The 114655-nt window shown below is 71.6% G+C and carries 103 protein-coding genes, 1 pseudogene and 2 riboswitches (2 of these 106 only partly in view); of the genes and pseudogenes, 61 read left to right on the plus strand and 43 right to left on the minus strand.

Features of this window, described 5'->3' with window-relative positions; genetic code table 11:
• From sucB to MQE23_RS43545, 4 genes are all read right to left on the minus strand, one after another.
• A protein-coding gene (gene sucB, locus MQE23_RS32115) for a 2-oxoglutarate dehydrogenase, E2 component, dihydrolipoamide succinyltransferase (RefSeq protein ID WP_243380947.1) crosses the window boundary here: on the minus strand, positions 1-404 show its beginning. 1387 nt of this gene lie to the left of the window's left edge; only the first 404 of its 1791 coding nucleotides appear in the window; its start codon is at positions 402-404; the stop codon falls past the left edge of the window.
• A gap of 63 nt (positions 405-467) precedes the next feature.
• Positions 468-1856, minus strand: a complete 1389-nt coding sequence (gene lpdA, locus MQE23_RS32120; protein WP_020276914.1) for a dihydrolipoyl dehydrogenase — start codon at positions 1854-1856, stop codon at positions 468-470.
• Positions 1857-2094: 238 nt separating this feature from the next.
• Positions 2095-3621, minus strand: coding sequence for a leucyl aminopeptidase (locus tag MQE23_RS32125; RefSeq protein ID WP_243380948.1), 1527 nt, complete (start codon positions 3619-3621; stop codon positions 2095-2097).
• Between the two features lie 164 nt (positions 3622-3785).
• On the minus strand, positions 3786-3911 hold the full coding sequence (locus tag MQE23_RS43545) for a hypothetical protein (protein ID WP_020276916.1): 126 nt from the start codon (positions 3909-3911) through the stop codon (positions 3786-3788).
• A 56-nt stretch (positions 3912-3967) separates the two neighbouring features.
• Here MQE23_RS43545 and MQE23_RS32130 point away from each other — a divergent pair, with 56 nt between their 5' ends.
• The 5 genes from MQE23_RS32130 (at position 3968) to MQE23_RS32150 (ending at position 10567) form a co-directional block, all read left to right on the plus strand.
• A complete protein-coding gene (locus MQE23_RS32130; protein WP_243380949.1) occupies positions 3968-6001 on the plus strand; it encodes a hypothetical protein in 2034 nt (677 codons plus the stop codon).
• A gap of 108 nt (positions 6002-6109) precedes the next feature.
• Positions 6110-7633 (plus strand): GT4 family glycosyltransferase PelF, encoded by a 1524-nt coding sequence (pelF, locus tag MQE23_RS32135; protein WP_037673536.1) that lies wholly within the window; start codon positions 6110-6112, stop codon positions 7631-7633.
• Positions 7630-9138: a hypothetical protein gene (locus MQE23_RS32140; RefSeq protein WP_243380950.1), complete on the plus strand. Its 1509-nt coding sequence runs from the start codon at positions 7630-7632 to the stop codon at positions 9136-9138. Before pelF ends, MQE23_RS32140 begins: the two co-directional genes overlap by 4 nt.
• Positions 9135-9794: a spherulation-specific family 4 protein gene (locus tag MQE23_RS32145; RefSeq protein WP_037673539.1), complete on the plus strand. Its 660-nt coding sequence runs from the start codon at positions 9135-9137 to the stop codon at positions 9792-9794. Before MQE23_RS32140 ends, MQE23_RS32145 begins: the two co-directional genes overlap by 4 nt.
• Positions 9791-10567, plus strand: coding sequence for an endo alpha-1,4 polygalactosaminidase (locus tag MQE23_RS32150; RefSeq protein WP_020276922.1), 777 nt, complete (start codon positions 9791-9793; stop codon positions 10565-10567). Before MQE23_RS32145 ends, MQE23_RS32150 begins: the two co-directional genes overlap by 4 nt.
• Here MQE23_RS32150 and MQE23_RS32155 read toward each other — a convergent pair.
• Together MQE23_RS32155 and MQE23_RS32160 are read right to left on the minus strand one after the other, a co-directional pair.
• Positions 10527-11132: an RDD family protein gene (locus MQE23_RS32155; RefSeq protein WP_020276923.1), complete on the minus strand. Its 606-nt coding sequence runs from the start codon at positions 11130-11132 to the stop codon at positions 10527-10529. The genes MQE23_RS32150 and MQE23_RS32155 overlap by 41 nt on opposite strands.
• A 108-nt stretch (positions 11133-11240) precedes the next feature.
• Positions 11241-12023, minus strand: coding sequence for an adenosylcobinamide-GDP ribazoletransferase (locus tag MQE23_RS32160; protein WP_243380951.1), 783 nt, complete (start codon positions 12021-12023; stop codon positions 11241-11243).
• A gap of 60 nt (positions 12024-12083) precedes the next feature.
• Here MQE23_RS32160 and MQE23_RS32165 point away from each other — a divergent pair, with 60 nt between their 5' ends.
• Positions 12084-12848, plus strand: coding sequence for a hypothetical protein (locus tag MQE23_RS32165; protein ID WP_020275847.1), 765 nt, complete (start codon positions 12084-12086; stop codon positions 12846-12848).
• Between the two features lie 25 nt (positions 12849-12873).
• On the opposite strand, the pseudogene MQE23_RS32170 reads toward MQE23_RS32165, so the two are convergent.
• Both MQE23_RS32170 and cobT read right to left on the minus strand, forming a co-directional pair.
• Positions 12874-13497 (minus strand): annotated as a pseudogene (locus MQE23_RS32170) (hypothetical protein); the annotation flags it as partial.
• 141 nt (positions 13498-13638) lie between these two features.
• Positions 13639-14757 (minus strand): nicotinate-nucleotide--dimethylbenzimidazole phosphoribosyltransferase, encoded by a 1119-nt coding sequence (cobT, locus tag MQE23_RS32175; RefSeq protein ID WP_243380952.1) that lies wholly within the window; start codon positions 14755-14757, stop codon positions 13639-13641.
• A 170-nt stretch (positions 14758-14927) separates the two neighbouring features.
• Between cobT and MQE23_RS32180 the strand changes: the two genes are divergently transcribed.
• Positions 14928-15974 (plus strand): class I SAM-dependent methyltransferase, encoded by a 1047-nt coding sequence (locus MQE23_RS32180; protein WP_243380953.1) that lies wholly within the window; start codon positions 14928-14930, stop codon positions 15972-15974.
• A gap of 37 nt (positions 15975-16011) precedes the next feature.
• Here the strand turns inward: MQE23_RS32180 and MQE23_RS32185 are convergent, their stop codons facing one another.
• The gene (locus tag MQE23_RS32185; RefSeq protein WP_020275850.1) at positions 16012-17211 is read right to left on the minus strand and encodes a bifunctional adenosylcobinamide kinase/adenosylcobinamide-phosphate guanylyltransferase; all 1200 of its coding nucleotides are present in this window, start codon (positions 17209-17211) and stop codon (positions 16012-16014) included.
• A 223-nt stretch (positions 17212-17434) separates the two neighbouring features.
• Between MQE23_RS32185 and MQE23_RS32190 the strand changes: the two genes are divergently transcribed.
• On the plus strand, positions 17435-17647 hold the full coding sequence (locus MQE23_RS32190; protein WP_020275851.1) for a hypothetical protein: 213 nt from the start codon (positions 17435-17437) through the stop codon (positions 17645-17647).
• Positions 17648-17691: 44 nt separating this feature from the next.
• Here MQE23_RS32190 and MQE23_RS32195 read toward each other — a convergent pair whose 3' ends face one another.
• Both MQE23_RS32195 and MQE23_RS32200 read right to left on the minus strand, forming a co-directional pair.
• The gene (locus tag MQE23_RS32195) at positions 17692-18393 is read right to left on the minus strand and encodes a methyltransferase domain-containing protein (RefSeq protein WP_020275852.1); all 702 of its coding nucleotides are present in this window, start codon (positions 18391-18393) and stop codon (positions 17692-17694) included.
• Positions 18394-18476: 83 nt separating this feature from the next.
• Entirely contained in the window at positions 18477-19076 is a 600-nt protein-coding gene (locus tag MQE23_RS32200; RefSeq protein WP_020275853.1) for a DUF3043 domain-containing protein, read from the minus strand.
• A gap of 337 nt (positions 19077-19413) precedes the next feature.
• Between MQE23_RS32200 and MQE23_RS32205 the strand changes: the two genes are divergently transcribed.
• The 6 genes from MQE23_RS32205 to MQE23_RS32230 all read left to right on the plus strand — a co-directional run bounded on the left by MQE23_RS32205 (position 19414) and on the right by MQE23_RS32230 (position 28185).
• The gene (locus MQE23_RS32205; RefSeq protein ID WP_082320038.1) at positions 19414-20199 is read left to right on the plus strand and encodes a PspA/IM30 family protein; all 786 of its coding nucleotides are present in this window, start codon (positions 19414-19416) and stop codon (positions 20197-20199) included.
• Positions 20200-20222: 23 nt separating this feature from the next.
• Positions 20223-20501 carry a hypothetical protein gene (locus tag MQE23_RS32210; protein ID WP_020275855.1) on the plus strand — a complete coding sequence of 93 codons (279 nt, stop codon included), beginning with the start codon at positions 20223-20225 and terminating at the stop codon, positions 20499-20501.
• A 214-nt stretch (positions 20502-20715) separates the two neighbouring features.
• Positions 20716-21936, plus strand: coding sequence for a sensor histidine kinase (locus tag MQE23_RS32215; protein WP_243380954.1), 1221 nt, complete (start codon positions 20716-20718; stop codon positions 21934-21936).
• On the plus strand, positions 21933-22616 hold the full coding sequence (locus MQE23_RS32220) for a response regulator transcription factor (RefSeq protein WP_243380955.1): 684 nt from the start codon (positions 21933-21935) through the stop codon (positions 22614-22616). Before MQE23_RS32215 ends, MQE23_RS32220 begins: the two co-directional genes overlap by 4 nt.
• 160 nt (positions 22617-22776) lie before the next feature.
• A complete protein-coding gene (locus MQE23_RS32225; protein WP_243380956.1) occupies positions 22777-25893 on the plus strand; it encodes an efflux RND transporter permease subunit in 3117 nt (1038 codons plus the stop codon).
• Between the two features lie 117 nt (positions 25894-26010).
• Positions 26011-28185: a serine/threonine-protein kinase gene (locus MQE23_RS32230; RefSeq protein WP_243380957.1), complete on the plus strand. Its 2175-nt coding sequence runs from the start codon at positions 26011-26013 to the stop codon at positions 28183-28185.
• A gap of 18 nt (positions 28186-28203) precedes the next feature.
• Here MQE23_RS32230 and nadA read toward each other — a convergent pair whose 3' ends face one another.
• Complete coding sequence (gene nadA, locus MQE23_RS32235; protein WP_037672259.1) at positions 28204-29388, minus strand: quinolinate synthase NadA; 1185 nt, start codon at positions 29386-29388, stop codon at positions 28204-28206.
• Between the two features lie 281 nt (positions 29389-29669).
• Between nadA and MQE23_RS32240 the strand changes: the two genes are divergently transcribed.
• Entirely contained in the window at positions 29670-30026 is a 357-nt protein-coding gene (locus tag MQE23_RS32240; RefSeq protein ID WP_010037217.1) for an iron-sulfur cluster assembly accessory protein, read from the plus strand.
• 123 nt (positions 30027-30149) lie between these two features.
• Here MQE23_RS32240 and MQE23_RS32245 read toward each other — a convergent pair whose 3' ends face one another.
• Positions 30150-31991: a hypothetical protein gene (locus MQE23_RS32245; protein WP_243380958.1), complete on the minus strand. Its 1842-nt coding sequence runs from the start codon at positions 31989-31991 to the stop codon at positions 30150-30152.
• A 146-nt stretch (positions 31992-32137) separates the two neighbouring features.
• Positions 32138-32347, minus strand: a complete 210-nt coding sequence (locus tag MQE23_RS32250) for a hypothetical protein (protein ID WP_020275864.1) — start codon at positions 32345-32347, stop codon at positions 32138-32140.
• 132 nt (positions 32348-32479) lie between these two features.
• Between MQE23_RS32250 and MQE23_RS32255 the strand changes: the two genes are divergently transcribed.
• Positions 32480-33454, plus strand: coding sequence for a carbohydrate kinase family protein (locus MQE23_RS32255; protein ID WP_020275865.1), 975 nt, complete (start codon positions 32480-32482; stop codon positions 33452-33454).
• Between the two features lie 88 nt (positions 33455-33542).
• Here the strand turns inward: MQE23_RS32255 and MQE23_RS32260 are convergent, their stop codons facing one another.
• Positions 33543-34922, minus strand: a complete 1380-nt coding sequence (locus MQE23_RS32260; protein WP_243380959.1) for a cysteine desulfurase/sulfurtransferase TusA family protein — start codon at positions 34920-34922, stop codon at positions 33543-33545.
• 265 nt (positions 34923-35187) lie between these two features.
• Between MQE23_RS32260 and coxB the strand changes: the two genes are divergently transcribed.
• The 4 genes from coxB (at position 35188) to MQE23_RS32280 (ending at position 39663) form a co-directional block, all read left to right on the plus strand.
• Positions 35188-36153 carry a cytochrome c oxidase subunit II gene (gene coxB, locus MQE23_RS32265; RefSeq protein ID WP_037672256.1) on the plus strand — a complete coding sequence of 322 codons (966 nt, stop codon included), beginning with the start codon at positions 35188-35190 and terminating at the stop codon, positions 36151-36153.
• Entirely contained in the window at positions 36150-37886 is a 1737-nt protein-coding gene (gene ctaD, locus MQE23_RS32270; protein WP_102514879.1) for a cytochrome c oxidase subunit I, read from the plus strand. Before coxB ends, ctaD begins: the two co-directional genes overlap by 4 nt.
• Positions 37883-38281 (plus strand): cytochrome c oxidase subunit 4, encoded by a 399-nt coding sequence (locus MQE23_RS32275; RefSeq protein WP_010048910.1) that lies wholly within the window; start codon positions 37883-37885, stop codon positions 38279-38281. The genes ctaD and MQE23_RS32275 overlap by 4 nt, the downstream gene beginning before the upstream one ends.
• 131 nt (positions 38282-38412) lie before the next feature.
• Positions 38413-39663, plus strand: a complete 1251-nt coding sequence (locus tag MQE23_RS32280) for an Ig-like domain-containing protein (RefSeq protein ID WP_020272938.1) — start codon at positions 38413-38415, stop codon at positions 39661-39663.
• A gap of 94 nt (positions 39664-39757) precedes the next feature.
• Here the strand turns inward: MQE23_RS32280 and MQE23_RS32285 are convergent, their stop codons facing one another.
• On the minus strand, positions 39758-40159 hold the full coding sequence (locus tag MQE23_RS32285) for a response regulator transcription factor (protein WP_020272939.1): 402 nt from the start codon (positions 40157-40159) through the stop codon (positions 39758-39760).
• 145 nt (positions 40160-40304) lie between these two features.
• On the opposite strand from MQE23_RS32285, the gene MQE23_RS32290 reads away from it, so the two are divergent.
• From MQE23_RS32290 to MQE23_RS32315, 6 genes are all read left to right on the plus strand, one after another.
• Positions 40305-40925 carry a heme-copper oxidase subunit III gene (locus MQE23_RS32290; RefSeq protein WP_020272940.1) on the plus strand — a complete coding sequence of 207 codons (621 nt, stop codon included), beginning with the start codon at positions 40305-40307 and terminating at the stop codon, positions 40923-40925.
• Between the two features lie 77 nt (positions 40926-41002).
• Entirely contained in the window at positions 41003-41815 is an 813-nt protein-coding gene (locus MQE23_RS32295) for a c-type cytochrome (protein ID WP_037669479.1), read from the plus strand.
• A complete protein-coding gene (locus MQE23_RS32300; RefSeq protein WP_243380960.1) occupies positions 41812-42891 on the plus strand; it encodes a Rieske 2Fe-2S domain-containing protein in 1080 nt (359 codons plus the stop codon). The genes MQE23_RS32295 and MQE23_RS32300 overlap by 4 nt, the downstream gene beginning before the upstream one ends.
• Positions 42888-44510 carry a cytochrome bc complex cytochrome b subunit gene (locus MQE23_RS32305; protein ID WP_020272943.1) on the plus strand — a complete coding sequence of 541 codons (1623 nt, stop codon included), beginning with the start codon at positions 42888-42890 and terminating at the stop codon, positions 44508-44510. The genes MQE23_RS32300 and MQE23_RS32305 overlap by 4 nt, the downstream gene beginning before the upstream one ends.
• A 136-nt stretch (positions 44511-44646) precedes the next feature.
• Entirely contained in the window at positions 44647-45711 is a 1065-nt protein-coding gene (trpD, locus tag MQE23_RS32310) for an anthranilate phosphoribosyltransferase (protein ID WP_037669481.1), read from the plus strand.
• Between the two features lie 76 nt (positions 45712-45787).
• Positions 45788-45904: riboswitch (SAM riboswitch) on the plus strand.
• 160 nt (positions 45905-46064) lie between these two features.
• Entirely contained in the window at positions 46065-47441 is a 1377-nt protein-coding gene (locus MQE23_RS32315) for an aminotransferase class V-fold PLP-dependent enzyme (RefSeq protein ID WP_020272946.1), read from the plus strand.
• Here MQE23_RS32315 and MQE23_RS32320 read toward each other — a convergent pair.
• The 7 genes from MQE23_RS32320 to MQE23_RS32350 all read right to left on the minus strand — a co-directional run bounded on the left by MQE23_RS32320 (position 47396) and on the right by MQE23_RS32350 (position 53725).
• Entirely contained in the window at positions 47396-48604 is a 1209-nt protein-coding gene (locus MQE23_RS32320) for a glycerate kinase (RefSeq protein ID WP_020272947.1), read from the minus strand. The genes MQE23_RS32315 and MQE23_RS32320 overlap by 46 nt on opposite strands.
• 12 nt (positions 48605-48616) lie before the next feature.
• On the minus strand, positions 48617-50032 hold the full coding sequence (locus tag MQE23_RS32325; protein ID WP_037669503.1) for an SLC13 family permease: 1416 nt from the start codon (positions 50030-50032) through the stop codon (positions 48617-48619).
• 139 nt (positions 50033-50171) lie between these two features.
• Positions 50172-50831 (minus strand): response regulator transcription factor, encoded by a 660-nt coding sequence (locus MQE23_RS32330; RefSeq protein WP_020272949.1) that lies wholly within the window; start codon positions 50829-50831, stop codon positions 50172-50174.
• A complete protein-coding gene (locus tag MQE23_RS32335; RefSeq protein WP_243382835.1) occupies positions 50828-52210 on the minus strand; it encodes an ATP-binding protein in 1383 nt (460 codons plus the stop codon). The genes MQE23_RS32330 and MQE23_RS32335 overlap by 4 nt, the downstream gene beginning before the upstream one ends.
• 58 nt (positions 52211-52268) lie before the next feature.
• Positions 52269-52598: a small secreted hydrophilic protein gene (locus MQE23_RS32340; RefSeq protein ID WP_243380961.1), complete on the minus strand. Its 330-nt coding sequence runs from the start codon at positions 52596-52598 to the stop codon at positions 52269-52271.
• A gap of 96 nt (positions 52599-52694) precedes the next feature.
• Positions 52695-52976 carry an Lrp/AsnC ligand binding domain-containing protein gene (locus MQE23_RS32345; protein WP_010048935.1) on the minus strand — a complete coding sequence of 94 codons (282 nt, stop codon included), beginning with the start codon at positions 52974-52976 and terminating at the stop codon, positions 52695-52697.
• A complete protein-coding gene (locus MQE23_RS32350) occupies positions 52973-53725 on the minus strand; it encodes a rhomboid family intramembrane serine protease (RefSeq protein ID WP_243380962.1) in 753 nt (250 codons plus the stop codon). The genes MQE23_RS32345 and MQE23_RS32350 overlap by 4 nt, the downstream gene beginning before the upstream one ends.
• Positions 53726-53884: 159 nt before the next feature.
• Between MQE23_RS32350 and MQE23_RS32355 the strand changes: the two genes are divergently transcribed.
• The 5 genes from MQE23_RS32355 to MQE23_RS32375 all read left to right on the plus strand — a co-directional run bounded on the left by MQE23_RS32355 (position 53885) and on the right by MQE23_RS32375 (position 59256).
• Positions 53885-54124 carry a hypothetical protein gene (locus tag MQE23_RS32355; RefSeq protein ID WP_020272953.1) on the plus strand — a complete coding sequence of 80 codons (240 nt, stop codon included), beginning with the start codon at positions 53885-53887 and terminating at the stop codon, positions 54122-54124.
• Positions 54125-54162: 38 nt separating this feature from the next.
• Complete coding sequence (locus MQE23_RS32360) at positions 54163-55512, plus strand: NYN domain-containing protein (RefSeq protein ID WP_020272954.1); 1350 nt, start codon at positions 54163-54165, stop codon at positions 55510-55512.
• Positions 55513-55757: 245 nt separating this feature from the next.
• A complete protein-coding gene (locus MQE23_RS32365) occupies positions 55758-56798 on the plus strand; it encodes a C40 family peptidase (protein WP_037669487.1) in 1041 nt (346 codons plus the stop codon).
• A gap of 223 nt (positions 56799-57021) precedes the next feature.
• Entirely contained in the window at positions 57022-58035 is a 1014-nt protein-coding gene (locus MQE23_RS32370; RefSeq protein ID WP_020272956.1) for a C40 family peptidase, read from the plus strand.
• Between the two features lie 33 nt (positions 58036-58068).
• Positions 58069-59256: a hypothetical protein gene (locus MQE23_RS32375; RefSeq protein WP_243380963.1), complete on the plus strand. Its 1188-nt coding sequence runs from the start codon at positions 58069-58071 to the stop codon at positions 59254-59256.
• Between the two features lie 12 nt (positions 59257-59268).
• Here the strand turns inward: MQE23_RS32375 and MQE23_RS32380 are convergent, their stop codons facing one another.
• The gene (locus tag MQE23_RS32380) at positions 59269-59799 is read right to left on the minus strand and encodes a PadR family transcriptional regulator (protein WP_020272958.1); all 531 of its coding nucleotides are present in this window, start codon (positions 59797-59799) and stop codon (positions 59269-59271) included.
• A gap of 94 nt (positions 59800-59893) precedes the next feature.
• Here MQE23_RS32380 and MQE23_RS32385 point away from each other — a divergent pair, with 94 nt between their 5' ends.
• Positions 59894-61219, plus strand: coding sequence for an MATE family efflux transporter (locus MQE23_RS32385; RefSeq protein ID WP_243380964.1), 1326 nt, complete (start codon positions 59894-59896; stop codon positions 61217-61219).
• Here MQE23_RS32385 and MQE23_RS32390 read toward each other — a convergent pair.
• Positions 61177-62415, minus strand: a complete 1239-nt coding sequence (locus MQE23_RS32390; protein WP_243382837.1) for a glycosyltransferase family 87 protein — start codon at positions 62413-62415, stop codon at positions 61177-61179. The genes MQE23_RS32385 and MQE23_RS32390 overlap by 43 nt on opposite strands.
• 117 nt (positions 62416-62532) lie before the next feature.
• On the opposite strand from MQE23_RS32390, the gene MQE23_RS32395 reads away from it, so the two are divergent.
• Both MQE23_RS32395 and MQE23_RS32400 read left to right on the plus strand, forming a co-directional pair.
• Positions 62533-63675, plus strand: coding sequence for a glycosyltransferase family 4 protein (locus tag MQE23_RS32395; RefSeq protein ID WP_243380965.1), 1143 nt, complete (start codon positions 62533-62535; stop codon positions 63673-63675).
• Positions 63676-63839: 164 nt separating this feature from the next.
• Positions 63840-65426: a GMC oxidoreductase gene (locus MQE23_RS32400; RefSeq protein WP_020272962.1), complete on the plus strand. Its 1587-nt coding sequence runs from the start codon at positions 63840-63842 to the stop codon at positions 65424-65426.
• 19 nt (positions 65427-65445) lie between these two features.
• Here MQE23_RS32400 and MQE23_RS32405 read toward each other — a convergent pair whose 3' ends face one another.
• Positions 65446-67242, minus strand: coding sequence for an AMP-dependent synthetase/ligase (locus tag MQE23_RS32405; RefSeq protein WP_243380966.1), 1797 nt, complete (start codon positions 67240-67242; stop codon positions 65446-65448).
• A gap of 297 nt (positions 67243-67539) precedes the next feature.
• Between MQE23_RS32405 and MQE23_RS32410 the strand changes: the two genes are divergently transcribed.
• The 6 genes from MQE23_RS32410 (at position 67540) to MQE23_RS32435 (ending at position 72663) form a co-directional block, all read left to right on the plus strand.
• A complete protein-coding gene (locus MQE23_RS32410; protein WP_082319876.1) occupies positions 67540-68337 on the plus strand; it encodes a metallophosphoesterase in 798 nt (265 codons plus the stop codon).
• Positions 68338-68448: 111 nt separating this feature from the next.
• A complete protein-coding gene (locus tag MQE23_RS32415; RefSeq protein WP_086564878.1) occupies positions 68449-68886 on the plus strand; it encodes an SRPBCC family protein in 438 nt (145 codons plus the stop codon).
• 125 nt (positions 68887-69011) lie between these two features.
• Complete coding sequence (locus MQE23_RS32420; protein WP_243380967.1) at positions 69012-70187, plus strand: ArsA-related P-loop ATPase; 1176 nt, start codon at positions 69012-69014, stop codon at positions 70185-70187.
• Positions 70188-70231: 44 nt separating this feature from the next.
• Complete coding sequence (locus tag MQE23_RS32425) at positions 70232-70732, plus strand: DUF5304 domain-containing protein (protein WP_020272968.1); 501 nt, start codon at positions 70232-70234, stop codon at positions 70730-70732.
• Positions 70733-70865: 133 nt separating this feature from the next.
• Complete coding sequence (locus tag MQE23_RS32430) at positions 70866-71819, plus strand: ROK family glucokinase (RefSeq protein ID WP_020272969.1); 954 nt, start codon at positions 70866-70868, stop codon at positions 71817-71819.
• A gap of 97 nt (positions 71820-71916) precedes the next feature.
• A complete protein-coding gene (locus tag MQE23_RS32435) occupies positions 71917-72663 on the plus strand; it encodes an endonuclease/exonuclease/phosphatase family protein (protein WP_020272970.1) in 747 nt (248 codons plus the stop codon).
• Between the two features lie 11 nt (positions 72664-72674).
• Here MQE23_RS32435 and MQE23_RS32440 read toward each other — a convergent pair whose 3' ends face one another.
• Both MQE23_RS32440 and MQE23_RS32445 read right to left on the minus strand, forming a co-directional pair.
• Positions 72675-73307 carry a hypothetical protein gene (locus tag MQE23_RS32440; RefSeq protein WP_020272971.1) on the minus strand — a complete coding sequence of 211 codons (633 nt, stop codon included), beginning with the start codon at positions 73305-73307 and terminating at the stop codon, positions 72675-72677.
• Complete coding sequence (locus MQE23_RS32445) at positions 73300-74097, minus strand: alpha/beta fold hydrolase (RefSeq protein WP_020272972.1); 798 nt, start codon at positions 74095-74097, stop codon at positions 73300-73302. The genes MQE23_RS32440 and MQE23_RS32445 overlap by 8 nt, the downstream gene beginning before the upstream one ends.
• A gap of 202 nt (positions 74098-74299) precedes the next feature.
• Here MQE23_RS32445 and MQE23_RS32450 point away from each other — a divergent pair, with 202 nt between their 5' ends.
• From MQE23_RS32450 to MQE23_RS32465, 4 genes are read left to right on the plus strand one after another with little or no spacing between them, the layout of a single operon-like run.
• A complete protein-coding gene (locus tag MQE23_RS32450) occupies positions 74300-75076 on the plus strand; it encodes a lysophospholipid acyltransferase family protein (RefSeq protein ID WP_037669495.1) in 777 nt (258 codons plus the stop codon).
• A 58-nt stretch (positions 75077-75134) separates the two neighbouring features.
• Positions 75135-76361, plus strand: coding sequence for a DUF5931 domain-containing protein (locus MQE23_RS32455; protein WP_243380968.1), 1227 nt, complete (start codon positions 75135-75137; stop codon positions 76359-76361).
• Positions 76358-77047, plus strand: coding sequence for a response regulator transcription factor (locus tag MQE23_RS32460; protein WP_020272976.1), 690 nt, complete (start codon positions 76358-76360; stop codon positions 77045-77047). Before MQE23_RS32455 ends, MQE23_RS32460 begins: the two co-directional genes overlap by 4 nt.
• A 53-nt stretch (positions 77048-77100) precedes the next feature.
• Positions 77101-78129 carry a 6-phosphofructokinase gene (locus MQE23_RS32465; protein ID WP_020272977.1) on the plus strand — a complete coding sequence of 343 codons (1029 nt, stop codon included), beginning with the start codon at positions 77101-77103 and terminating at the stop codon, positions 78127-78129.
• Between the two features lie 52 nt (positions 78130-78181).
• On the opposite strand, the gene MQE23_RS32470 is transcribed toward MQE23_RS32465, so the two are convergent.
• Positions 78182-80047 (minus strand): anthranilate synthase family protein, encoded by a 1866-nt coding sequence (locus tag MQE23_RS32470; protein WP_243380969.1) that lies wholly within the window; start codon positions 80045-80047, stop codon positions 78182-78184.
• Positions 80048-80312: 265 nt separating this feature from the next.
• Between MQE23_RS32470 and MQE23_RS32475 the strand changes: the two genes are divergently transcribed.
• Together MQE23_RS32475 and MQE23_RS32480 are read left to right on the plus strand one after the other, a co-directional pair.
• A complete protein-coding gene (locus MQE23_RS32475; RefSeq protein ID WP_020272980.1) occupies positions 80313-81665 on the plus strand; it encodes a 3-deoxy-7-phosphoheptulonate synthase class II in 1353 nt (450 codons plus the stop codon).
• Between the two features lie 151 nt (positions 81666-81816).
• Complete coding sequence (locus MQE23_RS32480) at positions 81817-82050, plus strand: (2Fe-2S)-binding protein (RefSeq protein WP_020272981.1); 234 nt, start codon at positions 81817-81819, stop codon at positions 82048-82050.
• Between the two features lie 2 nt (positions 82051-82052).
• Here MQE23_RS32480 and bfr read toward each other — a convergent pair whose 3' ends face one another.
• Positions 82053-82529, minus strand: a complete 477-nt coding sequence (gene bfr, locus MQE23_RS32485; protein WP_020272982.1) for a bacterioferritin — start codon at positions 82527-82529, stop codon at positions 82053-82055.
• Positions 82530-82705: 176 nt separating this feature from the next.
• Here bfr and MQE23_RS32490 point away from each other — a divergent pair, with 176 nt between their 5' ends.
• Positions 82706-83356, plus strand: coding sequence for a sulfite oxidase-like oxidoreductase (locus tag MQE23_RS32490; protein ID WP_243380970.1), 651 nt, complete (start codon positions 82706-82708; stop codon positions 83354-83356).
• 55 nt (positions 83357-83411) lie between these two features.
• On the opposite strand, the gene MQE23_RS32495 is transcribed toward MQE23_RS32490, so the two are convergent.
• The 5 genes from MQE23_RS32495 to thiO all read right to left on the minus strand — a co-directional run bounded on the left by MQE23_RS32495 (position 83412) and on the right by thiO (position 88559).
• Positions 83412-84290: a deoxyribonuclease IV gene (locus MQE23_RS32495; RefSeq protein WP_243380971.1), complete on the minus strand. Its 879-nt coding sequence runs from the start codon at positions 84288-84290 to the stop codon at positions 83412-83414.
• A gap of 59 nt (positions 84291-84349) precedes the next feature.
• A complete protein-coding gene (gene pknB, locus MQE23_RS32500) occupies positions 84350-86287 on the minus strand; it encodes a Stk1 family PASTA domain-containing Ser/Thr kinase (RefSeq protein ID WP_243380972.1) in 1938 nt (645 codons plus the stop codon).
• Between the two features lie 105 nt (positions 86288-86392).
• Positions 86393-87190, minus strand: coding sequence for a thiazole synthase (locus MQE23_RS32505; protein WP_020274487.1), 798 nt, complete (start codon positions 87188-87190; stop codon positions 86393-86395).
• Positions 87191-87192: 2 nt separating this feature from the next.
• Entirely contained in the window at positions 87193-87393 is a 201-nt protein-coding gene (gene thiS / locus MQE23_RS32510; RefSeq protein WP_020274486.1) for a sulfur carrier protein ThiS, read from the minus strand.
• Positions 87390-88559, minus strand: a complete 1170-nt coding sequence (thiO, locus tag MQE23_RS32515; RefSeq protein WP_020274485.1) for a glycine oxidase ThiO — start codon at positions 88557-88559, stop codon at positions 87390-87392. The genes thiS and thiO overlap by 4 nt, the downstream gene beginning before the upstream one ends.
• Positions 88557-88668: riboswitch (TPP riboswitch) on the minus strand. It overlaps the preceding gene by 3 nt.
• Positions 88669-88829: 161 nt before the next feature.
• Here thiO and MQE23_RS32520 point away from each other — a divergent pair.
• From MQE23_RS32520 to MQE23_RS32540, 5 genes are all read left to right on the plus strand, one after another.
• Entirely contained in the window at positions 88830-90071 is a 1242-nt protein-coding gene (locus MQE23_RS32520; RefSeq protein WP_243380973.1) for an FAD-dependent oxidoreductase, read from the plus strand.
• A 77-nt stretch (positions 90072-90148) separates the two neighbouring features.
• Positions 90149-90514 (plus strand): Rv2175c family DNA-binding protein, encoded by a 366-nt coding sequence (locus MQE23_RS32525; RefSeq protein ID WP_020274483.1) that lies wholly within the window; start codon positions 90149-90151, stop codon positions 90512-90514.
• 214 nt (positions 90515-90728) lie between these two features.
• Positions 90729-91415: a thiamine phosphate synthase gene (gene thiE / locus MQE23_RS32530; protein ID WP_020274482.1), complete on the plus strand. Its 687-nt coding sequence runs from the start codon at positions 90729-90731 to the stop codon at positions 91413-91415.
• Between the two features lie 106 nt (positions 91416-91521).
• Positions 91522-92445, plus strand: coding sequence for a methylenetetrahydrofolate reductase [NAD(P)H] (metF, locus tag MQE23_RS32535; RefSeq protein ID WP_020274481.1), 924 nt, complete (start codon positions 91522-91524; stop codon positions 92443-92445).
• A 56-nt stretch (positions 92446-92501) separates the two neighbouring features.
• Positions 92502-93452, plus strand: coding sequence for a hypothetical protein (locus MQE23_RS32540; RefSeq protein ID WP_243380974.1), 951 nt, complete (start codon positions 92502-92504; stop codon positions 93450-93452).
• Between the two features lie 27 nt (positions 93453-93479).
• Here MQE23_RS32540 and MQE23_RS32545 read toward each other — a convergent pair whose 3' ends face one another.
• The 4 genes from MQE23_RS32545 to MQE23_RS32560 all read right to left on the minus strand — a co-directional run bounded on the left by MQE23_RS32545 (position 93480) and on the right by MQE23_RS32560 (position 99022).
• Positions 93480-94973: an NAD(P)/FAD-dependent oxidoreductase gene (locus MQE23_RS32545; RefSeq protein ID WP_243380975.1), complete on the minus strand. Its 1494-nt coding sequence runs from the start codon at positions 94971-94973 to the stop codon at positions 93480-93482.
• A 491-nt stretch (positions 94974-95464) separates the two neighbouring features.
• The gene (locus tag MQE23_RS32550; protein ID WP_020274478.1) at positions 95465-96094 is read right to left on the minus strand and encodes a TetR/AcrR family transcriptional regulator; all 630 of its coding nucleotides are present in this window, start codon (positions 96092-96094) and stop codon (positions 95465-95467) included.
• A 71-nt stretch (positions 96095-96165) separates the two neighbouring features.
• On the minus strand, positions 96166-98250 hold the full coding sequence (locus MQE23_RS32555) for a YhgE/Pip domain-containing protein (RefSeq protein ID WP_243380976.1): 2085 nt from the start codon (positions 98248-98250) through the stop codon (positions 96166-96168).
• Positions 98222-99022, minus strand: a complete 801-nt coding sequence (locus tag MQE23_RS32560; RefSeq protein WP_243380977.1) for an ATP-binding cassette domain-containing protein — start codon at positions 99020-99022, stop codon at positions 98222-98224. The genes MQE23_RS32555 and MQE23_RS32560 overlap by 29 nt, the downstream gene beginning before the upstream one ends.
• A 179-nt stretch (positions 99023-99201) precedes the next feature.
• Between MQE23_RS32560 and MQE23_RS32565 the strand changes: the two genes are divergently transcribed.
• From MQE23_RS32565 to MQE23_RS32575, 3 genes are all read left to right on the plus strand, one after another.
• Entirely contained in the window at positions 99202-99765 is a 564-nt protein-coding gene (locus tag MQE23_RS32565; RefSeq protein WP_037670879.1) for an SAV_6107 family HEPN domain-containing protein, read from the plus strand.
• Between the two features lie 197 nt (positions 99766-99962).
• Positions 99963-100769, plus strand: coding sequence for a methyltransferase (locus tag MQE23_RS32570; RefSeq protein WP_020274474.1), 807 nt, complete (start codon positions 99963-99965; stop codon positions 100767-100769).
• Between the two features lie 279 nt (positions 100770-101048).
• Positions 101049-101450, plus strand: coding sequence for a DUF3040 domain-containing protein (locus MQE23_RS32575; protein ID WP_020274473.1), 402 nt, complete (start codon positions 101049-101051; stop codon positions 101448-101450).
• 113 nt (positions 101451-101563) lie between these two features.
• Here the strand turns inward: MQE23_RS32575 and MQE23_RS32580 are convergent, their stop codons facing one another.
• The 4 genes from MQE23_RS32580 to MQE23_RS32595 form a co-directional block, all read right to left on the minus strand.
• The gene (locus MQE23_RS32580) at positions 101564-103957 is read right to left on the minus strand and encodes a DUF3488 and transglutaminase-like domain-containing protein (RefSeq protein ID WP_037670877.1); all 2394 of its coding nucleotides are present in this window, start codon (positions 103955-103957) and stop codon (positions 101564-101566) included.
• Complete coding sequence (locus MQE23_RS32585; protein ID WP_037670875.1) at positions 103957-105318, minus strand: DUF58 domain-containing protein; 1362 nt, start codon at positions 105316-105318, stop codon at positions 103957-103959. The genes MQE23_RS32580 and MQE23_RS32585 overlap by 1 nt, the downstream gene beginning before the upstream one ends.
• Entirely contained in the window at positions 105318-106358 is a 1041-nt protein-coding gene (locus MQE23_RS32590) for a MoxR family ATPase (RefSeq protein ID WP_037670873.1), read from the minus strand. The genes MQE23_RS32585 and MQE23_RS32590 overlap by 1 nt, the downstream gene beginning before the upstream one ends.
• A 278-nt stretch (positions 106359-106636) precedes the next feature.
• Entirely contained in the window at positions 106637-107194 is a 558-nt protein-coding gene (locus tag MQE23_RS32595; protein WP_243380978.1) for a carbonic anhydrase, read from the minus strand.
• 368 nt (positions 107195-107562) lie between these two features.
• On the opposite strand from MQE23_RS32595, the gene rsmH reads away from it, so the two are divergent.
• The 6 genes from rsmH to mraY all read left to right on the plus strand — a co-directional run.
• Complete coding sequence (gene rsmH / locus MQE23_RS32600) at positions 107563-108519, plus strand: 16S rRNA (cytosine(1402)-N(4))-methyltransferase RsmH (RefSeq protein ID WP_082319967.1); 957 nt, start codon at positions 107563-107565, stop codon at positions 108517-108519.
• A 45-nt stretch (positions 108520-108564) separates the two neighbouring features.
• Complete coding sequence (locus MQE23_RS32605) at positions 108565-109014, plus strand: septum formation initiator family protein (RefSeq protein WP_020274467.1); 450 nt, start codon at positions 108565-108567, stop codon at positions 109012-109014.
• A 361-nt stretch (positions 109015-109375) separates the two neighbouring features.
• Positions 109376-111334 (plus strand): penicillin-binding protein 2, encoded by a 1959-nt coding sequence (locus MQE23_RS32610; RefSeq protein WP_279345167.1) that lies wholly within the window; start codon positions 109376-109378, stop codon positions 111332-111334.
• A gap of 253 nt (positions 111335-111587) precedes the next feature.
• Positions 111588-113108, plus strand: coding sequence for a UDP-N-acetylmuramoyl-L-alanyl-D-glutamate--2,6-diaminopimelate ligase (locus MQE23_RS32615; RefSeq protein ID WP_020274465.1), 1521 nt, complete (start codon positions 111588-111590; stop codon positions 113106-113108).
• A gap of 28 nt (positions 113109-113136) precedes the next feature.
• Positions 113137-114552 carry a UDP-N-acetylmuramoyl-tripeptide--D-alanyl-D-alanine ligase gene (gene murF, locus MQE23_RS32620; RefSeq protein ID WP_243380980.1) on the plus strand — a complete coding sequence of 472 codons (1416 nt, stop codon included), beginning with the start codon at positions 113137-113139 and terminating at the stop codon, positions 114550-114552.
• Positions 114552-114655, plus strand: partial view of a phospho-N-acetylmuramoyl-pentapeptide-transferase gene (gene mraY, locus MQE23_RS32625; protein WP_037670865.1) — the 5' end (the start) only. It continues 988 nt past the right edge of the window; the window shows 104 of its 1092 coding nt (coding positions 1-104); it begins with the start codon at positions 114552-114554; its stop codon lies off the right edge, out of view. Before murF ends, mraY begins: the two co-directional genes overlap by 1 nt.

Below are 114655 nucleotides of genomic sequence, written 5' to 3' on the forward strand. Positions count from 1 at the left end.
AGGACGACGTCCGTGCCCTCGGCGGAGCCGCCGCCGGCAGCGGCGTCGGCGGTGGGAGCGGGCGCCGGGGCGGCCTGCTCGGTGGACGGGGCGGCCGGGGCCGGCTCGGGGGCGGGCTCGGCGACCTGCTCGGCCTGCGGGGCCGGGGCGGCGGCGGGCGCGCCGCTGCCGTCGTCGATCAGGGCCAGCTCGGCGCCGACCTCGACCGTCTCGTCCTCGGCGACCTTGATGGAGGACAGCACGCCGGACGCGGGGGAGGGGATCTCGGTGTCGACCTTGTCGGTGGAGACCTCGAGCAGCGGCTCGTCGGCCTCGACGCGCTCACCCTCGGCCTTCAGCCAGCGGGTGACAGTGCCCTCGGTGACGCTCTCGCCGAGCGCCGGAAGGGTTACGGAAACCGCCATGGTTTCGGTTGCTCCTTACGGAAAGTGCGGAAGTCTGTGTCGTCGCGTTCGTCGACCGAGGGGTCAGTCGTGCGCGTGGAGGGGCTTGCCGGCCAGGGCCAGGTGGGCCTCGCCGAGCGCCTCGTTCTGCGTCGGGTGGGCGTGGATGAGCTGCGCGACCTCGGCGGGCAGCGCCTCCCAGTTGTAGATCAGCTGGGCTTCGCCGACCTGCTCGCCCATGCGGTCGCCGACCATGTGGACGCCGACGACGGCACCGTCCTTGACCTGGACGAGCTTGATCTCGCCCGCGGTGTTCAGGATCTTGCTCCTGCCGTTGCCCGCGAGGTTGTACTTCAGAGCGACGACCTTGTCCGCGCCGTAGATCTCCTTGGCCTTGGCCTCGGTGATGCCGACGGAGGCGACCTCCGGGTGGCAGTACGTCACCCGCGGGACACCGTCGTAGTCGATCGGAACGGTCTTCAGACCGGCCAGACGCTCCGCCACCAGGATGCCCTCGGCGAAGCCGACGTGCGCGAGCTGGAGGGTCGGGACGAGGTCACCGACGGCGGAGATGGTCGGGACGTTGGTGCGCATGTACTCGTCGACCAGGACGTAGCCGCGGTCCATCGCGACGCCCTGCTCCTCGTAGCCCAGGCCCTGGGAGACCGGGCCGCGGCCGATGGCGACGAGCAGGACCTCGGCCTCGAACTCCTTGCCGTCGGCGAGGGTGACCTTGACGCCGTCCTGCGTGTACTCGGCCTTCTCGAAGAAGGTGCCCAGGTTGAACTTGATGCCGCGCTTGCGGAAGGCGCGCTCGAGAAGCTTGGAGGAGTTCTCGTCCTCGACCGGGACGAGGTGCTTCAGGCCCTCGACGATGGTGACGTCGGTGCCGAAGGACTTCCACGCGGAGGCGAACTCGACGCCGATGACACCGCCGCCGAGGATGATCGCGGACTTCGGCACGCGGTCCAGGACGAGGGCGTGGTCCGAGGAGATGATCCGGTCGCCGTCGATCTCCAGGCCGGGCAGCGACTTCGGCACGGAGCCGGTCGCCAGCAACACGTGGCGGCCCTGCACGCGCCGGCCGTTCACGTCCACGGAGGTGGGGGAGGAGAGACGGCCCTCACCCTCGATGTAGGTCACCTTGCGGGAGGCGACGAGCCCCTGGAGCCCCTTGTACAGGCCGGCGACGACGCCGTCCTTGTACTTGTGGACGCCGGCGATGTCGATGCCCTCGAGGGTGGCCTTCACACCGAACTGCTCGCTCTCGCGGGCCTGGTCGGCGATCTCACCCGCGTGCAGCAGGGCCTTGGTGGGGATGCATCCCCGGTGCAGGCAGGTGCCGCCGACCTTGTCCTTCTCGATCAGGGCGACGTCCAGGCCCAGCTGCGCCCCGCGCAGGGCCGCGGCGTAACCACCGCTGCCACCGCCGAGGATCACTAGGTCGAAAACGGTGCTGGCGTCGTTCGCCACGTCACGTCCTCCATGCATGTGCGCCGTACGCCGGTCTTCACTGACCGGCAGGCGGCTGGTGTCCGGCCGCTCGTTCTTCGGCCCTTCGGTGGGGCCCTGTCCTGCCGAGCCCCATCTTCGCACTTGTCAGCACAGAAGGAGACGCCGGGCTGCTGTGTGAGACGCCCCACGTTCAGATGAGAGGCCCAAGGGGCGCGGGGAGCTGCGCGACCAGCCCCCCGCGACCCGTACCGAGAACTCAGCCCAGGTCGCCCGAAGCCGTCAGCTCCGCCAGCCGCACCAGCGTCCGCACACCGCTGCCCGTGCCGCCCTTCGGCGTGTAACCGAACGGCCCGCCCTCGTTGAAGGCCGGCCCGGCGATGTCGAGGTGTGCCCAGGTGATCCCCTCGCCCACGAACTCGCGCAGGAACAGCCCGGCGACCAGCCCGCCGCCCATCCGCTCGCCCATGTTCGCGATGTCGGCCGTGGGGGAGTCCATCCCCTTGCGCAGGTGTTCCGGCAGCGGCATCGGCCACGCCGGCTCCCCGACCTCCTGCGCCGCCTCGTACAGCGCCGTGCGGAAGGAGTCGTCGTTGCCCATGATCCCGAACGTCCGGTTCCCCAGCGCCAGCACCATCGCCCCGGTCAGCGTCGCGACGTCCACGATCGCGTCCGGCTTCTCCTGGGACGCCGCCCACAGGGCGTCGGCCAGCACCAGGCGGCCCTCCGCGTCGGTGTTGAGCACCTCCACGGTCTTGCCGCTGTACATCCGCAGCACGTCACCCGGACGGGTCGCGGACCCGGAGGGCATGTTCTCGGCCAGCGCCAGCCAGCCGGTGACGTTGACCTCCAGCCCCAGCCGGGCGGCCGCCACGACCGCGGCGAACACCGCGGCCGCGCCGCTCATGTCGCACTTCATCGTCTCGTTGTGGCCGGCCGGCTTCAGCGAGATGCCGCCCGAGTCGTACGTGATGCCCTTGCCGACGAACGCGAGGTGCTTCTTCGCCTTGGAGGAGGTGTACGACAGCTTCACCAGGCGCGGGCCCGCCGCCGAGCCGGCCCCGACGCCGAGGATGCCGCCGTAGCCGCCCTTCTCCAGGGCCTTCACGTCGAGCACCTGCACCTTGATGCCGTGCTCCTTGGCCGCCGCCTGGGCGATCGCGGCGAACGACTCGGGGTTCAGGTCGTTCGGCGGGGTGTTGACCAGGTCGCGGGCGCGGTTGAGCTCCTCGGACACGGCGACGGCACGCTCGACGGCGGCCTTGTAGGCCTTGTCGCGGGGCTTGCCGCCGAGCAGGGCGACCTCGGCGAGGGGGGCCTTGCCGTTCTTCGCCTTGGGGTCCTTGCCGTTGTCCTTGTAGGCGTCGAAGGAGTACGCGCCGAGCAGTGCGCCCTCCCCGATCGCGCCGGCGTCGGCGGCGTCCGTCAGGGGCAGGGCGAAGGCGGCCTTCTTGGACCCGGTCAGGGCGCGGGCGGCGATGCCGGCGGCCTTGCGCAGGGCCTCGGTGTCGTAGCCGGCGTCCTTCTCGGGCACCGCGCCCAGGCCCACCGCCAGCACGAGCGGTGCCTTGAAGCCGGACGGCGCCGGCAGCTTCGTCACCTCGCCCTCGGCACCGGAGGCGCCGAGAGTCTCCAGAACGCCGGCGAGCCTGCCGTCGTACGCCTTGTCCACGGCCTCGGCGCCCGGTGCGACGACCGGCCCCTTGGCACCCTTGGCGACACCGATCACGATGGCGTCGGCCCGCAGACCGGGCGCCGCGGCGGTGCTGAGAGTGAGAGCAGTCACGGTGGTGAAATCTCGCTTCCGATGTGAAGTTTCTGGGGTCGAACGGTGTGGGTCGACCGGGCCCGACAGCCGACCCTATTCCGACCTCAGGGTTCCGGTGTCACGGGGCCTTCCCCGGTGCGGCGAACACTCGACGACGAGACTACGCGCGTGGCCGTGTTCGCTCATTCCTGCGGGCGTTCACCTGACGGTGGCGTAGTGGCCATTTCTTGATCCTCCATGTCGGTGAACTGAGTCACACTCATCGTGATCCGGTGAGCGCCCTGCTCGCCGCTTTGCATGATTTCCACGGATCCTCCTCTGTTCGACCGCAAGGGGATCTCTGGGATCTTCTGGGGGAGGAACCATGGCGCAGCGTGCGCGCAGATGGAGAAGCACGGCCGCCGCGGTGACGGTGACCGGCATGATCACGGCCGGGGCGGTGGCGCCCGGGGCGGCGGCCGCGGAGGAACCCCGCATCGATCTGAAGGTGCTGGTGGTGGACAACGGCGACAGCCCCGTCCGGGCCGTGACCGCCCAGCTGAGGAGCACGGGCGTCCCGTACACGACCGTCGACCTGAACGACGCCGGCCGCCCGAAGATCACCGAGTCGTTCCTGAGCGACACGGTCAACGGCAGCCCCCGCGCCAAGTACCAGGGCGTCGTCCTGCCGAACGAGTCCCCGTTCGGCGCGGGCTCCGCCGAGCAGACCGCCCTGGAGACGTACGAGCGGACGTACGGCATCCCGCAGGTCGACGCCTACACCTGGGCGCACCCCGAGGTCGGCCTCGACTACACCAGCGAGGGTGGCTGGGCGGGCACTCTTGACGGGCGCGAGGCATCCGTCACCGCGGCCGGGAAGGCGGGCTGGTTCGGCTACCTCGACGGCGCGTTCCGGTTCGAGGACAACTCGGGTGCCGTCCAGGAGAGTTACGGCTACGTGGCCCGGCCCCGCGCCGGCTTCACCAGCTACGTCGACATCCCCGTGCCCGGCGGCACCGGCCGCGGCAGTCTCGTCGGCGAGTACGCCCACGACGGCCGTCGCGAACTCGTCGTGACCTTCGCCTACAACGGCAACCAGCAGCAGTTCCGGCTGCTGGCCCGGGGCATCGTCGAATGGCTCACCCGGGGCGTGCACCTCGGGCAGACCCGCAACTCCTTCGCCGTGCACATCGACGACGTGTTCGCCCCGGACAGCCGGTGGGACACCGAGCGCAACTGCACCCCGGGCGACTTCGACTGCGCGGGCGGCGACGGCGAGGGCACCACGCCGATCCGCATGACCGCGGACGACGCCGCCCACGCCGCCCAGTGGCAGCGCGAGCACGGCTTCACCATGGACATGGTCTACAACGCGGGCTCGGGCGAGGAGTGGAAGACCGAGCACGGCGGCACCGACGCCCTGGCCGACCGGCTGCTCGCCGACAAGGCCCAGTACCGCTGGGTCAACCACACCTACACACACCCCTTCCTGGGCTGCGTGCAGGACACCTCCACCGTGCCGTGGAGCTGCGCGAAGAACACCGACGGCTCGACCAAGTACATGAGCCGCGCCGAGATCGCCGCGCAGATCCGCGACAACCACGCCTGGGCGGTGAACAAGGGCCTTCCAGTCGATCGCACGGAACTGGTCACCGGTGAGCACTCGGGCCTGAAGACGCTGCCCCAGCAGCCCGCCGACAACCCGAACCTGGCCAGCGCCCTCGCCGACACCGGCGTCAAGTGGGTCGCCTCGGACAACTCCCGCGAGCCTGAGCAGCGCGCGATCGGCAACGCCCTCACCGTCCCGCGCCACCCGATGAACGTGTACTACAACGTGGGCACGGCGGCCGAGATGGCCGACGAGTACAACTGGGTCTACACCTCGCGGGCCGACGGCGGGAGCGGTGTCTGCGAGGACAACCCCTCCTCGACCTGCCTCGACGAACCGCTCGACCCCGCCACCGGGTACGCCGAGCACATCGTCCCGCAGGAGGCGCGCACCGCCCTCGGACACGTCCTCGCCGGCGACCCCCGGCCGCACTACGCGCACCAGTCCAACCTGGCGGAGGACCGGCTGCTCTACCCGGTCATGGAGAAGGTGCTGGACGACTACCGGGCGCTGTTCGCCGACAACACCCCACTGGAGAACCCCCGGCACAGCGCCATCGGCACCGAGGTGCAGCGCCGCGCCGCCTGGCAGACCGCCCTGGCCGACGGCCGTGTCACGGCGTACCTCATCGGCAACACGGTCACCGTCACGGCACCGTCCGGAACGCAGATCCCGGTGACCGCGCCCGACGGCACCCAGAAGCAACTCCTGCTGGGCACGGCCGCGTTCGGCACCCCGTACGCAGGAGCCCGCTCGGCCTGGACGACCCCGGCAGCACTCCAGTCGGCTCTGACACTGAAGTTGCCCTAGAGCTTTTAGGGGCGCGGGGAACTGCGCGACCAGCCCACAAGAAGCCGCACTCGGCATCCGGGCATGCAGTTCCCCGCACATCATCCGCACCACAGGGGGAATCACCGCATGAGGCGAACAGGCCGTCATGTCACCATGCTCACGGAGGGCACCTACCCGCACGTCCACGGCGGCGTCAGCACCTGGTGCGACCAGCTCGTCAAGGGCATGCCCGAGGTCGACTTCCACCTCGTCTCGCTCACCGGCAACGGCCGCGAACCCATCACCTGGGAACTGCCGCCCAACGTCTACGCGCACACCTCGGTCCCCACCTGGGGCCCGCGCCCCGGCCGCGCCAGACCCCCGTACGGCAGGGCCCGCCGCCGCTTCACCGAGACCTACGAGCGCTTTCTGCTCTCCTTCCTCGACCCCGGCTCGCACGCCGACTTCGGCGAGTCCCTGACCGAGCTGGCCGAACTCGCCCGCGACGGACGCCTGCCGGCCGCGCTGCGCACCGAGTCGGCGCTGCGGTCGCTGATGTGGATATGGACCATGCCGCATCTGCCGACGGCCGCCGCCCGCCCCACCGTGCACGACGCGCTGACCGCGACCGACCTGCTGGAACACGCCCTGCGCCCGCTCGGCGTCCGTATCCCCGAGGACTCCGTCGCGCACGCCGTCAGCAGCGGCCTCGCGACCCTGCCCGCGCTCGCCGCCCGCCACCTGGACGGCGTGCCGTTCCTCCTCACCGAGCACGGCATCTACCTGCGCGAGCGCTACCTCGGCTACCGCCAGGGCGCCCAGCGCTGGCCCGTGAAGGCCTTCATGCTGGGCTTCTACCGCGAGCTCAACTCCCACGGCTACCGCGCCGCCGACCTGATCACGCCGTGCAACCAGTACAACCGCCGGTGGGAGGAGCGCGGCGGCGCCGACGCCGACAAGATCCGCACGGTCTACAACGGCGTCGACCCGGCCGCCTTCCCGCACGCCGGCCCCGAGCCCGAGGTCCCGACCCTCTCCTGGTGCGGCCGGATCGACCCCATCAAGGACCTGGAGACCCTGATCCGCGCCTACGCGATGGTGCGCGCCGAGATCCCGGCGACCCGGCTGAGGCTCTTCGGCCCGGTCCCGCCCGGCGGCGAGGCCTACCGCACCCGCCTGGAGAAGCTCGCCGCCGAACTGGGCGTCACCGACGGCCTGACCTTCGAGGGCCGCATCAGCGAGGTCTGGCGGGCCTACGCGGCCGGGCACCTCGTCATGCTGTCGTCGATCTCCGAGGGCTTCCCGTTCTCCATCATCGAGGCCATGTCCTGCGGCCGTACGACGGTGTCCACGGACGTCGGGGGAGTGCGCGAGGCCGTCGGCGACACCGGTCTGGTCGTGCCGCCGCGCGAGCCGGAGAAGATGGCCGCCGCCGCGCTGACCCTGCTCAAGGACGACGGGCGACGCATCGAGCTGGGGGAGTTGTCGCGCCAGCGGGTCATCGACCGGTTCACGCTGCGCCGCTCGGTGGACGCCTTCCGCACCATCTACAAGGAACTCGCGGGCGAGGACGAGGTGTACGAGCCGACGCTGGAGACCGTGGCCGACTGGACCCTGGAACTGCGCGATCCCTGGTACGCGGCCGTCGCGACGGACGGGGCCGGCTGGTGAGCGGAAGCGTCTGGCTGCCCCCGGGCTCCCGCCCGGACACCCTCCCGGGAATCCCCCGGCAGCGCACCCCCAGCTGGGCCCAGCCCGACCCGGTCGACGAACTCGCCGTCCGCCTGGAGGACTTCATAGCCGCGGCCGTCCACCCGGACGAGATAGCCGCCCTGCTGGAGTCCGACGGCCTCTCCGACGACCAGATACGCCAGCGGTACGGCGTGAAGAACTCCTTCGCCCTCGCCGAGACCCTCTACGAACGGGTCGAGCGCCGCCACCCCGAGCCCGACGGCCCGGTCCACGACCCCTGGCGGATCGGCCTGCTGGGCTGCCTGCTGCGCGGTGTCGTCTTCGCCCTGCCCGGCCTCGCCTACGTCCTCGGCGCACCCCTGTTCACGGGCCCCGGCGACCTCGGCCTCCCCGCGGGCACGGTCCCGCTCCTGGCCGGGGCACTGTGCGGCTGGACGTGGAACCAGGGGCTCGCCCACCGGGCGTACGCCTGGCTGGGCCTGGGCGACCGGATGGCCGCCCGGCGAGCCCTGCTGCTCGGCGCCCCGGCCGGTGCGCTGCTCGGTTCACTGGTCGCGCTGGCGTTCGCGGGCGGGGCCACCCGGACCGTGGTCGCCTTCGCCGCCGGGCAGTCCTGCTACCTGGCGGCGGCGACCGTCCTGCTGGTGATGGGCCGCGAACGGTTCCTGCTGGCCGCGCTCGCACCGATGGCGACGGGCGCGGTCCTGTCCCTGGTCGGCCCGCTGCCCGAGGCCGCGAGCCTGGCCCTGCTGCTGGGCTCCCTGGTGGCGGTCGCGGCGCTCGGGCTGCGGGAGGTGGCGCCCGCCCTGAAGGACGAGACCGGCTGGACCGCGGGACTCGTCGCCCTGCTCCCCTTCGGCGCGTTCGGCACCGCCCCCGCACACCTCCGCCCCGCCGGCCCCCGGCTCACGGGCTCCCTGCCGTACGCCCTGTTCGGACTCGGCACCGGCGTCCTCGTGCTGTACGCGGCGCTCGGCGACGCCCTCGCCGGCGAGGAGCACAGCGCGGTCGCCGCGCCCGCCGCCGTGGCGCTCACCCTCAGCATGGGCCCCGCCGAGTGGTTGCTGTACCGCTTCCGCAGCGACAGCCTCGCCGGGCTGCGCTCCAGCGGCACGGCCCGGGACTTCCGGCGGACCACGGCCCTGACGGTCGTCCAGTGCCTGGCCGCCTATCTCGCCGCGCTGCTCGCGCTGAGCCTCGCCGTCTCCGCCCTGTGGCCCCAGTCCCCGGTCCCGGGCGGCGTCCGGCTGGCCGGGCTGCTCCTGCTGGGCGTGGTCCTGTGGACGGGCCTGCTGCTCCAGTCGTTCGGCGCGGTGACCGGCGCGACGGCGGTGTGCTGCGCCGCCGCCCTCGCCCAGACCGTGCTCCTCGCCACCCGCACCGGCGATCCGCACCTGGCCGGTGCGGCCGTCTGCGGCACGGCGGCCGTCGTCCAGGCCGTCCTGGTGTGCGCCCTGCTGGGGAGGGCAACCGCCCACCGATGAGCACTCTCCTGGTCCCGTACTACGAGCACCCGTCCGCCCGCCCCGCCGAATGGGACGCGATCGTCGCGGCCGCGCCCCGCCTCTACGGGGTCGTCCTCAACCCGGCCAGCGGCCCCGGCGACCGCCCCGACGAGGCCTTCGCCGAGGTCGCCGCCCGGCTGAAGACGGCGGGTGTCCGGGTGCTGGGGTACGCCGACACCGACTACGGCCGCCGCGCCGCCACGGACGTCGTCCGCGACCTCACCCGGCACCGCGACTGGTACGGCACCGACGGCGCCTTCCTCGACCAGGTCCCGTCCGGGCCCGAGCAGTTCGAGCACTACCAGCGGCTGGCCGTGGCCGCCTGGGGCGTCGGCTGCGGCACCCTCGTCCTCAACCACGGCACGGCACCGCACCCCTGCTACGCCCGCATCGCCGACGTCCTCGTCACCTTCGAGGGCACCTGGGCGGCCTACCGCGCCCTGCCTCCCCAGCCCCGGCCCGGCGACAGCGGGGTACGGCTGTGCCACCTGGTGTACGGCGTGCCGCCCGGCGCCGACCCCGAGCGCCTGGCGCGGGAGCGGGGCGCGGCGGTGCACTGCGCGGTGCCCGGAAGCGGAGATCATCCTTGGGGCACACTGCCGTACACCCTGCACAACCCGGAGAACGCCCCGTGAGACGCCCCCTGCTCGTCGCCCTGCTCGTCCTGCTCCTCGCGGGATGCACCCAGGGCCCCGACGACAAGCCCGGTCCCCGCTGGCAGCCCCGCCCCGGCACGGCCTGGCAGTGGCAGCTCAGCGGCCGGCTGGACACCTCCGTCGACGTGCCGGTCTACGACATCGACGGCTTCGACCACTCCGAGGCCACCGTCGCCCGGCTGCACCGCGAGGACCGCAAGGTCATCTGCTATCTGTCCACCGGCGCCTGGGAGGAGTTCCGCCCGGACGCGAAGAAGTTCCCGAAGCGGGTGCTCGGCCGGGGCAACGGCTGGGAGGGCGAACGCTGGCTCGACATCCGCCGCACCGACGTCCTGGAGCCGCTCATGGCGGCCCGCATGGACATGTGCCGCGACAAGGGCTTCGACGCGGTGGAGCCCGACAACATGGACGGCTACCGCAACGACACGGGCTTCCCGCTGACCGCCGCCGACCAGCTCCGCTACAACCGCCTCATCGCCCGCCTGGCCCACGACCGGGGTCTGGCCGTCGGCCTGAAGAACGACCTGGACCAGATCCCGGAGCTGGTCGGGGACTTCGACTTCGCGGTCAACGAACAGTGCGCCCAGTACGACGAGTGCGGGGCCCTGAAGCCGTTCGTGGAGGCGGGCAAGGCCGTCTTCCACGTCGAGTACGAGGTGCCCACCGGCCGCTTCTGCGCCGAGTCCCGCCGTCTGAAACTGAGTTCGCTGCTCAAGAAGTACGAACTAGGGGCGTGGCGACAGGCGTGCTGAGCCAGAGCCCCGTGACCGCCGTACCCGCCACCCGATCGGCGAGGGACCGGCCGCTGGGGGACAGGACCGGCAGCGCGTTCAGCAGGAACAGCACCACCGCGACCGCCCACACCAGCACCGACAGCACGACCTGACCCTCGACCAGCAGCACACAGGCCACCGCGTACACGGCGACGTCCGTTGCGGTGGTGACGGCGGCCCGCCGCGCCGCCCGGCGCGGCAGCCGCGGCGTGACCTTCAGCCCGACCAGGCCCTTGCCGACCGTCCGCCCGGCCAGGGCCAGACACGCCCACTGGTAGAGGAACACCGCCAGCACCAGCAGCCCGAAGGCCTGCTCGACGTACAGCACCGACTTGTCCCACAGCGTCAGCCCCAGGTCCTGGGAGGCGTCGAGCACGTCGCCGCGCGAGGTCAGCAGGTCCAGGCCGCTACGGGTGGCGAGTTCGGGCACGTCGGTGACGAGCGCCGAGATCCGGTGGAAGGTGAGCACGGCGAGCGCCGAGGCCAGCGCCACCACCAGTGCGAAGTCGACGGCCCAGGCCACGGCACGGCGCAGCTTCGGCATGAACGTCCCCCGATCACTTGTGTGTTCCGGGGCAGGAAGCTAGCGGCTGGGCGGCCCGGGCAGGAGGGGGACCGAGAGATCGTTTCAGCCCGGTGACAGAAGTCCGGCTCAGCCCAGCACAAGAACGACCAGCGCCGTGGTCGCCGCCGTCTCCGCCAGACCGCCGAAGACATCCCCGGTGACCCCGCCGAAGCGGCGGGTGCAGTGGCGCAGCAGCGCCTCGGCTGCGGCCAGGGAGAGGACGACCGCGAGCACGCTCCTGGCCATGTCGTACGGCCCGAGGAGGGCACCGGCCGCCGCCGCGGCTCCCGCGACGGCCACGGCGGCGACCACCGCCCCGCGCACCGGCACCACACCCGCCACCGCCGCCCCCAGCCCCTCCGGCCGCGCCGCCGGCACCCCGGTCCGGGCCGCCAGGGTCAGGGCCAGCCGGGCGACCGTCGCGGAGACGACGGCGGCCCACGCGCCCCGGGTCCAGGAGGCGTCGTAGGCCTGGGCGAGCGCGGCGACCTGCGCGAGCAGAGTGAGGACGAGGGTGAGGACCCCGAACGGCCCGATGTCCGACTGCTTCATGATCCGCAGGGCGTCCTCGGCCGGCTTGCCGCTGCCCAGCCCGTCGGCGGTGTCCGCGAGCCCGTCGAGGTGCAGCCCCCGGGTCAGGACGGCGGGGACGGCGACGGTGGCCACGGCGGCGAGCAGTCCACCAGCACCGAGGAACAGCAGCACCAGCCCGACGGCGGCGGCGGCGGCACCGACCGCGAGCCCGGTCAGAGGAGCGCCCAGCATGCCGCCACGCGCGGCCTCCCGGTCCCACCGGGTCACCCGGACCGGGATCACCGTGAGGGTGCCGAAGGCGAAGCGGAGACCGTCGAGGGGCGAGATTCTGGGCACCGGCGCAGGCTACCCGCCGGTCAGAAGAGCGGATGCGGTGGCCGAGGATAAAGTTCACATATGGGATGGCTGGAGCGGAACATCATCGAACCCGGCAAGCTGCCGCTGCTCCTCGCCCTCGTCTCCTTCGTGCTGACCTTCCTGATCACCCGGGGGATCACCCGCCTCATCCGCGCGGGCAAGGGTCCCTTCCGCAACGTCAGCAGCAGCAGCGGTGTCCACGTTCACCACGTGGTCCCCGGGGTCATCCTGACGATCGCCGGCGGCTTCGGCGCGGTCGCCGCCGGCCAGCACGGCTTCGGCTCGGGGCTGGCCGCGGTGATCTTCGGCATCGGCGCCGGGCTCGTCCTCGACGAGTTCGCCCTGGTCCTGCACCTGGCCGACGTCTACTGGACCGAGGCCGGCCGCAAGAGCGTCGAGATGGTCGTCCTCACCGCCTCCCTCGTCGGACTGCTCCTGATCGGCTTCTCGCCCCTGGGCGTCAACGACCTCTCGGACGACCAGGAGCAGAACCGCGCCACTGTGATCGTGAACATCGTCGTGAACTTCGTCTTCGCTCTCATCGCCCTGTTCAAGGGCAAGACCCGCCTCGCGGTCTTCGGCGTGATCGTCCCCGTCATCGCCCTGATCGGCGCCGTACGGCTGGCCCGCCCCGGCTCCTACTGGGCCAAGCGCTTCTACCGGCGCCGCCCCCGCGCCCGCGCCAAGTCCGGCCTGCGGGCCTACCGCCACGACCGCCGCTGGCTGGGCCCCCGGCGCGCGTTCCAGGACTGGATCGGCGGCGCGCCCGACCAGCAGCCGACCCGGTCCCTCGAACACCACTGACGCGCCGCCGGCGCACCGCTCCGCCCGCGCACACCACCAGTACGGCCGCGATCGCCGCCAGGTGCTCCTTGCCCGCCAGGTTCTCCTTCACGGCGACCTCGGCCACCATCGCCACGATCACCGCCCCGGCCGTGACGTACGCGCGGTAGTGCCATCCCAGGTAGACGGCGAGTCCCACCACCGCCGCCGACGGCCCGGTGTCGACGACCTGAGCGTCCGAGGCGGGCAGTCCCAGCGGGGAGTCCGGGCCCAGCCAGATGCCCAGGCGGGCGTACAGCGTGCCCGCGAGCGTCGCCAGGTACGCGATGAGCAGCGTCCGCCGCCCGCCCAGGCAGAGCTCCGCGATGCCGAACACCAGCAGGAGCTGTGCCAGCGCGCCCCACACCGGCAGGTCCAGGGCGGGCACGAACAGCGACAGCGGAGTACGCAGGAGTGCGAGCCACAGCGGGTCCTCGGCCCGAACCGCCCCGATGTCCTGCACGAACCGGTAGCCCCAGGACTGGTTGTGCACCACGTGCAGCGCGGCCGTGAGGCACACGGCCGTGACCGCCGTCGGCACGGCCCGCAGGCGCCGCTCCCGCAGCGGCCCGCGCACGGCCGCGTACAGGGGCCCCCATTCGGCGCGGGCCCAGCGGGCGAGCGTGGTCATCGGGTCGTCCTCGTCCGGATGTCGGTACGTCGGCGGGTGTGCGCGGTGTCTGTGGCTCAGTCAAACCGACACCACACGCGAAGACCGACCGGAAGGGGACGAAGTTGAGCCAGGTGTGCGTGACCAGGATCTCCCGGAACGCTACTGCTCGGTGGGAACCTCCGAGGCCTCCGACGCGTCGGGAGCCTCCGCGGTCTCCGGCGCCTCGGACTCCTTCGGCTTCTCGGGCAGCTCCGCCGCCAGCGCGGCCGCGGCCTGCACCAGGGGGAGCGCGAGCAGGCCGCCCGCGCCCTCGCCGACGGTCACGCCCTGCGTCAGCAGCGGCTCCAGGGCCATCCGGTCCAGCGCCTTGGCCTGTCCGGGCTCGCCGCTGTCGTGCGCGGCCAGCCACCAGTCCGGCGCCCGGAACGCGATCCGCTGCCCGACCAGCGCGCACGCGGCCGTCACGACCCCGTCGAGCACCACCGGCAGCTTCCGCACCGCGCTCTGGAGCAGGAAGCCCGTCATCGCGGCGAGGTCGGCTCCGCCCACCGCCGCCAGCAGCTGCAACTGGTCCCCGAGCACCGGCCGGGCCCGGCGCAGCCCGTCGCGGATCGCCGCGCACTTGCGCATCCACGCCAGGTCGTCGATCGCCAGCCCGCCCCGGCCGGTGACGACCGACGCGTCGACCCCGCACAACGCCGCGACCAGCACGCCCGCCGCCGTGGTCCCGCCCACGCTCACATCGCCGAGCACCACCAGATCCGTACCGGAGTCGGCCTCCTCGTCGGCCACCGCGACCCCGGCCCGGAACGCCGCCTCGGCCTCCTGAAGGGTCAGCGCGTCCTCGACGTCGATGCGCCCGCTGCCACGCCGCACCCGATGCCGCACGACGTCCTCGGGCAGGGACTCGGGGTCGCAGTCCAGGGCCATGTCGACGATCCGCACCGGCACGCCCAGCCGCCGCGCCAGCACCGACACGGGCCGGCCGCCCTCCAGCACCTCACGCACCAACTCCCCGGCGCCGCCCGCCGGCCGGGCCGAGACGCCCAGCTCGGCGACGCCGTGGTCACCGGCGAAGAGCACCACCCGCGGCCGTTCGATCGGCCGCACCGGCACGGCGGACTGCGCCGCCGCCAGCCACTCACCCAGGTCATCGAGGCGGCCCAGCGACCCGGGCGGCACGATCTGCCGCTCCCGGCGCGCCTCGGCGTCACGGCGCACCCCGCCGTCCGGACGCTCGATCAGATCGGTGAAGTCGTCGAGATTAAGCGAGCTCATTCGCCGAACAGTACCGGCACCGGTCGAACAGCACGGCGCCACATCACGACTCCGCGGCGGCGACGTCGTTGCACCCGAGATCCCCATCCCATACGTTCCGGTTTGCAGTGGATTGTCGTACGCGGTGGGTCGGACGTCCCTGCCGTACGCCTCGCGCCCGGGAGCCGCCCATGCCCACACATCCCGCCCCCTCCGCACTCCCCGCCTCCCAAGCGACCACACGGGTCCACGAGCCGCGCCGCGAGGACTGCCCCTGGTGCGGCTCCGCCCGGCTGCGGAACCGGCTGCGCACCAGTGACCTGCGGCGATACAACCCGGGCAGCTTCACCGTCGACGCATGCCGGGACTGCGGCCACACGTTCCAGAACCCCCGCCTCACCTTCGAGGGACTCGCGCTCTACCACCGGATGGTGCGCGGAGCGCCCCGGGACGTCGCGGCCGACACCCTCCTGGCGCTGCGCGGCAGCCGGCTCCGCCACCGCTCGGCCGCCCGCGCGATGCTGCGGTTCGGGGAGCCGGAGAGCTGGCTGGACGTGGGCACGGGCCACGCCCGCTTTCCCGTGACGGCCCAGGAGTTCTTCCCCTACACCTCGTTCGACGGCCTGGACCACACCCCGCGCGTGGTCCGCGCCCGCTCGGCCGAACGCGTCGAGGAGGCCCATGTGGGCCGACTGACGGACCCCCGGATCTCGGCGCCCCTGCGCGCCCGCTACGACGTGGTCAGCATGCTCCACCACCTGGAGGGCACTCCCGACCCCCGTGCGGAACTCCACGCCGCCCTCGAAGTCCTGCGCCCCGGCGGCCACCTGCTCATCGAGACCCTGACCCCCCGCAGCCTGTACGCCGCCCTACTGGGCCGCTGGTGGCTCGCCTACGACCAGCCCCGCCATCTGCACCTGATCCCCCCGCACAACCTCCGCGCGGAACTGGAGGCGGCCGGCTGCACGATCGCCCTCCTGGACCACCGCCCCGTCCACATCCCCCACGACCTCTCCGGCGCCACGGCCCTGGCCCTCTCCCACACCCTCCCCGCCCCCGACACCCCCTGGCGAGCGGTCCCCCCGCCCCTGGCCCGCCAACACCTCCGCGAGGCCCTGCTCCGAGCGGGCATCCCACTCGTGACCCTGGCAGCGGTGGCAGACCACCTCCTGGCCCCCGTGGCCCGCCGCACCCGCTTCGCGAACGCGTACCGGGTGATCGCCCGCAAAGCCACCTAGCTGCGGGCCTTACCCCAGCCCGGAGGCCGCGCACCGTTCACCCCCGCAGCACCACAGCCTGCCCCGCCACCACCAACAGCACATGCTCACACTCGTCCGCGAACCCCGTGTTCAACCGCCCGAGTTCATCCCGGTACCGCCGCCCCGACGCCGTCGACGGCACGATCCCCGACCCCACCTCGTTCGACACGGCGACAACGGTCCGCCGAGTCGACCGCACCGCCTCCGTCAACTCCCGCACCCGCTCCCGCAACGCCTTCTCCCCCCGCTCCGCCCACACCGCGTCGTCCCAGGCCCCCACCGCATCCATCGCATCCGTCAGCCACAACGACAGACAGTCGATGAGCAACGGCGGTCCCTCCGCCTCCAGCAACGGCACCAGATCGCACGTCTCGACCGTCTGCCACGACCCCGGCCGCCGCTCCCGGTGCGCGGCCACCCGCGCCGACCATTCGGTGTCCCCGTTGCGCGACCCGCCCGTCGCCACGTACAGCACGTCCGGAAAGGCCTCCAGCCTCCGCTCGGCCTCCACCGACTTGCCCGACCGCGCTCCGCCCAGCACCAGCGTCCGCCGAGGCACGTCCGGCACGTCCTCGTAGGCCCCCACCGCCAGCGTCGTCCCGTCCGGCACGGCCCGCGCCCCGGCCGCCGCGAGCCGCCGCCCCAGCTCCGGCCCGGGCGGCACGTCGTGGTCCAGATGGACGGCGACCACATCGGTCGTCGGCCCCACCGCGCCCACCGCCCGCAGTTTCGCCAGCGCGTCCGGCCGCCCCACGACATCCACGAGCACCATGTCGTACGACTCGGCCGGCGCCTCGAGCCCCGCCGGCGCCCCGCCCGGCGGCAGATACAGCAGCCGCTGCCCCTCCGGCCCGGTCACCGCGTACCCCGTCCCCGGCGCGTCCATCGCCACCGCCCGCACCCGATGCCCCGTCAGCAGCGTCAACTCCCGCCCGTCCGGCACCCGTCCGGGTTGCGGCAGCCCGGCCGGCACCTCGAGGGCCGGCCCGTGGTGCGGATGCGACAGCAGCACCTGCCGCACGCCGGTCAGGGAACGGCCCGCCCGCGCCGCCGCGAAGGCGGCCCCGGGCGTCAGGTCGAGCAGCAGCGCCCCGTCCAGGAGCAGCGCGGTGGCCGCCCGCGCGTCGGGGCCGAGGGCAGCCGCACAGGCCGCGCAGGGACAGTCGGGGCGGGGGAGCCCCGCGGGGGCGCCGGTGCCGAGCAGAGTCAGTTCCACGCCCCGATTCTCACCCGTGCGCATGGGACATGCGTGATGGAGACGCCCCGATAGGGGCGCGGGGAACTGCGTGATCAACCCCCACGACCCGCACGCGCCCGACCACCCGCGCTCCCACCAGGCCTATAACGCCGAACCCAGCGGAGCGCATAGGCTCTGGACAGGAGCCGGACCAAGATCCGGCTTCCGCTGTGCAGTGTGCTCACACACATGGGAGGCGTACATGGCGGCATGGACGTGGCGGTTCGAGAAGACCGACGGGACGGAGGTCCAGCCCGCGGTGCCGCCGGAGGAGTTCCCCACCCAGGGGGACGCCGAGTCCTGGATCGGGGAGCACTGGAAGGCCCTGCTGGAAGGCGGTGCCGACCAGGTGCGGCTGTTCGAGGACGCCACGGAGATCTACGGGCCGATGAGCCTGCACGCGGCCGAGGCGTGAGCCCGGGGCGGGGGCCGACGGCCCTCGCCCCTCCTCCGGGTGCGTCAGCCGCGCACGCCGCACAGGTGCAGCAGCGCCGCCACCCCGCGGTACGGATCCGTCCGCCCGGCCTTCTCCTCCACCGCGAGCAGCGTCTCCACGTCGGCCGGGGCCTCGGCGCCGTCCGCCGCCGTGTCCGTGAACACGCGCACCCCGTACCAGGCGTGCAGCGGTGCCCCGATCCCGGCGAGTGTCGACGTCAGGTCCTTCAGCCGGTCGGCCCGTACGTCGAGCCCCAGCCGGTTGCGATAGGAGACCGTGTCGAACGCGGCCAGCGCGCCCGCCCAGTCGCCGGACAGCCCCGGCCGGATCGCGAGCGCGTCCCCGTTGCGCACGAGCAGGGACAGCAGCCCGCCGGGCGCGAGCATCCGGGCCAGGCCCGCCAGCAGCGGGTCGGGCTCCTCCACGTACATCAGCACCCCGTGGCACAGGACCACGTCGAAACTCCCCGGCAGGAAGTGCACGCCGGTGTCCCGGCCGTCGCCCTCGATGATCCGCATCCGCTCCCGGATGCCCTCCGGCTCCCCGGCGAGGGACTCCCGGGCCACGGCGACCATCTTCGCGTCCTGCTCCAGACCGGTCACCTGGTGCCCGGCCCGGGCCAGCCGCAGCGCCTGCGTGCCCTGGCCCATGCCCACGTCGAGCACCCGCAGCCGCTGCCCGACCGGGAACCGTCCGACTATCTGCTCGTCCAGCTGCCGGGCCACCAGCTCCTGCCGGACGACATCGCGCAGCCCGCCCAGCTTGTCCAGCCAGGCATCCGCCGCACCCCCGGAGAACGCCGTCGCGGTCAGGGCCGTTCTCCGCGCTTGACCTGCGGCTTCGGCAGCCGGAGCCGGCGCATCTGGAGAGAGCGCATCAGGGCGTAGGCGACGGCACCGCGCCGGTTCTCACCCGCGAAGCGCTCGTTCAGCTGCTTCTTCAGGCGGAACGCCGTGACGAACGAGTCGAGCACGATCAGCACGATCACCACGAGCCACAGCAGCAGCGCGATGTTCTGGAGGGCGGCCACCCGCACCATGCTCAGCACGAGGATGACGACGGCCATCGGCAGGAAGAACTCCGCGATGTTGAACCGCGAGTCGACGAAGTCGCGCGCGAACCGGCGGACCGGTCCCTTGTCCCGCGCGGGCAGGTACCGCTCGTCGCCGCTCGCCAGCGCCTGGCGCTGGCGCTCCAACGCGCTGCGGCGCTCCTCGCGCTGCCGCTTGGCAGCCTCCTTCCGCGTCATCGACGTGTTGGCGACGCTGCGGCGCTGGGACTGGGCCTCACTGCGCTTGGGCGTGGGCCTGCCCTTCGGGGCCTGCGGGTCGCGGGGCTGCTTGGAGAAGTTCACCGGCGCCTTGTCGGCTGCCTGGGCCTTCTCATCCTTCGCACGGCTACGGAACACAAAACCCAAGGGTAAGGGCTTCCCGGGCATGGACCCCAGTCCCGTGGGGAACGATCCGGCAACACCAGTCGTCTGTAAGGGGACAGAGGGGACGTTGCGTACGCACCCGGTCGTTCCCCGGGAGGTACGGCTCCGGTTACCGGGGGTATCCCCGGTGACCCCGGGGACCACCTACTCCCTACGCCGGAGCGGGAGCGTGTTCAGTCGTCCTTGGGGATGAGCGCATCCGTCCCCGAACAGTGCGGTAATGGATGCAGGGCCCGTACTGTGGGTTCTGTCGCAGGTGCTGGAGCCGGAGTCGGTCAGAAGGGGGCGCGCGAAGCCCATGAGCGGTGTCATGAAGCGTATGGGGATGATCTTCCGCGCGAAGGCGAACAAGGCCCTTGACCGGGCCGAGGACCCGCGCGAGACCCTCGATTACTCGTACCAGAAGCAGCTGGAGCTGCTCCAGAAGGTCCGCCGCGGCGTCGCCGACGTGGCGACTTCGCGCAAGCGACTGGAACTCCAGCTGAACCAGTTGCAGTCCCAGTCCACCAAGCTGGAGGACCAGGGCCGCAAGGCGCTCGCGCTGGGCCGTGAGGACCTGGCCCGCGAAGCGCTGTCCCGCCGTGCCGCCCTCCAGCAGCAGGTGACCGACCTGGAGACCCAGCACGCGACGCTCCAGGGCGAGGAGGAGAAGCTCACCCTCGCGGCCCAGCGGCTCCAGGCCAAGGTCGACGCCTTCCGTACGAAGAAGGAGACGATCAAGGCGACGTACACCGCGGCCCAGGCGCAGACCCGGATCGGCGAGGCCTTCTCCGGCATCTCCGAGGAGATGGGCGACGTCGGCCTGGCGATCCAGCGCGCCGAGGACAAGACGGCCCAGCTCCAGGCCCGCGCCGGCGCGATCGACGAGCTGCTCGCCTCCGGTGCCCTCGACGACCAGTCCGGCATGCACAAGGACGACATCCAGGCCGAGCTGGACCGGCTCTCCGGTGGTACGGATGTAGAGCTGGAACTGCAGCGGATGAAGGCCGAGCTGGCCGGTGGTTCGAGCAGTGGGCAGCAGGCCCTCGAAGGTGGCACGAGCCAGCAGCAGTCCCAGCAGCAGCCGCAGGACACCCCGCGCTTCGACAAGCAGTAGGGGCCCACGCCTAGGAGGGCGACATGATCGTACGGATCATGGGGGAGGGCCAGGTGAGGCTGGCCGACGGCCACCTCACCGAACTGAACAAGCTGGACGACGAGCTCCTGTCGGAAATGGAGAACGGCGACGGCCCCGGCTTCCGCCGCACCCTCCAGGCCCTGCTGACCAGGGTCCGAGACCTGGGCGAACCGCTGCCCGACGACTCCCTGGAACCGTCGGAACTGATCCTCCCTTCTCCGGACGCGACTCTGGACGAGGTCCGGGACCTGCTGAGCGACGACGGCCTGATCCCGGGCTGAAGCTGCGTAACCGCGGGCATACGTGCCTCCCCCAGTGCCTTGAGGGCCTGGGAGGTGCCCCCAGGGCGGCACGGGTGGGCGCGGGCGGCACCCCGCCGCGCCGGGTTGCGCAATCGCCCCGCCCCAGCCCCCACGCCGAGCCACCTCACAACCGGCCTTCCGACCCCCGGCCCCCCATACCCCCGCACACCCACCCCGGCTACCGTGAACCCCCGTGAGCACCCTCCAGCGGGTCAAACGCCAGGCCAAAGCACATCCCCTGGCCATGGACGCGGTCCTGGCCGCAGCCGTCCTGGCCTGCATGGTCGCCGGCTCGTTCGTGGAACCCCGGCATCGCGACAGCGTCAGCTGGGCCCTGCGCACCCCCGACCCCCTCAGCCTCGTCCTCATGGCCCTCGGCGCCGCCGCCCTGGTCTTCCGCCGCCGCGCCCCCATGACGGTCCTCTGCCTCACCGGCACGGTCTCCGTCGTCGAGTCCGTCACCGGCGACCCCCGCGCCCCCGTCGCCATGTCCGCGGTCATCGCCCTGTACACCGTCGCCTCCACCACCGACCGCCCCACGACCTGGCGCGTCGGCCTGCTCACCATGACCGTGCTGACCGGCTCCGCCATGGCCGCCGGCAGCCTCCCCTGGTACGCCCAGGAGAACCTCGCGATCTTCGCCTGGACCGGCATCGGCGCCACCGCCGGCGACGCCGTCCGCAGCCGCCGCGCCTTCGTCCAGGCCATCCGTGAACGCGCCGAGCGCGCCGAACGCACCCGCGAGGAGGAGGCCCGCCGCCGGGTCGCCGAGGAGCGCCTGCGCATCGCCCGTGACCTGCACGACGTCGTCGCCCACCACATCGCCCTGGTCAACGTCCAGGCCGGCGTCGCGGCCCACGTCATGGACAAGCGCCCCGACCAGGCCAAGGAGGCCCTCGCCCACGTCCGGGAGGCCAGCCGCTCCGCGCTCAACGAACTCCGCGCCACCGTCGGCCTGCTCCGCCAGTCCGGCGACCCCGAGGCTCCCACCGAACCCGCCCCCGGCCTGGACCGCCTCGACGAACTCACCGGCACCTTCCGCCACGCCGGCCTGCACATCGAGGTCGCCCGCGCAGACCAGGGCACCACCCTGCCCGCAGCCGTCGACCTGGCCGCCTACCGGATCATCCAGGAAGCCCTCACCAACGTGCAGAAGCACGCCGGGCCGCAGGCCAAGGCCGAGGTCAGCGTCGTACGGGTCGGACCGAACATCGAGATCACCGTCCTCGACGACGGCACCGGCGAGAACGAGACCCGGGACGACAACGGCGGCGGGCACGGGCTGCTCGGCATGCGCGAACGCGTCACCGCCCTGCGCGGCACCCTCACCACCGGTCCCCGCTACGGCGGCGGTTTCCGTGTCCATGCGATCCTGCCGGTCAAGAACCGCACACCCGGGGAGGACCCCGCATGACGATCCGTGTCCTGCTCGCCGACGACCAGGCGCTGCTGCGCAGCGCCTTCCGCGTACTCGTCGACTCCGAGCCCGACATGGAGGTGGTGGGCGAGGCCTCCGACGGTCTGGAGGCGGTGCGCATGACGAAGGAGCAGCGCGCCGACGTCGTCCTCATGGACATCCGGATGCCCGGCACCGACGGCCTCGCGGCGACCCGCATGATCAGTGCGGACCCCGACCTCGCCGACGTCCGCGTGGTCATCCTGACGACGTTCGAGGTCGACGACTACGTCGTGCAGTCGCTGCGCGCCGGCGCCTCCGGCTTCCTCGGCAAGGGCTCCGAGCCTGAGGAACTGCTGACCGCGATCCGGACGGCGGCCGGCGGTCAGGCACTGCTGTCCCCGGCGGCCACCACGGGCCTGATCGCCCGTTTCCTCGCCCAGGAGGACCCGGCCGACGACGACCGCGACCCGGCACGCGGCGAACGCCTCGACTCGCTCACCGGCCGGGAGCGCGAGGTGCTGGTCCAGGTCGCGGGCGGCCACTCCAACGACGAGATCGCCGAGCGGCTCGAAGTCAGCCCGCTGACGGTGAAGACGCACGTCAACCGGGCCATGGCCAAGCTGGGTGCCCGGGACCGGGCCCAGCTGGTGGTCATCGCGTACGAATCCGGCCTGGTCCGTCCAAGGGTGGAGTGAGCTCTACCCGGGCGTACTGCGGCCGGAGTATGCAACGCATAAGGAACGGGACCTGGGGCCTACGGATCGGCCCCCACCGATGGCTCAGGGTGTAAGGGCGGGCGCTCATCTGCGCGCCCGCTGCCGCTTCTGCCGCTAAACAGAAGAGAGACCCTGACCCATGTCCTGGCTGTCGAGATTCAGCCTCGCGCAACGGGCCCTGATAGGGCTGATGTCGATCATCGCGCTCGTCTTCGGGGCGATCGCGATACCCCAGCTCAAGCAGCAACTGCTGCCCACCATCGAACTGCCCATGGTGTCCGTGCTGGCGCCGTACCAGGGCGCGTCCCCGGACGTGGTCGAGAAGCAGGTCGTCGAACCGATCGAGGACAGCCTCGAAGCCGTTGACGGCATCAGCGGGGTGACCTCCACCGCCACCGAGGGCAACGCCGTGATCATGGCGTCCTTCGACTACGGAAACGGCACCGAGCAGCTCGTCGCCGACGTCCAGCAGGCCGTCAACCGGGCCCGTGTGCAGCTCCCGGACGACGTGGACCCGCAGGTCGTCGCCGGTTCCACGGACGACATCCCGACCGTCGTCCTCGCCGTCACCTCCGACCGGGACCAGCAGGCCCTGGCCGACCAGCTCGACAAGACCGTCGTGCCGGACCTGAAGAGCATCGACGGCGTCGGCCAGGTCACCGTCGACGGCGTGCGGGACGTTCAGGTCTCCGTCACGCCCGACGAGGCGAAGCTCGCGAAGGCGGGCCTCACCTCGCAGTCCCTCGTCCAGGCCCTCCAGGCGGGCGGCGCGACCGTCCCGGCCGGCTCCTTCGACGAGGGCGGCGCCAACCGCACCGTCCAGGTCGGCGGCGGCTTCACGTCGCTGCAGCAGATCCAGGACCTGATGGTCACGGGCGAGCCCGGCAAGGGCAAGCCGGTGCGCCTCGCCGACGTCGCCACGGTGAAGCAGCAGGAGGCCCCGGCCGACTCCATCACCCGCACCGACGGCAAGCCCAGCCTCTCCGTCGCCGTCACCATGGACCGCGACGGCAGCGCGGTCGCGATCTCCGACGCCGTCCAGGACAAGCTCCCCGACCTCCGCAAGGACCTCGGCTCCGGCGCGACCCTCACGGTCGTCAGCGACCAGGGCCCGGCCGTGTCGAAGTCCATCAAGGGCCTCACCACCGAGGGCGCGCTCGGTCTGCTCTTCGCCGTCCTGGTGATCCTGGTCTTCCTGGCCTCGATCCGCTCGACCCTCGTGACGGCGGTGTCCATCCCGCTGTCCGTCGTCCTCGCCCTGATCGTGCTGTGGACCCGCGACCTGTCGCTGAACGTCCTCACGCTGGGCGCGCTGACCATCGCCATCGGCCGCGTCGTCGACGACTCGATCGTGGTCCTGGAGAACATCAAGCGCCACCTCGGCTACGGCGAGGAGCGCCACTCGGCCATCCTCAACGCGGTGCGCGAGGTCGCGGGCGCGGTGACGTCCTCGACGCTCACCACGGTCGCGGTGTTCCTGCCGATCGGCCTGGTCGGCGGCATGGTGGGCGAGCTGTTCGGCTCGTTCAGCCTCACCGTCACGGCCGCGCTGCTGGCGTCTCTGCTCGTCTCGCTGACGGTTGTGCCGGTGCTGTCGTACTGGTTCCTGCGGCCCCCGAAGGGCACTCCGGAAGACGCGGACGAGGCCCGCCGGCTCGCCGAGGAGAAGGAGGCCAAGAGCCGCCTCCAGCGCATCTACGTCCCGGTCCTGCGCTTCGCGACCCGCCGCCGGCTCACCAGCGTCGCCATCGCGATCGTCGTCCTGGTCGGCACGTTCGGCATGGCACCGCTGCTGAAGACGAACTTCTTCGACCAGGGCGAGGTCGAGGTCCTCACCGTCAAGCAGGAGCTGAAGCCCGGCACCAGCCTGGAGGCGACCAACGCCCAGGCCAAGAAGGTCGAGCAGCTCCTCGGCGACACCAAGGGCGTGAAGAACTACCAGGTCACGATCGGCTCGTCCGGCTTCATGGCGGCCTTCGGCGGCGGTACGGACACCAACCAGGCCTCGTACCAGGTGACGCTGGACGACTCGGCGTCGTACGAGGACGTCCAGGACCGTATCGAGAAGGGCCTGGCCGGTCTGAAGGGCATCGGCACGACCACCATCACCGCCGGTGACGGCTTCGGCGCCCAGGACCTCAGCGTGGTCGTGAAGGCCGCCGACGCCGACGTCCTGCGCACGGCGTCCGAGGAGGTCCGCAAGACGGTCGCCTCGCTCGACGACGTCACGGACGTCACCAGCGACCTGGCGACCAGCGTGCCCCGGATCTCCGTGAAGGCCAACGACAAGGCCGCCGCGGCCGGCTTCAACGACCAGACCCTCGGCGCCGCCGTCGCCCAGGCCGTCCGCGGCACCACGGCCGCCAAGGCGGTCCTGGACGACACCGAGCGCGACGTCGTCATCCGCTCGGCCAAGCCCGCCACGACGCTGAAGCAGCTCCAGGACCTGCGCCTGGGCCCGGTGAAGCTCGACGACATCGCGACGGTGAAGCTGGTCGACGGCCCGGTGTCGATGACCCGTATCGACGGCCAGCGCGCGGCCACCATCACCGCGAAGCCGACCGGCGACAACACGGGCGCGGTGAGCACCAAGCTCCAGTCGAAGATCAACGCGCTGAAGCTCCCCGACGGCGCCACGGCGTCGATCGGCGGTGTCTCCGAGGACCAGGACGAGGCGTTCGCCAACCTGGGCCTGGCGATGCTCGCGGCCATCGCGATCGTCTTCATGCTGCTGGTCGGCACCTTCCGGTCCCTGGTCCAGCCGCTGATCCTGCTCGTCTCCATCCCGTTCGCGGCCACCGGCGCGATCGGCCTGCTGGTGGCCACCGGCACGCCGATGGGCGTCCCCGCGATGATCGGCATGCTGATGCTGATCGGCATCGTGGTGACGAACGCGATCGTGCTGATCGACCTGATCAACCAGTACCGCAAGCAGGGCTACGGCGTCGTCGAGGCCGTGGTCGAGGGCGGCCGGCACCGTCTGCGCCCGATCCTCATGACGGCCCTGGCGACGATCTTCGCCCTGCTGCCGATGGCCCTCGGCATCACCGGCGAGGGCGGCTTCATCGCCCAGCCGCTGGCCGTGGTCGTGATCGGCGGCCTGGTGACGTCGACCCTGCTGACGCTGCTGCTGGTGCCCACGCTGTACGCGATGTTCGAACTCCGCAAGGAGCGCCGGGCGAAGAAGCGGGCGGCGAAGAAGGGCCTGCCGGCCCAGCGCACGGACGCGGCGGAGCCGGAGCACGCGGGCGTGTGACGGCCTGATCCGGCGGCGGCCGGGCACCGGACCTCCACGGTCGGTGCCCGGCCGCCGCCATGTGCCGTTACGTATCCTGTGGGCTCGAACGGCTTTACGGGGGAAGGTGATTCGGGCGTGCCGCTGCACAGCGACGACCCGAAGTCGATCGGCGGCTACAGGCTGCTCGACCGGCTCGGGGCCGGGGGCATGGGCGTCGTCTACCGGGGCCGGGCGCGTTCGGGCCGGGACGTGGCCATCAAGGTGGTGCATGCCCAGTACGCCGCGGACCCCGTCTTCCGCACCCGGTTCCGGCAGGAGATCGCGGCCGTCCGCAAGGTCAGCGGAGCCTTCACCGCACCGGTCCTGGACGCGGACCCCGAGGCGGCGCTGCCCTGGATGGCGACCCAGTACGTGCCCGGGCCCTCGCTCGCCCGGCGGATCCGGGACCGGGGCGCCCTGCCGGACGCCGAAGTGCGCGGGCTGGCCCTGGGCCTGGTCGAGGCACTGCGCGACATCCACCGGGCCGGTGTGGTGCACCGGGACCTGAAACCGGCCAACGTCCTGCTCGCCGAGGACGGGCCCCGTGTCATCGACTTCGGCATCTCCCGCGCGGCGGAGAACCACCAGACGCTGACCGAGACCGGCCAGATGATCGGCACTCCGCCCTTCATGTCGCCCGAACAACTCGTCGACGCCCGTACGGTCGGCCCGGCCTCGGACGTCTTCTCACTGGGTTCCCTGCTGGTGTACGCCGTGACCGGCCGCGGCCCCTTCGACGCGGACAGCCCGTACCTGACGGCCTACCGGGTGGTTCACGACGTACCCGTGCTGGAGGGGGTGGGGCAGCCGCTGCGCGAGCTGCTGGAGCGCTGCCTGAGCAAGGACGCCGCGGACCGGCCCGGACTGGACGAGCTGTCCCGGGGGTTCGCGACGGCCCTGCCCGGACCGGAGGCGGACGACGCGTCCACCGTGCTGCTGCGGAGGGACCGGCCCGGACCCCGTCCCGGCCCGGCGGACACCTCGGCCCCGGCCCGCCGCGGGCGCCCCTGGCCACTGCCGGCCGCGATCGGCACGGTCGCGACTCTGGTGCTCGGACTGACGGCCTACTCGCTGATCGGCCCGGGACAGGCGGGCGGCGGGAGCCCGGAGGCCTGGCGGCCCTGGCAGACCACCGTGTACGAGTCGGCCGCGCGCGGCGCGAAGCAGGCACTGGACGGCGCCGACGGCGCCGACTCCGGTCCCGTCTGCCAGGTCTCCGAGGACGCGGTCTACTGCGGCGGCGACCGGATTCTTCCCGTACGTCTGGACGGGCGGACCGGCAGGACCGTCTGGCGGGCCGATGTCGCACCCTCCGGAACCGGTGAGGGGGCGTACTCCTCCACCGTCCTCGGTGTCCGCGACGACACCGTGCTGGTGCGGCAGGTGTCCTCGCGGGGCTCGCTCGGCCACGATCTGACCAGTGTCGTCGCGCTCGACGCCACGACGGGCGAACGCCTGTGGTCCCGTGCGGTGCGTGACACGCACGCCGCCCCGGTCATGGTCGGCGACCTGGTGGTGCTGCCGGACGGCGGCAGCGGCCGTACCCTGACCGCGCGTTCTCCGCGCACCGGCACCGAGCGCTGGACGGCCCCGCTGCCCAAGGATCATTCCTGCGGACTCACCCCGGCCGGCGGGAGCCTGTATCTGGAGTGCTTCTCGGAGTCCCAGGGGGACCGTCAGGACTCCGTCATCGTCGCCCTCGACCCGGCCGACGGATCGACGCGGCGGCTCACGGCACCGGCGGACGACACCGACCTGCTCGGAGCCTACGACGGGCAACTGGTCTTTCTGAGGGAGAGTTCGACGCAGGCGCCGGGCGGTGAAACGGCGTACGACGAGATCGTGCTGATGGACGCCACGGGCTCTCTCACCCTGACGAGGCCGGCCGAGAGGCTCCACGGGGACGCGACCCTGGCGGGCGGCACCCTGTGGTTCACCTCGTCGGGCGGCGAGGTGACCGCCGTGTCGCCCGCGTCCGGCAGCGCGCGGTGGAAGACCCGGAGCAGCGTGGGGCAGCCGGGTCCGGCCGCCTACGACGCGCGGACGCGCACTGTCTACGTGGCGGGTGCCGACGGCCGCATGGCGGCCCTCGACGCCCGCAAGGGCACGCCGCTGTGGCAGACGCCGCCGCGTGCCGGACGGGAGCCGTCCGCCGCCGAGAACGGCCCCGAGGTGCTGGTCAGCGGGCGCACCCTGATCCTGGCCACGCCGGGCGGCGGCGTCTTCAGTATCGACCCCGCCGACCCCGAGCGGACAGCCGTCCCGGGGTGACGGCGAAGGGACCGACGGCTACGGCAGCGCCAGCATCCGCTCCAGCGCCAGCTTCGCGAACGCCTCCGTCTCCTTGTCCACCTCGATGCGGTTGACCAGGTTGCCCTCGGCCAGCGACTCCAGGGCCCAGACCAGGTGGGGGAGGTCGATGCGGTTCATGGTCGAGCAGAAGCAGACCGTCTTGTCGAGGAAGACGATCTCCTTGCCCTCCGGCGCGAAACGGTTCGCCAGACGGCGGACCAGGTTCAGCTCCGTGCCGATGGCCCACTTGGAGCCGGCCGGGGCGGCCTCCAGGGCCTTGATGATGTACTCCGTCGAGCCGACGTAGTCCGCCGCGGCCACGACCTCGTGCTTGCACTCGGGGTGGACCAGGACGTTCACGCCCGGGATGCGCTCGCGCACGTCGTTCACCGAGTCCAGGCTGAAGCGGCCGTGCACCGAGCAGTGGCCGCGCCACAGGATCATCTTCGCGGCGCGCAGCTCGTCGGCCGTCAGCCCGCCGTTCGGCTTGTGCGGGTTGTAGACGACGCAGTCGTCCAGGGACATGCCCATGTCCCGCACCGCGGTGTTCCGGCCAAGGTGCTGATCCGGCAGGAAGAGGACCTTCTCGCCCTGCTCGAAGGCCCAGTCCAGGGCGCGCTTGGCATTGGACGAGGTGCAGATCGTGCCGCCGTGCTTGCCCGTGAACGCCTTGATGTCCGCGGACGAGTTCATGTACGAGACGGGCACGACCTGCTCGGCTATCCCGGCCTCGGTCAGCACGTCCCAGCACTCGGCGACCTGCTCGGCCGTCGCCATGTCGGCCATCGAGCAGCCGGCGGCCAGGTCGGGCAGGACGACCTTCTGGTCGTCGGACGTCAGGATGTCGGCGGACTCCGCCATGAAGTGCACACCGCAGAACACGATGTACTCGGCCTCCGGACGCGCCGCCGCGTCCCGGGCGAGCTTGAAGGAGTCCCCCGTGACGTCGGCGAACTGGATGACCTCGTCGCGCTGGTAGTGGTGGCCGAGCACGAAGACCTTGTCCCCGAGCTTCTCCTTCGCCTTGCGGGCGCGCTCCACCAGGTCCGGGTCGGACGGCGAGGGCAGGTCGCCTGGACACTCCACGCCGCGCTCGCTCTTCGGGTCGGCCTCACGGCCGAGGAGCAGCAGGGCGAGGGGCGTCGGCTGTACGTCGAGCTCCTGGGTTTGGGCGGTGGTCACGACACGCACCCTTTCTGTTCCGCGACTTTTCGTCGATTTGACGCTATCTATCATAACTGCTTCACGTCACTTTGACGATGGCCATAGCGTCTGTGTGACGTGAATCCCGGTGAGCCGCCGTTCATTCCCGGGAAGGCCCGGAAAGAGCCGTTTTCCGGTTCCGGGCGCGTGTGCGAGCATGAAGAGGAGCCGAGATCGAGCGCCCGGCCCGGAATGAATCCGCGGCCCCGCCGGTTGCAACCGTCGGCAAGCAGTCTCCGTACAACCCGGGAGAGATGTAGATGTCCGTATCGGACGAGACCAGCACCGTCACCGACGGCATCATCCTGACCGACGCCGCCGCGTCCAAGGTCAAGGCGCTGCTCGACCAGGAAGGCCGCGACGACCTCGCGCTGCGCGTCGCCGTCCAGCCCGGCGGCTGCTCCGGCCTGCGCTATCAGCTCTTCTTCGACGAGCGTTCCCTCGACGGTGACGTGGAGAAGGACTTCGGCGGTGTGAAGGTCGTCACCGACCGCATGAGCGCCCCGTACCTGGGTGGTGCCACGATCGACTTCGTGGACACGATCGAGAAGCAGGGTTTCACGATCGACAACCCGAACGCGACGGGCTCCTGCGCCTGCGGCGACTCCTTCAGCTGAGCCTGCCGAGCCGCTTCCCGCGGCCGCGGACATGACGAAGGCGGCGGCCCCCTCCGACGGGGCCGCCGCCTTCGCGCTGTGCCGTAGCCTGCGCGCTGCGCCGTAGATGCGCGCTGCGCCGTGCTACCGCGCCCGCGTCGGGGGAGCCGGCAGCCGCGCGCCCTCCTTGGCCAGCGGGACTCCCTTGCCGTCCGAGCCCACGACCGCACGGTCGCCGAGCGGCTCGTCCAGCTGCACGGTCTCCTGGAACTGCTTCGCGATCATGATGCAGATGTCACCCGGCCGCGAGGTCGAGGTCACCGTGACCTTCACCTCGTCCCCGCTCTCGCTCGCCTTCACGTCGTAGTCGGAGCACACCCCGCCCGTGAAGGTCACCGTCAGCTCCGAGCCCTCGGCCCGGTAGCCGTCCACCTTGACGTCACGCTGCTCGGGAGCCGACGTCGGCTTGTCACTCGGCCCGCTCGGCGTGGGGGAGGTCAGGTACTTCGGGTCGACCGCCGGGTACGTCACCGTGAACGGGTCCTTCGCGCCCGGCGCCGTCACCTCGAACAGCCAGGACGGCACCAGCGCCTGCCGCCCGTCCACGAAGTGCGAGGCCAGCCCGAACACCGCGTTCCGCACCGTCACCGCGTCCTGCTCGGGCGCGCCGCTCGCCGACGACCCGCAGGGCTGCTCCAGCCGGTCCTTCAGTGGCACGGGACTCGCGCAGCCGCCGATGCCCATGCGGTGGTCGCCCGCCGGCCGCTTCTCCATCAGCTCCAGCGCCTTCGCCGCGCCGACCACGGGGTACGTGTCCCCCTTCAGCGGCGTCTTCAGCTGGCCGCTGCCGCCGACGACCTCACCGTCCGAGCCGACCGTGACCCCGGTCGTCCAGCCGTGCGTCGGCAGTCCGCCGATCTCGGGAGCGGCGTTCACCACCCGCTGGGCGCCCATGACCTGGCTCGCGTCGAGCTTCGCGTCGTCCTGACCCAACGCCTTCAGCACGGGCGCCGCGGCCTTCTCGGCCTCCGCCTCGCTCACCGGGCTGCCGCCGGACCGTGGTGCGGTACACGCGTCGGTGCCCTTGCAGTCGTCGGTGCCGGGGGCGTACCGGCTGAAGGTCCAGGCTCCCGGCGCCTGCCTGTTCACCTGGAGGCTCGGCCCCGAACCGTCCTGACCGGCCCCGACCTTCCAGGCCTCGCCCTGCGCCACCGGCGTCCCCTCGACCCCGAGGGCCTTCGCCAGCCGGGCCACGTCCTCGGCGGTGACCTGGCCCCGCGCCCGGTACACCGGGGCTTCGCCGGGACCGTCCGGAAGCGGGCCGTCGACCCGGTAGGTGGCGCCGTAGGGGTTCGGCTCACCGGGCGCGATGCCGTTGCCGCCGCCCGGGGCCGATTCCGAGTACCCGTCGAGCGCGAGGGGCGGGGGAGTGTCGTCCCCACCGGGCGCGCCGGACGTCGCACCGCCACCGGATCCGCCGGAGGCGTTGGCCGCGAGCCAGGCCCCGCCACCGCCGATCAGCAGCACGGCGGCGGCGACGGAGGCGATGATCGCGGGCGTCCGCGACCGCCCACTGCCCGGACGCACCAGGTGCTCTTCGTCGCGGGGCAGGTCGCCGTCGGGTGCGGCGGGCGTTTCCTCGTGAGCTTCCGGGGCCGGGTCGGCTTCCTCTGCGCCGGTGATGTCCGTAGCGGCGTCTTCGGCGTCTTCGGCGTCGGTTTCCCGGCCCTCGGGCGCGTCGGCCTCCTCGGCTGCGGTCTCCGATGCGCCGGCCTCTTCGGCCGCCGCGGCCGCGTCGTCCGTCGTCTCCGCCTCGGAAGCCGGCGCGTCATCCCCCGACGTCCCGGAAGTCTCAGTGGCCCCAGTGGCCCCAGTGGCCTCAGCGGCGTCCGCCGAACCCCGCTCCTCGACCTCCGGGGTGTCGGCGGATCCGGCGCCGCCCACATCCCTGGCGTCGTCGTCGTTGTCGGGTCGCTCGGTGTTCACCGCATCGCTCCTTCGGCTGCACAGCTGTCCCATGGGACTCGGCCCGGTCCGACACGGGCAGCTGTCGGGTCGTATCCCGCCTCCCCTTTACGGGGGACAGCGATGGGACGCAGCGGGGGAGCGCACGGTTCCCGTCAGCGCGCCGCTCAGTCCCCGTAGTCCGACATCGCGTCGAGCAGCCGAGCCGACGCCGGGGGTACGGTCACCCCGTGGATCAGGGCCGGGGAGACCGGCCGGGCGGCGACCCGGTCGGGAACCGCCCAGTGGGGAGCCATCCGGGCCCCGTCACCCGGCAGGGACGCCAGGTCGCCTTCGAGATCGACCGGAACGGGCACCTGGACCTTGAGGTTCGTCATATCCGCACCGTAGGCACGCCGGACCTCACGGAGAAAGATCTACTATCGGGTAGTTTCCATGCCTTCAGAGCAGCCCCGCCCACCCGATAGCGTGAAGCGTCAAGGTCCGCCTCCCTCAGGAGAGTCCACGCCGTGCGCATCGCAGTCACCGGCTCCATCGCCACCGACCACCTCATGACCTTCCCCGGCCGCTTCGCCGACCAGCTCGTAGCGGACCAACTGCACACGGTCTCGCTGTCGTTCCTGGTCGACAAGCTCGACGTCCGCCGCGGCGGCGTCGCCGCGAACATCGCGTTCGGCATGGGACAGCTCGGCACCCGCCCGATCCTGGTCGGCGCCGCCGGCGCGGACTTCGACGAGTACCGTGCCTGGCTCGACCGGCACGGCGTCGACACCGACTCCGTCCGCATCTCCGACACGCTGCACACCGCCCGCTTCGTGTGCACCACCGACGCCGACCACAACCAGATCGGCTCCTTCTACACCGGCGCCATGAGCGAGGCCCGCCTCATCGAGCTGAAGACCGTCGCCGACCGCGTCGGCGGGCTCGACCTGGTCTCCATCGGTGCGGACGACCCGGAGGCCATGCTCCGCCACACCGAGGAGTGCCGCTCCCGGAACATCCCGTTCGCCGCCGACTTCTCCCAGCAGATCGCCCGGATGGACGGCGAGGAGATCCGCATCCTGCTGGACGGGGCGACGTACCTCTTCTCCAACGAGTACGAGAAGGGCCTCATCGAGTCCAAGACCGGCTGGACCGACGCGGAGATCCTGTCCAGGGTGGGCCACCGGGTGACGACCCTCGGCGCGCAGGGCGTGCGCATCGAGCGGGCCGGCGACGACCCGATCGAGGTCGGCACCCCGGACGAGGAGCGCAAGGCCGACCCGACCGGTGTCGGCGACGCCTTCCGCGCCGGGTTCCTCTCGGGCCTCGCGTGGGGTGTCTCCCTGGAGCGCGCCGCGCAGGTCGGCTGCATGCTGGCGACTCTCGTCATCGAGACGGTGGGGACGCAGGAGTACCAGTTGCGCCGCGGGCATTTCATGGAGCGGTTCACCAAGGCCTACGGAGACGAGGCTGCGGCGGAGGTTCAGGCTCACCTGGCTTGAGAGGCCGGTGCCGACCGCGTGGGGGCTGGTCGCGCCCACGCGGCGGAGCCGCACATCGACACAGCCCCGCGCCCCTGAAGAGGGGCGTTCAGCTCACCCGGCGGATCAGGTACGCCGTTCCCTTGTCCGCCGGCTCCTCGCCCACGTACTCCTGGCCCCGCATCTCGCACCACGCCGGGATGTCCAGGCGAGCCGCCTCGTCGTCCGACAGGACCCGGACCAGGCCGCCCACCGGCACGTCGCCGATGACCTTCGCCAGCTCGATCACCGGGATCGGGCAGCGCTTGCCGAGGGAGTCGACGACCAGGACGTCCTCCTCGCGGGCGACCTCGGAGGCGACCGGCGCCCCCAGCTTCTCCCGCACCGCCGCCACGGCCCCGGGGAGGACGGTCAGGAACCGCTCGACATCCTCCTCCGCCGCCCCCGGCGGCAGCGACACCCGCACGTTCCCCTCACTCAGCACGCCCATCGCCCGGAGCACATGGCTCGGCGTCAGCGTGCTGCTCGTGCAGGACGATCCGGACGAGACGGAGAAACCCTCCCGGTCCAGCTCGTGCAGCAGGGCCTCCCCGTCGACATAGAGACAGGAGAAGGTGACGACGCCGGGCAGCCTGCGCACCGGGTCGCCGACCACCTCGACGTCCGGCACCGCCTGCGGCACCCGTACCCGGATCCGCTCCGTCAGCTCCCGCAGCCGCGGGGCCTCCTCGGCCGCCTCGGCCCGTACGGCCCGCAGCGACGCGGCCGCCGCCACGATCGCCGGGATGTTCTCGAAACCGGGCGCCCGCCCCGACTCCCGCTCGTCCACCGGCCCTTGCGGCGCGAATCGCACACCCTTGCGGACGACGAGCAGGCCGACCCCGGACGGCCCGCCCCACTTGTGGGCGCTGGCCGCGAGCAGCGACCAGTCACCCTCCACCGGCCCCCACCCCAGCGACTGTGCCGCGTCCACCAGCAGCGGCACGCCCGCCGCCCGGCACGCCTCGGCCACCTCGGCCACCGGCTGCTCGGTCCCCACCTCGTGATTGGCCGACTGCAGACAGGCCAGCGCCGTGTCCGCGCGCAGGGCGGCCGCGTACGCCGACGGCTCCACCAGTCCGGTGCGGTCCACCGCGATCTGTGTGACGGTCCCGCCGGCGGACTCGTGGAGCTCCGCCGAATGCAGTACAGACGAATGTTCGACTGCTGACACGATCAGGTGGCGCCCGACCCGCCTCCGCCCGGCCAGCGCCCCGGCAATCCCCGTATGCACGGCACGCGTTCCGGACGACGTGAAGATCAGTTCGTCCGGCCGGCAGCCCACCGCCTCGGCAGCGGCCTCCCGCGCCGCGTCCAGCAGCACCCGGGCACGCCGTCCCTCCCTGTACAGACGCGCGGGATCCGCCCACCCTTCGTCGAGCGAGGCCTGCAGGGCCTGCCGGGCGATCGGATGAAGCGGAGCAGCGGAAGCAGCATCGAAGTAGGCCACACAGCAACGCTAGAACGTCCACCAGTGAGACGTCCCCCAGGGGCGCGGGGAACTGCGCGAACGACCACGACGAATGCCGCACCCGCCAATCAAGCGAACACCCCGACCCAGTAGGCACCCCTCCCCGAGAACCCCCGGAGGGCGTCGGCTAGGGTTTGGTCCGCATAAACATCCAAACCCCTGCCCGACGCAGGGCGGCGACCGACCAGCGAGAAGGCCAGGCCGCAGCCGATCCGCGCGGGCGAGACTCTCGGGAAGGCGCTACGTGAGTCCCAACGGCTCCGACCGCTCGCCGCGGCGCCCGATGCGGCGGAAGCTGCTGCAGGCACTGACCGCGGGCCTGGTCTTGGCGACAGCCACCGGTTGCTCGTACAACTGGGAAGACTTCCCCCGCCTTGGTATGCCCACCCCGACCACGGAAGAGGCTCCGCGGATCCTCTCCCTGTGGCAGGGGTCCTGGGCGGCTGCGCTCGCCGTTGGCGTGCTGGTGTGGGGTCTGATCCTGTGGAGTGCTTTCTTCCACCGGCGCAGCCGCACCAAGGTCGAGGTTCCTCCGCAGACCCGGTACAACATGCCCATCGAGGCGCTGTACACCGTGGTCCCGCTCATCATCGTCTCGGTGCTGTTCTACTTCACCGCCCGCGACGAGTCAGAGCTGCTCAGCCTCAAGAAGAAGCCCGACGTCACGGTCAACGTGGTCGGCTTCCAGTGGAGCTGGTGCTTCAACTACATCGAGCCGGTCGCCGGTTCCACGGGTGACGCCAAGAAGTCCCCTGAGCTGGACGCGATCCCCGACCGGTTCAAGGACGACTTCCCGGCCAACGCCGGCGGCGTCTACGACTGCGGTACCCCGGGCACGCGGAACCCGCAGACCAACAACCCGGGTCCCACGCTCTGGCTGCCCAAGGGCAAGACCGTCCGCTTCGTCCTCACCTCGCGTGACGTCATCCACTCCTTCTGGGTGGTGCCGTTCCTGATGAAGCAGGACGTCATCCCGGGCCACACCAACGCCTTCGAGGTGACCCCCAACAAGGAGGGCACCTTCCTGGGCAAGTGCGCCGAGCTCTGCGGCGTCGACCACTCTCGGATGCTGTTCAACGTGAAGGTCGTCTCCCCCGAGCGCTACGAGCAGCACCTCAAGGACCTCGTGGACAAGCAGCAGAACGGTTACGTTCCTGCCGGCATCGCGCAGACGAGCCACGAGAAGAACCGGGAGACGAACAACCTGTGAGCATCCTCAACGAACCCCAGGGTGCCGCGGCAGCAGGGTCCCACTACCAGGACGAGCTGCCGGTCAGGCGCCAGAACCGCGGCAGCGTCGTGGTCAAGTGGCTGACGACGACGGACCACAAGACGATCGGCACGCTGTACCTGGCCACGTCGTTCGCGTTCTTCGTCATCGGCGGCGTGATGGCGCTGTTCATGCGCGCCGAGCTCGCCCGGCCCGGTCTGCAGATCATGTCGAACGAGCAGTTCAACCAGGCGTTCACGATGCACGGCACGATCATGCTGCTGATGTTCGCGACGCCGCTGTTCGCCGGCTTCGCGAACTGGATCATGCCGCTGCAGATCGGCGCGCCGGACGTGGCCTTCCCCCGGCTGAACATGTTCGCCTACTGGCTGTACCTGTTCGGCTCGCTCATCGCGGTGGGCGGCTTCCTCACGCCGCAGGGCGCGGCCGACTTCGGCTGGTTCGCCTACAGCCCGCTCTCGGACGCGGTCCGCTCCCCGGGCATCGGCGCCGACATGTGGATCATGGGTCTGGCCTTCTCCGGCTTCGGCACCATCCTCGGCTCGGTCAACTTCATCACCACGATCATCTGCATGCGCGCCCCGGGCATGACCATGTTCCGCATGCCGATCTTCACCTGGAACGTGCTGCTGACCGGTGTGCTGGTCCTGCTGGCCTTCCCGGTCCTGGCCGCGGCGCTGTTCGCCCTGGAGGCGGACCGCAAGTTCGGTGCGCACGTCTTCGACTCCGCCAACGGCGGCGCGTTGTTGTGGCAACACCTCTTCTGGTTCTTCGGCCATCCAGAGGTGTACATCATCGCGCTGCCGTTCTTCGGCATCATCTCCGAGGTCATCCCGGTCTTCTCCCGCAAGCCGATGTTCGGTTACACGGGTCTGATCGGCGCGACCATCGCGATCGCGGGTCTGTCCGTGACGGTGTGGGCGCACCACATGTACGTCACCGGCGGTGTGCTGCTGCCGTTCTTCTCCTTCATGACCTTCCTGATCGCGGTCCCGACCGGTGTGAAGTTCTTCAACTGGATCGGCACCATGTGGAAGGGCTCGCTGTCCTTCGAGACACCGATGCTGTGGGCGACCGGCTTCCTCATCACCTTCACCTTCGGTGGTCTGACCGGTGTCATCCTGGCTTCGCCGCCGATGGACTTCCACGTCTCCGACTCGTACTTCGTGGTGGCCCACTTCCACTACGTCGTCTTCGGCACCGTGGTCTTCGCGATGTTCTCCGGCTTCCACTTCTGGTGGCCGAAGTGGACCGGCAAGATGCTGGACGAGCGCCTCGGCAAGATCACCTTCTGGACGCTGTTCATCGGCTTCCACGGCACGTTCCTCGTCCAGCACTGGCTGGGTGCCGAGGGCATGCCGCGCCGGTACGCGGACTACCTCGCGGCCGACGGCTTCACCGCGCTGAACACGATCTCGACGATCAGCTCGTTCCTGCTCGGCATGTCGATCCTGCCGTTCTTCTACAACGTGTGGAAGACGGCCAAGTACGGCAAGCCGGTCGGCGTCGACGACCCGTGGGGCTACGGCCGCTCCCTGGAGTGGGCGACCTCCTGCCCGCCGCCGCGGCACAACTTCATCACCATGCCGCGGATCCGCAGTGAATCCCCGGCGTTCGACCTGCACCACCCGGAGATCGCCGCCCTCGACCAGCTCGAGAACGTCGGTCACGGCGAGAAGGCCATCGCTGGTGGCAAGGAGGCCGGCAAGTGAAGATCCAGGGCAAGATGTTCATGTGGCTGAGCGTCTTCGTCCTCGCCATGGCGGTCGTCTATGGCGTGTGGTCGAAGGAGCCGGCCGGTACCACGGCCCTCTTCCTGGCCTTCGGCCTGTGCATCATGATCGGCTTCTACCTCGGCTTCACGGCCAAGCGGGTCGACGTCGGTGCGCAGGACAACAAGGAGGCGGACGTCGCGGACGACGCCGGCGAGGTCGGGTTCTTCAGCCCGCACAGCTGGCAGCCGCTCTCGCTGGCCATCGGTGGCGCCCTCGCCTTCCTGTCGATCGCGATCGGCTGGTGGCTGATGTACTTCTCGCTGCCGATCATCCTGGTCGGCATCTGGGGCTGGGTCTTCGAGTACTACCGCGGTGAGAACCGCACCCAGTAACACGAGCCGAGCGCTCCAGGGCCCGGACACTCCGCAAGGAGCGTCCGGGCCCCTGCTTTTTGCCGCAATCCGTGTCACTCGTACGAGTCACCCGGCGTGCCACAGTTGACGCGGCTTCCTAGCGTGAGGTCATGAGCCACACAGCGATCTCCCGCCCCGTCGTCAGCTGCGCGCTGCTGGTGATAGCCCTCTGCGCGGGCGTCACCGCCTGCGGCTCCGACGGCAACCCGCTCTCCCACCGCCCCTACGACGCGGCGGACCAGATCTCCTTCAACGGCCCCTCCGAGGGCCGCAAGAAGGCCGACCCGGACAAGCCCCTGGAAGTGGTCGCCGAGGACTCCGACGGGCGCATCACGGACGTCACGGCCCACGACGCCTCCGGACGCTACGTGGCCGGCGAACTCGCCGCCGACGGCGGCCGCTGGCACAGCACCTCACCGCTCGCCGCCAACGCCAGCTACACGGTGCGGGTGAGCACCGAGGACGAGGACGGGGCGCCCGGCCGCAAGGTCCTCACCTTCGACACTGGCAAGCCCACCGCCAACAAGCGGCTGAACGTCACCTTCGGCCCCAAGGCGGGCACCTACGGCGTCGGCCAGCCCATCACGGCCGAGCTGAGCCAGCCGGTCAAGGACAGATCCCAGCGGGCCGTCGTCGAACGGGCCCTGAAGGTCTCCTCCATGCCAGCAACGGACGGCGCATGGCACTGGGTGGACGACAAGAAGCTCCACTACCGCCCGAAGGACTACTGGCCCACACAGGCCACCATCCAGGTCCGCAGCAACCTGGAGGGCATCAAGATCGGCGACCGTATGCGGGGCGGCAAGGCCAAGCCGCTGACGATCAGCACGGCCGACAAGGTCATAGCCGTCACGGACGCCGCGGCCCACCAGATGACCGTCTACAAGAACGACGAGATCGTCCGGCAGATCCCGGTCACCACGGGCATGCCCGGCTACGACACCCGCAACGGCGTCAAGGTCGTCCTGGCCAAGGAAGGCACCGTCCGGATGACCAGCGCCAGCATCGGCGCCTCGGACTTCTACGACCTGATCGTCCACCACTCCGTGCGGGTCACCAACAGCGGCGAGTACGTCCACGCCGCCCCCTGGTCCGTCGGCTCCCAGGGCTACGCCAACGTCAGTCACGGCTGCACCGGCATGAGCACCGAGAACGCCGCGTGGTTCTACGAGACCATCCGCGAGGGCGACATCGTCAAGGTCATAAACTCCGGCGGCGACTCGATGCCCGCCTTCGGCAACGGCTTCGGCGACTGGAACCTCGAGTGGAAGCAGTGGCGCACAGGCAGCGCCCTGACAGCCGGCACCCCGGAGGGCCCGACACCAGCCGACAGAGCCCGTCTACGCCCGCAGAGTGTCTGAACGCCCTCAGGGGCATCGCCCCAGGGGCGCGGGGAACTGCGCGACGAGCCACGCACCACCCGCAGGTCGCCACCCAACCGGACGTCCCGAGCTCCTAGGCGTTCAAAGCCGCCCTCGACCGCAACAGGGAAGCCAACGCCGCAGCAAACTCCACCGGCTCCACCGGCAACGTCACCGCCGATTCAGCGCGACTCCAGGTCGCGAGCCACGCATCCTGCGGCCGCCCCATGAGCAGCAGCACCGGAGGACAGTCGAACACCTCGTCCTTGATCTGCCGGCACAGCCCCATGCCCCCCATCGGCACGGCCTCACCGTCCAGCACACAGACGTCGATCCCACCCCGGCCCAGCTCCCTGAGCACCGCGTCCGGAGTCGCACACTCCACGAACTCCACCGGAGGAACGTCCGGCGCCGGCCGCCGCCCCGTGGCGAGCCGTACCTGTTCGCGGGTGTTGGAGTCGTCGCTGTAGACCAGCACCGTGGCGGTCGGCTGCATTGTTCCTCCGTGACGTCAGCGTCGTAAGGACAGGCCCGTTGGGCCGGATGCTACTCCCTTGAACACCACGTCAACACCGGTACGACCGGCTTAGACACTCCGAACGGCACCCCCCGGAGTGAGGGCGGGATAAGCGACCGACATAATGTCGGTCGTGGCGACAGCAACGACAGTAGAAACCGGGCACGCGCACCCGTCGGTCAATCGGCCGAACCTCACCAGCGTCGGAACCATCATCTGGCTGAGTTCCGAGCTGATGTTCTTCGCGGCCCTCTTCGCGATGTACTTCACCCTGCGATCGGTGACGGGTCCCGATCACTGGAAGGAGATGGCTGCCCATCTCAACTTCCCGTTCTCGGCGACGAACACCACGATCCTGGTGCTCTCCTCACTCACCTGCCAGCTCGGCGTCTTCGCCGCCGAGCGCGGTGACGTGAAGAAGCTCCGGATGTGGTTCATCGTCACCTTCGTGATGGGTGCGATCTTCATCGGCGGTCAGGTCTTCGAGTACACCGAGCTGGTCAAGGACGCGGGCCTGTCCCTGTCCTCCGACCCGTACGGCTCGGTCTTCTACCTGACCACCGGCTTCCACGGCCTGCATGTGACGGGCGGACTCATCGCCTTCCTGCTGGTCCTGGGCCGGACCTACGCGGCCCGGAGGTTCACCCACGAGCAGGCGACCGCCGCGATCGTCGTGTCCTACTACTGGCACTTCGTCGATGTCGTCTGGATCGGCCTCTTCGCCACGATCTACATGATCAAGTAGCGGGACCGCAGCGCGCGCCCGACGAGGCACGCATCCCAGAAGCACCGACGCAGAAGATCCTGACACCGGGGTAATCCGTGAAAAAGCTCTCCGCACGACGACGCCACCCGTTGGCGGCGGTCGTCGTCCTACTCCTCGCGCTGCTCTTCAGCGGGGGGCTGTACGCCGTGTTCGCACCCACGAGCAAGGCTGAGGCCGACGAAACCGCCCAGTCCCTCACCATCGAGGAGGGCAAGAAGCTCTACTCGGTCGGCTGCGCCAGTTGCCACGGCACCGGCGGTCAGGGCACCTCCGACGGGCCGAGCCTGGTGGGTGTGGGCGCCGCCGCCGTCGACTTCCAGGTGGCCACCGGCCGTATGCCGGCCGCCACCTCCCAGGGCCCGCAGGTCCCGAAGAAGAAGAACGTCTACAGCCAGGCCGAGATCGACCAGCTCGCGGCCTACATCGCCTCGCTGGGCGCCGGTCCTGCCATCCCGACGGAGGAGCAGTACGGCCCCCAGGGTGCCGACATCGCCAAGGGCGGTGAGCTGTTCCGCACCAACTGCGCGCAGTGCCACAACTTCACCGGCAAGGGCGGTGCGCTGACGCACGGCAAGTACGCGCCGACCCTTGAGGGTGTCGCCCCCAAGCACATCTACGAGGCCATGGAGACCGGCCCGCAGAACATGCCCTCCTTCCCCGACACCACGCTGTCGGAGAAGAACAAGAAGGACATCATCGCGTACCTGGACGCGGTCAACAGCAGCAAGTCCGAGAGCCCCGGCGGCCTCGAGCTCGGCGGCCTCGGGCCGGTCAGCGAGGGCCTGTTCGGCTGGATCTTCGGTCTCGGCGGGCTGATCGCCGTCGCCGTGTGGGTCGCCGCCCGGACCGCAAAGGCCAAGAAGTCATGAGTAGCCAAGACATTCCAGAAGAGAACCTGCCTGCTGAGCAGTCCGAGCAGACCGCAGGACATGACGAGCACGGGCACGGGGCGCTGAGCCCCACGGACGAGCACCCGTTCGCCGACCCGGGCCTTCCCCCCCACGAGCACCGCATCCAGGACGTCGACGAGCGGGCCGCCAAGCGGTCCGAGCGCTCGGTCGCCCTGATGTTCACGGTGTCGATGCTGGCCACCATCGCCTTCATCGCCGCGTTCGTGGCGATCCCGGTCGACAAGTCGGTCTACATCTTCCCGCTGGGCCACATCAGCGCGCTGAACTTCGCGCTGGGCATGACGCTCGGCATCGCGCTGTTCTGTATCGGCGCGGGCGCGGTCCACTGGGCCCGCACCCTGATGTCGGACGTGGAGATCGCCGACGAGCGGCACCCGATCGAGGCGGAGCCCGAAGTTCGCGAGAAGGTCTTCGCGGACTTCCAGCAGGGCGCCAAGGAGTCCGCGCTCGGCCGCCGCAAGCTGATCCGCAACACCATGTTCGGCGCGCTCACGCTGGTGCCGCTCTCCGGTGTCGTGCTGCTGCGCGACCTCGGCCCGCTGCCCGAGGACAAGCTGCGTCACACGCTCTGGTCCAAGGGCAAGCTGCTCGTCAACATGAACACGAACGAGCCGCTGCGTCCGTCGGACGTCGCGGTCGGCTCGCTGACCTTCGCCAAGCCCGAGGGCCTGGAGGAGCACGACCACGAGTTCCAGAACGAGATCGCCAAGGCCGCCCTGATGATCGTCCGGATCCAGCCGGAGAACATCAAGGACAAGCGCGAGCTCGAGTGGTCGCACGAGGGCATCGTCGCGTACTCGAAGATCTGCACCCACGTCGGTTGCCCGATCTCCCTGTACGAGCAGCAGACGCACCACGTGCTCTGCCCCTGCCACCAGTCCACCTTCGACCTCTCCGACGGTGCCCGAGTGATCTTCGGTCCCGCTGGTCACGCTCTGCCGCAGCTCCGCATCGGCGTGAACGACGAGGGCTATCTTGAGGCGCTCGGCGACTTCGACGAGCCCGTCGGCCCTGCTTTCTGGGAGCGCGGATGAGCACTGCACAAGACCGACGCAAGGCGCCCGCCGGAGAGCGGGTCGCCGACTGGGCCGACGGCCGCCTGGGGATCTACTCCCTGGCCAAGGCCAACATGCGCAAGATCTTCCCGGACCACTGGTCCTTCATGCTGGGTGAGATCTGCCTCTACAGCTTCATCATCATCATCCTGACGGGTGTGTACCTGACGCTGTTCTTCCACCCGTCGATGAACGAGGTGGAGTACCACGGCAGTTACGTCCCGCTCCAGGGGCAGCTGATGTCGGAGGCGTTCGCCTCCACGCTGGACATCAGCTTCGACGTGCGCGGCGGTCTGCTCATCCGGCAGATCCACCACTGGGCGGCGATCATCTTCCTCGCCGGCATGTTCGTACACATGATGCGCGTCTTCTTCACCGGCGCGTTCCGCAAGCCGCGCGAGATCAACTGGCTGTTCGGCTTCCTGCTGTTCGTCCTGGGCATGTTCACCGGTTTCACCGGCTACTCGCTCCCGGACGACCTGCTCTCCGGCACCGGTGTCCGCTTCACGCAGGGCGCGATCCTGTCCGTGCCGATCGTCGGCACGTACATCTCGATGTTCCTGTTCGGCGGGGAGTTCCCGGGTACCGACTTCGTCGCCCGGTTCTACTCGATCCACATCCTGCTGCTGCCGGGCATCATGCTCGGGCTCGTGGTCGGCCACCTGATCCTGGTCTTCTACCACAAGCACACGCAGTTCGCGGGTCCCGGCCGGACCAACAAGAACGTCGTCGGCATGCCGCTGCTGCCGGTCTACATGGCCAAGGCCGGAGGCTTCTTCTTCCTGGTCTTCGGTGTCATCGCGGCCCTCGCCGGCATCGCGACCGTCAACCCCATCTGGGTCCTGGGCCCCTACCGGCCCGACCAGGTGTCGACCGGCGCGCAGCCCGACTGGTACATGGGCTTCGCCGAGGGTCTGGTCCGGGCGATGCCGGGCTGGGAGATCAACTTCTGGGGTCACACGCTCGTCCTGGGCGTGTTCATCCCGCTGGTCCTCTTCGGCCTGTTCCTCGGGATCATCGCCCTCTACCCGTTCATCGAGTCGTGGGTCACCGGGGACAAGCGCGAGCACCACATCCTGGACCGCCCGCGCAACGCCCCGACGCGCACCGCCTTCGGTGTCGCGTGGGTCACCGGCTACATGATCATGCTGATCGGCGGTGGCAACGACATCGTCGCCACCCACTTCCACCTGTCGATCAACGCGGTCACCTGGTTCGTCCGGATCGGGTTCTTCGCCGGGCCGGTCCTCGCGTTCATCGTCACCAAGCGCATCTGCCTCGGCCTCCAGCGCCGGGACAAGGAGAAGGTGCTGCACGGCCGCGAGTCGGGCATCATCAAGCGCCTGCCGCACGGTGAGTTCATCGAGGTGCACGAGCCGCTCAGCCAGGAGCAGATGTACACGCTCACGGCGCACGAGCAGTACGAGCCGGTCGAGATCGGCCCGACGGTCGACGAGAACGGTGTCGAGCGCAAGGTGAAGGGCTCCGAGAAGCTGCGCGCCAAGCTCAGCGAGTCCTACTACGGCGAGGGAGCCCAGATCCCGAAGCCGACCGCCGAGGAGTACCGGGAGATCACGAGCGGCCACGGCCACCACTGATCACTGCTTCGCCACGCCACTGAAGGGCCCCGTCCGATGTTCGGACGGGGCCCTTCGCGCTGCCCCGGGCTGGATAGGGTGGACCTCGTTGAGACTCTCGTCCCGTAGTGCGGGACGCCTGACCCTGGAGCGGCTTATGAGCGCTGTGACCCCCGCTGGAGGCGACACCGCGGCGGGCCGCTCCTGGCCCCTGCTGTTGAACGGTCTGCTGGACCGCCGGGACCTGACCGCCGACGACACTGCGTGGGCGATGGACCTGATCATGCGCGGCGAGGCGACGGACGCCCAGATCGCCGGACTCGTGGTGGCGCTGCGGGCCAAGGGCGAGACCGTCGAGGAGATCGCCGGATTCGTCCGGGCGATGTACGAGCACGCGAACGTGATCGAGGTGCCGGGCCCGGCCGTCGACATCGTCGGCACGGGCGGCGACGGGGCGAAGACCGTCAACATCTCCACGATGTCGGCGATCGTCATCGCCGGCACCGGTGCCAAGGTCGTCAAGCACGGCAACCGCGCGGCGTCGTCGGCGTCCGGGGCGTCCGACGTGCTGGAGAAGCTCGGCGTCAACCTGGAGCTGCCGACGCACCGGGTGGCCCGGGTCGCCGAGGAGGCCGGGATCACCTTCTGCTTCGCGGCGAAGTTCCACCCGGCGATGCGCCACGTGGGCGCCGCACGCGGCCAGTTGGGCATCCGGACGATCTTCAACGTCCTCGGTCCGCTGACCAACCCCGCGAGGGTGCGGGCCCAGGCAGTCGGAGTCGCGGACCCGCGCATGGCACCGATCGTCGCGGGCGTCTTCGCCGAGCGCGGCCACTCGTCCCTGGTCTTCCGGGGGGACGACGGCCTCGACGAACTGACCACCACCGCCACGTCCAGAGTGTGGGTCGTGCGCGACGGCAAGGTGACCGAGGAGGCCTTCGACCCGCGCGACGTGGGCCTCGAACTCGTCCCCGTGGAGGCCCTGCGCGGTGCGGACGCCTCCTACAACGCGGAGGTCGCCCGCCGGCTGCTGGACGGCGAGACGGGCCCGGTGCGCGACGCGGTCCTGCTGAACTCGGCGGCGGCCCTGGTGGCCCTCGATCCCGGCCCGGGGACGCTGGCCGAGCAGATCCGCGCCGGCATGGCGAAGGCGGCCGAATCGATCGACTCCGGGGCCGCCAAGCGGACCCTGGAGCGGTGGGTGGCGGCGAGCAACGCGTAGGGCTGTCCGACGCCGGGTGTCCCGCAATCCGGACGCGGGTTGCGGGACCTCGATCATTCTCGTAGGTTCCTTTCCAGGTCATGAGTGACAGTCATGAGGCCCCGGCCGACTGTCCGGCAACCCTCCGTCCGTGGCGGGGTGCCCCGGGTGAAGACCAGGCCGCAGGCAGCGAGGTCTGCGGCAAGCGCGGACCCCTCGCGAAACCAGGGGTCCTGGTCGTCGAGGAGTTTCCCGTGAATCAGCGAATGCGTTAGGGCCGCAGAGCCCCGCCTCCGCACCCTTCCTCTCCTTCGCCCCGCTTGCAGCCCTACGGCTCGCGGGCGCATTCCACCTGCCTTCACGGGAGTTTTGCCATGTCCGTTTCCACCGTCTCCACCGTCGCCGCCGACCAGTCCGTCTGTGCCCCGCTGCCCGTGCTGGGCCGGGACGTCACCGTTCCGCTCGTCACCGGAGGCGAGGTCGCCTACGCCGCGCTCGACTACGCCGCCAGCGCCCCGGCGCTCCAGCGGGTCTGGGACGACGTCGCCGCCTACGCGCCGTACTACGGCAGCGTCCACCGCGGTGCCGGGTACCTGTCCCAGCTGTCGACCGACCTGTTCGAGAACGCCCGCCGGACCGTCGCGGAGTTCCTCGACTGCCGGGACGGTGACCAGGTGGTCTTCACCCGGTCCACCACCGACTCCCTCAACCTCCTCGCCGCCGCGCTCCCGGCCGGCTGCCAGGTCTTCGTCTTCGAGACCGAGCACCACGCCTCCCTGCTGCCCTGGCGCGACGCCCGCGTGACGTACCTCGACGCCCCGCGCAGCCCCCGCCAGGCCGTCGAGACCCTGGAGCGCGCCCTCGCCGACCGTGCCCCCTACGGTCCGGCCCTCGTCTGCGTCACCGGCGCCTCGAACGTCACCGGCGAGCTGTGGCCCGTACGGGAACTCGCGGCGGCCGCGCACGCCCACGGCGCCCGGATCGTGCTCGACGCCGCCCAACTGGCCCCGCACCACCCCGTGTCCGTCGCCGACCTCGACGTCGACTGGGTCGCCTTCTCCGGGCACAAGCTGTACGCGCCCTTCGGTACCGGCGTACTGGCCGGGCGGGCCGACTGGCTGCGCGAGGCCGAGCCGTACCTCGCGGGCGGCGGCGCCAGCCGCAAGGTCACCCGGCGCACGGACGGGGGAGTGGACGTGGAGTGGCACGACAGCGCCGCCCGTCACGAGGCCGGATCGCCCAACGTCATCGGCGCCTACGCCGTCGCCTCCGCCTGCAAGGCGCTGACGGAGGCCGGCTTCGACACGCTCGTCGCCCGCGAGCAGTACCTGGTCGCCAAGGTGCGGGAGGGGCTCGCCGACGTGCCCGAGGTGCGGTTCCTGTCCCTGTTCGGGGACGACGCCCCGCGTGTCGGTGTGCTCTCCTTCGTCGTCGAGGGCTGGAACAGCTCGCACTTCGCCGCCGCACTCTCCGCCGAGTACGGCATCGGCGTGCGGGACGGGCTGTTCTGCGCCCACCCGCTGGTGCGCACGCTGCTCGGCAGCGACCCGCAGACGCAGGGCGAGTGCGGTTCCCCGGAGGCCGCGCCCGGCGAGAAGTCCCTCAACGCCATCCGCGTCAGCTTCGGTGCGGGCACGCCGGACGAGCACGTGGAGCGGTTCGTGCGGGCAGTGCGGGAACTCGTGACGGACGGGGCGCAGTGGAACTACCGCACGGAGGACGGGCGTTGCGTGCCGGACACCTCCGCCTGAACGGGTTCGGACACCAGGGGTAGCCGGGTGCCGAGGACGATCATCCGCAGGGCGCGTTCCGTGGCGTCGGTGAGCAGTTCGCTCGCCCGGAGCAGCGCCTCGGCCAGCTCCATCGGGGCGGGCAGGATGCCGTGGCAGGCGTCCACGCCCGGCACCTCGTGCGCGCCCTCGCCGAGCGTGCCGGCCAGGGCCAGGACCGGGCGGCCGTAGAGCTTGGCCCGGCGGGCCACCTCGGCGGGGACCTTGCCGCGCGGCGTCTGGTGGTCCAGGGCGCCCTCGGCGGTGACGACCAGGTCGGCGCGGGCCAGCCGGGCGTCCAGGTCGAGGTGGTCCAGCAGCACGTCGAAGCGGGGGAGGAGACGGGCGCCGAGGGCGGCGAGGCCGGCGCCCAACCCTCCGGAGGCTCCGGTTCCGGGACCGTGCCGGAGGTTGGTGTCCGGGACGGCGACGTCACGGGTGAGGACGAAGGCCCAGTTCTCCAGCCCGGCCGACAGCTGCTCGACCTGCTCGGGCGTCGCGCCCTTCTGCGGGCCGAAGACCCGGGCCACGCCCCGTTCGCCGCACAGCACGTTGTACGGGTTGCAGGCGACGAGCAGTTCCACGTCCGCCAGGCGGGTGTCCAGGCCTCTCGGGTCGATGCGGTGCAGCCGCGTCAGTTCCCGGCCACCGGCCGGGAGTTCCTCGCCCCGCTCGTCCAGCAGCCGGGCCCCGAGCGCCTGGAGCGCGCCCGCGCCGCCGTCGGAGGTGCCCGAGTCGCCGCAGCCGACGAGGATCCGCCTCACGCCCCGGTCGAGCGCGGAGCGGATCAGTTCGCCGACGCCGTACGTGGTGGTGGCGCCCGGGTCGCGCAGGTCGAGCGGGACGAGGGACAGACCCGCGACCGCCGCCATCTCCACGACCGCCGTGTCCCCGGAGCCCAGCAGGGCGAAGTGGGCGCCCACGGTCTCCCCGACCGGGCCGGTGGCGGGCACGGTGACGAGCCGGCCCCCGGTGGCGGCGGCCAGGGCGACGGCCGTGCCCTCCCCGCCGTCCACCAGCGGGACGAGGTCGAGCTCGGCGTCGGGCAGGACCCGGCGCACGCCCGCGGCGATGGCGTCGGCGGCGGCCTCGGCGGACAGGGACTCCTTGAAGCCGCTGGGGGCTACGACGACACGGGTCAGCATGGGTGGGGCTCCTTAACGGGTGACGGAGACGCCGAGCAGCGGCCACACCGCGACGGCGAAGAGCAGCACGAGCGCGGCGGTCAGCGGGGCCAGGAAGGCGGACAGCCGCAGCAGGTCGCGCGGGGTGTAGGTGGGGGTGCCGGGGATCTGCGCGAAGAGCGTGACCGGCTTGGCGGAGGCGGGCAGCGTGTGGCAGAAGCCGGCGGCCGCGGTGGAGGCGAGCGCGGCGGCGACCGGGTTGACCCCGACGCCGACGGCGGCGGCCACGACGAGCGGGACCAGGACCGAGGAGCGGGCCGAACGGGACTGGAGGACCAGGTGGGCCGCCGTGCTGACCGCGATCACGACCGCGAGGAACACCACGGGGGCGCCACCTGTCGGCAGCCCGGAGACGAGCCACTCAGCCGCTCCCGAGTCGGCGAGCGCCACGCCCATCGCCATCGTCGCCGCCATGAACAGCAGCAGCGACCAGGGGACGGTCTTCAGCGCGTCCTTCAGACGTACGGTGCCGAGAGCGGGTGAGGAGGCGATGACGGCGCCGATCAGCGCCACCAGCGCGGGCGGCACGCGGTGCAGCGGCTCGCTGCACCACAGCAGCACCACCGTGGCCATGAGCAGGGCGCAGCGCTTCTCGGCCTGGCTCCAGGGGCCGGTCACCGGCTGCTCGCTGTGCTGCTGGATCTGTTCGGGCGTGATGTGGACCGGGCCGCGGCGGTCCGCCCGCCGGGTCGTCGTCAGCAGGACCAGCTCGGCGGCCAGGTGCGAGGAGGCCACGGCCAGCGGCAGGCCCAGCAGCAGCCACTCCGTGAAGCCGATGTGCTGCCCGGTCGCCTCCCACAGGACCGACACGGTGATCAGATGCGCGCCGGCGCCGATCAGGGTCGCCACCGCCGACAGCAGGATCACGGTCGGGAACAGCAGCGCCAGCATCACGACCAGTCGCTTCCGGTCGGCCAGGACCTTGGCGAGGGCGAGGAACACCGGCAGTGCGAGCGCGGCCCGGCCGGAGGTGGCGGGCACCGCGAACGCGGTGACGACCAGGGCCGCCGTCGTCAGGTGCACGAGCTGCCGCACCGTGCGCGCCCCGCTGACCAGGAACACCGCCGCCCGCCCGGCGAGTCCGCTCCGGCTCACCGCGGCCGCCAGCACGAACGCGCAGATCAGCAGCCACACCGTGGCGTCACCGAGGGTGCCGAACAGGGTGTCGCTGCTGATCACCCCGGTCACCGTGAGCGCGAGCCCGGCGCCCAGCGCGATGTAGGTGTCGTCGATCGACGTCCCGATCCAGGCGCAGGTCGCCAGAACGAACACGGCGAGCGTGAAACGGGCGTCGGCACCGAGTCCCGGGAAGTTCCCGGGGATCGCGAGCAGCAGGCAGACGGTCAGTGCCGCGCACAGAGAGGCAGTGGTTCGCAGGTTCAGGGCCACGCCGTCGAGAATCCGCCCGGGCGGTGAGTCGTCGATGAGTTCCACATGAAGGAACTTTCACTACGGTGCCTCAGGGGCGCGGGGAACTGCGCGAACAACCACGACGAACCCGCACCCGGCAACGGCGACCGAGTGGCACTCACGGCAACCGGTACCCCATCCCCCGCACCGTCTCCACCCGCTCCGCCCCCAGTTTCTTCCGCAGCGTCCGCACGTACACGTCCACGATGTTGGACCCCGGGTCGAAGTCGTACCCCCACACATGGGAAAGGATCTGCTCCCGGGACAGCACCTGCCCCGGATGCCGCAGGAACAGTTCCAGCAGCACGAACTCACGGGCCGTCAGATCGACCGTCCGCTCCCCGGACCGGGCACGCCGCGTACGGAGATCGAGGCTCAGGGAGCCCGACCTGAGCACCGTCACCTCCGGCGCCCGCGCAGCCGTCCGCAGCCTCAGCCGCACCCGGGCCAGCAGCTCCTCGAAGCGGAACGGCTTGGTCATCCAGTCGTCGGCGCCGCCCTCCAGGCCCGCCACCGTGTCCCGTACGGAGTCCCGCGCGGTCAGCACGATCACCGGCACCGTCACTCGCGCCTCACGCAGCTCGCGCAGGATGGTGAAGCCGTCCCGGCCGGGCAGTCCGATGTCCAGGACGACGAGGTCGAAGCCGCCGGTCAGGGCGTACTCGTAGCCCGCGTCGCCGTCGGTGACGACGGTGGTGGTGAAGCCGTTGGAGCGCAGGCCCTTCTCCACGAAGGAGGCGATGCGCTCCTCGTCCTCGACGATGAGGATGCGGTTCACGAGGGGTCCCCTTCCGGTGCCCGGGGTGCGTGCAGAACGAGGGCGAAGGCGGCGCCGCCACCGGGCGAGTCGCGGAGCCGTACGTGCCCCCGGTGGCCCTCGGCGATCGCCTTGACGATGGACAGCCCGAGCCCGGCGCCGGAGCCCCGGGCGCCGCGGCGGGCCGTGCCGCGCCGGAAGCGTTCGAAGATCACCTCGGTGTCCTGGGGCTGCACGCCGGGTCCCGAGTCGGCGACGTACAGCTCCAGGTGCGGGCCGTCGGCGCGGGAGCCGATGCGGATGGTCTGGCCGGAGGTGGTGTGCTGCACGGCGTTCTGCGCGAGCTGCACCATGGCCTGTGTGATCCGCTGCGGATCCAGCTCGGCCTCCAGGTCGGCGACCTCGGCGAGCCGCCAGTCGCGTTCGCCGAGCGTGCGGGCCTTGACGTAGACGTCGGCGGTGAGTTCGGCGACCTGGACCGGCTCGGGGGAGACGAAGTCGGGGCGTTCGGCCTTGGCGAGCAGCAGCAGGTCCTCGACGATGCGGCTCATCCGGTCCAGCTCGTCGGTCACCAGCCGGACGGTCTCCTCGCGTTCGGCCGGGTCGTCGCCCATCACCTCCAGATGGCCGCGCACGATGGTGATGGGGGTACGCAGCTCGTGGCCCGCGTCGTCGACGAACTCGCGCTGGGCGGCGAAGGCCCGCTCCAGCCGGTCGAGCATGCCGTTGAACGTCTCGGCGAGAGCCGCTATGTCGTCGTTGCCGTGCACCGGGATCCGCCGGGTGAGGTCCTGCTCGGTGAGCTGCGCCGCAGCGGTGCGCACCACCCTTACGGGTTTGAGGATCCGCCCGGCGACCGCCCAGGCGATGCCGACGGTCAGCAGCAGGGCGACCCCGGAGATGACGAGCAGTGTGCGGAACATGCTGTTCACGCGGGCCTGCTCGCGCTGTGGATGGAAGGCGACGACGAACGCGGCGTCCGGCTCCCGGCCCTGCTGGGCCACGGTGACCTTGGCCCAGCGGATCTCGCCCTCGGGCCGGTGCAGCACACCGGAGGACGCGGGCGAGTCGAAGATGCCGCGCTTGGCACCGGGGTCCCGGTGCAGGGGCAGAGCGACGGGCAGGTCGTGCCGCTGGCGGATCTGCCGGGGAGTGCCGTCCGCCCCGCGGACCAGGCCGATCAGCTCCTCGTCCGCGTCGGGGTTCTGCCTTTCCAGGAACACCGTGAGCAGCCGGTCCGCGTCGGTGAACGGCCGGCCCGTCTGCGGATCCCCGCCCCGCTCCTCGAAGTTGGCGAACTCGCCGGTCTCCTGCGTGAGCAGGCGGTTGATCCGGTTGTCGACGTCCCGCAGCAGGAACGAGCGGGTGGTCATGGCGACGGAGGCGAGCGCGACCGCCATCACGAGCAGCAGCCAGAGCAGGATGCGGACCCGGGCGGAGACGCGTCGGCGGCCGGGGTCAGTTGTCAGAGCCTGCGCCGTCGTCGTCGCCCGGTCCGTCGTCTCCGGCGCCCCGGCCGCGGTCGTCGTCGTCATCGTCACTCGCTGAGCTGTCGGTCACCGGGGGCCGCGAGACGACCTCGTCGCCCGGCGTGGACTCCGGCCGCGTCGACTTCGCGGGGGGTGTGAGCGTGGAGGTGGGCGTGGGCGAGCGGTTGTCCAGCTCCACCTGCTGGGACGGGACCTTGGGCGCCTCGGGGCTGTCCGCGAGGGCGTAACTGGTCGCGGCGATGCCCAGCGGGATCAGCACGACGGCGGACAGGGCCGCCATACGACGGGAGAAAGCCATGCGCCCGATCCTGCGGCCGGAACCGGGAGCCGATGATGAACCCCGGATGAAGAACTCTTCATCCGGAGTACGGGCCCGTCCGCCGAGGCGGGGTCCTCAGTTGTCCAGCCCGATCGAGAACGCCGCCTCGAGGTCGTGCTGCGAGTACGTACGGAACGCCACGTGCGTGTCCGTGCCCTCCACCCCGGGGATCTTGCTGATCCGGCCCGGGATGACCTCCGCCAGGTCCTCGTGGTCCTTCACCCGGACCATCGCGATCAGGTCGTAGGTGCCGGTGACGGAGAAGACCTCGCTGACGTTGTCCAGCGCGGCGATCGACTCCGCGATCTCGGGGATCCGGTCCACGCTGGTCTTGATGAGGACGATCGCGGTGATCACGGCTGGTTCTCTCCCTCGGGGGCCGGAGCAGGGGCGGGCTTCACTCTAGTAGGGCTGGTGGGGCGGCCGTAGCGGACCGAGGCGTAGCCGAAGCCCAGCCCGAAGCCCACCAGGTGGGCGAGGTAGGCCACCCCGGGCCCGTCCGAGGCCCGCCCCGCAGCCAGCCACTGGAGCGCCGCCCAGAACGGCAGGACGACCCAGGCCGGGAAGCGCACCGGCAGGAAGAAGAGGAACGGCAGGAGACTGGTCACCCTGGCCCGGGGGAACAGGTAGAGGAACGCACCGAGGACCGCCGAGATCGCCCCCGAGGCACCGACCAGGGACTGTCCGGAGTCCGCGTTGACGGCGGCGTAGCCCAGCAGGGCCAGACAGCCGCAGCCGACGTAGAACAGGGTGAACTGCACCCGGCCCATCCGTTCCTCGGTCATCGCCCCGAAGACGTAGAGGAAGAGCATGTTGCCGAGCAGGTGCACCCAGCTGCCGTGGACGAAGAGGGCCGTCGCGGGGGTGAGGGCCGATCCGGCGGACCCCTCGAACAGTTCTGCGGGGATCACGCCCCAGCGCCGGAAATAGGCCCGCTGCGCGGCGAGCAGGTCGTCGCCCGTGCCGTACGCCGGACCGAGGCCCGAGGCGGGGCCGACCAGGAAGACCGCGCAGCACAGGGCGATCAGTGAGTACGTCACCGGCGCCGACGACCCCGCGACCGATCTGCCGGCCCGGACGAACGACGCACTCCACTTGCTGATCATGGACACAGAGCATGACGTAACGGGACGCAACCGCACAGACCGCCTCGCCGCCGTGGACGCGTGGGCGGCGAGGACCCGCCAGGCCGTAGGGTTACGAGCCATACGCACCGGGGATGCCGGTGGCGTCACGGACACTAGAAGGAAAGAGAACAGGTCACGATGACGGTTCCCCTGCCGACCGCCTCGACGCGGTGGCGCTGCGCCCTCTGCGGCAACCTCACGAGGTTCGACGTGACCCGCTCGTCGAAGGTCGTCGAGTACGTCCACCTCGACCTGGCCGGAGAGCCGAAGGTCGAGGAGCGCGAGGTGCTCAGTGAGACCATCGAGTCGGTGCGCTGCCGCTGGTGCAACGCGGTGGACCAGGTGGAACTCGTGGACAGGCCGGGCGCCGGCTCCTGACGGGAGCCGGCCCGCACAGGCATTGGGGTGTGTGACGGATGGTGGAGACCACAGGCGGGGGGCCGGGCGACGGCGCCGCTGAGGTGCTCGACCGTCCGCTGCCCGACGGTGTGCGCCGCAGGGTCGTCCAGATCGTCTCCGACGGCTTCGGTTCGCTGACGGTCGGCGAGCTGCCCGCGCAGCTCAGGCAGTACGCCCGGTTCGCCCCGAACCGCCGCGCCAAGTTCGCCGGCAACGCCATGGCCGCCGCGCTGGAGACCGACCCGCTGTTCCGGCAGCGCATCGGGGAGAAGCTCAGAGAGACCCAGCCGGAACTGACCGGCGCCCTCGACTCAGGCTCCCCGCCCCCGGCCGCGGACCCGCTCGACGTGGCGGCCGCGGCCTACGTACTGCGGCCGCTCGGCTGGGTGAAGCTCGTGACCGCCGCCGGCGAGGAGGCCCAGCGGGCCGACGCCGAGCGGGCCGACGAGGAGAACCGGGCCGAGCTGGAACGGCTGCGCGCGGAGCTGGACCGGGCCCGTGACAACACCAGGGCGGAGACGGAGCGGCTGCGCACGGAGCTGGATTCGGCCAAGAAGGAAGCCGAGTCCCTGCACCGCAAGCTGCGCGCCGCCCTCAGTGACGTCAAGCGCGGCGAGGCCGCCCTGCGCAAGGCGCACGGCGAGATCGAGGCCGTCCGCGCCGAGGGGCAGGCCCAGGTGTCCGCCGCCGAGAGCGAGAGCCGGCGGCTCAAGGCCCGGCTGGGGGAGACCGAGGCCGCCCTGGAGGCCACGCGCCGGGCCGCGCGCGAGGGCCGCAGCGTCGAGGACATGCGGGTGCGGCTGCTGCTGGACACCCTGCTGGACGCCACCCAGGGGCTCAGGCGCGAACTGGCCCTGCCGCCGGTGTCCGTGCGGCCCGCCGAGACCGTGGACGCCGTCGAGCCGGGCCGGATGAGCCCCAAGGACATCGCCGCCCGCGCCCTGTCCGAGGACGACCCACAGGTCCTCGACCAGCTGCTGGCGCTGCCGCAGGCCCATCTCGTCGTCGACGGTTACAACGTCACCAAGACGGGTTATCCGCAGATGCCGCTGGAGAAGCAGCGCCTGCGGCTGCTGGGGCAGCTCTCGCAACTGGCGGCGCAGAGCGGCGCCGAGGTGACCTGCGTCTTCGACGGGGCCGAACTGGCCGCGCCGGTCCTGCTCGCGCCGCCGCGCGGAGTCCGGGTGCTGTTCTCGAAGCCGGGCGTCACCGCGGACGAGCTGATCCGCCAGCTGGTGCGTGCCGAACCGCCCGGCAGGCCGGTCATCGTCGCCTCCACCGACCGCGAGGTCGCCGACGGCGTGGCCCGCGCAGGCGCCCGCCCGGTGGCCTCGGCGATGCTGCTGAAGCGCCTTTCGCGGGCCTAGCGACCGTTCGCACCATGCGTAACTTACGGGCTTCATGCCCGAATTGGTGAGGTCTGTGTGCCACGTTGCGTCAAATGGGTCTCACTGCCTGTGAGTCAAGATGAAAAGATGGCTCACCGTGACGCAATTTTTCAGCTGAGGATTTGAACTGATCACAGGAAGGTCACTAGGGTCGGGCCGAACCTCCGCTCGGGTGATCACTCATCGGGAGAGACGGCGGAGGGGCCAGAAGGAGCTTTTCACCCGTGGCGTCCCACCGTCGTCCCAAGCAGCCGAGCCGCGCACGTGTGACCGTGTTGACCACCGCCGCCGCCGCTGCCGTCGCCTTCAGCTCGCAGGCCGCCAACGCGGCCCCCAGTGAGAAGCCGAGCAAGGACGAGGTCAAGGCCAAGGTCGACAAGCTCTACGAGCAGGCGGAGCAGGCCACCGAGAAGTACAACGGGGCCAAGGAGAAGCAGGAGAAGCTCCAGAAGGAGATCTCCACCATCCAGGACAACGTCGCCCGTGGCCAGGAGGAGCTCAACGAGCTGCGCGACAGCCTGGGCCTCGCGGCCGCGTCGCAGTACCGGACCGGCTCCATCGACCCCTCCGTCCAGCTCTTCCTCTCCGCGAACCCGGACGACTACCTCGACAAGGCCTCCACGCTCGACCAGTTGAGCAGCCAGCAGGTCGAGGCGCTGAAGAAGGTCCAGGAGAAGCAGCGCGAACTCGCCCAGGAGCGCGCCGAGGCCTCCGAGAAGCTCAAGGACCTCGCCTCCACCCGCGCCGAACTCGGCAAGAAGAAGAAGGAAGTCCAGGGCAAGCTCGCCTCCGCGCAGAAGCTGCTCAACAGCCTCACCGCCGCCGAGAAGGCGGCACTCGCCGCCGAGCAGGACCGCGCCAGTCGCGACAGCGAGCGCGACGCCCTCACCGGCAACGTCCCGCCCGGCTCCGGCCGCGCCGCCGCGGCCTACGCCTTCGCGCAGAGCCAGCTCGGCAAGCCCTACGTCTACGGCGCCACGGGCATGAGCTCCTTCGACTGCTCCGGCCTCACCTCCCGGGCGTACGCCGCGGCGGGCGTCCAGATCCCGCGTACCTCCGAGGCGCAGGCCCAGATCGGCACCAAGATCTACTCGGTCAGCCAGCTCAAGGTCGGCGACCTGGTCTTCTTCTTCAACGACCTGCACCACGTCGGCCTCTACGCCGGCAACGGGCAGATCATCCACGCCCCGCGCACCGGCACGGTCGTCCGCTACGAGTCGATGGACACCATCGGCGGCCCGTTCATGTTCGGCGTCCGCGTCTGATCCCAGCCCCTGGGAGTCCCTCGGCGACTCCAAGATCAGGACACCGTGTCCGCCGTTCGGGCGAATCACGGCAGCCTCGATTCGAGCCCACGCCCCGCCAGTGACCTGCGTCAGTGGCGGGGCGTCGTGCCGCATACCCACGGATGGTCGTTGGCGGTCCCCCGTCGCGGGGCTACTGTCTGCCGCGTTTCCTAGTCCGCCAGCGGAAGGAGAGCGGCTTCCCGTGGGGTCCCATCGCCGCCTAGCACCGTCCGGGTTCGACCGGGGCGCCGGTGCCGCGGTCAGCATCCTGTCCGTCGCGGCCGCCGCCCTGGCCTCGGTACCGGCCGGCGCCGCACCGTACGACGACACCCGGGCCGAGATGGACCGGCTCTACGAGCAGGCCGAGAAGGCGACCGAGGCCTACAACGAGGCCGACGAACGCGCCGACGAACTGCGCGACGAGGTCGGCACCGCCCGGGACCGGATCGCCCGGCAGCAGCAGCGCATCAACTCCATGCGGGAGTCGCTCGGTTCGCTCGCCGGTGCCCAGTACCGGTCGGGCGGCATCGACCCCTCCCTCGCCCTGCTGTTCTCCGACGACCCGGACGACTACCTCGACAAGGCCTCCCGGCTGGACCGCATCACGGCCCACCAGGCCGGTGAGCTGAAGGAGCTCCAGCAGGCCATGCGCGAACTCGCCCAGGACCGCGCGGAGACCGCCGGCAAGCTCCGCGATCTGGAGAAGAGCCGCAAGGCCGTCGCCGCCCACAAGAAGACCGTCGAGCACAAGCTCGCCACGGCGCGGCGGCTGCTCAACTCCCTTCCGGACAGCGAGCGTGACGCCTACGGCCGTGCCTCCCGCTCCGGCCGCTACGGCATCCCCGAGCTCGGCGGCGCCACCGCCGCCTCGGGACGCGGAGCCGCCGCCGTCGCCGCCGCCCGCAGCGCGCTCGGCAAGCCCTACATCTGGGGCGCCAACGGCCCCTCCGGCTTCGACTGTTCGGGCCTGACACAGTGGTCGTACGCGCAGGCCGGGGTCGCCCTGCCGCGCACCTCGCAGGCCCAGCGGTACGCCGGCCGGCAGGTCCCGCTGTCCGAGGCGCGCCCCGGTGACCTGGTCCTCTACCGGGGCGACGCGAGCCATGTCGGGATGTACATGGGCAACGGCCAGGTCATCCACGCGCCCTACCCCGGCGCACCCGTGCGCTACGACCCGGTCGGGATGATGCCGGTCTCGTCGGTCACCAGGGTCTGACCGGCGCGGCCCGGCGCCCGTACGATCGGGAGCGTGGCTGGTCGAAGGTCGGTGTCCCCGGTGGTGGCGACGCTCGTCGCGCTGCTCGTCCTCCTGACCGGATGCGGCGGCCGGTCCGCCGCCGACAGCGCCACGGCCGACGTCCAGCGCCTCCTCGAGCGGCGGGCCGCCGCGGTCCTCGACCACGACGAGCGGGCCTACGCGCGCACGGGCACGGGGGTGGATTTCAGCCATCTGCGCGCGCTGCCCCTGGCGAGCTGGTCGTACCGCGTGACCGGCCTGCACCGCACCGGCGACACCGCCACCGCCGACGCCGAACTGCGTTACCGCGTCGCGGGGTACGACCGGATGCCGGTGACCGCGGGCCGTACCCTGCGGCTGAGCCGCGGCGCGGACGGGCAGTGGTCCGTCGACGCCGACCGGCCCGCGAGGAAGTCCGCCCAGCAACTGTGGGACCAGGGGCCGGTCCAGGTCGTCCGGGGCAAGCGCAGCCTGGTCCTCGGTGTCGGGCAGCCCGGCCGGTCGCTGCGCGGCTACGCGGACCTGGCCGACCGTGCGGTGCCCGCGGTCACGGAGGCGTGGGGCACGGACTGGGGCCGGCGCGTCGTCCTGCTCGTACCGAAGTCGCTGGAGGGGATGGCGGGGCTGCTCGGCTCACCCGCCTCCTCCTACCGCGGGATCGCGGCGGTCACCACCGGCGAGACGGGAGCACCGGCGCAGGCGCCCGCCGACCGCGTCATCGTCAACCCGGACGCGTTCGCACTTCTCGGCACCCTCGGCGAGCAGGTCGTCGTCACCCACGAGACGACCCATGTCGCCACCCGCGCGCACACCACGCCCGCCACCCCGCTGTGGCTGTCCGAGGGCTATGCCGACTGGGTCGGCTACCGGGCCGCCGGCCGCACCCCGCCCGAGGCCGCGCCCGAACTGTCCCGCGCGGTGACGCAGGGCCAGATCCCCTCCGCCCTCCCGGACGACAGGGACTTCGGCTTCACCGGCGACGCGAGCCGTCTGGCCCGGGCCTACGAGAGCGGCTGGACGGCGTGCCGGCTGATCGCCGACCGCTGGGGCGAGGCCCGGCTGGGCGAGTTCTACCGGGCCGTCGGGGAGCACCGGAAGCGGGCCGGGGCGGTGGAGGAGGCGATGCGCGACGTGCTGGGGACGACGCCGGAGGCCTTCACGGCGCAGTGGCGGGACTATCTGCGGGTCCAGCTGGGCTGATCGCCCGCGGCCTCAAACCGGCTGTTCGAGCAGCGCGATGGCCTCCCGCAGCCAGGCCCGTTCCGCCTCGCCCGTCGCCCGGGCGACCCGCAGCATGCCCTGGCGGAACAGGTCGTCCGTCTCCTCGGCGCGGACCGGCTTGCCGGACTCGTAGAAGAAGCTCGCCGGCGTCTCGAGGAAGTCCAGCCGGCGGCGCAGCACAGCTGCCTGCTCGTGCCGGTCGGGCAGGTGGCGCAGGAACGCCAGGACCGTGTTGAAGCGGACGTGGTCGGTGATCTCGGTCTGCTTCGGACGGCGCAGCCGCTCCAGCAGTTCCTCGCGGCCCTTGCCGGTGAGGGCGAGGATCCGGCGCGGGGCCGCGCTCGCGCCGGGCTCTGTGCGCTGGTCGAGCAGGCCCGCCCCGACCAGGCGGGTGATCGCCGGGTAGAGCGCGCCGTCGCTCACCGGCCGGACATGGCCGGTCAGCGCCTTGATGCGCTCCTTGAGCTCATAGCCGTGCAGCGGCTCCTCGGCCAGGAAGCCCAGGATCGACAGCTCCAGCATGGTCCTCCCAGTCCTCCTTGCGGGGCGTGAGATCCCATGCTACCTCTTATCGAGATACCTCGAAGCGAGGTACGGCCTCAGGGGGACAGTCACCGTGAACGCCCACCGCAAGCAGCTCCTCCAGCTCGCCCGCCCGGTCTACTTCTCGCTCCTGGCGTCCGTCGCCGCCGGGATCATCAACACCGTCTGGGTCGCCCGGCTCGGCGGTCCGGCCGTGGCCGCCGTGGCCGTGGCGACCACCACGGAGAACGTGCTGCTCGGCATCGCCCTGGTCTTCGGCTCCGGCACGACCGTGCTCGTCGCCCACGCCCGGGGCGCCCGCGACCCCGCCGCCGTACGGGCGGCCGTGCGCGGCGGCTGGGCGTTGTGGGCGCTGGTGACGCCGCTGGTGGTGGCGGGCGGCCTGCTCGGCCGCGAACCGCTGGCCCGGCTGGTGCTGGGCGGGTCCGACGGCGCCGCCCTCCCGCTCGCCGTCGCCTACTTCACGCTCTCCATGCCCGGCATGGCCGTCTTCTTCGCCCAGCAACTCGTCGACGGCATCCTCAAGGGCGCCGGCGACACCAGAACCCCGCTGCGGCTCGCCCTGCTCTCCAACGGCCTGATCCTGGCCCTCGACCCGCTCCTCATCCACCTCCACGGCGTCCAGGGCGCCGCCGCAGCCACGGTGCTGTGCCGGTCCGTGGCGCTCGGGGCCGGACTCGTCGCGGTCCGGCGCACCGTGCTGCTGAGCAGCGCCCGTGAGGCGGCACCGGCCGAACCCCTGGCCGTCTCCCTGCGCCGGACGCTGACGACCGGCCTGCCCATGTCCGCCGACTTCACCGTGCGGCAGACGGGCACCCTGGTCCTGGTCGCGATCGTGGCGCGGCTCGGGGTGACGGCGGTGGCCGCGTACTCGATCGCCTACAAGGTCATGTACATGGCGACCATGGCCTTCTATGCCGTGCGCCAGGCCGCGTCCATCCACACCGCGCACACGCGGGGCGAGGGGAGGGACGCGCGCCGGGAGATCGGGCGGCAGGCGGTGCTGCTCTCCGGAGCCATCGGCCTCACCGCGGGCGTCCTGCTGGCCGTCACCGCTCCGTGGCTCATGGCCGCCTTCGGCGCCGGACCCGGGGTCGCGCGCGAGGGCGTGCTGTTCCTGCGCTGCGTCGGGCCCTACCTGCTGCTGATGGCCTGCCTCATCGCGCTCGGCGGGGTCTTCGAGGGCAGCGGGGGCGCCCCGAAGCTGCTGCGCGTCACCGCGCTCGGGACGGCCCTCCAGCTGGCGCTCGCGTACGGCCTGACAGGGCTCGGGCTGCCCGGTGTGTGCCTGGCGCTGGCGGTGGCGACGGCGGTGCAGTGCGCGCTGGCGGGCGTGCTGTTCCGGCGGGCCCCGGCTCAGGTGGATACCGGGGTCTCGTCGGTGCGGGTCGTGGGCTGAGCCGGCACGCGAGCCGGGGCCGTGCGCGGCACCGTCGCCCGCCACAGGGCGCGGGCCGCGAGAAGCGTGGCGGCGAGGAGCAGGCCGTTGCGCAGGAACAGCAGGGTCAGGCCGAGGCCGTCACTGGCCACCACGTTGGCGAAGTAGAGCGGGAACTCCAGCACCGTCACGAAACACGCCACCAGGACGAGCCCGACCGGCAGCCGCATCCGGCTCCCGGGGAAGTACAGGCAGACCGCGGCCAGCCCGACCAGCCACACCATGTACTGCGGGCTGATCACCCGGCTGGTGGTGGTGAACATCAGCACCGCCACGAAGGCCGCGTCGGCGACCGTGTGCTCCTCGAAGGTCCGGGCCAGCAGCCGCCACAGCACCAGCCAGCCGAAGGCCGCCCCCGTCAGGAACAGCGCGCCCGTGCTCACCTCGCTCACGTACGGCCCGAGGAACTCGATCGAGCCGTAGTTCAGCCGCACCTCGCCCCGCCAGCCGAAGTGCCGGGCGACGTGGAAGACCAGCGCGCCCAGCGACTCCACCTCGGTGCCCCGGTCGCGCTGGGAGGTCAGGAAGGTGAACGCCCCCGGCGCGGCCAGGGCGAACACGCCCGTCACCGCGACGCCGGTCACCGCGGCCGACACCCAGGAGGCGGGCCGGCGGACCGCCAGCAGGAGCATCGCCGGCCAGACCTTCAGCAGCGCGCCGAACGCGGCCAGCACCCCCATCACCTTGGGGTGCCGGGCGCCCGCGAGCAGCGCCGCCACGGCCACCGCCGTGACCATCACGTCGTAGCGGGCGTACACCGTCGGCCCGAGCAGCGGCACGCCCGCCACCCACACCCAGGCGCCCCGCAACGACCTGCCCGGGCGGCTGCCCGCGTACGCCAGCAGGGCCAGGACGGCCAGGTCGGTGACGCAGACCAGCACGAAGAACGCGGTCGCGTAGGGCAGGAAGGACAGCAGGCCGGGGGAGAGGATCGCCAGGGCGGCGGCGGGCGGGTACTGCCAGGTGACGTCGTCCTGAGGGAACGTTCCGCTGCGCAGGACGTCGTACCAGCCCTGGTAGATCACGGACACGTCGCTCGTCACGTCCGGGCCCGGGAAGACGTACACCTTCAGCACGAACAGCAGCAGCACCAGTCTCGTGAGACACCAGGCCACCAGCAGCCATGCCAGGGACCGCTTCGCGCCCGTCGTACTCACCAGATCCCTGCCCGTCGCGTGCCGTGTCGAGGAGGCCATGATGTCCCCGACAGCTGTGAGGGTGCCACACCTGCCGGTGCGTACGGCCGTGCGGGGCGGTTCGGTAGGGTCGGCGGCGTGCGCAAGACCCTGATCGTGACCAACGACTTCCCGCCCCGGCCGGGCGGCATCCAGGCGTTTCTGCACAACATGGCGCTGCGGCTGGACCCGCAGCGGCTGGTCGTCTACGCGTCGACCTGGAAGCGGGGCCGGGAGGGCATGGAGGCGACCGCCGCCTTCGATGCCGAGCAGCCCTTCACCGTCGTACGGGACCGTACGACCATGCTGCTGCCGACGCCGGGCGTCACCCGGCGGGCGGTCGGGCTGCTGCGGGAGCACGGGTGCACGTCGGTGTGGTTCGGGGCGGCTGCCCCCCTTGGCCTGATGGCGCCGGCGCTGCGGAGCGCGGGTGCCGAACGGCTGGTCGCCACCACGCACGGCCATGAGGCCGGCTGGGCGCAGTTGCCCGCCGCCCGGCAGCTGCTGCGCCGGATCGGCGACTCCACGGACACGATCACCTACCTCGGCGAGTACACGCGCTCCCGGATCGCCGGCGCGCTGAGTCCGCAGGCGGCCGCGCGGATGGCGCAGCTGCCGCCGGGCGTCGACGAGAAGACCTTCCACCCCGGTTCGGGCGGCGACGAGGTGCGGGCACGGCTGGGCCTGACGGACCGCCCGGTGGTGGTGTGCGTCTCCCGGCTGGTGCGGCGCAAGGGTCAGGACACCCTGATCCGGGCCATGCCCCGGATCCTGGCGGCCGAGCCGGACGCCGTACTGCTGATCGTCGGAGGCGGCCCGTACGAGAAGGACCTCCGCAAGCTGGCCCACGACACGGGCGTCGCCGCCTCCGTCCGCTTCACGGGCCCGGTGCCCTGGTCGGAGCTGCCCGCCCACTACGGCGCCGGCGACGTCTTCGCCATGCCCTGCCGGACCCGACGCGGCGGCCTGGACGTCGAGGGCCTCGGCATCGTCTACCTGGAGGCCTCGGCGACGGGCCTGCCGGTCGTCGCAGGCGACTCGGGCGGCGCCCCGGACGCGGTCCTCGACGGCGAGACGGGCTGGGTGGTGAGGGGTGGCTCTCCAGCGGAGGCAGCCGACCGCATCATCACCCTCCTCGCCGACGCCGAGCTGCGCCGCAGAATGGGCGAGCGGGGGCGCGAGTGGGTCGAGGAGAAGTGGCGCTGGGACCTGCTCGCCGAGCACCTCAAAAACTTGCTGTAGACACTCAGGGGCGCGGGGAACTGCGCGACGAGCCACAACGCACCCGCACCCGCCCACGACGAATACGCGGCACCCCACTAGGCGGAACCAGATAATCCGCCGATGCTGCGCCCATGACATCAAACCTGACGCATCGTCATCTGACAAGACGTCAAATCCTCGGCATGGCAGCCCTCCAGACCGCAGCCACCCTGGGATTCACCCGCATCGGCCTCGACTCCGCCCGAGCGGCGCAGCCCACCGCAGTCGACACCGCCCCCGCCATCGTCATCGGCTCCGGCTACGGCGGCGCCGTAGCCGCCCTCCGCCTCGCCCAGGCCGGCATCCGCACGCTCGTCCTGGAGATGGGCCGGCTCTGGAACACCCCCGGCCCCGACGGAAAGATCTTCTGCTCCACCCGCACCCCGGACCAGCGCTCCATGTGGTTCCGCACCCGCACCGAGGCACCCCTGGGCACCTTCCTCTGGCTGGACGTCGTCAACCAGGACATCGGCCGCTACCCGGGCGTCCTGGACCGCGTGCACTTCGCGGAGATGTCCGTCTACGTCGGCCGGGGCGTCGGCGGCGGCTCACTCGTCAACGGCGGCATGGCGGTCACGCCGCCCAGGGCCTACTTCGCCGAGCAGTTCCCCACCGTCGACGCCGACGAGATGTACGGCACGTACTTCCCGCGCGCCCGCGCCGCACTCGGTGTGAACAGCGTCGACCCGGCCTGGTTCGAGTCGACGGAGTGGTACCGCTTCACCCGCGTCTCCCGCAAGCATGCCGAGAAGGCCGGCCTGCGGACCACCTTCGTGCCGAACGTCTACGACTTCGGCCACATGGCGCGCGAGGCGGCCGGCACCGCCCCGAAGTCGGCACTCGCCGGCGAGGTCATCTACGGCAACAACCACGGCAAGCGCAGCCTCGACAAGACCTATCTCGCCACCGCGCTCGGCACCGGCCACGTCACGATCCACACCCTGGAGAAGGTCCGCGCGATCAGCCGGGCGCCGGACGGGAGCTACGTCCTGACCGCCGACCGCGTCGACGAGACCGGCCGGGTCGTCGAGACCAAGGAGTACGGCTGTACGTACCTCTTCCTCGGCGGCGGCAGCCTCGGCACCACCGAACTGCTGCTGCGCGCCCGGGAGACGGGCACCCTGCCCGATCTCGACCCCAGCGTCGGCGCCGGCTGGGGCACCAACGGCAACGTGATGCTCGGCCGGGCCAACCACCTGTGGGACACCGTCGGCGCGAACCAGTCGACCATGCCGGTCATGGGCATCGACGACTGGGCCAACGCGGCCAACCGCGTGTTCGCCGAGATCGCCCCGCTGCCGACCGGGCTGGAACACTGGGTGAGCCTCTATCTGGCGATCACCGGCAACCCGGAGCGGGCGTCCTTCTCGTACGACACCGGCTCGGGCGCGGTACGGCTCGGCTGGACGGCCGCCCACAGCGCGGTCTCCGTCGCCATGGCCAGGAAGCTGTTCGACCGGATCAACGCGGCCAACTCGACGATCTACCGCTACGACCTCTTCGGATCGAGCAGCAGGGTCTTCGCCGACGACTTCACCTACCACCCGCTGGGCGGCTGTGTGCTGGGCCGGGCGACGGACGACTACGGGCGCGTGAAGGGCTACCCCAGGCTCTACGTCACCGACGGCTCGCTCGTGCCCGGGTCGATCGGGGTCAACCCCTTCGTGACCATCACCGCGCTCGCCGAACGCACGATGGCGCGGGTCCTCGCCGAGGACGCCGCGCCATGAATGCCCGAGGAAAGCCCTGTTACTTCGCGTAGATCGTCTCGACCTCGTGCGCGTAGTCCTTCGCCACCACGTTCCGCTTCAGCTTCAGTGAGGGGGTCAGGTGGCCCGACTCCTCCGTGAACTGGGAGGACAGAATGCGGAACTTCCGCACCGATTCCGCCTTCGACACCGCGGCGTTGCCGTCGTCGACCGCCGCCTGGATCGCGGCCAGCAGATCCGGGTCCTCGCACAGCGACGCCGCGGTGGAACCCGCCGGCTTGCCGTGGTCCGCGCACCAACGGCCCAGGAACTCCTCGTCGATGGTGATCAGCGCGCCCACGAACGGCCGCCCGTCGCCCACCACCATGCACTCCGCGACCAGCGCGTGCGCCCGGATGCGGTCCTCGATCACGGCCGGGGCGACGTTCTTGCCGCCCGCGGTGACGATGATCTCCTTCTTGCGGCCGGTGATCCGGAGGTAGCCGTCCTCGTCGAGGGTGCCGATGTCACCCGTGTGGAACCAGCCGTCGGCCAGCGCCTCGGCGGTCGCGCCGGGGTTGTTCCAGTACTCCTTGAACAGGTGCTCGCCGTGCAGCAGCACCTCGCCGTCGTCGGCGATCCGGACCACGGAACCGGGCAGCGGCTGGCCTACCGTGCCGATCTTCTGCCGGTCCCAGGGGTTGAACGCGGTGGCCGCGCAGGACTCGGTCAGGCCGTAGCCCTCCAGGACCGTGAAGCCGATGCCGCGGAAGAAGTGGCCGAGGCGCTCGCCCAGCGGGGCGCCGCCGGAGATGGCGTACTCGCCCCGGCCGCCGAGGACCGCGCGCAGCTTGCTGTAGACGAGCTTGTCGAACGTCTTGTGCTTGATCTTCAGGCCGAGGGACGGGCCCGACGGGGTGTCCAGCGCCTTGCTGTACGCGATCGCCGTGTCGGCGGCCTTGTCGAAGATCTTGCCCTTGCCGTCGGCCTGCGCCTTGGCGCGCGCCGAGTTGTAGACCTTCTCGAAGACGCGCGGCACCCCGAGGATCAGGGTCGGGCGGAACGCGGCCAGCTCGTCGGTGAGGTTCTTGATGTCCGGGACGCAGCCCAGCTTGATCGGCGCCATCATCGGCGCGATCTGCACGAGCCGCCCGAAGACGTGCGCGAGCGGCAGGAAGAGCAGCACCGAGCACTCGCCCGTGCGGAACAGCGGACGCAGCCGCTCCACGATGTTGCCGCACTCCGCGAAGAAGCTGCGGTGGGTGAGCACACAGCCCTTGGGACGGCCGGTCGTGCCCGAGGTGTAGACGATGGTCGCCGGGTCGTCGGCCTTGGCGATCGAGCTGCGCTCCTCGACCGTCTGGTCCGTGACGTCCTGTCCGAGCCGGCCCAGCTCGTCGATGCCGCCGCCCTCGATCTGCCAGACGTGCTTGAGCGCCGGCAGCCGGTCGCGCACCGACTCGACGGCGGCCGTGTGACCGTCCGTCTCCACGATGCACGCGGTCGCGCCCGAGTCGCCGAGGATCCACTGCACCTGCTCCGGCGAGCTGGTCTCGTACACCGGCACGGTCACCGCGCCCGCGCTCCAGATCGCGAAGTCGAGCAGCGTCCACTCGTAACGGGTGCGGGACATCAGGCCCACCCGGTCGCCCGGCTGGACCCCGGCGGCGATCAGCCCCTTCGCGGCCGTGCGCACCTCGGCGAGGAAGGCGGTGGCCGTGACGTCCTGCCAGGTGCCGCCGACCTTGCGGGCGATGACGGCGACGTCCGGGTGCTGCGCGGCGTTTCTGCGGACGATGTCGGTCAGATTGCCGTCCGCAGGGACCTCGTACAAAGCCGGAAGGCTGAACTCGCGCAAGACTGCTGCTCCTCATAGGGCGCCGGCGCCACGACGTTGTGTGATGCGACGGTCCGGTCCAAGGCTCGGGCAGGTGCTCCGGCATTCACTTGTTGAAATGCAGAGCACGACTGGACTGCCCGGACGTTACCCGCCGGTATGGCTCCTCCGACAGGGGGTGCCGTCGAGATGTTCGCTGCGTCACACAGTTGGGTATTCCTTCGCGCACAGTAGTCCACGCACTAACTGACTGGCCAGTAACCGCAGGTAGGGCCGCCACTGTTCACAACTGCGCCGCTCGACCTACCCTTGATCACCATGGCACCCACACCAGCCGGAAACCACAGGACGCGCGTGCATGTGGTGAGCGACGTGCACGGCAACGCCCGTGACCTGGCCAGGGCCGGCGAAGGCGCCGACGCCCTGATCTGCCTGGGCGACCTCGTCCTCTTCCTCGACTACGCCGACCACTCGCGCGGCATCTTCCCCGACCTGTTCGGCGTCGAGAACGCCGACCGCATCGTCGCGCTGCGCACCGCCCGCCGCTTCCAGGAGGCGCGGGAGCTCGGGGCCCGGCTGTGGGCCGGCGTCGGCGAGGACCGCGCCTCGGTGATCGAGAAGGCGGTGCGCAAGCAGTACGCCGAGATGTTCGCCGCGTTCCCCACTCCTACGTACGCGACCTACGGCAATGTCGACATGCCGCCCCTGTGGCAGGAGTACGCCGGCCCCGGGACGACCGTCCTCGACGGCGAGCGCGTCGAGATAGGCGGCTGGGTCTTCGGCTTCGTCGGCGGCGGCCTGCGGACACCGATGCGGACGCCGTACGAGATCAGCGACGAGGAGTACGCGGCGAAGATCGAGGCCGTCGGCGAGGTCGACGTGCTGTGCACGCACATCCCGCCCGAGGTACCCGAACTGGTCTACGACACCGTCGCGCGCCGCTTCGAGCGCGGCAGCCGGGCCCTGCTGGACGCCATCCGCCGCACCCGGCCCCGCTACTCCCTCTTCGGGCACGTCCACCAGCCGCTGGTGCGGCGGATGCGGATCGGGGCGACCGAGTGTGTGAACGTGGGTCACTTCGCGGGGACCGGGACGCCGTGGGCGCTGGAATGGTGAGGACGTCCCAGGTCGGGTGAGATCGGCGGGCTCCGTGCGCGGTAGCCTTCACGCTGCACACGCTTGCGCACGACGACCTCATACCGGCCCGTATCTGGAGGAGCCACGGCGATGGCGGAACACACCAGCTCGAGCATCACCATCGAGGCGGCCCCGGCCGACGTCATGGCGGTCATCTCCGATTTCGCCCGTTACCCGGACTGGACCGGCGAGGTGAAGGAGGCCGAGGTGCTCAAGACCGACGAGCAGGGCCGTGCCGAACAGGTCCGGCTGGTCATGGACGCGGGTGCGATCAAGGACGACCAGGTCCTCGCGTACACGTGGACCGGCGAGAACGAGGTCTCCTGGACCCTGGTCAAGTCCCAGATGCTCCGGTCCCTGGACGGCACGTACCTGTTGAAGCCGGCGGGGGCGGGGGGTACGGAGGTCACGTACGCGCTGACCGTGGACGTCAAGATCCCGATGCTCGGCATGATCAAGCGCAAGGCGGAGAAGGTCATCATCGACCGGGCGCTGGCGGGTCTGAAGAAGAGGGTCGAGTCCGCCTAGCCGCCGCTGGGGTTTCTGACGGAGCTCCCGTGCGGGCCCGTCGTGGCTGGTCGCGCTCACGCGGCGGAGCCGCACGTCTGCACAGCCCCGCGCCCCTGAGGGCGTGTCGATTACCGTTCACCCCCATGCGCACCATCCTGATCACCGGCCCCGGCGGCAGCGGCCGTACCACCCTCGCGGCCGCGACCGCCCTGGCCGCGGCAGCGCAGGGCACCCGCACCCTCGTCCTCGGCACCGACCGCACGGACACCCTCGGTGCCGCCCTGGGCACCGGCACCGGCCCCGAGCCGACCGAGGCCGCACCCCGGCTCACGGCCTGGCGTCCCGACCCCGCCCAGGACTTCCGCACGGACCTCACCGCCCTCCAGGACCGCGCCTCCTCCGCCCTGGACCTCCTCGGCGCCTCCCGCCTCGACCCCGAGGAACTCACCCCCCTGCCCGGCGCCGGGGAACTCGCCCTCCTGCGCGCCCTGCGCGACGCCGCGCTGTCGGAGTCGTACGACCTGCTCGTCGTCGACCTGCCCCCGGCCCCGCAGGCCCTCGCCCTCCTCGCCCTGCCCGAGGAGCTCCGCCGCTACCTGCGCCGTCTGCTCCCGCCCGAACGCCAGGCCGCCCGCGCCCTGCGCCCCGTCCTCGGCCGGCTCGCCGGCGTGCCCCTGCCCGCCGAGTGGCTGTATGAGACGGCCGCCCGCTGGGACCTGGAGCTGGCCGCCGCCGAGGCGGTCGTCGCCGACCGCGACACCGTCGTACGACTGGTCGCCGAGCCCGGCCCGGCCGGTGCCGACGCCCTCCGCACCGCCGCCCTCGGCCTCGCCCTGCGCGGCCTGCGCACCGACGTCGTGGTCGCCAACCGCGTCCTGCCCGAGGCGGACCCGGACACCTGGCTGGCCGGCCCGGTCGCCCAGCAGCGCAAGACACTGGACGAGTGGCGGGAGTCGTACGACGTCCGGACCGTCGCCCACCTCGGACGCGACCCGGTCGGCGCCGACGACCTGGCCGCCCTCGCCGTGCCCGGCGCCGACCCGGACGCCCCCGTCCCGCCGGTCGCGTGGCCGGTGGGCGACCGGCTCGCCGAGGACGGCGTGCTCGTCTGGCACATCCCGCTGCCCGGAGCCATACGCGAGGAGCTGGACCTCGTCCGGCGCGGCGACGAACTCGTCGTCACGGCGGGGCGGTTCCGCCGTATCGTTCCGCTGCCCTCCGCGCTGCGCCGCTGCACCGTCGACGGGGCCGCCCTGCGCGAGGGCGAGCTGCGCATCCGGTTCGCGCCCGACCCGAAGCTCTGGCCGCAGACCCGGTGAGAGGGGGTAACGTCGTAGGGACGAACCGTAGTCAGGAGTCCGTCATGAGCGAAGAGCTCCCCCCGTTCGACGCCGCCCGCGAAGAGGCCGCGGACGAGGTGCGGGCGACCGACGCCGACGCCTGGGCGACCGCGTGCGCCGAGGACCTCGAAGCGGAGAAGGCCCGCCGCCGCACCGAGTACGGCCCGCCCCCGGGCTCCGCGGCCGAGGAACTGAAGAAGCTCGTCGACGCCGTCGCGGACAAGCTGTCGGGGATCCAGTCCCCGCTGTTCGGCGCGGTCGCGGGGCCAGCCGCCGAACAGGTCGTCCGCCAGGTCGTCCAGCAGGCCAAGGCCGCCGTGGAACCCGTCATCGAACGCAACCCGGACGTCTTCGACCACCTGGCCGCCGCCGGGAACGAACTGCTCGCCGCCTACCGCTCCGCCGTCGAGGCCCAGGAGCGGCGCTGGACCGGCCGTGACGACCGGATCGACCCACGTGACCTGGACGAACGTCATGACCGGGGCGACGACACCGGCCCTGGGGAGCACATCGACCTGGACTGAGCCCCCCTCCTCGAAACGAGCCGCGACCGGCGTGCCGCCGCCGGTCCCGCCCAGCGTGCGGACGACAGCGAACCCGACGGCGTGCCTCGGGTACCGTTGGCCGTAGCGGGGCTCGACCGAAACTGAGGGATTCATGGGACTCACCATCGGCGTCGACATCGGCGGCACGAAGATCGCGGCCGGCGTGGTCGATGAGGAAGGCAACATCCTCTCGACCCACAAGGTGCCGACCCCGGGCACGCCTGAGGGCATCGTGGACGCCATCGCATCGGCGGTGGAAGGCGCACGCGTCGGGCACGACATCGTCGGCGTGGGCATCGGCGCGGCCGGCTATGTGAACCGGCAGCGCTCCGAGGTCTACTTCGCGCCCAACATCCACTGGCGCAACGAGCCGCTCAAGGAGAAGGTCGAGGCCCGTGTGGGCCTCCCGGTGGTCGTCGAGAACGACGCGAACGCCGCGGCGTGGGGCGAGTACAAGTTCGGCGCGGGCAAGGGCCACCGCAACGTCATCTGCATCACGCTCGGCACCGGCCTCGGCGGCGGCATCATCATCGGCAACAAGCTGCGCCGCGGGCACTTCGGCGTGGCCGCCGAGTTCGGCCACATCCGCATGGTGCCGGACGGCCTGCTGTGCGGCTGCGGCTCGCAGGGCTGCTGGGAGCAGTACGCGTCGGGCCGGGCACTGGTGAGGTACGCCAAGCAGCGCGCCAACGCCACCCCGGAGAACGCCGAGATCCTGCTGGGCCTCGGCAACGGCACGCCCGACGGCATCGAGGGCAAGCACATCTCCATGGCCGCCCGCCAGGGCGACCGCGTGGCCGTCGACTCCTACCGCGAACTGGCCCGCTGGGTCGGCGCGGGCCTCGCCGACCTCGCCTCCCTCTTCGACCCGTCCGCCTTCATCGTCGGCGGCGGCCTCTCCGACGAGGGCGAACTGGTCCTGGGCCCGATCCGCAAGTCCTACAAGCGCTGGCTGGTCGGCGGCAACTGGCGCCCGGTCGCCGAGGTCCGCGCCGCGGAACTGGGCAACAAGGCCGGCCTGGTGGGAGCAGCGGACCTGGCGAGGGAACCCGACCCGATCATGTGACGCCCTCAGGGGCGCGGGGAACTGCGCGAGCAGCCACGAGCAACCGGCACTCGCGCACCATCCCCGCGCCCCGAGCCATTGGGCGTAAATTGATCACATGCCCCTGCTCCCCAACTCCCGTACCGAACCCGACGGTTCCGCGGTCATCAGGGTCCTGAGCTACAACATCCGGTCGATGCGCGACGACACCGACGCCCTGGCCCGTGTCATCCGCGCCTGCGAGCCCGACCTGGTCCTGATCCAAGAAGCCCCCCGCTTCTTCCGCTGGCGCAAGAAACTCGCCCGTCTGGCCCGCGAATCCGACCTGGTCGTCGTCACCGGGGGCGCCACCACCACCGGCCCGGCGATCCTCAGCTCACTCCGGGCGAGCGTCGAACGCACGGAGGACATCCTCCTGCCCCACACCCCCGGCCTGCACCGCCGTGGCTTCGCCACCGCCGTCGTCCGCTTCGCCGGCACCCGCCTCGGCGTCCTGAGCTGTCACCTGTCGCTCCAGAAGGACGAGCGCTACGACCAGGCCGGCATGCTCCTGGACCGGCTCGCCGGCATGGGCGTGGAGCACGTGATCGCCGGCGGCGACCTGAACGAACGCCCCGACGGCCCCGCCTTCCGCCGGCTGACCGACACCCTGACCGACTGCCGGGCCGCGTCCCCCTGGGGCGGCGAGCACACCTGGACCCCCGCCGACCCCTACCAGCGCATCGACGCGATCTTCGCGACCAAGGGCATCGAGGTGCTGGGCTGCGGCGTGCCGTCCGGGCAGCCGGGGGTGACCGACACAGACCTGAGGGCGGCCACGGACCATCTCCCGGTCCTGGCCGCCCTCAAGATTCCAGCCGCCTGAAAACGAGCCGCCTAGACGACGGCACCGCGCCCCGGGTCGTCATCGTCCTCGTCGTCCGTCCGCATCCGCATCACCAGCGTCGCGAACCCGCCGACGAACCCGCCGATGCTCAGCGTGGTCAGCCACCAGGTCATCTCCCAGTCGAGCAGCACGGCCAGCAGAAGCAGCACCGGCCCGCCCAGCACACCGAGCCAGGCGAACTTCGCGGTGGGATCGGCGGACGGCAGCGGGGGCGGCTCCGGCGGCACGAAGTGGCCCTCGTCGTCCTCGTCGAAGTCGTCCTCGGCGGGCTCGGGCGCGGTGTAGTCGCGCGGGCCGACGCCGGGCGCGAAGGAGACGGAGCCGCCCAGCGGCTTGGCCGGCTTGTCGCCGGATTCCTTCGGCTCCGGCCCGTCCGGCTCGCCGGGCTTCCCGGCCTCCGAGGGCGCCGACGCGGCCGTGTCCACCCGGTCGACCCGGTCGTCGTTGGTCGGAGGCTCCAGCAGCGCCAGGTCCTCGACCGACTTGAACGGCTTGGCGCCCGGCGGGTCCGGCGGCTCCTCGCCGTACCCGGCGACGATCGCCGCCCAGGCGGCCTCCTCGTCGAACGGGACGCCCTTCTCGTCCGGCTCGCGGCCCTCGCGGTCGGAGTCGTGCTCAGCCACCTGCGGTCGTCCCTTCCTTGCCGAGACCGGGCTCCTTGCCGAGGCCGGACGCGAGCCGACCGATGAAAGCGGTGCTCTCCTCGAAGATCCGGTCCGCGTCATGGTCCAACGTGGCGACGTGGTAGCTCTGTTCCAGGAGGACCTCTTTCACGTCCGTCGACGAGATGCGGCTGAGGATACGGGCCGAGTCGGCCGGCGGCACCACATGGTCCTGCGGGCTGCGCAGCAGCAGCACCGGCTGGGTGACCTGCGGCAGCTCACGGTCGGCGACCTGGAAGAACTGGCGCAGGGAGTGCGCGGCGTGCAGCGGCACCCGGTCGTAGCCCAGCTCCCTGCTGTCCGGCTTGGCGATGTCGCTGGCGATGCCCTTCGTCGCGGGGACGAGGTGGCGGATCACCGGGAGGGCGTGCGCGGCCAGGCCGTGCACCTTGTTCGCCGGGTTGACGACCACCACACCGCTGACGGCGTCGCCGTGCCGCGCGGCGAGCCGCAGGGCCAGCGCGCCGCCCATCGACAGACCCGCCACGAACACCTGCTCGCGGCGCTCGCACAGCAGGCGCAGCTCGCGCTCCACTTCCGCGTACCAGTCCTGCCAGCCGGTGATCCGCAGGTCCTCCCAGCGCGTGCCGTGCCCGGGCAGCAGCGGCAGCGAGACGGTCATGCCGCGTGCGGCGAGATGCTCCGCCCAGGGGCGCAGCGACTGCGGTGAACCGGTGAAGCCGTGGCAGAGGAGCACGGCGATCTCCCCGCCCTCGTGGCGAAACGGCTCGGCTCCGGCAAGGACCGGCACCTTCGGCCTCCTGGTCGTGAGAAGGGACGGACACGATCACGGATGGTCACGGAACGTCATCGCAGGGATCGCACGGCGTTCGCGGGACCTTCACCGTACGCGACGGCACTGACACCGACCAGGGCCGTCGGCGCCTTTGACGGCGTGCCGGGTTAAGGTCTGATCGACACATACAGGAGGCACTCGGTTGTTGTACGGCGCGATGAAGGTCGCTGTTGGGGGACCGCTGAAGGTCGCCTTCAGGCCCTGGGTGGAAGGCCTGGAGAACATTCCCGACGAGGGCCCCGCGATCCTGGCGAGCAACCACCTGTCCTTCTCGGACTCGTTCTTCCTGCCCGCGGTCCTGGACCGCAAGGTCACGTTCATCGCGAAGGCCGAGTACTTCACCACGCCCGGGGTGAAGGGCCGGCTGACGGCCGCGTTCTTCAAGGGCGTCGGCCAGCTGCCCGTGGACCGCTCCGGTGCGCGCGGCGCGGGTGAGGCCGCCATCAGGAGCGGCATCGAGGTGCTGGAGCGCGGCGAGCTGTTCGGCATCTACCCGGAGGGGACGCGCTCGCCCGACGGGCGGCTCTACCGTGGCAAGCCGGGCGGCCTCGCGCGCGTGGCGCTGGCGACCGGCGCGCCCGTCATCCCCGTCGCCATGATCGACACGGAGAAGATCCAGCCGCCCGGGAAGGTCATGCCCAAGCTGATGCGTCCTGGCATCCGGATCGGCAAGCCCCTGGACTTCAGCCGCTACCAGGGCATGGAGCACGACCGGTTCGTGCTGCGCGCGGTGACCGACGAGGTCATGTACGAGATCATGAAGCTCTCCGGCCAGGAGTACGTCGACATGTACGCGACGGCCATGAAGAGGCAGCTCGCGGAGGCGGCGAAGGCGGAGAAGGAAGCCGAGAAGGCGGCGAAGGCCGCGCTCGCCCGGGCGGAGAAGGAACAGGCGGAGAAGGAACAGGCCGACAAGGAAAAGCCGGAGCGGTAGGAGCCGGAGAAGAGGCGGACGGAGCCCTGGTCGGGGGCGCGTTCCGGGGGTGGGGGAGATGGCCAGGCGCGAGCGAGTCATGAGGATGTCGGTCGAACAGCCGCTGTGGCGTGCGCTGACCGCCTACCGGGTGCTCACGATGCTGTACGCGATCGGCCTGTTCGCCACCGCCTACGAGGAGTTCGTCCGGCCCTGGGTCGCCGTCGCCTACTACGTCGTGCTGGCCGCGTGGACCCTGGCCACACTGCCCCGGGTCGCGAGCGCCGCCCGCTGCACCAAGGGGTTCCTCGCCGCCGATCTGACCGTCGCCCTCACCGGCATCCTGCTCACGCCCGTCGCCGACGCGCACGAGCGGGTCCAGGCGGGCGGCCCGACGCTGCCGTCGATATGGACCGCCGGTGCCGTCCTCGCCTTCGCCGTCAAGGGCGGCTGGCGCTGGGCGGCCCTGGCCTCCAGCCTCGTGGCCGCCGCCAACCTGATCGAGCGCGGCAGCCCGGCCCGCGACACCGTCCACAACGTCATCCTCGTCTGCATCGCCTCCATCGCCATCGGCTACGTCGTGGAGGTCGCCCGCGCCTCCGAACGCACCCTCGCCCGCGCCCTGGAGATCGAGGCCGCGACACGCGAGCGGGAGCGCCTCGCCCGGGACATCCACGACAGCGTGCTCCAGGTGCTGGCGATGGTGCAGCGGCGCGGCGCGGTGATCGGCGGTGAGGCGGCCGAGCTGGGCCGGATGGCCGGTGAGCAGGAGGTCGCGCTGCGCACCCTGGTCTCCGGCGGAATGGTGCCCGTCTCCCGGGTCTCGGAGGACGCCACCGAGGGAGCCGTCGTCCGGGCCGTCGAGGAACAGCCGGAGGAGAGCGGCCCCGTCGACCTGCGCGCCCTGCTCGCGCCGTACGCCGGAGCCAAGGTCAGTCTCGCCGAGCCCGGCGCGCCCGTGCCGCTGGTGCCGGTCGCCGCCCGGGAGGTGGCCGCCGCCGTCGGGGCGGCGCTGGACAACGTCCGCAAGCACGCCGGGGAGCAGGCGCGCGCGTGGATCCTCGTCGAGGACGAGCCGGACGAGGTGATCGTCACCGTACGGGACGACGGACCCGGCATCCCGGAAGGGCGGCTCGCCCAGGCCGAGGGCGAGGGGCGGCTCGGTGTCGCCCTGTCGATCCGCGGCCGGCTGCGCGACCTCGGCGGCAGCGCGGAGCTGATCTCGGTGCCGGGCCAGGGCACGGAGGTCGAGCTGAAGGTACCGAAGGACGTGACGACCGTACGGGGGAAGGCGGAGCAGCGATGACGGAGAGCACTGCGGACCTGCGGGACGCGATCAGGGTCATGGTGGTCGACGACCACCCCATGTGGCGCGACGCGGTCGCCCGTGACCTGGCCGAGTCGGGCTTCGAGGTGGTCGCCACCGCGGGCGACGGCGAGCAGGCCGTGCGCCGCGCCAAGGCCGCCGCACCCGAGGTGCTCGTGCTCGACCTGAACCTGCCCGGCAAGCCCGGCGTCCAGGTCTGCAAGGAGGTCGTCGCCGCGAACCCCGCGCTGCGCGTCCTGGTGCTGTCCGCGAGCGGTGAGCACGCCGACGTCCTGGAAGCCGTGAAGTCCGGCGCGACCGGCTATCTGCTGAAGTCGGCCTCCACCGAGGAACTCCAGGACGCGGTCCGCCGCACGGCCGTGGGCGACCCCGTCTTCACCCCCGGCCTCGCCGGGCTGGTCCTCGGCGAGTACCGCCGCCTGGCCTCCGAACCCGCTCCCGCTCCCGACACCGACGAGCCGAAGGCGCCCCGGCTCACCGACCGTGAGACCGAGGTGCTGCGCCTCGTCGCCAAGGGCCTGAGCTACAAGCAGATCGCCGAACGCCTGGTCATCTCCCACCGCACGGTGCAGAACCACGTTCAGAACACTCTCGGCAAGCTCCAGTTGCACAACCGCGTGGAGCTCGTGCGGTACGCGATAGAGCGCGGCCTCGACGACGAGTGAGGCGCACGTCACACTGACCCTTCGTCAGGCACCTGCGGCGAAGGGACTGTTCCATGCGCGTCGGAGTACTGACCGGAGGCGGCGACTGCCCCGGACTCAACGCCGTCATCCGGGCCATCGTCCGCAAGGGCGTGCAGGAGTACGGCTACGACTTCACCGGCTTCCGGGACGGCTGGCGAGGGCCCTTGGAAAACGACACCGTCCGTCTCGACATCCCCGCCGTGCGCGGCATCCTGCCCCGCGGCGGCACCATCCTCGGCTCCTCGCGGACCAACCCGCTGAAGGAGCGGAACGGCATCCGCCGGATCAAGGAGAACCTCGCCGAGCTGGAGGTCGAGGCGCTGATCGTCATCGGCGGCGAGGACACCCTGGGCGTGGCCGCCCGGCTGTCCGACGAGCACGGCGTGCCCTGCGTGGGCGTGCCGAAGACGATAGACAACGACCTGTCCGCCACGGACTACACCTTCGGGTTCGACACCGCGGTCGGCATCGCGACCGAGGCCATCGACCGGCTGCACACCACCGCCGAGTCCCACATGCGGGTCCTGGTCTGCGAGGTGATGGGCCGGCACGCCGGCTGGATCGCCCTGCACTCGGGCCTGGCCGGCGGCGCGAACGTCATCCTCATCCCCGAGCAGCGCTTCGACGTCGAGCAGGTGTGCGCCTGGGTGACGTCCCGTTTCCGGGCGTCGTACGCGCCGATCGTGGTCGTCGCGGAGGGCGCCATGCCCAAGGACGGCGACATGGTCCTCAAGGACCAGTCGCTGGACTCCTTCGGGCACGTCCGCCTGTCCGGGGTCGGCGAGTGGCTCGCCAAGGAGATCGAGAAGCGCACGGGCAAGGAGGCCCGCACCACGGTCCTGGGTCACATCCAGCGCGGCGGCACCCCCAGCCCCTTCGACCGCTGGCTCGCCACGCGCTTCGGCCTGCACGCCATCGACTGCGTCCGCGACGGCGACTTCGGAACCATGGTCGCCCTGCGCGGCACGGACATCGTCCGTGTCCCCATCGCGGACGCGACGGCCCGTCTGAAGACGGTGGACCCGACGTTGTACGAGGAGGTCGGGGTGTTCTTCGGCTGACCGCCTGGTCCAGGTGCCGGTCGGGGCCGCGCGGCCCCGACCGGACCCCGTGCTACACCGAGGGCGCGCTCGTGCCCCGCAGCTGCCCCACCAGGTCCCGCACGACCCGCGCCCCGTTCAGCGTCAGCACCGACTCGGGGTGGAACTGCAGCCCCGCGAACCCGGGCCCCCGCAGCGCGTGCACCTCCCCGTTCGCCGAGCGGCTGACCTCCACGCCGTGCGCGGCCAGCTCCTGTCCGGCCCCTTCGTCGCAGCGCGCCACGAAGCTGTTGTAGAAACCGACCGTCTCCGGCCGCCCGAACAGATCGATCGTCGTCTGCGCCCCCTGGTAGGGCACGTCCTTCCGTACGATCTCCAGCCCGAGCTCGGCCGCGATCAGCTCGTGCCCGAGGCAGACGCCGAGCACGCCGTGCGGGTGCTCACGGATGACCTCGGCGGTGAGGCTCCGCAGGAGCCGCATCTTGGGATCGGTGAGGTCGGAGGGGTCGCCGGGGCCCGGGCCGAGCACGACCGGGCCCTCGTGCGCGAGCACCCCCTCGCGGAGCCCGTCCTCGTCGTACCGCCGGACGGTCACCTCCAGTCCGCCCGACCGCAGCACATGCGCGAGCATCGCCGTGAAGGTGTCCTCGCCGTCGACGACCAGGGCGTGTCCGGCGAGTTCCCCGGACGGCTCCTGCATCCGCAACCAGAACGGCGCGAGCGAGGCCCGGCGCCCGTCGAGCGCGTCCTGTACGCGCGGATCTTCGGCCAGCCGCGGCCGTACGGACTCCTCGCGCGGCCGTCCCGGCCGCACGCCCAGCGCCGTCAGCACTCCGGCCGCCTTCGCATGCGTCTCCGCGACCTCGCCCGCCGGGTCGGACCCGCGCACGAGCGTGGCGCCCACCGGCACCCGCAGCCGGCCGCCGGCGTCGATGTCGGCCGTGCGGATGAGGATGGGGGAGTCGAGCGTCTGGGCCCCGCCCGAATCCCGCCCGAGGAGGGCCAGCGCACCGGCGTAGTAGCCGCGCCCGCCGACCTCGTGCCGCTCGATGACCCGGCAGGCGTTCTGCACCGGCGAGCCCGTGACGGTCGCCGCGAACATGGTCTCCTTCAGGACCTCGCGCGCGTCCAGGGAGGACTTCCCGCGCAGCTCGTACTCGGTGTGCGCGAGGTGCGCCATCTCCTTCAGCCGGGGCCCGACGACGACCCCGCCCATGTCGCCGACGGTGCACATCATCTTGAGCTCCTCGTCGACGACCATCGACAGCTCCTCGATCTCCTTGCCGTCGGCGAGGAAGTCCAGCAGGTGCTCGGGCGTCGGCCCCTCGGCGGGGTAACGGTACGTGCCGCTGATCGGGTTCATGACGACCGTGCCGCCGGACATCCGCACGTGCACCTCGGGGCTCGCCCCGACCAGCGTCCGGTCGCCGGTGTGCACGACGAACGTCCAGTACGCGCCCCGCTCGCCCTCCAGCAGCCGCCGGAACAGCGCCAGCGCGTCGGCCCGGCCGAACCCGGGGATCTCACCCTCGTACGTCCGCCGGATGACGAAGTTCGCGCCCTCGCCCCGCCCGATCTCCTCCCGCAGCACGCGCCCGACGATCTCCGCGTACTCCTCGTCACCGACGTCGAAGCCACCGCCCTCGACCCGCACGTCGTGCGCCGGGAGCTGCTCCAGGGCGTCGGCGAGCGGGACGGCGTGGGACTCCGCGGGTGTCAGCACCGACAGCGGCGTGCTGTCGTCGCGGACGTCGAAGCCGCGCTCGCGGATCTGCCGGAAGGGGACGAGCGCCAGGCCCTCGTCGGGGAGGTCGGCGAGGCGGTCGTACGTGGTGACCGGGCCGATGAGGACCTCGATCAGGTCGTGGTCGTGGCCCGGGGTGCGGCGGCGGAGCAGGGCGAAGGGGCGGGGCTCGTGCAGCAGCTGTGTCAGGTCCATGGTTCCTCCGTGGCTGTCGATCGACGGCGATCGATGTCGGTGAGGAGCGGACCTAAGGGAAACACCGAAGGCCGCCCTCGGGCGGCCTTCGCGAAGTCTGTCGTACGCGCAGTCAGTGGGCCGCCGGATGAGCGGTCCACCACCAGGTCTGGATCGAGTGCGCGAACATGACAGGCACCCTACCCCATGTCCGAGTCGTGTACCCCGTGTCTCAATTGCTGGGCATGGGTCAGGACGCCCGACACGACCCCGTAATGTTGAGGCCGTGACCGTGAACGCTAAGTCCAGCGCGAGTGCTGGCAACACCTGGCGAGACCTGCCCGCGGCGCAGCAGCCCGAGTACCCCGACACCGAGGCTCTGCGCGCAGTCGTTGCGGACCTCGAGTCGTATCCGCCGCTCGTCTTCGCGGGCGAGTGCGACCAGCTGCGCGCCCGGATGGCGGCCGTCGCCAAGGGAGAGGCGTTCCTCCTCCAGGGCGGCGACTGCGCCGAGGCCTTCGACGCGGTGTCGGCGGACCAGATCCGCAACAAGCTCAAGACGCTGCTCCAGATGGGCGCCGTGCTGACGTACGCCGCGTCCGTGCCGGTCGTGAAGGTCGGCCGCATCGCCGGCCAGTACTCCAAGCCGCGCTCCAAGCCGACCGAGACCCGCGACGGCGTGACGCTGCCCACGTACCGGGGCGACTCCGTCAACGGCTTCGACTTCACCGAAGAGGCCCGCATCCCGGACCCCGAGCGGCTGAAGCGGATGTACCACGCCTCGGCCTCCACGCTGAACCTGGTGCGCGCCTTCACCACCGGCGGCTACGCCGACCTGCGCCAGGTGCACGCCTGGAACCAGGACTTCGTGAAGTCGTCCCCGTCGGGGCAGCGCTACGAGCAGCTGGCGCGCGAGATCGACAACGCGCTGAACTTCATGCACGCCTGCGGGGTCGACCCGGAGGAGTTCAAGACCGTCGAGTTCTTCTCGTCGCACGAGGCGCTGCTGCTCGACTACGAGTCCGCCCTGACCCGGGTCGACTCGCGCACCGGGCAGCTGTACGACGTCTCCGCGCACATGGTGTGGATCGGCGAGCGCACCCGGCAGCTGGACCACGCGCACATCGAGTTCGCGTCGAAGATCCGCAACCCCATCGGGATCAAGCTGGGTCCGACGACCACGGCCGAGGACGCGCTGCAGTACATCGAGCGCCTCGACCCGGAGCGTGAGCCGGGCCGGCTGACGTTCATCGTCCGCATGGGCGCCGACAAGGTCCGCGACAAGCTCCCCGAGCTGGTCGAGAAGGTCACCGCCTCGGGCGCCACCGTGGCCTGGGTGACCGACCCGATGCACGGCAACACCTTCGAGGCGGCCTCCGGGCACAAGACCCGCCGCTTCGACGACGTGCTCGACGAGGTCAAGGGCTTCTTCGAGGTCCACAAGGCGCTCGGCACCCACCCCGGCGGCATCCACGTGGAGCTGACCGGCGACGACGTCACCGAGTGCGTGGGCGGCGGCGACGAGATCTTCGTCGACGATCTGCACCAGCGCTACGAGACGGCCTGCGACCCGCGGCTCAACCGCAGCCAGTCGCTGGACCTGGCGTTCCTCGTGGCCGAGATGTACAGGGACCAGTAACGGGTTCGCCTGTTACCCCGACATCGACTGGGGCGCGGATCACATACGATCCGCGCCCCTCTCCACTTTTGCGCCTCCCACCCGGCGGGTAAGGTTAGGTTAGCCTCACCGATCAACGGGGACGGCGCCTTGGAAACGACCCTGCCGGGAGGTGGACCGCGTGTACGTGTGCAGTTGCTTCGGGATCACCGAGCAGCAGGTCAAGCAGCACGCGGACGGCGGTGCCTGCACCCCTCGGCAGATAGCCTCCGCCTGCAAGGCGGGCACGGACTGCGGGTCTTGTGTACGCCGCATCCAGGCGATTCTGGGCAGGGGTGCGTGCCCTCGCCGTGAGATGGCCGACCGGGGCCAGCCGGTGCTCGCGGAGCTGGAAGACGCCGCCTAGAGCTAGCTCGGCTGCTCGATCTGCTGTGCGATGTACAGTGCCTCGCCGATCTTGTCGATGAGCTCCAGCTGTGTGTCCAGGTAGTCGATGTGGTGCTCCTCGTCCTCGAGGATCGACTCGAAGAGGTTCGCGGACGTGATGTCGCCCTTGCTGCGCATCACCTCGATGCCGCGCTTGAGGCGGTCGATCGCCTCGACCTCGACCTGCCGGTCCGCCTGGAACATCTCGGTGACCGTCTGACCGACCCGGACATGGAAGAGCCGCTGGTAGTTGGGCAGGCCGTCCAGCATGAGAATGCGTTCGGTGATCTTGTCCGCGTGTTTCATCTCGTCGATGGATTCTTCACGCGTGTACTTGGCGAGCTTGGTCCAGCCCTTGTTGTCCTGGATCCGGTAGTGCAGCCAGTACTGGTTGATCGCCGTCAGCTCGCCGGTCAACTGCTCGTTCAGGAATTCGAGTACCTCGGGGTCGCCCTGCATCGCAGAGGCTCCTTCCGCGCGGGGGGAACTGGCAGGTTGCGCCGCATGATTCCATCGGCGACGAAGATCGTCCAGTAAGTCTTCACTTAGTAAGTAAGGGCATGCTTAGTTCTCAATGTCCTGTTTTGGGGTTGCCCCGGTCAGGGGCATCACCGGGGGTCTGTCAGGATGGAGTCATGGGTCAGCCGGTGGGACACGAATCGGGAGAAGGGCGCGATCCGGCAGGAGCGACGCAGCCCGGGCTTCCGCCGGGACAGCGGGTGCAGCGCGGCTGGCCGGTCACGCACTACGGGCCCGTCCCCAAGTTCCGGCCCGAGCGCTGGGAGTTCAGGGTCTTCGGCGCCACGGCGGACGGCGGCAAGCACTGCTGGACCCACGAGGAGTTCACGGCCCTGCCGTACACCACCGTCGTGGCCGATCTGCACTGCGTCACGAAGTTCAGCATGCTGGGCGCCGAGTGGGGCGGTGTCCCCGCGCGCACGATCCTCGACATCGCGCCGCCCGCGGACGACGTCACCCATGTGATGGTGTGGGCCGAGTACGGATTCAGCTCCAACCTCCGGCTGTCCGACTTCGCCTCCGAGCACGTCCTGTTCGCCACCCACAAGGACGGCGAACTGCTCACCGCCGAGCACGGCTTCCCGCTGCGCCTGATCGTGCCCCACCTGTACGCCTGGAAGGGCCCCAAGTGGGTGCGCGGCGTGGAGTACATGACCGCCGACCGGCGCGGCTTCTGGGAGGAGCGGGGCTACCACAACATCGGCGATCCGTGGCAGGAGCAGCGCTACTCGTACCAGGAGGAGCCGGGGGACGGTCCCGACCTGTGAGGCCTTTGAGGCTCTGACGCCTCCGGGATCTTGGCCTCCCGGATCTTCGAGGTCTTCAGCAGTCGCGCAGCTTCTTCAGCCGCTCCACGTCCGCCGCGTGCCCCTCCTTGCCGCCCGGCGTCTCGATGATCAGCGGCACGCCCTCGGTCGCGGGGTGCGTCATCAGGGCGCGGAACGGGTCCTCGCCGATGTGGCCGACGCCGATGTTCTCGTGCCGGTCCTTGTGGGCGCCCACCACGTCCTTGGAGTCGTTGGCGTGGATCAGCTTCAGCCGGCCCTCGCCGACCGTGTCCACCAGCAGGTCCAGCGTCCGGTGCATGCCGCTGGGGCCGGTCAGGTCGTGCCCGGCGGCGAAGATGTGGCAGGTGTCCAGGCACACGCCGAGCATCGGGTGGGCGTCCAGCGCCTCGAAGTACGGGCCGAAGTCCCAGGTCCGCGAGCACAGGGAGGCGCCCTGCCCGGCGGTCGACTCCAGCAGCAGATACGGGTCGTCGTCGTGGGTCAGCTCGTCGAGCAGCGGCAGCAGCTGCTCCCGGACCTGCTTCAGCGCCACCGACCGCTCCCGGCCGCCGGTCGCACTGCCGGTGTGCACGACCACGCCCAGCGCCCCGATCTCCCGCCCGCGGCGCAGCGAGTGCCGCAGCGACTCCACCGACCGCTCCACGGTCGCCTCGGTGTGCGAGCCGAAGTTGATCAGGTAGGGGGCGTGCACGTACGCCGGGATCGACTCGGCCTCGCACGCGGCGCGGAACGCCTCGTCCTGCTTCGGATTGCCGGCCGGTGTGGCCCAGCCGCGCGGGTTGGCGACGAAGACCTGGACGGTTTCCGCCTTCAGGTCACGGGCGTAGGTCAGGCCGACGGAGTGGAGCCCACCGGCCACGGGGACGTGGCCGCCCACGGGGTTGCGGGAGGGGCCGGACAGCTGATTGTTCACCCGTTCAGGGTGTCATGCGTCCGGCCCTGCCCCGTCCACGGGCCCCCTGCCCGCATCCGTCACCTGATCTTGATGGTGATCGTCGAGCCCTTGGGCGCGCTCTCCCCGCCCTTCACGGACTGGTCCTTCACCGTGTCGCCGAACAGTCCGAGCAGTCCGCGGTCCTCGTCGACCTGGAACCCGGCGCTCTCCAGCTCCCGCGTGGCGTCGTCCACGCTGTCGCCGACCACGTCCGGGACCTCGATCATCTCCGGGCCCTTGGACACCGTCAGCGTCACCGTGTCACCCTCGGCGGCCCGGCCGCCGGGGTTCGGGCTCTGCTTGGCGACCTGGCCCTTGTCGAACTCGGAGGAGGTGACCCGCTCGGCGGCGACCTTCACCTTGAGACCGGCGTCCGTCAGCTCGGCCCTGGCGTCGGCCAGGTCGTCACCGGTGACGTCGGGAATGTCGATGGGGCTGCCCTTGCTGACGACGAGCGCCACGGCCGTGCCCGCGCGCACCTTCGTGCCGTCCGCCGGCCGTGCGTAGATCACCGAGCCCTTGGGTACGTCCTCGCTGAACTCCCGGGTGACCATGCCCGGCTCCAGCCCGTCCCCCTGCAGCAGGGACCGGGCCTTGTCCAGCCGCTGCCCCTCCAGGGCGGGCACCCGCACGTTCTCCGGGCCGTCGGAGACGGTGAAGGCCACCGAGTCGTTGAGGCGGATACGGGTGCCCGGCTCAGGGTGGGTGCCGATGATCGTGCCGCGCTTGACGGTGTCGCTGTAGGCGTGGCTGACCTTGCCGACCTCGAGCCCGGCATCGTCCAGCCTGGCCCGGGCCTGCTCTTCGGTCTTCGACAGCAGCGGGGGGACCTCGGTGAACTGGCCCGAGTTGATGTACCAGATGCCGGCGCCGAGTCCGAGCACGAGCAGGACGGCGGCGACGATCGCCATCGGGCCGCGGCGGGGCCCCGAGCGGCGCCGGGACGGCGGGGGCGGCGGGGACTCGAAGCGGCTGGTGCGGTTCAGCGCGGCCGCGGAGCCCTCCTCCGCGTCCTCGTTGACGGGCAGCGGGCGCGGTGTGGCAAGCGCCCGCGGGATCACGCTCGTACGGTCGTCCGCGTTGACGTGGTCCGCCGCGAGCGCCTGCGGCGGCACCGCGTCCAGCTGCTCCACGGTCAGCCGGCCGCGCCCGTCACGGACCTGCGCGAGCAGCGCCACCGCGTCGTGCGGGCGGATGTCCGGGGTGCGGGCCGTCGCCGAGGCCACCATCTCGTCCAGCTCGTACGCCAGACCGGGCACGGCGGCCGAGGGCGGCGGGACGTCCTCGTGCAGATGCTTGTAGAGGATCACGGCCGGGGAGTCCCCGTCGTGCGGCTTGTCGCCGGTGAGCATCTCGTACAGCATCACGCCGCACGCGTACACGTCGACGCGGGGGTCCGCGGTGCCGTTCTCTATCTGCTCGGGGGCGAGGTACGAGACCGTGCCGAGCACCGTGCCGGTGGTGTTCGTCACCGTGTCGACGGCCCGTACGAGACCGAAGTCGGCGACCTTGACCCGGCCGTCGTCCCCTATCAGGACGTTCTCCGGCTTCATGTCCCGGTGCACGAACCCGGCGCGGTGCGCGGCGCCCAGCGCGGCCAGCACCGGCTCCAGGATGTCCAGGGCGGCACGCGGCTGGAGGGCTCCGCGCTCGCGCAGCACGTCCCGCAGGGTGCAGCCCGCGACGTACTCCATGGCGAGGTAGACGTAACTGCCGTCGGTGCCCTGGTCGAAGACCTGCACCACGTTCGGGTGCGCCAGCCGGGCCACCGACTTCGCCTCGCGGATGAACCGCTCGACGAACGAGCCGTCGACCGCGAGCGAGGGGTGCATCACCTTGAGCGCGAGGACCCGGTCGAGGCGGGTGTCCACGGCCCGGTAGACCGTGGCCATCCCGCCGACCGCGATCCGCGCGTCAATGCGATACCGGCCGTCGAGCACCTGCCCGACCAAGGGGTCCTGAAGGGTCGTGTCCACGCAGGCGAGTGTACGAGCCATGACTGACAGCTCCATCGCCCCGCCTGCTTTCGGAGCGCGACTGAAGCGGACCTGTGACGTGCGTCCCACCGCCGCTGCTCCGGCTCACTGAAAAGCAGGCCGCTCCGGATCCAGCACAGCCCTGCCCTCAGTCGGCGAGGACGCCTCCGCGAAGTGCCGCCGAGGAATACGCCCTGCCCGATAAGCCAACCTCCCCGCCTCGACCGCGTTCCTCATGGCGGCAGCCATCAGCACCGGCTCCTGCGCCCGCGTCACCGCCGAGGCGAGCATCACACCCGCACACCCCAGCTCCATCGCCAACGCCGCGTCCGACGCCGTACCGGCCCCCGCGTCCAGGATCACCGGCACACGCGCGTGCTCGACGATCAGCTGGAAGTTGTGCGGATTGCGAATGCCCAGCCCGGAGCCGATCGGCGAGCCGAGCGGCATGATCGCCGCGCAGCCGACGTCCTCCAGCTTCCGCGCCAGCACGGGATCGTCGTTGGTGTACGGCAGCACCGTGAACCCGTCGTCGACCAGCGTCTCGGCCGCTTCCAGCAGCTCGATCGGATCCGGCAGCAGCGTGCGCTCGTCGGCGATGACCTCCAGCTTGACCAGGTCGGTGCCGAGGGCCTCGCGCGCGAGGCGGGCCGTGAGGACGGCCTCACCGGCGGTGAAGCAACCCGCCGTGTTGGGCAGGACGCGGATGCCCAGCTTGTCCAGGACGGACAGCACCGAGCCGTGCACCGAGGCGTTCACCCGGCGCATCGCGACCGTCGTCAGCTCCGTCCCGGACGCGACCAGCGACCGCTCCAGCACATCGAGGCTGGGAGCCCCGCCCGTACCCATGATCAGGCGGGACGTGAAGGACGTACCACCGAGGACAAACGGATCGTCGGCCATGGTCAGCCTCCTTGGACGGCGGTGAGGACTTCCACGCGGTCCCCCTCGGCGAGGGGCGTGGACGGCCACTGCGCGCGCGGGACGACGGTTTCGTTCAGGGCGGCGGCCACGCCGGACGGCGCGGCGGTGAGGGACTTCACGACGGTGTCGAGAGCCGTGCCGGGCCGGACGTCCCGGGGCTCTCCGTTGACGGAGATGTTCATGCGGGCTGCTCCGTGAGGGCGGTGGCGGTGCTGAAGCGCTTCGGCGTGAAGGGGCGGGCCTCTTCGGGGAGTTCACCCGTCGCCAGGACGTGCGCCAGGGCGTCGCCGGTGACCGGCGTGAGCAGGACGCCGTTGCGGTAGTGCCCGGTGGCCAGCAGGAGCCCTTCGAGACCGGTCGGGCCGAGCAGCGGAGCGTTGTCGGGGGAGCCGGGGCGCAGTCCGGCCCGGGTCTCGGTGAGGGGCAGCTCGGTGATGCCCGGGACCAGCTCGTGCGCGTCGCGCAGCAGCTCGTACACGCCGCCCGCGGTCACGGTGGTGTCCCAGCCCAGCTCCTCGCTGGTCGCCCCGACGACCAGCTCGCCGCTCTCGCGGGGCACCAGGTAGACGTGGCTGCCGCGCACGACCGCGCGCACGGTCCGGCTCAGGAACGGCCCGTGCCGCTGCGGCATGGTCAGCCGTACGACCTGCCCCTTCACCGGCCGCACGGGCGGCAGCACGTCCTCCGGGACGCCCGCGAGCCGCCCGCTGAGGCTGCCCCCGGCCAGCACGACCTGCCCGGCGTCCAGCGGGGTGCCGTCGTCCGTGACGGCACCCGTGGCCCGATCGCCCACGACGGTCAGCCGCTCGGCCCACGCCCGGTGGAAGACCACACCGGCCCGCTCGCACGCGGCGACCAGCGCCCCGGCCAGCCGCCGCGGGTCGATCTGGTGGTCCCCGTCGACCCGCAGCCCGCCGCGCACGCCCGGCGCGAGCATCGGCTCCAGGCGACGGCACTCCCGCCCCGACAGCCACTGCGACTCCAGGCCCGACTGCTGCTGCAGGGCATGCAGGTCGCGCAGATGGGCCCGGTCGTCGGCGTCCAGGGCCACGGCGAGCGTGCCGCAGCGGCGGTAGCCGAGGTCGTGGCCGGTCTCCTCGGTGAGCTCGGCCGCGAAGTCCGGATAGCGCCGGGCGGAGGCCAGATTGAGGGCGAGCAGGGTCTGCTCGCCGTAGTGCAGTTCCGTGACGGCGGCCAGCATCCCGGCCGCCACCTGTGCGGCTCCGCCGCCCGGCTCCGGGTCCACCACGGCCGTGGCGAGCCCGCGCTGCGCGGCCCGCCACGCGGTGACCAGGCCGATGATCCCGCCCCCGATGACGAGGACGTCTGACGTTCGCGTACGCGACATGGGCGTCCAGCCCCTCCCTTCGCCGGCATGACCCGGATCAGGTTCGTACGGTCGGAGGCCGCCAGCCTCCCTCTCAGCCCGGTGCGTCCGGGCTCCCGCGAGTGCCTTGCGTTGGCCACCCACCCTAGCCCGATGCCGTACGGCGCAGTAAGGGAGCCACCGCCATGGGCCCGGTCCCTGAACGGTCATGTCCTCGTCCCGGTCGCGTGTGGAGCAGGTCACTGCACATGAGCACTGACTGACAAAATGTCAGTTGTCTATGGTGATCAGGTGAGCGAGCAGACGCAGGAACCAGGTTCGTCCGCGCCGCGGCGCGTGGTCGTGGCGGGCGCGGGCATGGCCGGGGTCCAGACCGCGGTCGCCCTGCGCGAGCAGGGCTTCACCGGCACCGTGAGCCTGATCGGTGCCGAGCCCCACCAGCCCTACGACCGGCCCCCGCTGTCCAAGGCCGTCCTGCTCGGAAAGGCCGAGGGCTCCGCCTTCGACGTCGACTTCGAGGCCCTCGGCATCGAACTGCGGCTCGGCTGCGAGGTGCTCGGCCTGCGCCCCGGCGACCACGAGCTGGACACCGAGGACGGGCCCGTGCCGTACGACGTCCTGGTCGTCGCGACCGGTGCCGAACCCATCCGGCTGGCCGGCGCGGAGGGCGTGCCGGGCGTGCACCTGCTGCGCACCCTGGACGACGCCGAGCGGCTGCGGCCGGTGCTGGCCCGCCGGCACGACATCGTGGTCGTCGGCGCGGGCTGGATCGGCGCGGAGTTCGCCACCGCCGCGCGCGAGGCGGGCTGCGCGGTGACCGTGGTGGAGGCCGCCGAACGGCCCCTCGCCGGGGCGCTGCCCGCCGAGGTCGCCGCGCCGATGGCCGGCTGGTACGCCGACGCGGGCGCCGTGCTGCGGACGCACGCGCGCGTGGAGCGTGTGGAACCCGGCACGGTGGTTCTCGACGACGGCTCGCGGCTGCCCGCGGGCGCGGTCGTCGTCGGCATCGGCGCCCGCCCGGCCACGGCCTGGCTGTCCGGCTCCGGGGTCGAGCTGGGCACGCACGGCGAGATCGTGGCCGACCAGCACCTGCGTTCCTCGGTGCCCGACGTGTACGCGGTCGGCGACTGCGCCTCCTTCCCCTCGGGCCGGTACGGCGAGCGTCTGCTGGTGCACCACTGGGACAACGCCCTCCAGGGGCCGCGCACGGTCGCCGTGAACATCGTCGGCCGGGCCTCGGGGGAGACCCCGGCGGTGTACGACCCCGTGCCGTACTTCTGGTCGGAGCAGTTCGGGCGGTTCGTGCAGTACGCCGGGCACCACGCGGCCGCCGACACGACCCTGTGGCGGGGCGACCCGGCCGGACCGGCCTGGACGGTCTGCTGGCTGCGCGGCGACCGGCTGGTCGCGCTGCTGGCGGTGGGCCGCCCCCGGGACCTGGCGCAGGGCCGCCGCCTGATCGAGTCGGGCACGCCGATGAATCCGACCCTGCTCGCGGACCCGGCGAGGCCGATGAAGGCGGCGACCGCGTAGCTGTCGAGGCGTGCGTGTCCGCCCAGGTGGGCGGTCCCGACTTCCGACTGTCAGTGGGGGATGGCAGGCTGGTTTCCGTGACCGAGATTGACGCAAAGATCGATGCTCTCGTCCCTGCCTGGCTCACCCTCCCCGACATCGCCGAACAGCTCGGCGTCGAGGTGACGCGCGTGCGGCAGCTGGTCAAGGAGGGCCAGCTCATCGCCGTACGCCGCGGTGAGAACCGCGCGCTGCACGTCCCCGCGGCCTTCATCGACGGGGACAAGGTCGTCAAGGGCCTGTCCGGGACCCTGACGCTCCTGCGGGACGACGGTTTCACGGTCGAAGAGATGCTGGAGTGGCTCTTCACCCCCGACCCGAGCCTGCCCGGCACGCCGGCCCAGGCCCTGAGCGAGAACCGCGGCACGGAGGTGAAGCGCCGCGCCCAGGCGCTCGCGGTCTGACCCGACGACGACCGAACAACGGTCCGGTGCCGCTCGCGCGGGGCCGGACCCGAACAACCGCCCGGTGTGGGCCGGGACCCGTGGGGCGACCCGTGGGTCCCGGTCACGGGTTGGCACGTGCCCGGCACGGACGCGGGCGCCCGGTGCCTCGTAATGTCACCGGCACGGGCGCACCCCGCACCCGTCCGCCACCGACACTAGGGGGACCACACGCATGGCCGCCACCACCCGCACCACCGCCCGCGCCCAGCTCGCCGACGCCCGGGTCTACCTCTGCACCGACGCGCGCAAGCGGCAGGGCGATCTCGTGGAGTTCCTGGACGCCGTCCTGGCGGGCGGGGTCGACATCGTGCAGTTGCGGGACAAGGGCATGGAGGCGGCCGAGGAGCTGGAGCACCTGGCCGTCTTCGCCGACGCCTGCGCCCGGCACGGCAAGCTGCTCGCGGTCAACGACCGCGCGGACGTCGCCCACGCCGCCGGCTCCGACGTACTGCACCTCGGCCAGGGCGACCTCCCGGTCCCCGCGGCCCGCGCCATCCTCGGCGGCGACGTTCTGATCGGCCGCTCCACGCACGCCGAGTCCGAGGCCGCCGCGGCCGCCGTCCAGGACGGCGTGGACTACTTCTGCACCGGCCCCTGCTGGCCCACCCCCACCAAGCCCGGCCGGCACGCCCCCGGCCTGGACCTCGTCCGGTACACCGCCGCTCTCGGCACCGACCGGCCCTGGTTCGCCATCGGCGGCATCGACCTCGGCAATCTCGACCAGGTCCTGGAAGCGGGAGCCCGGCGCGCCGTCGTCGTACGGGCGATCACCGAGGCCGACGACCCGGGCGCGGCGGCGGCCGAGTTCGCGAAGAGGCTGCGGGAAAAGCAGGCGACCGGTCTGCAGGCCGGTCTGTAGGCCGGTTTGTAGGCCGGTTTGTCCAAGGGGTGGACAACAAGTACACAAATCGGGCAAAAGCCGGTGCCCGGTTGGGGGACCGACCGCCCCTGGCTAACCTGCCGGTATGGCCCTCGGCACCGCATCCATCAGGTCGGACCACGCGCGCACCGTCCGCGACATGCTCGCGACCGGCAAGACGACGTACTCGTTCGAGTTCTACGCCCCGAAGACCCCGAAGGGCGAGCGGATGCTGTGGAACGCGCTGCGGCGGGTCGAGGCCGTGGCGCCCGACTTCGTCTCCGTGACCTACGGCGCGGGCGGCTCCACCCGCGCGGGCACGGTCAAGGCGACCGAGGCGATCGCCTCCGACACCACCCTCACGCCCATCGCGCACCTCACCGCGGTCGACCACTCCGTGGCCGACCTGCGCAACATCATCGGCCAGTACGCCGACGCCGGGATCCGCAACATGCTCGCCCTGCGCGGCGACCCGCCCGGCGACCCGATGGGCGAGTGGGTGCCGCACCCCCGGGGCCTGGCCTACGCCGCCGAACTGGTCGAGCTGATCAAGGCGTCCGGCGACTTCTGCGTGGGCGTCGCCGCCTTCCCGGCGATGCACCCGCGCTCCACCGACTGGGACACCGACGTCCGCCACTTCGTCGACAAGTGCCGTGCGGGCGCGGACTACGCCATCACGCAGATGTTCTTCCACCCGGAGGACTACCTCCGGCTGCGCGACCGCGTCTCGGCCGCCGGCTGCGACACCCCGATCATTCCCGAGGTCATGCCGATCGCCAGCGTGCGGTCGCTGGAGCGGATCGGGTCCCTCACCAACGCCGCGTTCCCGGCCGCCCTGAAAGAGCGGATCCTCACAGCAAAAGACGATCCGGCCGCTGTACGCTCCATTGGTATCGAATTCGCCACGGAGTTCTGTGCGCGGCTGCTCGCCGAGGGAGTGCCCGGCTTGCACTTCATCACGCTCAACAACTCCACGGCGACGCTGGAAATCTACGAGAACCTGGGCCTGCACCACCGACCGCAGGCCTAGACCGTTCGCACCGGTATACGACACACTGCGTAGCGGCGACTGGGAGAGGGGCGTACATGGGCTGGGCGGTCCTCTACATCGCGTTCGGCATCGTCGCGCTGTGGCTGTTGGGCGAGGTGCTGTTGCAGTACAAGGCGCGGCTGCGCTGGCGACTGCTCGCCTTCCTCGGTTTCCTCGGTGTCGTGGTCGGTGTGCTGATCCCGTCCGTCATCGTGATCGGACTGGGTGCGGCCGCCTTCGCGGTCGGGCAGACGTACGTCACCCTGTCGTTCCGCAGCGGCTTCTCGGCCGGCTGGGCGATGAACGCGCCGATGCTGGGCGGCGGCAAGGGCCGCCGCGGTGAGCGCGGCCGTCAGGAGCCGAGCCTCGAGGTCTCCGGCATGGAGGCGGCCGACGGCGGCTACGGCGACGAGGGCGCCGACTACCGTCGCGACGCCACCGCCCCCGCCTACGGCCAGGACGACGACTACGACCGCGACGACGTCTTCACCCCGTCGCGCCCCGTCCATCCCACGTCCGCCGAGACCACCGCCGTCTACGAACCGCAGCCCGTGCCCGACGACACCGGCTCCTACGGCGTGTACGGCGACACGGGGTACCAGCCGGGCCCGTCCCACGACCAGTACGCCGCCACGGCCCAGGGCACCGACCAGTCCTACGGCTACGACTACTCGGGCTACGGCCAGCAGCAGGGCTACGACGCCACGGACCAGCAGCAGTACGCCGCCTACTCCGACCCGTACATCGGCACGCCGACCTACGGCGGGGCCTCGTACGACACCTCCTACGGCGACCAGCAGTACTACGCCCAGCAGGGCTACGGCCAGGACCAGTACGCCGGCACCTACGGCGGCGAGAGCCCGCCCGGCGGCGTGTGGGTCCCGCAGCAGCGCACCACCGACGAGTACGGCCAGGAGCTGCCGCCGGAGCAGCAGTCGTACCCGTACCAGGGCGACGGGCAGCAGCAGACGCCCGGGAACGGCTTCGACGAGCAGTACCGTTTCTGAAGCCTGAACGCCGCCGGGGCGGCGAGCCTACTGGGAGCCCCGGAACTCCGGTCCCTCCACGATCAGTCCCGCCACCAGTGCGCCCGACATGCCCGCGTGCGGCAGTCCGCCACCGGGATGCGCCCAGCCGCCGACGGCGAACAGACCGGGCACGCGTGTGTTGTTGGACGGGTGCAGCAGCCGCCCGCCGTCCGCCGCCAGGGCGGGCACCGGCACCGCTCCGCCCTCCGCGCCGGTCGCTTCGGCGATGTCGGCCGGGGTGCGCACCTCCTGCCAGAGGAGGCGGTCGCGCAGGTCCGGTATCGCGCGTTCGGCGACCGTGATCATGCTCTCGGTGAGGGCGTCACAGGACTCGCCGGGCCGCGCGGGCACCACCGTCGTGAGGGTGACCGCCTCGTGCTCCGGGTCCGGGACCAGCCCCGGGTCGTCGGGCCGCAGGACCGTGACCGTAGGACGAGGGTTCCGCGCCGCCGGGCCGAAAAGGGCGTCCAACTCGGCCTCGCGGTCCGCCGCGTGGACCACCGTGCGGTGTGCCGTGCCCTCGGGGCGGGCACCGCGCAGAGCGAGCAGCACCGTGACCCGGCTCGCCGTCGCGGGCTGCGGCGGCACGTCGCCGTCACCCCGCACCACGGCCTGTGCCGACAGCCGGTCCAGCGTGCCGGGCGCGACACCGGCGATCACGAAGTCCGCCTCCGCGACCGTGCCGTCGGCGAGTTCCACCCCCGATGCCCGGCCGTCCTTCTCCAGCACCCCGGTCACATCGGCGCCGAAACGGAACTCGACCTTCCGGGCCAGACACCGCTCGTACACCGCGCGGGCCAGCTCGCGCAGGCCGCCGCGCACGTACCAGGTGCCGAAGGCGTGCTCCATGTACGGCAGTACGGCCGCGCTCGCCGGGGTGGTCCGGGGGTCCAGGCCGTGCGCCAGGGCGTGGCTCTCCAGGAGGGCGGTGAGCCGGGCGTCCCGCAGCTCCCAGGCGCCGACCTCGGCGAGCGTGCCGGCCCGACGGGTGCGCAGCAGCCGCTTGTGAGGCACCGCCGGGTACGGCTCGCGCTCGGCCAGCACCTGCCAGTTCGGCCACAGCGGCTCCTCCAGGAGGGGCCGGCGGGTGCGGTCCCAGGCCTCGCGGGCCCGCACCAGGAAGTCGCCCCACCGCTTCCCGGCCCCGGAGCCGAGCGCCTCGTCCAGGGCCGCCACGACGCCGGCGCGTGAGGCGTTCGGCAGCGACACCCGGGTGCCGTCCGCGAACACGTGCCGGGACGACGGGTCGACCTGGACCAGGTCGACGCAATGCTCCAGCGGCTCCTTGCCGGTCTTGACGAACAGGTCGCGGTAGACGGCGGGCAACGGGAGCAGGCCGGGGCCGGTGTCGAAGGAGAACCCGTCGCGCTCGAGGCGGCGCAGCGCTCCGCCGTATGTGTCCGTCCGCTCGTGGACCACCACCCGGTGGCCCGCGACGGCCAGCCGGGCGGCCGCCGCCAGCGCGCCCATCCCGGCGCCGATCACCGCAATCCGTGCCATGCCAGGGACTTTATCGGCCCCCACTGACAGCCCGCGCTGACAGCCCTCCCGCGGCCGCCTCCGAGTACGGGCGCGGAGGTGATCGTGACCAGTCGGCCACGGAGCGTTCTGGGGCCGCGTGCGCAGGGCTGAGTACCCGTACCTAGTGAGGGAGTTGAGTACGCGCGCGGATGGGAGACGACCTGCGAGAACGAGAGAGTGGAGGCACGGAGAGGGGGCACGGCCCCGGTACCGGCGACACGGGGCGCCGGAACGGGACCGGGCCCACGATCCGCTCCTTCCGCCGACGGTGTCGGCGGGAGCGAGGCACGGGGGAGAACCGGGGGACGACCGAACGGGGGTCCTGCGGGGGGACGTACGGGGGAGCAGGAAAACGGGGGAGCAGGGAAGGCGCCGGTTCGAGGTGGCCCGCGGGGGACGCGGCCACAGCGGACCGGCGCTTTCGCATCTGCGCCGGGGCGCCCTCAGCGGCAGCCGCTCAGGGCGTGTCCTCAGCGGCAGCCGCTCACCCGTCCCTGGAGCAGCCGGGACAGCGCCGCGTGGACGTCGTCCAGGGAGCGTTCCGGCTGGAAGGACTTCCAGTCCAGCGCGGCCACCAGGACCATGCCGACCAGCGCGGCCGCCGTCAGCGGGACGTCGATCTCGTCGCTGAACTCGCCGCCCGCCACACCCGCGCGCAGCACGTCCTCCACGACTGCGACGGCCTGCTGCCGGACCACCATCAGCGTCGACTGCCAGGCCCGGTTGGTGCGCCACAGCTCGGCCACGTACAGCTGCGTGAAGGCCGGGTAGCGGTCGATGAAGACCAGCCCCGCGCGGATCATCGCGTCCAGGGCGTCGACCTTGGTGCCGCCCTCCCGGGCGGTCCGCTCGGCCGCTTCCCGCAGGGAGGCGGTGAGGAGGCCCACTCCGTGCCGCAGCAGTTCCTCGAAGAGGACGGACTTGCTCGCGAAGTTGTAGTAGACCGTGCCCTTCGCGACTCCGGCACGCTCGGCGATCTCGTCCACGGTCGTGGCGGAGAACCCCTGCTCGGCGATGAGCGTGACGGCCGCCTCGTAGAGCTTCTGCCGGGTGGCCTCGCGGCGCGTGCTGCCGCCCGACGCGGCACTGCTGCTTTCCATGGCCCTGATTGTCACAGGAACCTTTCCGGGGGATGTCACCGAAGGGCTCACAGGGGGTGTCACCGCAGGACTCACAGGCTCAGCTCCGGGTGCAGCCGGTCCAGCGTCCAGACCTGGCGGCGGCGGGCCGCCACGGCGGTCAGCGCGAGGGCGCCGGCGGTGAACGCCGTCAGCACCACGCACGCGTGCCACACCGGTTCCAGACCGCCGCCCGTGATGAGCCTGCGCAGCGCCTCGACGACGTAGCTCATCGGCAGGAACGGGTGGAGCGCGTTGAAGAAGCCGGGGCTGGTCTGCACGGGGTACGTGCCGCCCGCCGACGTCAGCTGGAGCATCAGCAGGGCGAGGACGAGGATCCGCCCCGCCGCCCCGAAGCGCGCGTTCAGCCACTGCACGATCGCCGCGAAGCACGCCGTCACCAGGAACAGGAAGCCCACCGTCCCGGCCGCCCGCGCCATCTCCAGGCCGACCGCCCAGTGCAGCACCGACATCAGGGCCACCGTCTGGAGCACCCCGATCGCCACCACCGGCAGCCAGCCGGCCAGCGCGATCCGCCATGCCGGGGCGCCCGCGGCGAGCGCGCGCCGGTTCATCGGCGCGATCAGCATGTAGGCCACCATCGCGCCCACCCACAGCGACAGCGGGATGAAGTACGGGGCGAACCCGGTGCCGTAGTTGGGCGCCTTGTGCAGGTCCTGGGAGGCGAGCCGCACGGGGTCGGCCATGACCTCGGTGCGCTGGTCGCGGTCCTGCTTGTCGTAGTCGGGGATCCGCTCCGCCCCGTCGTGCAGCCCGCCGGCGAGCTTGCCGGAGCCGTCGACGAGCTTGAACATGCCGCCGTTGAGGTCGTCCGCGCCCGTCTTCAGATCGCCGACGCCCTTGTCCAGGTCGACGGCACCGGTCTTGGCCGTGCCGAGGCCCTTGTGCAGCTTCTTCGCGCCGGCGGCGACCTCGGCCGCCCCGTCGTTCAGCTTGTTGATCTTCTTGACGGCGTCGTCGAGGTCCTCGGAGAGGTGCGGCGCGCGGTCGGCGAGGGCCTGGGACTGCTTCTGGAGGGTGGCGAGGTTCTTGTCGAGCTTCGTCAGATCGCCGTTCTGGTCCGCGATCAGCGTGTTGACGTCGCCTGCGATGACGGCCGCGTCGGCCGCCGCGTCCTTGGCCTTCTTCAGGTCGGCGCAGGCGGCGTCGGGCAGGACGGGGTCGTCGCAGCGCCTGGCGTAGACGCCGTTCAGCGTGTCCGACGCCGTACGGGCGCCCTTGGCCGCGGTCGGGGCAGTCTTCGCCAGGGTGTCCAGGTGTTTGCGGATCGCACCGGAGGAGTCGGCGACCAGCTGGGCGGTGTCGCCGATGGTCTTCTCGTTGCCCTTGAGGAAGGGGCCCACCTTGCCGTCGTACGTGTTGACCTTGTCGGCGAGCTTCCGCGTGCCTTCCGCGACCCGCTTCGAGCCGTCCGCCACGGCGCCCGCGCCCTTGTGGAGCTTCTTCAGGCCCGTGGACAGATCGCCGCTGCCGTCCTTGGCGTCCTTCAGGCCGTCGGCGAGGTCCTTGGAACCCTTCTCGGCCTTGCCGATGCCGCCCTTGAGCTGGTCGGCACCCTTCGCCGCCTTCACGGTCTTGCCGTGGATGTCGGAGAACGAGACGAAGATCTTGTCCAGGAAGGACCGCGACGTCTTCGTGGACGCGGCCTGCCGCACCTCGCTGAACACCGTCCGGGAGATCTGCCCGACGATGTAGTTGTTGGCGTCGTTCGTGTGCACCTGGAGGGCGCCGGTCTCCGGGGAGTTCCCGGAGCTGGAGGCGATCCGCTCGCTGAAGTCGGCGGGCAGGGTGAGTGACAGGTAGTACGTGCCGTCCTCGACGCCCCTGCGGGCCTCGGCGGCGCTCACTTCCTGCCAGTCGAAGGTCTTGCTGTCGTGCAGGCCCTTCGTGATGTCGTCGCCCGCCGTGATCTTCTTCCCGTCGGCGGTCGCCCCCTTGTCGTCGTTCACGAGTGCCACGGGGATACGGTCCAGACGGCCGTACGGGTCCCAGAACGACCACAGGTACAGCGCGCCGTACAGCAGCGGCAGCACCAGCAGCGCCACCAGCGCGGCGCGCGGCAGCTTGCCCCGGCCGAAGCGGCGGAGCTCAAGCGCGGCCAGTCTCGGCGAGCGCATCGGCCTTCTCCTCTCCCTGGTCGGCCTTTTCGTCCTCGTCGGCCGGGTCGTCCTGGATCTCCTGTGCGTCCTGGCTTTCCTCGGTGGACACCCTGACGGCGCCCTCGGGGGCCTCACTGCACACCGCCACGACCGTCGTCCCGGCGTCGGCGAGGGACCTGAGCAGGGACCAGACCTCGTCCCGCTCGCCGTCCGAGAGCTTGAGGTCGGTGTCGTCGACCCCGAGCAGCCGGGGCCGGCCGACGAGCGCGAGGGCGATGGACAGCCGCAGCGCCTCCACGCGCTCCAGATCGCGTACGGCGGTACGGGGCCCCTTGGGCAGTGCCTCCAGGTCGAGGCCGACGGCGGCCAGTGCCGCGTCGACGCGCTGACCGGCCTCGGCCGCCCGCTCGCCGCGGGGCCGCAACAGCCCGCGCAGGGAGTCGCCGAACCGCCGCTGGAGCAGCGCCCGTTCCCGCAGGTGCTCGCCGACGGTCAGGGCCGGGTCGAGGTCGCTGACCCCGGGCACATGGGCCAGGGCACTGACACGGCGCACCGCCGACAGCTGCTTGGGGAGCCTGGCCTCGCCGACGGTCGCGGTGCCCTCCGCGATCTTCATCCGCCCCGTCAGCGCGAGCAGCAGGCACGTACGGCCGGACCCGGACGGGCCCTCGACCGTGACGAGCGATCCCGGCTCGGCGTCGACGGAGATCCCGCGGAACGCCCACCCGCGCGGCCCTTTGACCCCAAGGCCCGCAGCGGCGATCCGCGCCCCTCCCACTCGTTCCCCCACGAGTCTCCCTCGATCTCTCGGAGAATTTGAACTGACTGGTCAGTGCAAAAACTACTCCGAACCTACGATCGAAGCAAAACCGCAGGTCAGAACGGATTGTCAGTGCCATACCTCACGATGGGTCACATACGGCACTCCGTGGCCGGACGTGCCGTCACACAGACGACAGGAGGTTCGTCATGGCCAGCTACCACGCAGCAGCCGCCCGCCGGCGCCGCGCCACCGGCCCTGCCCCCTCACTGACCGGCCCGGCGAGCGACGTGCACCCCGTGCTGCGCCGGGCCACGGCCCCGCCCGCCGCTCTCGACCTGCTCGCCCAGGCCCGCGCCGGCCTCGAAGAGGCCGCCGTCCTGGAGACACCGAACGAGCGCTATGCGACGGCCCATCTCGCCGCCCTCCGCACCGCCGCCGCCGTGCTCGCCGCCCGGGGGCGGCCGGAGACCTCGCCCCGGGCCCGGGCCAAGATCAGGAGCGCCTGGGAAGTGCTCCCCGAGATCGCGCCCGAACTGTCCGAGTGGAGCGCGCTGTTCGCGTCCGGCGCCCGGCGCCGCGCCCGGGCCGAGGCGGGCATCCAGGACGCGGCCAGCAGCCGGGACGCCGACGACCTGATACGGGACGTGGCGATGTTCCTCCGCCTCGTCGAGCGCATGCTGGTCCTCCAGCCGGTCCTCCCACAGCCCCGCGCGGACCAGGACCGGCCCGAGGGGCCGGGGGAGGGGCGGGACATGCCGGACGCGGGCTGAGCGGGCAGCGGGCGGCGCGTGTCCGCCCGGTCGTGCCGACGCGCGTCCGGGTGAGCACCGGGCCATGCCGGCTGCCCTGCCGGAGGCAATAGGGTGGGGGACGCCTGAAGTCTTCCCTCCCCGCCGCCGGGGCCGGGGAAGACACCCCGTTCGCTCCGCCGTGCAAGAGGCGGTGCCGCGCCGAGGAGTCAACTGCCGTGTCGGACCCGATGCGCCCCCGCGCCTCACTCCGTACCGCCGTGGTCTGGGAGGTCCTCCAGGACGCCCTGGACCGCCGGGTCAAGGCCACGGGTCGGGAGTCGCTGGACGTTCTCGACACCGGGGGCGGCAGCGGCAACTTCGCGGTGCCCGTCGCCCGACTCGGCCACCGGGTCACCGTCGTCGACCCCAGTCCCAACGCCCTGTTCGCCCTGGAGCGCCGCGCCGCCGAGGCAGGAGTCGCCGAGAGGGTGAAGGGCGTGCAGGGCGACGCCCACGGCCTCTTCGACGTGGCCGAGCGCGGCGGCTACGACGTGGTGCTGTGCCACGGCGTCCTGGAGTACGTGGACGACCCGGCCGAGGGCGTCCGCAACGCGGTGGCCGCCCTGCGCTCGGAGGGCGTCCTCAGCCTGCTCGCCGCCGGTCTCGGGGGCGCCGTGCTGGCCCGCGCCCTTGCCGGTCACTTCAAGGAGGCCCGTCAGGCGCTCGACGACCCGAACGGTCGATGGGGCACGGGTGACCCCGTCCCGCGCCGCTTCACCGCCGAACAGCTCACCGGGCTGGTCGAGGGCGCGGGCCTGCGCGTCGGCGCCGTGCACGGCGTGCGGGTCTTCGCCGACCTCGTGCCCGGCGTCCTCGTCGACACCGAGCCCGGCGCCCTGGAGGCGCTGCTGAAGCTGGAGGAGGCCGCCGCCGAGCTTCCCGCCTTCCATTCGGTGGCCACGCAGCTTCATGTGCTGGGCGAGACCGCTGAGACTGCTGAGACCGGTGAGGCGATCGAGACCGGTGGGTCCGCCGAGGCCTGAGGCCCCTCCTGAGGTACCGCCGCTGATCAGCGCCTTGGCTGCGCATGGAGTACGCCACAGGCCCCCCGAACGGCGGCTTGGCGCCGTATGATCGAGGGAGACCGTTCCGGCATGACGGGTCGGCCGCCGGGGAATGGAAGCCTCAGCGAGCCGGGTCGTGCGTGGCGGATTCCGGTTGGCCAATTGGCGCAGAGGGGCGGGTTTCACGGGGGCGATTCCCTGCCTATCCTGAAGAGACCCCCCGGGTCGCCCCGGCGACTGCACGATGAGGAGGACTCCGTGCCGCTCTCGGAGCACGAGCAGCGCATGCTCGAGCAGATGGAGCGAGCGCTGTACGCCGAAGATCCCAAGTTCGCGTCGGCGCTTGAGGGAAGCGGGCTGCGTACGTACACCCGGCGGCGGGTCTACCAGGCGGTCGCGGGCTTCCTCGTAGGTATTGCGCTCCTCATGGCCGGTATGGTCGCCAAGCAGGTCTGGCTCAGCGTTGTGGGCTTCCTCGTCATGCTGGGTTGTGCGGTGCTCGCCGTGACCGGCTGGCGCAAGGCCCCCAAGCCGGGCGAACAGGCGGCCGGGGCCGGCGGACAGCCGGCCGCCCGCCGACAGGGCCGGCAACGGCGCTCCATGATGGACCGCATCGAGCAGCGCTGGCAGAAGCGCCGCGACGAGCAGGGCGGCCATTAGCCCGGAGCGCAGCTCTCCAGGACAAGCAAAGACATGAGTCAGGGGTGACCACCGACTGGGTGGTCACCCCTGACGTGTGCGTAGCGGGCGGGACGGCCTCGCGAGGGTGCCCGTCAGCCCTGCTGCCCCGATGCCTTCCGCCACGTCGGCCGCAGCGCCAGGGCACGTGACCGCACGCCCGACCACCGGGCCGACGCCGCCCACACCACGCGCACGGTGGAGCGCGGGACGAGGACCGCACGGAGCCTGGCGCCGCGGCCGACCCCGGCGCTCAGGCCCGCTGCCGCACGGCGGACATCGTCCGTGAGGCCGGCCGTCGGGCGGGGGTGCGGTGCGTACAGGACCTGCTCCACCGCGTTCGCCACCCGGTGCACCGAGGCCGCGGCCGTTTCGTCGAGGGAGCCCAGCCGGACGATACGGGCGGCTGCCTTGCGCGGCGTCTGCGACTCGTCCGGCGCGATGCCGAAGTCCCACGCCGTGTCGGTGAGCTCCTGCCAGACGGCCAGTGTGTGCGGCACCGCGTCCGCCTCACCACGGCCGTGCGCCCCCAGCCGGACCGCGCGGGTCCGCAGGCGCCACAGCATCGGTGCCAGCGGGAGCGTCAGGAGGGCGAGGCCGCCCAGCGCCCAGGCCAGGATCGCGTACCACTTCGGGCCGTCGTCGCCCGTGGGCAGCACCGCCTGCGGGGACTCGCTCGCGCACCCGCCGTCCAGCTTCTTCTGCTCCGGTGTGCAGCTGTCGCTCGTCGAGGGCGTCGGGGACGGCGCGGCGGACGACGTCTGGGACGGGCGTGCCACGTCCGGCACCGAGCTGCCGGGGTTGTCCGGCAGGGTGTACGGCGGCATCGAGCCGCGGTTCGGAGTCGGCTCGAAGCGGGTCCAGCCCACGCCCTCGAAGTACAGCTCGGGCCAGGCGTGCGCGTCGCGCAGCCCCACCGACACCGAGCCGTCCGCCTGCGGGGAACCGGGTGCGAAGCCCACCGCGACCCGGGCCGGTATGCCCAGGGAGCGGGCCATCGCCGCCATGGCGAAGGAGAAGTGCACGCAGAAGCCCTGCTTGTCCTTCAGGAAGCGGGCGATGCCCTCCGAGCCGCTGCCGACCTGCACCTGGGTGTCGTACTCGAAGCCGCCGGTCACGGCGAACCAGTCCTGGAGCTTGACCGCCTGGTCGTAGGGGTTGGCGGCGCCCGCGGTGACCTGGCGGGCGGTGCGGGCCACCACCGGCGGCAGCGAGTCGGGCAGCTTGGTGAAGTCGCGCTCGATGGCCGCCGGCGGGGGCCCGGCCGAGGCCAGCTGATCCGCCGTCGGCTGCACGTCCAGGCTCTTGACCTGATATGTCAGCCCTCGTGTGTTCTGGCCGTGGTCGCCGACCAGCGTCATGCCCAGGGGCTCGTAACGCCAGTTGCCCCGGATGCTGACGCCGCTCGGCGGGTACGGCATGGGCAGCCAGTCCTGGGCGTACCAGCCGGCCGCCGTGATCGTGGTGTCGACCTCCGTGCGCTTGACGTCGGGGCCGAGGCCGATCGGGGTCGGGAAGGTGCCGTCGGGCACGGCGGTGATGGAGCGCCGGGCCGGCTTCCAGGTGGTGCCGTCGAAGTCGTCCAGGGAGACGATCCGCAGATAGAGGTCCGAGACGTCGGCCATCTTCGTCTTCACGGACAGGACCTGCCGGTCCTCGTCCACGTTCAGGTTGTCGCGCAGCGACACCAGCGGGTTCACGGCGGAGATCGTGCCGCCGTTGCCCGTGCCGCCGCCCGCGCCCGTCCCCACGGAGTCCAGCAGGCCGCCGTTCATCGCGGGCAGGCCGAGCGGCACCACCAGGGCGATGCCCAGAGCGACCACGCCGATGCGCCGGCCGGTCCGGACCGGGGCGACGGCGCCGCTCGGTTCCCCTCCGGCCGTGCGCGGGGCCCCGCCGAAGACCCGGCCCCACTGGGAGAGCCGGTCCCGGCCCTCGGCCAGCAGCAGCATCAGATAACCGGCCGCCGCGACCAGGAACCACAGCCAGTCCGCACCCCCGTCGGACAGCCCCGCGGCCACCGAATACAGGGCGAGCAGCGGCAGACCGGCCGGGGCGGCGCTGCGGAAGGTCACCGCGAGGGTGTCCACCAGCAGCCCGATGATCAGGACACCGCCGATGAGCATCAGCCGGATGCCGTCGGACTCCAGGGGCGCCGGGATCGCGTACCGCGCGATGTCGTCCCCGCCCTGCCTGAGCAGCAGCGCGAAGCGGTCGAAGGCCTCCGGCCCGGGCACCAGCCCGGCGAGGGCCTGCTCACGGGCGAACACGAACGTCAGCAGCACCACCGTGACAACGGCCTGGGCCGCCACCGTCAGCGGTCGCGCCAGCGGCACCCTGCGGGCCGCGGCCCCCACGCCCGCCTGCACGGCCAGCAGGAAGGCCGCCTGCACGATCCAGGTCGCCGGTTTGACGAGGGGCAGCAGGGCGCACGCGGCCATCAGCGTGGCCGCCCACGCGCCCAGCGTCAGCCGTACCCGCCCGCTCATCACGGTCCCTCCCCGCCGCTCGCGGCGGCCACGCCCCTGCGCTCCCGGTCGGCCTGCCGCCACAGCTCGTCCAGGGCGGCACCCCGCGGCACCCCGAGGGCCGTCCAGCCCGCCTCGCGCAGCATGCGCAGCCGCTCCCCGCTCCGGTCCAACGGACCGGGTACGTCGCTCGGTTCCCGCACCCAGGTGTCGCTGTCCAGCACGAAGGCGACCGCGCCCGGGCTGCGCTGCCGCATCCGGCCCAGCACGGCCGCCTGCTCCTCGTCCAGGTCGCCGAGGAAGGCCACCAGCAGCCCCTCGTTCCCGCCGCGCAGCACGTCGTAGGCCCGGGACAGACCCGCGCCGTCGGAGTGGTCGATCACCGCGAGGGTGTCCATCATCAGCCCGGCCGCGTCCGCCGAACCCTGGCTCGCGCCCGCGAAGCCGTCACCGCCCTCGCCGGGCACCGCGTTGCCGGTGTCCGTCAACAGCCGTACCGAGAAGCCCCGTTCGAGCATGTGCACCAGCACGGACGCGGCGCCCGACACGGCCCACTCGAAGGCCGAGTCCGGGCCCGCGCCCTGGTAGGCGATGCCCCGGGTGTCGAGCAGCACCGTGCAGCGGGCGCGCTGCGGCTGCTCCTCGCGGCGCACCATCAGCTCGCCGTAGCGGGCCGTGGAGCGCCAGTGCACCCGGCGCAGGTCGTCGCCGTAGCGGTACCCGCGCGGGATCACGTCGTCCTCGCCGGCCAGCGCGAGTGAGCGCTGCCGCCCGTCGCCGTACCCCTTCGCCTCGCCGCTGAGGCGCACCGGCGCCAGCGCCTCCACGCGCGGGATCACCGTCAGGGTGTCGTACGTCGAGAAGGACCGGGTCAGCTCGCACATGCCGAACGGGTCGGTCAGGCGCAGCTGGAGCGGGCCCAGCGGGTAGCGGCCGCGCAGGTCGGAGCGCACCCGGTAGGACACCTCGCGCCGGCCGCCCGCCTCCATCCGGTCGAGCACGAAACGGGGCCGGGGGCCGAGCACGTACGGCACCCGGTCCTGGAGCATCAGCAGGCCCGTGGGCAGCCGCGAGACGTTGTCCATCCGCAGGTGGACCCGGGCCTCGCTGCCGGCCGGCACGCGCGCGGGGGAGAGGCGGCGGCTGCCCGCGACCCGGTAGCGCGTGCGGTACAGCACCGTCGCGCACACCAGCGGCAGCACCGCCAGCAGCAGGCCCACGCGCAGCAGGTCGCTCTGCCCGAGCACATACGCACAGACGGCGGCCGCGACGCCGGCGGCCAGGAAGGAGCGTCCGCGGGTGGTCAGACCGGCCAGGGCGGTGCGGATGCCGCCCTTCTCGTCCCGGTCGGCCTCCGCCTGCCCCGCCCCCGCGGTGGTCATCACAGCCTCCGCGGCGGCTGCTGGGGATACGCCGGCACGCCCCGGCCGAGGCCGCCGAAGCCGCTCTGCTGCTGGGGCGCGGCCGGCACCGGGGTGCGCTGGAGGATCTCCTCGACGACCTGCTCGGCCGTGCGGCGGTTGAGCTGGGCCTGGGCGGTGGGCAGCAGACGGTGGGCCAGGACGGCGACCGCGAGTGCCTGCACGTCGTCCGGCAGCGCGTACTCCCGGCCGCTCAGGGCCGCGGACGCCTTCGCCGCGCGCAGCAGGTGCAGCGTCGCGCGCGGGGAGGCGCCCAGTCTCAGGTCGGGGTGCGTGCGCGTGGCGCCGACCAGCTCCACCGCGTAGCGCCGGACCGGCTCGGCCACGTGGACGCCGCGCACCGCCTCGATCAGCTTGAGGATCTCGTGCGCGTGGGCCACGGGCTGGAGGTCCTCCAGCGGCGAGACGCCGCCGTGCACGTCCAGCATCTGAAGCTCGGCCTCGGCGCTCGGGTAGCCGACCGAGACCCGGGCCATGAAGCGGTCGCGCTGGGCCTCCGGCAGCGGGTAGGTGCCCTCCATCTCGACCGGGTTCTGCGTCGCCACCACCATGAAGGGGCTGGGCAGCTCGTAGGTCTTGCCGTCGATGGTGACCTGGCGCTCCTCCATGGACTCCAGGAGCGCGGACTGCGTCTTGGGCGAGGCGCGGTTGATCTCGTCGCCGATCACCACCTGCGCGAAGATCGCGCCCGGCTTGAACTCGAAGTCGCGGCGCTGCTGGTCCCATATGGACACACCGGTGATGTCCGAGGGCAGCAGGTCGGGCGTGAACTGGATGCGCCGCACCGAGCAGTCGATGGACCGCGCCAGTGCCTTGGCGAGCATCGTCTTGCCGACACCCGGGACGTCCTCGATCAGCAGATGTCCCTCGGCGAGCAGTACGGTCAGCGAGAGCCGTACGACCTCGGGCTTGCCCTCGATCACGCCTTCCACCGACTCCCGCACGCGTTCCACCACGGCGGTCAGATCAGTGAGGCTCGCTCGATCGTCATAGGTCGTCACCCGGCCCTCCTCGGCCTTTCCCTTGCTCCCAGGGAGCACGGGATACCCCATTTTCCCGGGTCGACGCCGCATGACGCGGGCCGGCCCACCCCGAACCACGGACACCACGCGTGAAAAGTTCCGCGTGACGCCACTCCCGCATTCTTGCTGCCGTTACCGATTCGTGTCACTCGACTGTGGACAACTGGCCGCGATATGTCGGTCTTGCGAGCATTCGAACGTGTGACTGACAGGCTTTCGACAGCTACAGCAGGTTGTGTCCGGGGCGGGCGACCGGGTCAGGCGGCGGGGTCGACCTCCCGCAGCCGGCCGGTCTTCACGTCGAAGACGAAGCCCCGCACGTCGTCCGTGTGCGGCAGGAACGGCGAGGTGCGCACGCGCTGCATCGACTGCCGTACGTCCTGGTCGACGTCCCGGAAGGACTCCACCGCCCACGCCGGGCGCTGGCCGACCTCGGCCTCCAGCTCGTTGCGGAAGTCCTCGGTGAGGCTCTCCAGGCCGCAGCCCGTGTGGTGGATGAGGACGATGCTGCGCGTCCCCAGCTTGCGCTGGCTGATGGTGAGGGAGCGGATCACGTCGTCGGTGACGACGCCGCCCGCGTTGCGGATCGTGTGGCAGTCGCCCAGTTCGAGACCGAGCGCCGCGTGCAGGTCGAGGCGGGCGTCCATGCAGGCCACGACGGCGACGTGCAGCACGGGCCGGGCGTCCATCCCCGGGTCGGTGAACTCGGCGGCGTACCGGGCGTTGGCGTCGACCAGGCGGTCGGTGACCGTGCCACTGTCGGCTGGGGCGTTCTCCGAGGCTGTGGGAACCGATGCAGAAGTCGTCATATCCATGACGTTACTGGTCACACCCCGTCCGGGCCTCTTGTGAGAGTGGACAAAGAATGTCAGCGAGCCTGTGGTGTGAGGTAACCCACAAGGGTGGTGTGCCGGCGGTCGCGACGCGCAGGCCGGTTGATTGACCGGGAGACAGGGTGGACTAAAGTGACGCGAAGCGGGAGGCGAGACTCTCCCCGCTGGACTGTTTTCCCCGGAGACCCCGGCGACGACCGGAGATCTCCCCACGTGCGCGGCGCGTACGTACGGCTCGGCCTCCTCCCGCTCGCGGTCGGCTGACGCTTCCGGCGCCGGCAGGCCTCCCCTTCACGAGCGGGCGGGGACCCGGCGGTGCGTAGGGGCCGCGCCGGATCTGAGAGGGCCCCTTGAGCCAGAGTCGACACGTCCCGGTGATGCTCCAGCGGTGCCTGGATCTGCTGGCACCCGCCCTGGAGGACCCGGAGGCCGTGGTCGTCGACTGCACCCTCGGCCTCGGCGGTCACAGCGAGGCTCTCCTGGCGAGGTTCCCCGGGGTCCGCCTCGTCGCCCTGGACCGCGACAAGGAGGCCCTGCGCCTGTCCGGCGAGCGCCTCGCGCCCTACGGGGAGCGCGCCACCCTCGTCCACGCGGTGTACGACGAGCTCCCCGAGGTGCTGCGCAAGCTCGGCATCGCGCGCGTGCAGGGCGTGTTGTTCGACCTCGGCGTCTCCTCGATGCAACTCGACGAGGCCGACCGCGGCTTCGCCTACGCCCAGGACGCCCCGCTCGACATGCGCATGGACCAGACGTCCGGGGTCAGCGCCGCCGAGGTCCTCAACACGTACCCGCCGGGCGAGCTGGTGCGCATCCTGAGGGCGTACGGCGAGGAGAAGCAGGCCAAGCGGATCGTGTCCGCGATCGTGCGCGAGCGCGAGAAGGAGCCGTTCAGCACCAGCGCGCGGCTGGTCGAGCTGATCAGGGACGCACTGCCGCAGGCCGCCAAGCGCACCGGCGGCAACCCGGCCAAGCGCACCTTCCAGGCTCTGCGCATCGAGGTCAACGGCGAGCTCGCCGTCCTGGAGCGGGCGATCCCGGCCGCCGTGAAGGCGCTGGACGTGGGCGGGCGGATCGCCGTGCTGTCGTACCACTCGCTGGAGGACCGGCTGGTCAAGCAGGTGTTCGCGGCGGGCGCCGCCACCACGGCGCCGCCCGGGCTGCCCGTCGTGCCCGAGCGCTACCAGCCGCGGCTCAAGCTGCTCACGCGTGGTGCCGAACTCCCCACCGAGGAGGAGATCGCGGAGAACCGGCGGGCGGCACCGGCGCGGCTGCGCGGCGCCCAGCGCATCAGGGAGGACATCGAGTGAGCCACGTGCAGGGCGGGCGGGTGTCCCGGACCCGGAGGAGCGTGAGTGAGCAGTAAACCCGAACTGAAGGGGAGGGCGGCACGTCTCGCGCAGCTCTTCCCGACCGGCCCCGGGCAGGCGGCCCGCACCCCCTTCGTCCTCCTCGTGGTCCTCCTCCTCGGCGGTGGTCTCATCGGCCTCCTGGTGCTGAACTCGGCCCTGAGCGAAGGCGCGTTCAAGCTCGACGACCTCCAGCGCGAGACCAAGAGCCTCACCGACGAGGAACAGGCCCTTCAGCGGGACATCGACGCCTACTCCGCTCCCGAGGCCCTCCAGCGCCGCGCCCGCGAACTCGGCATGGTCCCCGGCGGCGACCCCGCCTTCCTCGCCCCCGACGGCACGGTCAAGGGCGTCCCCAGCCCCGCCCCCGGCCTCTGGCAGACCTCGGCCCACATCCCCCTGGTCCTGGCCCCCGAGGCCATGTCCAACGGCTCCACCTCGACCTTCGGCAGGTGACGGAAGTGACCGACAGGGAACCCCCGCGCCGTCGCGTGCCGAGCCTCGCCGGGCCCGGCTGCGCTCCTGGTCCCGGCGTTCGTCAGGTCCTCGGCGCGGCTTCCGTTGCTGGGTGCGCGGCGGACCGGGCTTTCGGCCGACTGACGGGGGCGCCTGCCGGGCAGTCGCCGCACCGCCCCGTGCCCGGCCCCGCCAGGGCCGCCGGTCCCGAGGCCCGCGGCCGGTGCGGTGCGCGCCTGCCGGCGGCGGAGAGGCCGTCGCCGACCGTCGCCCGTGGTGCCGGGTGCCGCCCAGGCCCGCGTCCGAGTGCCGCCGCGTCCGCCAGTCCTCAGCTCACCCCGACCCCAGGCAGGTGACGGAAGTGACCGACAGGGAACCCCCGCGCCGTCGCGTGCCCGGCCCCGCCAGGCCCGCCCGTCCCGACGCCCGGCGCCGTCCCGGCCCGGGTGCCCGTCCGGCCCGTCGTCCGGGCCCGGCCCGGACGACGGCGCCCAAGCCGCTCCGGCTGGGCAGCCCGCGTCCCCGGCTGCGTCTGGTCGGGCTCGCGCTGACGCTGGTGCTGATCGCCTTCGTCGTGCGGCTGTTCCAGGTACAGGCCGTCGACGCGAGCACGTACGCCGCCAAGGCCGAACAGAACCGGTACGTCGGGCAGGTGCTGGCCGCCGACCGGGGGGAGATCACCGATCGGTCCGGTGTGGCCCTGGCGACCAGCGAGGACGCCTACGACATCACGGCCGACCCCACGATGTTCGCCCCTGATCAGGTGAAGGTCGGGGACGGCCCCGAGCAGGCGGCCGCGCTGCTCGCGCCGATCCTGGGCCAGGAGCAGGAGGCCCTGGTCAAGAAGCTGCGGCCGAAGAACAAGGCGCTGCGGTACGTGAAGCTGGCCTCCCGCCAGACCCCGCAGGTCTGGAAGCAGATCAAGGACCTCAAGTCCGCGCTCGCCAAGAAGCAGGAGACGGACAAGTCCGCGCACAACGTCCTCGCGGGTGTCTTCTCCGTCGCCACCAGCAAGCGCGTGTACCCCAACGGCGACCTCGCCGCCGGGATACTGGGCTGGGTCAACGGCGAGGGCAAACCGGGCGGCGGCATCGAGCTCCAGCTGGACAAGCGGCTGGCCGGCAAGGACGGCAAGATCCGCTACGCCCAGTCCGGCGGCCGGCTCGTCCCCACCGCGGGCTCCACCGAGACACCCGCCGTGCCCGGCAGCGACGTCGAGCTCACCATCGACCGCGACATCCAGTGGGCCGCCCAGAAGGCCATCAGCGACCAGGTGAAGGAGTCCGCGGCCGACCGCGGCTACGTCATCGTCCAGGACACCCGCACCGGCCAGGTCCTGGCCATGGCCAACTCACCCGGCTTCGACCCCAACGACCTGTCCGGCGCCGACCCCACAGCCCTCGGCAACGCGGCCCTCCAGGACGCCTTCGAGCCCGGCTCCACCGCCAAGGTCATGTCGATGGCGGCCGTCCTCCAGGAGGGCGCCGCCACCCCGATGACCCACGTCGTCGTGCCCAACCGGCTGCACCGCGGCGACCGGCTCTTCAAGGACGACGTGAACCACCCGACCTGGCACCTGACGCTCAACGGCGTCCTCGCCAAGTCCAGCAACATCGGCACCATCCTCGCCACCGGACAGCTCGGCAGGACCCAGGCCCAGTCCAACAAGGTCCTCTACGACTACCTTCGCAAGTTCGGCCTCGGCAGCTACACCGGCCTCGGCTTCCCCGGCGAGACCAAGGGCATCCTCGCACCGCCCGACAAGTGGTCGACCTCGCAGCAGTACACGATCCCTTTCGGCCAGGGCGTCTCCATCAACGCCATGCAGGCGGCGTCGGTGTACTCGACCATCGCCAATGGCGGCGTGCGCGTCGAGCCCACGCTCGTACGCGGCACCAAGGGCCCCGACGGACGCTTCGTCCCGGCCCCCAAGCCCGAGAAGACCCGGGTCGTCAGCGCCAAGACGGCGAAGACCCTCGCCCAGATGCTGGAGTCGGTCGTGGACGACGAGGAGGGCACGGGCACCAAGGCGCGCATCCCCGGCTACCGCGTCGCAGGCAAGACGGGCACCGCCAACCGCGTGGATCCGGCCACCGGCAAGTACAAGGGCTACACGTCGTCGTTCGCCGGGTTCGCCCCCGCCGACAAGCCCCGCATCACCGTCTACTGCGCCATCCAGAACGCCACCAAGGGCAACTACTTCGGCGGCCAGATCTGCGGCCCCGTCTACAAGCAGGTCATGGAGTTCGCACTGAAGTCCCTCCAGGTCCCGCCGACCGGGGCCAAGCCCGCGAGGCTGCCCGTCACGTTCAAGAACTGAGGACCGCCCCGACCCGCCCCCGAGGACCGACCCAATCCGCCCCCGAGGACCGACCCGACCCCGAACCGCCGAGCCCCTGATCAGCACCGAGCACCACCGAGCCACCAGGACCGCCCCCGTGACAACGATCACCCCCGATCCCGGGAACCAGAGCGCCCCCCGCCCCTCACTTCGCCCGGAGGCGGGTACGCCCGGTACGCTCACCGCCGTGCCACACGCTGATCAGTCCCAAACCACCCAGAAGGGCCATCCCGTGACATACCCCGGGCCGCCCAGGCCGGCGCAGGTCTCCGCCACACCCCTCGCGGAACTCGCCGGTCAACTGGGTGCCCCCGCGCCGGAGGGCGCCGCCGACGTCACGGGCATCACCCACGACTCACGCGCGGTGCGCCCCGGCGACCTGTACGCCGCCCTCCCGGGCGCCCGTCTGCACGGTGCCGACTTCGTCGAGCAGGCCGCGAGCCTCGGCGCGGCCGCCGTGCTGACCGACCCCACCGGCGCCGAGCGTGCCGCCGCCTCCGGGCTGCCGGTCCTGGTCGTCGACGATCCCCGCGGGCGGATGGGCGAGCTGGCCGCCACGATCTACGGGCACCCCGGCCGGGACCTGCTCCAGATCGGCATCACCGGCACGTCCGGCAAGACCACCACCGCCTACCTCGTCGAGGGCGGCCTGAAGACCGTCAGGTCCACCGGCCTGATCGGCACGGTCGAGATGCGCATCGGCGACGAGCGCATCAAGTCCGAGCGCACCACCCCCGAAGCCACCGACCTCCAGGCCCTGTTCGCCGTCATGCGCGAACGCGGTGTCGAGGCGGTCGCCATGGAGGTCTCCAGCCACGCCCTGGTCCTCGGCCGCGTCGACGGCTGCGTCTTCGACATCGGCGTCTTCACCAACCTCAGCCCGGAACACATGGAGTTCCACTCCGACATGGAGGACTACTTCCGGGCCAAGGCGCAGCTGTTCACGCCGGAACGCGGCAAACTCGGCGTGGTCAACGTCGACGACGAGTACGGCCGCAGGCTGGCGAACGAGGCCACTGTCCCGGTCGTCACCTACTCCGCCGAGGGCCACCCCGACGCCGACTGGCGCGCCGAGGACGTCGAGGTCGGCCGGTTGGACTCGACGTTCACCGTCGTCGGGCCCAAGGGCGAGCGGATCAGCGCCAAGTCGCCGCTGCCGGGCCCCTTCAACGTGGCCAACACCCTCGCCGCGATCGTCGCCCTCGCCGTCGCCGGCCTCGACCCACAGGCCGCCGCCGACGGCATCGCCGCCGTACCCGGCGTGCCGGGCCGCCTGGAGCGCGTGGACGCCGGACAGCCGTACCTCGCGGTCGTCGACTACGCCCACAAGACCGACGCCGTCGAGTCCGTCCTGCGCGCCCTGCGCAAGGTCACCGAGGGCCGGCTGCACATCGTCCTCGGCTGTGGCGGCGACCGCGACACCACCAAGCGCGCCCCCATGGGCGCCGCCGCGGCCCGGCTCGCCGACACCGCCGTACTGACCTCCGACAACCCCCGCTCCGAGGACCCCCTCGCGATCCTCGCCACGATGCTCCAGGGCGCGGCCTCCGTGCCCGCGCACGAGCGCGGCGAGGTGCAGGTCTTCGAGGACCGGGCCGCCGCGATCGCCGCCGCAGTCGCCCGCGCCGAGCCGGGCGACACCGTGCTCGTCGCGGGCAAGGGCCACGAGCAGGGCCAGGACATCGCCGGGGTGGTCCGTCCCTTCGACGACCGCCAGGTGCTTCGCGAAGCCATTCAGAAGACCCAGGGATGAATTCCCGCATGATCCAGGGGATGAACTTGTGATCGCCCTCTCCCTCGCCGAGATCGCAGAAGTCGTCGGCGGGCAGACGTACGACATACCGGATCCGACCGTCCAGGTCACCGGCCCGGTCGTCCGGGACTCCCGCGAGGCGGGGCCGGGCAGCCTGTTCGTGGCCTTCGCCGGGGAACGCGCGGACGGCCACGACTTCGCGGCGGCGGTCGTCGAGGCGGGAGCGGTGGCCGTGCTCGGCACCCGGCCCGTCGGCGTGCCCGCGATCGTCGTGGACGACGTCCAGACCGCCCTCGGCGCCCTCGCGCGGCACGTCGTACGACGTCTCGGTGCCACGCTCGTCGCCCTCACCGGCTCGGCCGGCAAGACCAGCACCAAGGACCTCATCGCGCAGGTGCTCCAGCGTAAGGCGCCGACGGTGTTCACGCCCGGCTCGCTCAACAACGAGATCGGGCTGCCGCTGACCGCGCTCAGCGCCACCGAGGAGACCCGGTTCCTCGTCCTGGAGATGGGCGCCCGCGGCATCGGGCACATCGCCTACCTCACGGGTCTGACGCCCCCGAAGATCGGCCTCGTCCTGAACGTCGGCAGCGCCCACATCGGCGAGTTCGGCGGCCGGGAGCAGATCGCACAGGCCAAGGGCGAACTCGTCGAGTCCCTGCCGTCCGAGGCCGACGGCGGCACGGCCGTCCTCAACGCGGACGACCCCTACGTACGGGCCATGGCCACCCGTACGAAGGCGAAGGTGATCTTTTTCGGAGAGTCCGGCGAAGCGGACGTTCGCGGCGAGAACGTGCGACTCACGGACACCGGACAGCCCGCCTTCAGGCTTCACACACCCTCCGGTGCAAGTGATGTGACCATGCGCCTGTACGGTGAGCACCACGTGTCGAACGCGCTCGCCGCGGCCGCCGTCGCCCACGAGTTGGGCATGTCCGCAGACGAGATCGCCGTCGCGCTCTCCGAGGCGGGCTCCCTCTCCCGCTGGCGGATGGAGGTCACCGAGCGCCCGGACGGCGTGACGGTCGTCAACGACGCCTACAACGCGAACCCCGAGTCCATGAAGGCCGCGCTGCGTGCGCTCGTGGCCATCGGCAAGGGGCGTCGTACGTGGGCGGTGCTCGGCCAGATGGCCGAGCTCGGGGACGAGGCTCTCGCCGAGCACGACGCGGTCGGACGGCTCGCCGTCCGGCTCAACGTCAGCAAGCTCGTCGCGGTCGGTGGCAGGGAAGCCGCCTGGCTGCAACTGGGCGCATATAACGAGGGTTCGTGGGGTGAGGAGTCGGTGCACGTGTCCGACGCACAGGCGGCGGTCGACCTGTTGCGCAGCGAGTTGCGCCCGGGGGACGTCGTGCTCGTGAAGGCGTCCCGTTCGGTCGGCCTCGAGCGCGTTGCCCAGGCGCTGCTCGAGTCCGGTGCCGAGGGTGAGGTTTCCGCCCGATGATGAAGCAGATCCTGTTCGCAGGAGTCATTGGCCTCTTCCTGACGCTGGTCGGCACCCCGCTGCTGATCAAGCTCCTCGCGCGCAAGGGCTACGGCCAGTACAT

The organism is Streptomyces sp. HP-A2021 (assembly GCF_022807935.1).
GTDB lineage: Bacteria > Actinomycetota > Actinomycetes > Streptomycetales > Streptomycetaceae > Streptomyces > Streptomyces afghaniensis.

Bases quoted from the DNA above. Each gene is read 5' to 3' on its own strand.
- MQE23_RS32130 (WP_243380949.1), top strand. From the start codon at position 3,968: ATGGCGCAGCGTGCGCGCAGATGGAGAAGCACGGCCGCCGCGGTGACG.
- pelF (WP_037673536.1), top strand. From the start codon at position 6,110: ATGAGGCGAACAGGCCGTCATGTCACCATGCTCACGGAGGGCACCTAC.
- MQE23_RS32145 (WP_037673539.1), top strand. From the start codon at position 9,135: ATGAGCACTCTCCTGGTCCCGTACTACGAGCACCCGTCCGCCCGCCCC.
- MQE23_RS32155 (WP_020276923.1), bottom strand. From the start codon at position 11,132: ATGCCGAAGCTGCGCCGTGCCGTGGCCTGGGCCGTCGACTTCGCACTG.
- MQE23_RS32165 (WP_020275847.1), top strand. From the start codon at position 12,084: ATGGGATGGCTGGAGCGGAACATCATCGAACCCGGCAAGCTGCCGCTG.
- cobT (WP_243380952.1), bottom strand. From the start codon at position 14,757: ATGAGCTCGCTTAATCTCGACGACTTCACCGATCTGATCGAGCGTCCG.
- MQE23_RS32180 (WP_243380953.1), top strand. From the start codon at position 14,928: ATGCCCACACATCCCGCCCCCTCCGCACTCCCCGCCTCCCAAGCGACC.
- MQE23_RS32190 (WP_020275851.1), top strand. From the start codon at position 17,435: ATGGCGGCATGGACGTGGCGGTTCGAGAAGACCGACGGGACGGAGGTC.
- MQE23_RS32205 (WP_082320038.1), top strand. From the start codon at position 19,414: ATGAAGCGTATGGGGATGATCTTCCGCGCGAAGGCGAACAAGGCCCTT.
- MQE23_RS32210 (WP_020275855.1), top strand. From the start codon at position 20,223: ATGATCGTACGGATCATGGGGGAGGGCCAGGTGAGGCTGGCCGACGGC.
- MQE23_RS32220 (WP_243380955.1), top strand. From the start codon at position 21,933: ATGACGATCCGTGTCCTGCTCGCCGACGACCAGGCGCTGCTGCGCAGC.
- MQE23_RS32225 (WP_243380956.1), top strand. From the start codon at position 22,777: ATGTCCTGGCTGTCGAGATTCAGCCTCGCGCAACGGGCCCTGATAGGG.
- MQE23_RS32240 (WP_010037217.1), top strand. From the start codon at position 29,670: ATGTCCGTATCGGACGAGACCAGCACCGTCACCGACGGCATCATCCTG.
- MQE23_RS32250 (WP_020275864.1), bottom strand. From the start codon at position 32,347: ATGACGAACCTCAAGGTCCAGGTGCCCGTTCCGGTCGATCTCGAAGGC.
- MQE23_RS32280 (WP_020272938.1), top strand. From the start codon at position 38,413: ATGAGCCACACAGCGATCTCCCGCCCCGTCGTCAGCTGCGCGCTGCTG.
- MQE23_RS32285 (WP_020272939.1), bottom strand. From the start codon at position 40,159: ATGCAGCCGACCGCCACGGTGCTGGTCTACAGCGACGACTCCAACACC.
- MQE23_RS32290 (WP_020272940.1), top strand. From the start codon at position 40,305: ATGTCGGTCGTGGCGACAGCAACGACAGTAGAAACCGGGCACGCGCAC.
- MQE23_RS32300 (WP_243380960.1), top strand. From the start codon at position 41,812: ATGAGTAGCCAAGACATTCCAGAAGAGAACCTGCCTGCTGAGCAGTCC.
- MQE23_RS32305 (WP_020272943.1), top strand. From the start codon at position 42,888: ATGAGCACTGCACAAGACCGACGCAAGGCGCCCGCCGGAGAGCGGGTC.
- trpD (WP_037669481.1), top strand. From the start codon at position 44,647: ATGAGCGCTGTGACCCCCGCTGGAGGCGACACCGCGGCGGGCCGCTCC.
- MQE23_RS32315 (WP_020272946.1), top strand. From the start codon at position 46,065: ATGTCCGTTTCCACCGTCTCCACCGTCGCCGCCGACCAGTCCGTCTGT.
- MQE23_RS32320 (WP_020272947.1), bottom strand. From the start codon at position 48,604: ATGCTGACCCGTGTCGTCGTAGCCCCCAGCGGCTTCAAGGAGTCCCTG.
- MQE23_RS32335 (WP_243382835.1), bottom strand. From the start codon at position 52,210: ATGGCGGTCGCGCTCGCCTCCGTCGCCATGACCACCCGCTCGTTCCTG.
- MQE23_RS32340 (WP_243380961.1), bottom strand. From the start codon at position 52,598: ATGGCTTTCTCCCGTCGTATGGCGGCCCTGTCCGCCGTCGTGCTGATC.
- MQE23_RS32350 (WP_243380962.1), bottom strand. From the start codon at position 53,725: ATGATCAGCAAGTGGAGTGCGTCGTTCGTCCGGGCCGGCAGATCGGTC.
- MQE23_RS32355 (WP_020272953.1), top strand. From the start codon at position 53,885: ATGACGGTTCCCCTGCCGACCGCCTCGACGCGGTGGCGCTGCGCCCTC.
- MQE23_RS32360 (WP_020272954.1), top strand. From the start codon at position 54,163: ATGGTGGAGACCACAGGCGGGGGGCCGGGCGACGGCGCCGCTGAGGTG.
- MQE23_RS32380 (WP_020272958.1), bottom strand. From the start codon at position 59,799: ATGCTGGAGCTGTCGATCCTGGGCTTCCTGGCCGAGGAGCCGCTGCAC.
- MQE23_RS32400 (WP_020272962.1), top strand. From the start codon at position 63,840: ATGGCAGCCCTCCAGACCGCAGCCACCCTGGGATTCACCCGCATCGGC.
- MQE23_RS32410 (WP_082319876.1), top strand. From the start codon at position 67,540: ATGGCACCCACACCAGCCGGAAACCACAGGACGCGCGTGCATGTGGTG.
- MQE23_RS32415 (WP_086564878.1), top strand. From the start codon at position 68,449: ATGGCGGAACACACCAGCTCGAGCATCACCATCGAGGCGGCCCCGGCC.
- MQE23_RS32420 (WP_243380967.1), top strand. From the start codon at position 69,012: ATGCGCACCATCCTGATCACCGGCCCCGGCGGCAGCGGCCGTACCACC.
- MQE23_RS32425 (WP_020272968.1), top strand. From the start codon at position 70,232: ATGAGCGAAGAGCTCCCCCCGTTCGACGCCGCCCGCGAAGAGGCCGCG.
- MQE23_RS32430 (WP_020272969.1), top strand. From the start codon at position 70,866: ATGGGACTCACCATCGGCGTCGACATCGGCGGCACGAAGATCGCGGCC.
- MQE23_RS32435 (WP_020272970.1), top strand. From the start codon at position 71,917: ATGCCCCTGCTCCCCAACTCCCGTACCGAACCCGACGGTTCCGCGGTC.
- MQE23_RS32450 (WP_037669495.1), top strand. From the start codon at position 74,300: ATGAAGGTCGCTGTTGGGGGACCGCTGAAGGTCGCCTTCAGGCCCTGG.
- MQE23_RS32455 (WP_243380968.1), top strand. From the start codon at position 75,135: ATGGCCAGGCGCGAGCGAGTCATGAGGATGTCGGTCGAACAGCCGCTG.
- MQE23_RS32460 (WP_020272976.1), top strand. From the start codon at position 76,358: ATGACGGAGAGCACTGCGGACCTGCGGGACGCGATCAGGGTCATGGTG.
- MQE23_RS32465 (WP_020272977.1), top strand. From the start codon at position 77,101: ATGCGCGTCGGAGTACTGACCGGAGGCGGCGACTGCCCCGGACTCAAC.
- MQE23_RS32470 (WP_243380969.1), bottom strand. From the start codon at position 80,047: ATGGACCTGACACAGCTGCTGCACGAGCCCCGCCCCTTCGCCCTGCTC.
- bfr (WP_020272982.1), bottom strand. From the start codon at position 82,529: ATGCAGGGCGACCCCGAGGTACTCGAATTCCTGAACGAGCAGTTGACC.
- MQE23_RS32490 (WP_243380970.1), top strand. From the start codon at position 82,706: ATGGGTCAGCCGGTGGGACACGAATCGGGAGAAGGGCGCGATCCGGCA.
- MQE23_RS32505 (WP_020274487.1), bottom strand. From the start codon at position 87,190: ATGGCCGACGATCCGTTTGTCCTCGGTGGTACGTCCTTCACGTCCCGC.
- thiS (WP_020274486.1), bottom strand. From the start codon at position 87,393: ATGAACATCTCCGTCAACGGAGAGCCCCGGGACGTCCGGCCCGGCACG.
- thiO (WP_020274485.1), bottom strand. From the start codon at position 88,559: ATGTCGCGTACGCGAACGTCAGACGTCCTCGTCATCGGGGGCGGGATC.
- thiE (WP_020274482.1), top strand. From the start codon at position 90,729: ATGGCCGCCACCACCCGCACCACCGCCCGCGCCCAGCTCGCCGACGCC.
- metF (WP_020274481.1), top strand. From the start codon at position 91,522: ATGGCCCTCGGCACCGCATCCATCAGGTCGGACCACGCGCGCACCGTC.
- MQE23_RS32540 (WP_243380974.1), top strand. From the start codon at position 92,502: ATGGGCTGGGCGGTCCTCTACATCGCGTTCGGCATCGTCGCGCTGTGG.
- MQE23_RS32545 (WP_243380975.1), bottom strand. From the start codon at position 94,973: ATGGCACGGATTGCGGTGATCGGCGCCGGGATGGGCGCGCTGGCGGCG.
- MQE23_RS32550 (WP_020274478.1), bottom strand. From the start codon at position 96,094: ATGGAAAGCAGCAGTGCCGCGTCGGGCGGCAGCACGCGCCGCGAGGCC.
- MQE23_RS32555 (WP_243380976.1), bottom strand. From the start codon at position 98,250: ATGCGCTCGCCGAGACTGGCCGCGCTTGAGCTCCGCCGCTTCGGCCGG.
- MQE23_RS32565 (WP_037670879.1), top strand. From the start codon at position 99,202: ATGGCCAGCTACCACGCAGCAGCCGCCCGCCGGCGCCGCGCCACCGGC.
- MQE23_RS32580 (WP_037670877.1), bottom strand. From the start codon at position 103,957: ATGAGCGGGCGGGTACGGCTGACGCTGGGCGCGTGGGCGGCCACGCTG.
- MQE23_RS32585 (WP_037670875.1), bottom strand. From the start codon at position 105,318: ATGACCACCGCGGGGGCGGGGCAGGCGGAGGCCGACCGGGACGAGAAG.
- MQE23_RS32595 (WP_243380978.1), bottom strand. From the start codon at position 107,194: ATGGATATGACGACTTCTGCATCGGTTCCCACAGCCTCGGAGAACGCC.